Genomic DNA, 99707 nt, shown 5'->3' on the forward strand with positions numbered 1-99707 from the left:
GGGGGGGGCCCCCCCCGACCGGCATCCCGCCCGCAGCCGCTCGATCACGAACTGAGAACGCATATGAGACATACCAAGAGACCGCGCACTTCCCGGCTCCGTGCACGCGTCGAGCCCATCTATTACGTCATGGTCCTGCCGGCGCTCGTGCTCTTCGTCGCCTTCCTCGTCGTCCCGCTCGTCGCGGGAGTCAGCGCGAGCTTCACCGACTACGCCGGTTATGGTGACGCGGACTTCGTCGGCCTGGACAACTACATCGCGTTGTTCAAGGACCCGCAGGTGGCACAGGCCTACCTGTTCACGATCGGGATGGCGCTCGTGTGCACCGTGCTCGTCAACGTCGTCTCGTTGTTCCTGGCGATCCTGCTCAACGTGCACACCCCCGCGCGCGGCTTCTTCCGTGCGTTGTTCTTCGTTCCCAAGGTGCTGCCGATGATCGTCATCGCCTTCGTGTTCAACTTCATCTTCAGCAAGGCTGCGACGGGTCTCCTCGAGCAGGTCACGGGCGAATCCGCTTCTTCGATTCTCAGCGACCCCAATCTCGCATGGATCGCGATCGTCGTCGTCACCATCTGGCAGGCATCCGCATTCACGACCGTCATCTATCTCGCGGGCCTCCAGACAATCCCCGAGGAGATCTACGAGGCCGCTCAGATCGACGGCGCCGGCGCGTGGCGGCGCTTCCGGTCGATGACGTTACCTCTGATCGGGCCGTTCCTCACGATCAACATCGTGCTGAGCATCAAAGACTTCCTTCAGATCTTCGACCAGATCGTCGGCCTCACCGACGGTGGGCCGGGGACCTCGACGCAGTCCGTCGCCATGCTCATCTACCGCGGCGGCATCGGCGGCAGCGAGTACGGGTACCAGATGGCGAACGCCGTCATCTACCTGCTGGTCATTCTCCTCTTCTCCGGCGCGTATTTGCGCTTCTCGTCCAGAAAGGCGGCCACCCTGTGACTTCGCTTGCTGTCAGGGGGCGTCGGCGTCGGTCATCATCGACGCGGAACATCGTCGTGCTCGCCGTGTGCGCACTGACCATCCTGATCCCGCTCTATATCGCCGTCGTCACGGCGCTGAAGTCGCCCGGGGAGATCATCGCGGGCACGGGGATCGAACTGCCCGGGAGCCTCTACTGGCAGAACTTCGCCGACGCCTGGACGTCGACGAACTTCCCCCGAGCACTGCTGAACACGGCGACCGTTGCCGCGGGCACGGTGCTGCTGGTCCTGGTGGCGACCTCAGCGTTCGCGTACGCGATGGCCAGAAACCTTCACCGCTGGGAGTTCCGTGTCGCCCACGTGTTCGTGCTGGCGGCGCTGTTCGTCCCGTTCCCTATCGTCATGCTGCCGCTGGTGCAGCAGACCGCGGCGTGGGGGATCGACAACCTCTTCGGGCTGATCCTGCTGTACTTCGTCTTCAACCTGCCGCTGAACACTCTCCTGTACACGAGCTTCATCCGCACGCTGCCGATCGAGATCGAGCAAGCCGCGCAACTCGATGGCGCCAGCACCGGACGCGTTTTCTGGCGCATCGTCTTCCCGTTGCTCGCGCCGATGAACGCGACGGTCGGCATCCTGATGTTCCTGCATTCCTGGAACGACTTCCTCCTGCCGCTCGTGTTGCTCACAGACCCCGACCTGCGGACCCTGCCGCTGGCGCAGAGCGTCTTCTCCTCCACGACCAACGTCTCGTACGGGCCCGCGTTCGCCTCGTATCTCATGTCGGTGCTGCCGGTGCTCGTGGTGTACCTCATCAGCCAGCGGTGGGTGCTCTCCGGGGTCATGCGCGGCGCAATCCAATGATGCTTCGCAACGGCGCAGATACTCCCCACGTACTTCACAGGAAAGGTACACAGATGGAAACGATCCGAGTCGCGATGGCGCAGATGCGCGTCGACCCGGGCCAGCCGGAAGCGAACATCACCCGGGCGGTCGAGATGATCGGGCGGGCGGGAGAAGAGGGCGCCGATGCCGTCGTGCTGCCCGAATGCCTGGACCTCGGCTGGACCTCCGCGTCGGCCCGCGAGCTGGCCTTGCCGCTGCCCGGCCGTGCCGGAAGCCTCGCCGACGCCGCGCGAGAGGCCGGCGTGATCGTCGCCGCGGGACTCGTCGAGCGGGCAGGAGAAGCCCTCTACAACGCCGCGGTGCTCATCTCCGAGAACGGCGAGATACTGCAGCGCTACCGCAAGATCAACGAGGTCCCCTTCGCCCGCGAGGTCTACGAGACAGGCGACGAGATCCGTTCCGTTCCGACACGCCTCGGCCGGGTCGGAATGAACATCTGCGCCGACAACAACTACCAGTCGTTGTACCTCGGCCGCTCGATCGCGGCGCTGGGCGCACGCGTGCTCTTCTCGCCCTCCGCATGGGCGGTCTCACCAGAATTCCTCGCAGACGACCGACGCTACGGCGACGAATGGATACTGGCATACAGCGCGATCGCCCGGGAGACCGGCATGCCAGTGATCGGAGTCAGCAACGTCGGCCCCGTGATCGGCGGTGAATGGGACGGCTGGTCCTGCATCGGCGCCTCCCTCGCCGTGGGTCAGGACGGCACGGTGCTCGCGCAACTGCCGTTCGGACCCGACGCCGAACACCTCACGGTCGTGGACGTCCCACTGCGCGAACCGACCGCTACGCGCGGGTAGGCCGCGACGCCCCATCGCGCTGCACCGCACGGGCTCACACGACTCGAGAACGCCGCTGCCGGTCGGAGGCGGCCGGCACGCTCGCGAAACTCCCTTAGCCACGGGTCCATGGACCAGATGCCCTGCCGCAGCGCGATGATCGCCGGAGAGCCCCGTGGTGCGCTCCGCGACGAGGCTTACACTCCCCGAGATGGACAGCGAGATTCCGCACCCAGCGTCGCCGTCCGCTGCATGCTCGCGGCCTCGACAGCCTCCGTGTCGAGGCCGCGAGGTGTCTCCGCGGGTGCCCGCGCATCAGCGGGCAACCAGCATCGCATCGAAACCGATGGTCGTCGACACACAAGCCCCCGCGGCAGAGGGTGTAAGGGTGCGCACCTGTGCTGTGTGACGGTGTCGATGCGAGTGCTCAGCGCGGGAGAGGGCTACAAGTACCTGCTCAAGAGCATCGCGGCCTCGGACGGAGACCGGGACCTCGCTGTGTCTCTGACCCGGTACTACGCGGAGGCGGGCACGCCTCCCGGATTCTGGCTCGGGAGCGGATTGCCGGGACTGGGGGACGGGAGCCTTGAGGCGCAGGCGGTGGTGGCGGAGGAGCAGTTGCGGCGTCTGCTCGGGGCCGGGCAGGACCCGGTCACGGGTGAGCCGTTGGGGCGGTCCTACTTCGCCTTCCGTCCGCTGGCGGAGCGGATCCGGACACGGTTGATGGCGCTCCCGGAGGGGCTTCCGGTCGATGAGCGTAAGGCGCGGGTCGAGGCGATCCGGTTGGAGGAGCGGGCACGGAAGACACCAAGAGTGGTCGCGGGGTTCGATTACACGTTCTCGGTGCCGAAGTCGGTGTCAGTGCTGTGGGCGGTCGCCGACGGCGGCACGCAGGCGCTCATCGCGCAGGCCCATCACGCGGCGATCGGTGAGGTGCTGGAGCTGATCGAGCGTGACGTCGCCGCGACACGGACCGGCACGAATGGTGTCGCGCAGGTCGAGGTGCGCGGGGTGGTGGCGACGGCGTTCGACCACTTCGACTCCCGTGCGGGGGACCCGCAGTTGCATACGCATGTGGTGATCGCGAACCGGGTGCAGGCCGCGGACGGGAAGTGGCGCACCCTGGACGGCCGCCCGATGCACGCTGCGGTCGTCGCCTTGTCGGAGCATTACAACGCGATCCTCGCCGACCGCCTCACCCGCGCCCTGGGCGTCGGCTGGGACGAACGAGACCGGGGGAAGAACCGGAACCCGGCGTGGGAGATCACCGGCGTCACCGAACGCCTGGTGGAGGAGTTCTCGTCCCGGGCGGCGGCGATCGAGGCCGAGAAGGACCGGCTGATTGCTGAGTATGTGGCGAAGTATGGCCGTCAGCCGTCGGATACGATGGTGATCCGGTTGCGGCAGCAGGCCACCTTGAGCACCCGCCCGGGCAAGGAGGTGCGGTCGCTGGCGGACCTGACGGCGCAGTGGCGAGAGCGCGCGTCGCGGACGTTGGGTGAGGACGCGACGACCTGGGCGACCCATCTGATCCGCGCCGGGCACGGTCAGGTGGTGCTGCGCGCCGACGATCTGCCGTTTCAGCAGATCGCGGTGATCGGGCAGGCGGTGGTGGAGCAGGTCGGGGTGAGACGGTCGACGTGGCGGCGGTGGAACCTGCATGCCGAGGCGTCCCGGCAGACGATGGGGCTGCGGTTCGCGTCCACCACCGACCGTGAGGCGGTGATCGGGATGATCGTCGATGCCGCCCAGCACGCCTCCCTCACCCTGACCCCACCCGAGCTCGTCACATCCCCGGCCGAGTTCACCAGGGCCGACGGGTCGAGCGTGTTCCGGCCCAGGCACCACGAGGTGTTCTCCTCGACCCGCATCCTCGACGCAGAAGAGAGGTTGCTCGCCCTGTGCCGGGCGGGCACTGCTCCGGCGGTGCCGTTGCGGGTCGTCGGCGGTGTCGTCGCCCGGCCGGGTCGGCGTGGGGTGCGGTTGTCGGTCGAGCAGCAGACCGCGGTGGAGAAGATCGCCGTCTCCGGCCGCACCGTCGATGTGCTGGTCGGGCCGGCCGGGACCGGGAAGACCACCACACTCGGGGCCCTGCGGCGGGCGTGGGAGAAGACCCACGGACCGGGCAGCGTGATCGGGTTGGCGCCCTCGGCCGCTGCCGCCGAGGTGCTTTCGGAGGATCTCGGGATCGACACGGACAACACCGCGAAGTGGCTGCACGAGCACGACCGCGGCCGGTGGAACCTCACCGCCGGGCAACTGGTCCTCGTCGACGAAGCCTCCCTCGCCGGCACACTCGGCCTCGAACGCCTCGCCACGCACGCTGCCGACGCGGGCGCGAAAGTCGTGCTGGTCGGCGACTGGGCCCAGCTCACCGCCGTGGACGCGGGCGGCGCGTTCGGGCTCCTGGTCCGCGACCGCGGCGACGCCCCCGAGCTGGTGGATGTGCGCCGCTTCCACGCCGACTGGGAGAAAACCGCATCCCTCCGGCTGCGCCTCGGGAACACGGAGGTGATCGACACCTACGACGACCACGACCGCATCATCGGCGGCGACCACGACGACATCCTCGACTCCGCCTACCAAGCCTGGGTCGCGGATGTCGCGGCGGGCAAGAACAGTTTGCTGATCGCCGAGACCACCGAGACCGTCGCCGAGCTGAACACCCGCGCCCGCACCGACCGCGTCCTGGACGGACATGTCACCGCCGACGGGGTGCGGCTGGCCGACGGCACCCTCGCCGGCACCGGAGACGTGATCATCACCCGCAAGAACGACCGCCGGTTGAGCACCCGGGGCGGGTCGTGGGTCAAGAACGGCGACCGCTGGCACATCACCACCCATCACGACGACGGAGCCCTCACCGTGCGCCGCGCGGACTCCCGCAGCCGCGCCACCATCCTCCTGCCCGCCGCATATGTGGCCGAGCATGTCGATCTCGGCTACGCGGTCACCGCCCACCGAGCCCAGGGCGCAACCGTGGACACCGCGCACGCGATCGTGCACTCCTCATCAATGACGCGGGAGAACCTCTATGTCGCGATGACCCGCGGCAGGGCCTCGAACACCGCCTACGTCGCCACTGACCAAGCCCACCTGGAAGAACACCAGCTCCCCGACACCGAGCCCACCGCCCGCTCGATCCTCTACGGAGTGCTGCAGCATGAGGGCGCGGAGAAATCCGCGCACGAGACCATCGAAGCCGAGCAGCAAGCGTGGGCATCGATCGCGCACCTCGCCGATCAGTACGAGACCATCGCGCAAGAAGCGCAGACCGAGCACATCACGGAACTCCTTGTTCGTGCGGGCCTTGACCAGAACCTCGTCGATGAGCTGACGGAGTCGGAGACGTTCGGGTCCATCGTCGCCACCCTGCGTCGCGCGGAGGCTATCGGGCACCAGCCAGACCGGCTGATAGACCGGGCACTCAAAGCCGGACCACTCACCGATGCCGACGATCCTGCGAGCCTGCTGCGCCACCGCGTGCAACAGCTCGTCATGCGCACCAGCCCTGGACGCGGACGAGGAACACGGCGCCGATTCATCGCCGGTTTCATCCCCGAAGCAGTCGGCGCCATGCCCGAGGACATGACCCGCGCGCTGACCGAACTACGAGCACTCATTGAGCAGCGCGCCCAAGCCCTCGTGGACGACGCCCTCACCGAGAAGCCTCCCTGGATCAAGACCCTCGGCCCCCAGCCTCGTCCCGGTTCAGCAGCGAGAGAGCCGTGGGACATGGTGGTGCGCATGGTCGTCGCCTACCGGGACCGCTACGGCATCACCGACCGGATCCCGCTCGGGGCGAAACCAGATGCAACCCAGCAGCGCCTCGATCACGAACGCATCGATGGCTTCCTCACCAGCCTCCGCCAGCCTGGTGCGCCTTCGGCCACTCCCGAGGTCACGCGAGAGGGGATCGGACGGTGAGCGTTCCCGGTCAGGGCGCGGCGTCGTACGTGGCGAGGATCGCCGCCGAGACACGTCCCCGGTCGCTCACCGTGTACCCGTGAGCCTGCGCCCGCTCCCGGATCGTGCTGAGATTGCGGCCCTGGCCGGCAGAAGACACCGGCCGCCCGGCTGGCTGAACCGCCGTTCTGCGTGCCATGCGTTGATCGTGACGCACCAGAGGGGCGCCGCATTTCTGCGACGCCCCCTGGCACCTCAGCCTCAGTATGTCCCTATCCGTACGCGGTCATCTGCTCAGTGGCTCCGCGCGGGCGGCGATGTTGCGACCGGTGACCCCGGTCGCAACAGTCGGCGACGCCGGCCCGAGCAGCCGGACACGCTCCGACGGCGCCGCCGCCTCGGCCGCGTGAGCGATACTGCGGGTCAGGCCCACGTGTCCCAGCGAATGATTCCACGCCAGGTGATACGGGCCGCTGCGGAATTCTCTATCCCATGTCCCGGCCGGCGGCGTGGCGTAGACGTGACCGTTTGCGGCGGCCGCCTGCTCGGTCTCGTCTCCGAAGTCCCACTGCGCCAGATGCGCGATCGCTGCCTCCGGGCCCCGCTCCTCCAGAATCGAGAGCGCGGCGTCCGCGTCTTCGCCCTGCAGGAACACCACCGACGCCCACGGCCCTTCCTCCTCACCGGACCGCCCGGTGAACACCTCCGGTTCTTCGAGCTCGAACGACGCCATCGCCAGCTCGTCCTCGTTCAGATACGCCTGCTCATACACCCACTCCGGGTAGGCGTCATCGGGCGGGCACATTCCCGACCGGTATCTCTCGCCGGCATCAGAGAGGAACCCCGCCAGTACCCCGACCATCCGCGACGCCGGCACATCCATCCCGCCCGCATACAGATCGGCGCCCCGGTAGACCCGGTCGCCGGCTCGCACCTCATATGAGAACTGCATCCGGGCCCCGCTTGCCTCATCGGGTGTCGCGCCTGCCTTCTCGACCCGCAGCGACATGCCGCCGGCCACCGTCGATGCCTTGCGATCCAACTCCGAAGCCATGACCACTCCTCGCATCTATCGATCCAGAGGTACGAGACGACCACCCCAGGCGGCGCCGAGGACTCCTCCCATCCTCATGACCGGGTAGACCTCGCTGATCTGGACGGCGCCACGGTAGAATCGGGGCATGACGGTGACTGAGGTGATCCAGGCTGCGATGGCGCTCACGCCCGAGGAGCGCTCGCGGGTCGCCGACGTGCTCTACGACGTCGATGCCCCCGACCAGGCGGTCATCGATGAAGCTTGGGCAACCGTCGCCACACGAAGGGCCGATGAGCTGGAGAACGGGACGGTCGCGGTGCTATCCCGTGAGGAGGCCAACGCCTACCTCGACGCCCGTGCGGCCGAGAGAAGCGCTTGACGCTTCGTGTCGGGTTCCACCCTGATGCCGTTCGTGAACTGGACGATGCGATCCAGTGGTACGACCAGGGTGGCCTGCACCGCGGCGCGAGGTTCCGCACCGACGTCGACCGGGTCATCGACCGTCTCCTTGAATGGCCGGAGTCGGCCGAGATCATCCCGGCCGCACCGGCCGGCCGTGTCTTCCGTCACGCCAAGGTGCCTCGCTCGCACTACCGCATCGTCTACTACGTCACCGACGAAGCCTTGAAGATTGTCGCGATCGCCCACGAACGGCGCATGCCGCTGTACTGGAGCGGAAGATACTGACACCGCCACGGCGACCGCAACTACCCTGAAGGCATGGCGACGATCTTCCTCAGCGTGCGGGTCGCGCTCGATGACGTGGATGAGATGCTCGATGTTGCGAGCGGCCTCGGATACGAGGCACGTCCGATCGGCGGCAGGCGCGGCAGCACTCTCGTGCTGTTCGAGACGATGACCGTCGACGAAGCAACGGGCGAAGGCGCCGCCGAACAGCAGGTGCGTGAACGTGTCGCTGCGGCGTTGGCAGAACACGACATCGAACACGAGGTGATCGGCAGTGGGGCGGATGCATCGAGCATCACGAAGTCGCTCTTCACGATCAGGCCCATCGGGGCCACCGACGAGACCAACACGCTCGAGATCCGCGCTGACAACCGAGCCGAGTTCGAACAGCGCCTGGCCGCCGTGCGTTCGCTGTTCAGCCGGGAACCGTGGCCGAGCCAGGACCTCGTCGGATACGAGGTCACCGTCGAAGGCCTCGCCGCCGGAGATCCCGACGTGCAGCGCCCGCCCTTCCTCCCGAAGCGGCGATAGATCCACGACAGACTCGTGCAGATGCCAGCTGGGACGAGTACAATTTGTCCTGTGTCACGGCTCGTTTCGGCGGGTGCAACAGCCTTTTCGGTATGAGTGGCACGCAGGTGGCACGGACGGTCTGCGGAGACGCAGAGACCGCAAGATTACGTCCTTCCCGACGAGAACTGGGACTTCTGAGCTCCTGATCGCGTGAACGGGCCTCCTTCGGGAGGCCCGTTTCGCGTTTCCGGGAGGCCCGTGCGACGGATCCCGGTTCCCGAGGGGATCCCGGTTCCCGAGGAGCCGTGGCGACGTGATCGTCCTCGCGAACCGGGATCTCCTCGGCAGCCGTGCCCAGGTGCGGGGAATGCCCGCCCGATCCATGCGGTTGAAAGGATCGTGGGGGAGAACGCGGGCCGGCGTGCGAGCATCGTCGTGATCGGGGCCGGGCAGGCGGGGCTCTCGGCCGCGTTCCACCTGCGGCGCGCGAGATTCGTGAGCGCGACCGCGGATCCCGGCGCTGCGCGCACCTACGTCGTACTCGACGCGAACCCGGCACCGGGCGGCGCGTGGCAGCGCCGGTGGGCATCGCTCACCGTCTCGGGCCTGAACGGCATCTTCGACCTGCCCGGCCTCGCGCGGCCCGACATGGATCCTGGCGAGGCGAGTCGCGAGGCCGTGCCGCGCTACTTCGCGGCGTTCGAGGAGCGCTACGGCTTTCCGATCCTCCGGCCGGTGCGGGTGGAGAGCGTCGACTTCGCGGACGACGACGAGGACGGCGACCTCCTCGTCCACACCGATGCCGGCATCTGGACGACCCGTGTGGTCATCAACGCCACCGGCACGTGGAACAACCCGGTGCGGCCGGTGTACCCCGGGCAGGAGACCTTCCGCGGGCGCCAGCTGCACACGCGTGAGTACGGATCGCTCGACGACTTCGCGGGCCAGCGGGTCGGGATCGTCGGCGGCGGGATCTCGGCGGTGCAGCACCTCGAGGAGATCTCGCGCGTCGCGCAGACGTTCTGGTACACGCGGCGCGAGCCGGTGTTCATCGAGGGGGAGTTCGACCCGGAGACCACCGGCCGCAGCACGATCGAGAAGGTCACGGCCGACGTCGAGGCGGGGCGGCCCACGGGCAGCATCGTGGGCTACACGGGCCTTGGCTGGTCGAGCTCCGCGCGCACGGCACGCGATCGCGGCGCTCTCGTCCGCCGCCCGATGTTCACACGCATCGAGCCGGACGGCGTGCGTGAGGCCGATGGCACGCTCACGCCGCTCGACGCGATCGTGTGGGCCACCGGCTTCCGGCCCGATCTGAGCCACCTCGAACCGCTATACCTCCGTAACGAGCTCGGCGGCATCGCCATGCGCGGCACGCAGGTCGCGGGCGAGCCGCGCGTGCACCTGATCGGCTTCGGGTCGTCGCAGTCGACGGTGGGCGCGAACCGCGCGGGGCGGGAGGCCGTCGCGAAGGCGGTGCGCTACCTCGACGGAGTGCCGAGCGCGGTTCCGAGGTGAGCCCGTTCACCTCGCGGTTGCCCCGCCGCCCGGCCGGCCTTCCCGGGGATCGGGCGGGGGAGCGGGCGCGACGGGATCAGGAGGCGGCGAACCGCGCCACCGCGTCGGCGTCGATGTGGTGGCCCAGGCCGGGGAGCTGCGGGACCGCGACATCTCCGGCGGCGTCGATCATGAGCGGCTCCAGGAAGAAGTCGCGTCGCGCGGGCGTCCACCCGGGCGGGTCATACGGGAACTCGAAGTAGGGGCCGCCCCCGACGCCCGCCGCCACATGCAGGTTGGCGAGGAGCCCCAGTCCGTTCGACCAGGTGTGCGGCGTGAACTGACGGTGCCGCAGCTGCGCAGACTCGGCGACCTGGCGGGCCCTCAGCATGCCCACGGCCAGCACCACGTCCGGCTGGTACACGTCGAACGCGTCCGCCTCGACGAGCGCCGCGAGCTCGTGCGGCGTCCGCACCATCTCCCCGCCGGCGACCTGGATGCCCGTCTCCGCGCGCACCCGTCGTGCCCCTTCCACGTCGGCCTGCGGCAGGGGTTCCTCGAGCCAGAGCACCCCGAGGTCGACGAGCTCCTCTGCCAGCCGGCGCACGCTCGCGAGCGGCAGCGCGGCGTCGATGTCGCCCGGCATCCGCCACATCTGATTGAGGTCGACCATGAGGCCGAAGTCCTCGCCGACCGCGGCACGGACGGCGCGCACCGTCGCGACGCCGTCCGAGAGGCGGTCCCGCGCGATGCGGATCTTCATGGCGCGGAAGCCGATCTCCTTCGCGGCGGCCGCGGACTCCGCCCGCTCCTGCGGCGGCCTAAGCTCGCCCGTGGACGCGTAGGCAGGAAGGCGGTCCCGCGCGCCGCCGAACAGCACGCTCACGGGAAGGCCGGCGACCTGCCCGATGATGTCCCACAGCGCCGCCTCGAGCGGCCAGTACCGCCCGCCGTGGAAGCCGATCGTCTCGATCCGGCGCACCTGGTTCACGATCTGCAGGGGGTCCGTGCCGATGAACAGCTCGCGGTACGCCTCGAAGCCGTCCATGGTGTCGCCGGATCCGTGGCCGACGAGGCCCTCGTCGGTGTGGACGGCGACGAGGGTCGCGGGGAACTCCCGGCGTGGAGCCGGATCCCACGCGGCGAGGAAGGGCGGGTCGAGGGGGAGGGCGAGCCGCGTCAGCTCGATCGCGACAATCTTCATCTGGGCCTCGCTTCGTGGGTGGCGGGCGCCCGCGCCGAGCGACGGTCACCGGCGCGGGCCCCGGCGGATCAGATCAGGCCCTGCTCCGAGAGCCAGTCGATCGCGACGTCCTGAGGATCCTCGCCGTCCACGTCGACCAGCGCGTTGAGCTCCTGCATCTGCTCCGTCGTGAGCAGCGCGGAGACCTCGGCGACGATGTCGGCGATCTCGGGGTACTCGTCGAGCGTGCTCTGCTTGAGCGTGAATGCGCCCTGGTACACGGGGAAGAACTCCTCGTCGTCCTCCAGCACCACGAGGTCGAGCGCGGGGATCCGGCCATCGGTCTGGAAGACCTCGCCGAAGTTGCAGTCGTCTCCCTTCTGTGTGGCGGTGTAGATGACGCCGGTGTCGAGGAGCGCGACGTTGTCGTCCGGCACGTCGATGCCGTACGCCTCCTTGAGGCCGGGCCAGCCGTCGTCGCGCGTCGAGAACTCGCTCTCGATGCAGAAGGTCTGCTCGGCCGCGGGCAGCGACGCGATGTCGGAGAGCTTCGATACGCCCAGCTCCTCCGCCTTGTCGGCGCGGATGGCGAACGCATAGGTGTTGTTGAGCGGCGCGGGGTCGAGCCAGGCGATGCCGTGGGCCGCGTCGGCCTCCTTGGTCGCCGCGAACTGCTCCTCGGCGCCCTGAACCGGGGCGGTGTTGCCGTTGTACGTGATCCAGGAGGTGCCGGTGTACTCCCAGTAGCCGAGGAACTCGTCGTTCTCGAGTGCCTGGCGGACGTTCGCCGATCCGACGAGCTTCGTGTTGGCCTCGACATCGGCGCCGTGCGCCCTGAGCAGCTCGGTGGTGATGTGCGCCAGGACGTACTGCTCGGAGAAGTCCTTGGCACCGATCTGGCCGGTGAGGCCCTCGAGCTCGTCGCCCTGGCTGCCGGTGCCGCCGGCGGGGCTCGAGCAGCCAGAGAGGGCGAGCGCGCCTGCCGCTGTCAGGACGGCGGCGGAGAGGAGAGTGCGTCGTTGCATGTGATGACTCCTTGAGGGGGGCGGGAGGGGTCAGAGACCCTTGGGGGTGACGAGGTCTTCCACGAGACCCGCGACCCAGTCGATGAGGAGCGCGATGCAGGCGACGAGGACCGCGCCGACGACGAGGACGGGGTAGCGCTGCAGCTTCAGGCCGTTGACGATCATGTCGCCCAGCCCGCCGGCGTTGATGAACGTCGCGATGGTCGCGACGCCCACGCAGAACACCAGGGCGGTGCGCAGGCCGGCGAGGATGACGGGGACGGCGAGGGGCAGCTCGATGCGGGTCAGAACCTGCCAGGGGCGCATGCCCATGCCTCGGGCGGATTCGCGCACGTTCGCGTCGACCTGCTGGATGCCGATCATCGTGTTGCGCAGAACGGGAAGGAACGCATAGGCGACGAGGGCCACCAGAGCTGTCGCGTATCCGGTCTGCCACACGATGGCCAGGAGGATCACGACGCCGACGGCGGGGGTCGCCTGGCCGATGTTCGCGAGGGCGAGGACGACGGCCCGCACCGCACGCGACGGCGTCTTCGCGACGGCGATGCCGATCGGGATCGCAAGCACGGCGACCAGCGCCGACGCCACCACCGTGAGGCTGAGGTGCTCGCCCATGCGGAGTGTGAGGTAGGTCCAGTTCAGCGTGCGCTGCTCGATCGAGTCGAGCTCGAGGGAGGATGCCCACGCGAGCAGGGCGGCCAGGACGAGCGCGACCACGATGGGCGTGACGAAACGCCGCAGCGGGAAGCGGCGCTTCGTCGGCGCGAGCGCTCGCGACGCCTGCAGCGTCTGTGTCTCGGTCGTGATCGTCATCGCGCGCTCGCCGGTGCGACGTCACCGAGGTCGGCGCCGAGGGCGGCCGAGACGGCGGCGTAGGAGAGGGAGCCGAGCGCGCGTCCGTCGGCGGAGACGACGTCCACCGCGGGCAGTCCCGTGAGGACGAGCGCGTCGAGCGCGTCGCGGAGCGTGCCGTCCGCCGCGATGCTCGCGGCTCCCCGCGCGCCGGTCGCCGGGCCGAGCGACGCCTCGGTCACGGGCATGAGCGCGAGCCGCTTGATCGCGGCGCCGTGACCGATGAACGAGCGCACGTAGTCGTTCGCCGGCGCGGCCAGGATGTTGGCGGGGGTGTCGAACTGCTCGATCTGACTGCGCTCGGAGAGCACGGCGATGCGGTCGCCGAGGCGCACGGCCTCTTCGAAGTCGTGCGTCACGAAGATGATGGTCTTGCCGATGTCCGCCTGCAGCCGCAGGAACTCGGCCTGCAGGCGCTCGCGGGTGATCGGATCGGTGGCTCCGAACGGCTCGTCCATGAGCATGACGGGCGGATCGGCGGCCAGGGCGCGCGCGACGCCAACCCTCTGCTGCTGGCCACCGGAGAGCTGCTTGGGGTACCGGGAGGCGAAGGTCGCCGAGTCCAGCTGCACGGTCTCCAGCAGTTCGTCGACTCGCTCCGCGATTCGCTGCTTCGACCAGCCCAGCAACCGGGGCACGACGGCGATGTTCTCGGCGATCGTCATGTGCGGGAACAGGCCGATCTGCTGGATCACGTAGCCGATGTGCCGGCGCAGCTCGTTCGCGTCCAGCTGCAGCACGTCGCGGCCGTCGATGGCGATGGAGCCGGAGGTCGGCTCGATGATGCGGTTGATCATCTTCATGGTCGTCGTCTTGCCGCAGCCGGACGGGCCGACGAACATGATGAGCTCGCCCGGGGCCACCTCCATCGAGAAGTCCTCGACGGCGGGTGTCGTCTGCCCGGGGTACAGCTTGGTGACGTGATCGAGGGTGATGCCCACGCCGGTCGTGTTGCGGGCGGAGGCGGCGATGCCGGTGGTGGTCTCAGACACGGAGTCCCCTTGAGGTCGAGAAGCGGGAGACGAGGACGAAGGCGCCGTCGATGAGCAGTGCGAGGACGACGACACCGAGCGTGCCGGTCAGTGCGAAGTTGAGGGCGTTGCGGGAGCCGAGCGACGACAGCCCCTGGAAGATGAACTGCCCGAGGCCCGGGCCCGCGACATAGGCGGCGATCGCCGCGATGCCGATCGTCAGCTGCGCCGCCACGCGCACGCCCGTCAGGATGACCGGCCATGCGATCGGGATCTGCACGGCCAGCAGCGTCTTCAGCGGCGACATGCCCATGCCCTTCGCGGATTCCATGATCGCCGGGGATACCTCGCGAAGGCCGACGGCCGTGTTGCGGACGATCGGAAGCAACGAGTAGAAGACGAGCGAGAGCACCGTCGGCGTCCAGCCGAGCCCGAACAGGGGCGTGATGAGCGCGAGCAGCGCCAGGGACGGGATGGTCAGGGCGACGCCGGCCGCGGCGATCGTCAACGAGCGCGACACCGGTCGGTTCCAGACCGCGATGCCGATGAGCACGCCCAGGACGGTTGCGATCAGCACGCTGAGTGCGACCACGGCGAGGTGCTGCAGGACGAGTTCGAGGATGTCGTCCCACCGGCGCGCCCAGAACGTGAGGAGGCCGGCGAAATCGAGCTCGGTCATGCCGGTGCTCCTCTCTTCATCGAGACGTCCGCACCCGTTGCGGACGATGCATTGGTGACGCTAGGGGGACGGGGTGTATTTGTGCAACCGGCGTTGTGTAAATGGCAACGGCGGTGCAGGAGGTCGCGGCCTCAGCGTGCCCCGAGCTCCGCGACGGCGACCTCCGCGAGCGATCGGCGCGCGGTCTCGGGCGCGTAGATCTGCGACGCCACTGCGCCGATGATGCAGATCGCCGCCATGACGGCGATCGCGACGGGGACGTTCCAGGCGAGCACGAGGGGGAAGACGAACGTGCCGACGGCCGAGCCGATGCGCGTGACCGAGGTGGCGAACCCCACCCCGGTGGTGCGGATGGCCGTGGGGAACAGCTCCATCGGATAGACGCCGCAGAGGACGGACGCGACGCCGTACGCGAAGAGGTAGACGAAGAAGCACACCACCGTCAGTGCCGAGGGGAGCGACTGTTCGAAGATGACGACGATGAGCGCGGAGGCCATGACCCAGAACGGCACGATGAGCAGCCGGCGCCGTCCCACGTGGTCGATCAGCACTGTGCCGAGGGTGACACCCAGGACGACGACGATCGTTCCGAGCAGAGCCGTGAGGATGGGGTTCTCGATCCCCAGCGACCGGTAGACGTCGGACTGGAAGAAGATGATCGCGAAGTACGGCAGGACGAGCGCCATCCAGAACAGGCACACGAAGACGGTGCGTCCCAGCTGTCCCCTCCGGAACAGGGCGGTGACACGCGTGGGTTCCGTGCTCTCGAGTGCGAAGTCGCCCGACTCGAGCTTCCAGCCGAGTCGCCCGAGAACCTCTCGCGCCTCGTCCACCCGTCCCTTCGACAGCAGCCAGCGCGGGGACTCCGGCAGGCCGTGCCGCGCGATCAGGCAGAGGATGGCGGGCACGGCGGCCGAGGCGAGCACCCATCGCCAGGCGTCGGGGTGCGCGGTCGTGACGAGGAACCCGATCAGGAACGCCACCATGTACCCGACGTTCCATGCGATCTGAAGGCTCGAGCCCAGCCGCCCACGGGCCGCTCTGGGGGAGAACTCCGACAGGAGGGGGGTGCCGATCGCATAGTCCGCGCCGACGGCGAGGCCCATCACGAGCCCCAGGGTGAACATCTGCCACGGCTCCTGCACGAAGAACATGAGCACGGCCGCCACGGCGAAGCACAGCAGGTCGGCGACGAAGAGGGGGCGACGGCCGAAGCGGTCGGTGAGCCAGCCGAAGAGGAATCCGCCGGCGAAGATGCCGATCAGCGTCGCCGAGGAGATCATGCCGAGCCAGAAGGCGTCGACGCCGAGCTCGGCCTTGAACGTCTGCAGCGCGATGGTCACGCCGATGACGGCGAAGATGTAGCCGTCGATGAACATCCCGCCGGCGGTGACCACGGTGAGCCGTGTGAGGAACGCGCGTGCCCGCGGGTTCATCTGCTCCTGGTCGCCATCGACATCGATCAATCCTGTGGGGGCCACGTGGGACATGTGTGTGCACCAATCTCATCGTTGAGGGGGCGAGAGCCCGCTTCAGCACCCACAGACGTTAGCTGCAGTCACCGTATGGGCAAATTGCGTTGATCGTATGGCAATCAGCCCTGGTAGCCGAGCATGCGGGACAGCTCCGCTCCGCTGGACGCCACAAAGCGAGCCATGCTCTCGAGTCGGTCCCGGATACGCATACTCGGCGCGCTCACGTTGAGCGCCGCCACGATCCTGCCGGTGAAATCGCGGACGGGTGCCGAGGCTCCGACCACGCCGAGCTCGAGCTCCTCGTCGAGCAGCGCGTAGCCCCGTTCGCGGATGCGCCCGAGCTCCTCGATGAGGGACTCGTAGTCTGAGACCACGACCTTCTCGGGCGGCGGCGCCTGCAGCACCGAGAAGCCGGCCACGTTCGGAGGAACCGGGCCGACGATGGCCTGATCGCGCCCGTGCTCGGCATACCAGCTGCGCAGTGCCTCGTCGTCCCAGTCGCTCAGCAGGACGCGACCGGACGGGGTGCGCCAGGCGGCGGTGGTGACGCCCTCCCAACCCGTGGTGCGGAACTCGTGGGGACTCAGCTCGCTGGCGATGGTGAGCACGTTGCCGCCGCGGAGCACGCACAGATGCGTCGTCTCGCGGGCGCGCTGCGCGATGCGGCGCAGGATCGGCCGGGACTCGCGCGTGAGGCGGCTCTCGACGGTCAGCGCGGCCAGCGCGAACAGCCGCGAGCCCAGGCGATAGCTGAGCGTGCTCTCGTCGCGATCGAGCAGCCCGGCGTCGGCGAGGGTGGCCAGCGTGCGCGACACGACCGCCTTGTCGCGCCCTGTCAGCTGCGCCACGCGCGTGACGCCCAGCCCTCCGGAGGCGACGGATTCCGCGCTGCCCAGCACCTCGAGGATCTCGATGTCTCGGCCGAGCCCGGACACATTGCGCCGGGGGCTGATCTTCTCCGCAGTCATGCCCAACACTGTACGGGGACTGTTGCCATTTGCGCATCGGCAAGTGGCGTAACGGCATCACCCCTCTTATCGTGGGCGCATCCACACCACTCGAAGGAGAGGGCACGCATGGCCGACCTGCGCATCGGCGAGAGCTTCGTCGGAGACGGCGTCAACGCCGCACACATCAACACGGTAGCGGGGGCCCGCTCCGGCCCCGCGGGCGTCGCATGGGCCACGGCGCTCGCGACGCCGAGCGCCGGGCACGTTCCCTTCGTGACCGTCCTCGCTCCCTCGCTCCCCGTCAAGCCGCTCACGCTGTTCGTCAGCAAGTCGGCGCCCGCCGGAGACGAGCACGGCTCCCTGATCTGGGGACCCGCGCAGGCCGGCGTCGCGGCCGGCGTCGCCGACGCCGTCGCGGAGGGAGTGATCAGCGAGCAGCAGGCCGACGAGGACGTCATCATCGCGGCCGTCTGGGTGAATCCGGGCGCCGATGACGCCGATGCGATCTACCGGAACAACCGGGAGGCGACGGCGAACGCCCTGCGCAACGGCGTGCGGTCGACGCCCGCCCTCGCCGACGTGCTGGCGGCCCGCGCGCAGCCCCGCAACCCCTTCTACACGGCACCCGCCTCCTGAGACGCGAGGATCCCGAATGAGCCAGAATCTCCCGACCGTCGGCTTCATCGGCCTCGGCAGCATGGGCGGCGGCATGACCCGCAACCTGCAGGCCGCAGGCTTCCCGCTCGTGGTCACCGACCTGCGCCGCGAGGCCGCTGACGAACTGGTCCGCGGAGGCGCCCGCTGGGTGGACACGGCCGCCGAGGTGGCCGCGGACAGCGACCTCGTCATCACCATGCTGCCCACGCCCCGGCACGTGTCCGACGCGCTGAACGGACCGTCCGGCATCCTCGCAGGCATTCGCGACGGCGGCACGTGGATCGACATGTCCACCTCGGTTCCCGAGGTCGCCGACGGCGTGCGCCGCGATCATGCCGACCGCGTCCTGCACATCCTCGATGCGCCGGTCAGTGGCATGTCGGTCGGCGCGGCCAACGGCACGCTGCAGATCTTCATCGGGGGTGCGAGCGAGGATGTCGAGCGCCTGCGCCCCGTCTTCGACGCGATGGGAGACCCGGAGCGGATCCTGCACGTGGGCGGTCACGGGGCCGGATACGCCGTGAAGCTCATGATCAACCAGCTCTGGTTCTCGCACCTCGTCGCCACCGCCGAGGTCCTCGCGGTCGGCGCACGGGCCGGCGTCGACCTGTCGGTCCTGCGGGACGCGATCGTGGCCAGCCCGGCGAACAGCAACTTCGTCGAGCACGACGTGCTCTCGATCCTCGACCACGGCGACTACGACGAGGGGTTCGCGCTCGCGCTCGCGTGCAAGGACCTGGGGCTCTCCGTCGACCTGGCGCGGTCGGTGGGCATGCCGTTCGAGCTCTCTGCGCTCGTCGAGCAGCAGTTCCGCCGCGCGCGAGCGATGTACGGCGATCGCGCCGGCGAGATGGCGCCCTTCCGCCTGTACGAGGACCTCCTCGAGGCACCGCTGCGCCGCACGCCCGCGGCGCGCCCGTCCGCCCTCGCCGAGGAGGCCGTCCGATGAGCGTCCGGGATGAGCGCGCCTTCGTCGCGTCGCTGCCCTCCGACCTCTATATCGCGGGCGAGTGGCGTCCGGCCTCCACGGGGTCACGATTCGATGTCGTCGACCCCTCGACCGAGGAGGTGCTCGCTCAGGTGGCGGATGCCTCGCCCGACGACGGCGCCGCCGCGCTCTCCGCCGCGCACGCGGCGCAGGCCGGATGGGCACGAACGGCGCCTCGCGAGCGAGCCGAGATCCTGCGCCGCGCGTTCGAGGCGGTCACGGTCCGCGCCGAGGAGTTCGCCCTCGCGATGACGCTCGAGATGGGCAAGCCGCTCGCGGAGTCCCGCGGCGAGGTCGCGTACGGCGCGGAGTTCCTGCGCTGGTTCTCCGAGGAGGCGTCGCGCATCAGCGGCCGCTACTCCACGGCGCCCGACGGCCGCAACCGCCTGCTGGTCGTGCAGCGCCCGGTGGGACCGAGCCTGTTCATCACGCCCTGGAACTTCCCGCTCGCCATGGTGACCAGGAAGGTCGCGCCGGCCATCGCCGCGGGCTGCACGATGGTGCTCAAGCCGGCAGCGCTCACCCCGCTGACGGCACTGCTGCTCACGCGCGTGCTCGAGGAGGCGGGGCTTCCCACCGGCGTGCTCAACGTCATCCCCACCACGCGCGCTGGGGCCGTCACGGGGCCGCTGCTGAAGGACCGTCGGCTGCGGAAGCTGTCGTTCACCGGCTCGACCGAGGTCGGGCGCCGGCTGATCGCGGACTCGGCCGATCAGGTGCTGCGGGTCTCCATGGAGCTCGGCGGCAACGCGCCCTTCCTCGTCTTCGAGGATGCCGACATCGACGCCGCCGTGGATGGCGCCGTCGCCGCGAAGCTGCGCAACGGCGGCGAGGCCTGTGTCGCCGCCAACCGGTTCATCGTCCACGAGTCGCTCGCCGAGGAGTTCACGGCCAGGTTCGTCGAGCGAGTGGCGGCCTTCCGCCCCGCTCGCGGCACCGAGCCCGAATCGACGATCGGTCCGCTCGTCGACGCCGCGACGAGGGACAAGGTGGCCTCGCTCGTCGACGGCGCCGTGGCCCAGGGCGCGCGCGTTGCGCTCGGTGGGCGCGCCCTGCCCGGCGCCGGGTACTTCTATGAGCCCACCGTGCTCGTGGACGTGCCTGCGGATGCGACGATCCTCGGCGAGGAGATCTTCGGACCCGTCGCCCCGATCGTCACGTTCCGCACGGAGGACGAGGCCGTCCGGCTCGCGAACGCCACCGAGTACGGCCTGGTCTGCTTCGCGTACACGCGCGATCTGGATCGCGGACTGCGCCTGGCGGAGGAGCTCGAGACGGGTATGTTCGGGCTCAACGCAGGCGTCGTCTCGAACCCCGCCGCGCCGTTCGGCGGCGTCAAGCAGTCCGGCATCGGGCGCGAGGGCGGCTTCGAGGGCATCCACGAGTACCTCGAGACGACGTACGTGGGGATCGCCGACCCGTTCGCGCCGAAGGGGAACTGAGATGGACATCACCGGATTCAGCACCAGGCTGTTCTCGCTGAACGGGCGTCGCGCCCTCGTGACAGGCGGGAACGGCGGGCTCGGACGCGCCTTCAGCGTCGCGCTCGCCGCGGCGGGCGCCGACGTGTTCGTGCCGTCCCTGGCCGACGACGACGGCACGACCCGCCGGCTCGTCGAGGAGCGGGGAGCGCGCTACGCGTTCGCTCAGGCCGACATCACCGAGCCGGGCACACCGCAGCGCATGGTGGACGCGTGCGTCGCGGAGCTCGGCGGGCTCGACATCCTCGTCAACTCCGCCGGCATCAACCTGCTGAGCGAGGACGTGACGGAGTTCGGTCGCGACAAGTGGGACCCGATGATCGCGGTGAACCTCACCGCGGCGTTCGAGTTCGGTCAGGCGGCGGCGAAGGCGATGATCCCGCAGGGCTCGGGCAAGATCGTGAACGTCGCGTCGCTGTTCTCGTTCCTCGGCGGGCGCCAGTCGCCCGCGTACGCCGCGTCCAAGGCCGGCATCGTCGGCTTCACGAAGGCGTACGCCGACGAGCTCGCCGGTGCCGGTATCCAGGTGAACGCCATCGCGCCTGGCTACTTCGCGACGGCGCTGACGGAGAAGACCCGCTCGGACGCCGCCGCGAGCGGCCGCATCCTCGACCACATCCCCGCGGGGCGGTGGGGCGATCCGTCCGACCTCATGGGCGCCCTCGTCTTCCTCGCGAGCCCCGCATCCGACTACGTCACCGGCCACACCCTCGTGGTCGACGGCGGCTACCTGCTGCGCTGACCCACTCAGGAGAGACACACCATGCCCGAAGCACCCTCCACGCTCGCACGTGAGCAGATCGTCGACGGCCTCGTCGCGCTGCTCGGCGCCGCGAAGGTCGACACGGACGAGACGGCCCTGCGCGAGTCGAGCGTCGATCGCTTCAAGAAGTACACGGCCGTTCACGGCATCTTCGACGGGCCGTTCCCCGCGGCGATCGCCTACCCCGAGTCCACCGCCGATGTCGCGTCGGTGCTGCGGTTCGCGAACGAGCACCGGATCGCGGTCGTGCCGCGTACCGGCCGCACGGCCACGGAGGGAGGCCTCGAGGTGGTCGTCCCCGACACGATCGTGCTCGATGGCTCGCGCATGGACCGTGTGCTCGACGTGAACACGCACGACATGATGGTCACGGTGCAGTGCGGCGCACCCCTGCAGCGCGTCGAGGACGAGCTGCGCGCTCTCGGGTACACCACGGGTCACTCGCCCCAGTCGAAGCCCCTGGCGCAGTACGGCGGTCTCGTCGCGACGCGCTCCATCGGCCAGTTCTCGACGCTCTACGGCGGCATCGAGGACATGGTGGTGGGCCTCGAGGCGGTGCTCGCGGACGGCACGGTCACGCGGATCAAGAACGTCCCCCGCCGCGCGGCCGGACCGGACATCCGGCATCTCCTCATCGGCAACGAGGGCGCGTTCGCGTACATCACCGAGGTGACGGTCAAGATCTGGCCGCATCAGCCCGAGCACATGCGCTTCTTCGGCTATCTCACCGAGGAGTTCGGCACGGGCGTCGAGGCGCTGCGGGAGCTCGTCACGCAGGGATACCGGCCGTCGGTCGCGCGCGTGTACTCGCCCGAGGACGCGCGTCAGCACTTCGCGCATTTCCACGAAGGTCGCAACGTGGTGGTGCTCGTCGCCGAGGGACCGAAGCCGCTGGCCGATGCGACCGCCAGCGCGATCGAGGAGGTGTTCGCCGCCAAGGAGCACGTGCGGGTGGATGATGCCCTCATCGAGCAGTGGTTCGCGGGGCTGAACTGGGGGCAGGACAAGATCGACCGCGAGAAGCGGGAGATGCTCGAGACCGCGCATCTCGGCTACACGACGGAGGTCTCGGTCGACTGGTCGAAGGTCGTCGCGCTCTACGAGTCGGTCATGCACCGCGTGCGCACCGAGTTCCCGCGCGCGGCGGATCTGACGATGCTCGGCGCGCATTCGTCGCACAGCTACCAGACCGGGACGAACCTGTACTTCGTCTACGACTACGACATCCGCTGCGAGCCGCGTGAGGAGCTGACGCAGTACCACGAGCCCCTCAATGCGATCGTGGTCGAGGAGGCGCTGCGCCACGGCGGCTCGATGGTGCACCACCACGGGATCGGCAAGTACCGCACGGCATGGACCGCGGAGGAGCACGGCTCGGCTCTCGTCCTGCTCGAGCGGATGAAGGCCGCGCTCGATCCGAACGGCATCATGAACCCCGGCACGATCTTTCCGCTCGAGGCCTGACGTGCCGTACGTCGTCGCGATCGACAACGGCTCCCAGTCGACGAAGGTCCTCATCGTCGACGAGCGCGGGCGGGTGCACGCGTCCGCTCGGGTGGGGCTGCGCGCCTACGACACGCCGTCTCCGGGGCGCAGCGTGCACCCGGGCGACGACGTGTGGGAGTCGATCGCGGCGGCGTGCCGGGCGGTGATGGCGCGCTTCACCGGGCCGGTCTCGGAGATCGTCGGAGTGGGGCTGTGCACCATCAGGTTCTGCCGCGCGCTGCTGCGCGCCGACGGCACGCTCGCGGAGCCGATGCTGAGCTGGATGGACGAGCGCGTCGGACGTGCCCACGAGCCCGTGCCGGGGGTGGCGCGCGTGACGACGTCGTCCGGCTACGTCGCTCATCGCCTCACCGGACGCTTCACGGACGCCGCCGCGAACTATCAGGGCGTGTGGCCGATCGATCAGCGCACGTGGCGCTGGAGCGAGGATCCGCGGGACTACACCCGCACGGGCATGCAGCCGTCGATGCTCTCGGAGCTCGTCGATCCGGGGGCGCCGCTGGGAACGATCACGGATGCCGCCGCGCGGGCGACGGGGCTGCCGGCGGGTGCCCCCGTCTTCGCGACGGCGAACGACAAGGCCGTCGAGGCGCTCGGTGCCGGGCTGTCCTCTCCGTCGGACGTGCTGCTGTCGCTGGGTACCTACATCTCGTCGATGACGCTGGCAGACCGACCTGACGGCGGCGCCTCGCACTGGGTGAACTTCGGGTCTCGTCCTGGGCGGTATCTGGCCGAATCCGTCGGCATCCGCCGCGGGATGTGGACGGTCAGCTGGCTGCGCGGGATCGTCCAGTCCGACGTCCCGGAGGGCGACGACCTCTATGCACTGGATCGTGAGCTGGGGAAGGAAGCCGCGGCCGTCGCACCCGGCAGCGACGGCGTCGCAGCCGTGCTCGACTGGCTCGCCCCGGACGACGCGCCCTACCGGCGCGGTGCGATCGTGGGTTTCTCCGGGATGCAGGGGCGCGGGCACCTGCACCGGGCGATCCTCGAGGGGATCGCGTTCACGATGGCGGACCACATCGAGGCCATGGCGGACGAGCTCGGCCGACGGTTCGAGTCGGTGATCGTCACGGGTGGGGGAGCGCAGTCCCCGCTGCTCGTGCAGATCATCGCGGATGTGCTCGGCCTTCCCGTGCGTCGGGCGGTGCTGGACGACGCCGCGGGGATCGGCGCAGCGGTCTGCGCGGCCGTCGGCTCGGGTCTCCAACCCAGATGGGACGAGGCGCTGAGCGCGATGACCGCTCTCGCGCCGGCCGTGACGCCGTCGCGCGATGCCGAGCGCTATGGCCGCCTCCGCGGCTGGCACCGCGAGATCCGCCGGCAGCTCGACGAGCTGAACCGCCGGGCCGCGGCGGCCTTCTCGACCTGACGCGAGGGGCCGGAGCCGCGCGCCCCGTGGTGCGACGACAGGCATCTGTGGCACCGCCCGGCGGTTCCTCATGTCTTGCCCGGGGGTATTCCCTCGCCGGCTCATCGCGCGTAGTGTCGCAGTCGCGTTTCCGCGCTGGACCGTCCCTCCCGGGTTCGAGCATGCTCCTCGGGAGGGGCGGCCCTGTTTACGCGGCGCGCGGCCCGATGTCAAGCCTCCGGACCCCGCGAGCGCGCGCTGTCATCCTGAAGGCACGCGAGCGGATCCTTTCGGGGGAAGGGACCTCAACGCGTGGGGTGCGGGTTCGGGTCCCGCACACCCTCACACCATCGCCCCGCCCGGGTCGAGCGCTCTGCTCCCCGGGCGGGGCGGTTCGGTGTGCGGGCCGGACGCGGCGCAGGCCGCGCGGCCGTCGCGAACGCGCGAGAATGAAGCCATGACCGCTCCGCTGATCACCGAGCTGCCCGATCCCCGCTTCGTGATGAGCGAGGAGGGCCATCGCATCGCCACCTACACGTGGGGGTGGGAGGACGAGAGCGCGCCCGTCGTGCTGTGCGTGCACGGGTTCGCGTCGAGCTGCCGCGACAACTGGGTGGCCACCGGCTGGGTGCGCGAGCTGCTGCGCGCCGGCTTCCGCGTGATCGGGATCGATCAGCGCGGGCACGGCGCGAGCGACAAGCCGCACGAGCCGACCGACTACACGATGGATGCGCTCGTCTCGGACGTGCGCGTGACGCTCGACACGTACCTCATCGACACCGCGCGCTACGCCGGCTACTCGCTCGGCGCGCGCGTCGGCTGGCACGCGGCGGTGGCCATGCCCGAGCGGATCGAGCGGGCCGTGCTCGGCGGCATCCCCGACGGGCGGCCGCTCGGCCGGCTCGACCTCGCGCAGGCGCGGGCGTTCGCCGAGCACGGCACCGAGGTGACCGATCCCGTCACCCGCAACTACGTCACGCTCGCCGAGCGCGTGGCCGGCAACGACCTGCGCGCGCTCGTGGCGCTCGCCGGCGGCATGCGGTTCGGCGACGCGGATCCGGATCTGGGTGACCCGCCGCAGCAGCCGACGCTGTTCGCGACGGGATCGGAGGACGCGATCCTCGAGGACTCGAAGCGTCTGGCCGCGGCGGTGCCGAACGGCCGGTTCCTGGAGGTGCCCGGCCGGCACCACTTCAACGCGCCCGGATCGCGCGACTTCCGCGGCGCGGGCGTCGCGTTCCTCGCGGGGGACTGAGCCGCGGTCGCTGTCGCCTGGTCGAGGCGGCACGCCACTCCCCGCGCCCGATGAAGCGGGCGGCCTCCTACTCAACGTGCTGATGCTCAACGCCGAGCCATGGCGGGGCGGCTTGGGCCGTTGCCGGACGTGGTCTGGAGCAACGGCTCAAGTGCTTGCGTGCTCGGATTCTCAACGCCGGGTGCTCAGCGGTCGATCATTCTTGCGGTCGGGTGCCCGTCACGCGCGTCTTGCGACCCACCGTGTTGAGTTGCAGAAGGCGATCATTTTTGGGGACCAAGACGTCTTTCAGACGGCGTGCAAATAAACGGGCGGCGAACAATTGGCGAAGGCGGTGGAGAGCCCGGGGACGATGTTCGATCGGCCAGTAACATCAGTCTCGCTTCAGGATTCCCCTCTGAAGATGGCCACGTCGACTCCTCCAACGTTACAGGCGGTGGAATCCGTCGATCGGGCAACAAAGGAGGCTGATGAGCGGGCCGCTGACCGGACGGGAGATCGAAGTTCTCCAAGCGCTGAGCATCACGCCGCACGACGATAAGGCCATCGGGCAGAAGCTCAGCATCCAACCGACGAGCGTCAAGGGACACCTCAAGCGCATCATGTCGAAGCTCGACCTCCACTCCCGCGCCGATCTCGTCGCTTGGACATACCGCAACGGACACATGCGCTGAGCGCACGAGCAAGTCGCTACATGAGAAATGGCCCCATGCGGGGCTAACACCAAGAGTTCTCGGCACGGTTTACTGCCGCTGTACGGATTTCTCAGATCGCTCGCTTGGATCACGCGCCGAACGAACGTTCATATCAAGACTGCTATCGAACATTTCGAGCCGGAAAGGAATTGACATGAAGATGAGGAAGATCAAGGCAATTGGGGCAGCCATTGCGACGGTGGCCATGGCGGCCGCGTCGGTTGTGGCTGTGAGTGCCCCGGCTCAGGCGGCGCAATACTCCGGATGCAGCGGCACCTACAGGCTCTGCTTCTTCTACAGCCCCTCGTACGCGGGTGCGAGCACAAATTTCAGCGATGGCTATATGCCCGACCTCATCTCTCCGACCATGTACCGTTGGCCCAATAACGGCGCCGGGGCGGGGGAGCGGGTGGGAAACAACGCGGCTTCCGCGCAGAACAGGTGGGGCGCAGGGGTGAGTGCGATCATCTACTACTCTGCCAACTTCGGCCAGCCCTCGGTGACAATCGGGCCCAACGGCAGCGTCAGCAATCTCGGTACTCTTCGGAACAACAACCGTTCCTTCCGAATCACCGAGTAGGGTGCGGCGATGGCCTCACTTCGATCCAAGCCGGAGTCGCTCCTACTCGCTCTCACGGTTCTCCTGCTGGTCGGATGCACCTCTATCCCCGCGACGGATGCGAATGGGGTGACGGATGCGAACGAGCATGGGATGCCGGCGGAGCGCGAAGCCGCGGCGTCGAGCGGAGCCGCGGTGCTTCCGCTGGACGCTTTCGAGCCAAGTGCCGCAGAGCGGAACACGCTCACCCGTGCCATCAGCGCGCTGACGGCGGAGTGTATGACCGCGCACGGGTTCACCGACTACCGGCCGAGTAACGCCGCGCCGCCTGAGACGACGTCGCTGACGCGCCGATACGGGGTGATGAGCGCTGATGATGCCGCACGTTTCGGTTATCACCTCACCGATGCTGAGAAGATCGGCTTCCGAGGGCCGGACGACGGCGAGGAAGAGGGCGCGCCCGACGAGGTTTCGGAGGCAGAGGAGACAGCGCTGTACGGCGCGCCGTTCTCCGAGATCGACCCTGCCGCTCCGCTGACATCGGGCTGTTACGGCGAAGCCGCTGTGGCGGTGTACGGAGACAGTGCCGAGATGCCGATGACTGCCAACTTGCTCGCGTACGAACTCCACGGGGACTCGTATTCGGACGACCGCGTCATTGCGGCCATTGACGACTGGTCGATGTGTATGCAAGGACAGGGTTATGACGTCGCGGGGCCGAAGGAAGCAATGGATGCCGCTGACCTCTCGCTTCCTGAACCATCGGCGGCCGAGATCGCGATGGCCTCTGCTGACATCGTGTGCAAGGACGACACCGACCTGGTTGAGGTCTGGCTGACGGTGGAGATCGAGTTACACAACGCGGCGATCGAGGAGCAGTTCGAGACCCTCACGGAGGAACGGGCGCAGATCGATGCCATGCTGACGCGCGCGGCCGAGGTGCTGATGTGATCAGTGGTCGTCCGACGCGGGCTTCGCCGCGGCTGATCGCGCACAGGTACGCGTCGTCGTGGGTTCTCGCGCTGTCGGTGCTGCTGTGCGGGTGCACCTTCGCGGCGCCGTCCGATGAGGTCGGTGACTCCCCAGCGGAGGCCACCGGGACGAGCACGGAGTTCCCCCTCGACGCCTTCGACGCCGACGAGGAGGAGCGGCAGCTCCTTCAGGACGCCGTCGTGGTGCTCACGGCGGAGTGCATGGCCGCTCACGGGTTCCCGGACTACCCCGTGCCGACAGAGCCTCCCGTCGAGCACACGACGACGATCACGAGGCACTACGGGGTGACGGATGCCGCTGCGGCCGCCCGATTCGGGTACCACGATCCCGAATCCGTCCCGCTCGAGACCGTCTCCACGACGTGGGCGGGAGAGGCGCCGGAGCCTTCGGATGCCGAGTACGAAGCGCTCTACGGCTTTCGGCCCGGGGAGGGATTGCCGACATCTCCGCCCACGGCGGGGTGTCTGGGCGACGCGGCGCAGGACCTCTACGGCGACACCCGCGCGCTGGACACGATGGCGAGCAGGCTCGCTCGCCAGGTCTCCGGCGATTCCCTGATCGACCCTCGCGTCATGGCCGCCCTCGCCGAATGGTCGGAGTGCATGCGGTCGCACGGCTATGACGTCGTCCTCCCCGAGCAGCCGGTGGACGACGTGCGGATGTCGCCGGACCCCACGGCCGATCCTTCGCCGGAGGAGATCGAGATGGCGACGACCGACGTCGCCTGCAAGGATGAGACGGATCTCATCGACCGCTGGAAGGCCGCAGAGATCGACCTGCAGAACGCCGTCATGGCCGATGACTACACGTCTGTCTTCCTCAAGGAGCAGCGTGACCGCATCGACGACATGGTGGCACGCGCCGCAGCGCTCGTCGGCGAGCCGGCGACGACGCCGTGAGCGCACCCGAGGCGCCCTCTGAAGGGAGAGGTCGCACCTCGACCTCGCGGCGGCGATGGGTTGCCGGTGGGATGGCCGGCATCGCGGTGGCCTGTGCGGCACTCGGGTGGGGCGCGGCACAGCTGGTGCGGTCTCCCGCGCAGGTCGCGGCTGACGCGGCACCGCCTCCGGCTTCGGTGATCACCGCGCCGGTCGAGTTGCGTCAGCTGAATGAGACGGTGGTGACGCGGGGGGCAGTGGGTCCGTCCGGGACGGTACAGGCCGGTCTGCGTGCTCCGACGAACGGTGAGGCTGTGGTCACTGCCGTTCATGTGAGGGTGGGCGACGAGGTCGTTGCGGGCCAGGTTCTGCTGGAGATCGCCGGGCGGCCGGTGTTCGCCATCGAGGGCACCGTGCCGGTCTATCGTGACCTCGTGCCCGGAAGCGAGGGCGAAGATGTCGCGCAGCTGCAACGCGCGCTGACAGCAATGGGCTTCCCGGTTTCCGATGACGGCGTTTACGGTGTGAGTACGAAGAATGCCGTTCGGGCGTGGTATGAGCGGGCTGGGTACGATCCGGCCGAGGCGACCCTGGACGTTGAGGAGCGGATCGCCTCGGCGCAGGACCAGGTGCGTGGCGCGGAGCGCGCGGTAGAGGATGCTCGGGATACGTTGGCCTCCGCGCCGGAGCCGGACAGGGCTGCGGCCGAACGCATGGTGGTTCGCGCGGACGAAGACCTCGCGAACGTTCGAGTGACACTCGCGAAGATCGAGGCGGCCGCGGGAGCGGCAGTACCCTCGGCCGAGCTTGTGACGGTATCCGCGTTCCCAGCGACGGTGCGAGAGGTGGAACTCGCCCCCGGCGATCCCGTCGGAGACGGCGCGCTGTCGTTGTCGACCGGTGATCTGACGGTCTCCGCGAGCCTCGGCGCATCCCAAGCGGGCCTCGTGCGGGAGGGGCAGACGGTCGAGCTCACCGCGGAGGCGCTGTCCCAGACTGCCACCGGCCGCGTCCACGACATCACCGCTGAGAGTGCGGGCACGGATGCAACGATGCCTGGCGGCGCGCCGGGGTCGACATTACTCGTCGTTCCGGACTCTCCTTTGCCACGGGAATGGAACGGGCAGGACGTGCGAGTCACCATCGTCGCGGCCAGCAGCGCCGGGGAGGTGCTGGTGGTGCCGCTCGCCGCCGTGTCCGCCGACGCCGGTGGGCGTACCCGTGTCGTGGTTGTCGGCGAGGGCGAATCTCGCCGTGACGTCGAAGTGACGACGGGGCTCAGCGGCGAGGGGTTCGTCGAGGTCTCGCCGGTCGGTGCGGCGCCGCTTGAGCCCGGGGACCGCGTCGTCGTGGGGACGGCGGGATCGCCGTGAACGGCGCCGAGAACGAGGAGGCACCGCGCGGGCCCGTCGTTGAGCTTCGAGGCGTGCTTCGTGAGTATCCGGGTGCCCCGGCGGTGCGGGCACTGGGCCCGGTGGACCTTCGGATAGAGCTCGGTGAATATGTCAGCATCATGGGGCCGTCCGGATCGGGCAAGTCGACGTTGCTGAACGTCATCGGAATGTTGGACGTGCCGACGGCCGGAAGCTACCTGTTCCGAGGACAGGAGGCGAACACTCTCCGCGAGGCCGAACGAACCTCACTGCGCGGGCGTGCGATTGGCTTCGTGTTCCAGTCCTTCCACCTGCTGAAGCACCGGACCGCTATCGAGAATGTTGCGCTCGCGCTCCTGTACAGCGGCATGGCGCGCCCCGAACGGGAGCGGCGGGCGCGGGCTGTGCTCACACGCGTCGGGCTGGGGCAGAGGGCTGACACTGCCACGGGCCGTCTCTCGGGCGGGGAGCAGCAACGCGTCGCGATCGCGCGAGCCGTCGTCGCTCAGCCCTCGCTCCTGCTGTGCGATGAGCCGACCGGAGCTCTCGACCAGGCGAACGGGGAGATCGTGCTCGACCTGATCGAAAGTCTCCATTCCGAGGGGATGACGCTGTGCGTCATCACACACGACCAGGCTGTGGGAGCCCGAGCCGGCCGCGTTGTGCGACTGCGTGATGGCCTTGTTCACGACGATGGAACACGGACGTGACGCCGCGCAGCTCCTTTTTCAGAGCCACGGACCTGCTCGACGAGAGCCTCGCGACGCTCGCCGACCGTCCGGGCCGGAGCATCCTGACGGCACTCGGCACGATGATCGGAGCGGGGATGCTCGTGGCAGTGCTCGGGTTGGCCGCGACCACGGCGGCGCAAGTCTCCGGACGGTTCGACGCGTTGGCAGCGACGCAGGTGCGCGTCGAAGACGCGCGTGACACGGTGGATGCCGACCCTGACGGTCCGTTCCCGGCAGACGCGGACGCTCGCCTCGACGCCCTCAACGGAGTCACTGCTGCGGGAGTGGCCTGGACGCCACGAGGAGCGCAGCAATCCGTATCTGCCGCCATGGGCGGACGGGTCAGGGACACCGTTTCGGTGACAGCAGCGTCCGCCGGATACTTGACGGCGGCGGGGACGACCGTGGCGCAAGGCAGGCTTTACGACGCGTTCCACGACGACACGCGGCAAGCCGTCGCGGTACTCGGACCCGCAGCGGCGAGCCAGCTCGGCATCATCGACATCAGCACGGCGCCCGCCGTGTTCATCGGCGGAACTCCCCTCACCGTCATCGGCATCCTCGATGACGCGACTCGCGAGCCGGCATTGCTGAGCACCATCATCGTGCCTCGCGGCACCGCCGAACGCCTGTGGGGCTCCCCTGCCATCGAGGACGCCGCACATGCGCTGATCGCAACGAACCCCGGAGCTGCCCTTCAGATCGCGCAGGAGGCGCCGCTCGCGCTGCGCCCGGACCGAGTCGAGCTCATTCAGGCCATGCCACCCCCTGACCCCCGCACCCTCCGCCTGGCCGTCGACGACGACCTCGCCAGCTTGTTCCTCGCCCTCTCTGCCGTCTGCCTGCTCGTCGGTGTCATCGGCATCGCCGGCACCACCCTCGTCGCCGTGATCGAACGCGTGCCGGAGATCGGCCTGCGTCGCGCCGTTGGCGCGCGCCGCAGGCATGTCGTGATCCAGGTGCTCACCGAATCCGGCATCCTCGCCGCTCTCGGCGGCGTCGTGGGCACCACGCTCGGCATCCTCACCATCCTCGCCGTCGCCCTCGCACGCGGCTGGACGCCGGTCATGGAGCCCCTCACCCTCGCCGCCGGCCCGATCCTCGGCATCCTCACGGGGCTCGTCGCCGGCGCGTACCCCGCGTACCGCGCCGGCCGGATCCCACCTGCAGAGGCGCTCCGACGGTGAGATGCCCTGGGGCAGGACCGCTCGCGGGACGCGGTCGGTATCGCCTCTGTGACCGTGAGATGAACGATCGTCACACACCGGAATACCGGTTGAATCGCACGAATGAAGTTCCTAGCCTGGCGCCATGGGCCTCTTCATCTACGACAACGCCGATCCCCCGATCCGCATCGACGACCGCACGCTCTGGCACCTCAAGACGGTCATCCTCACCAAGCTGCGCCGCGGCGAGAGCTTCAGCGTCTCGTGGGCGCATCCCGACGACGAGGGCAGCACGACCGTCTGGCTGCATCCGACGATCCCGCTGCGCTTCGTCTTCGACTCGGCTCACCCGCCGGAGCTCAACCGTCAGTGGCTCGTGGAGCTGAACGGCTCGACCGTGGAGCACGGCGGCATCACACTCACGCCCGAGCAGGTCGGCGCGGCGGCCTGAGCGCGCCCGGCGTCAGTCGATGCCGAGCTCGCGGCGCAGCCGCGCGACGTGCCCGGTGGCCTTGACGTTGTAGAGCGCCTTGGTCACGACGCCGTCCTCGTCGAGGACGAACGTGGAGCGGATGACGCCCATGACGACCTTGCCGTAGTTCTTCTTCTCGCCCCACGTGCCGTAGGCCTCGTGCACGGCCCTGTCCGCGTCGCTCAGCAGCGGGAAGGTGAGCCCGTCGCGCTCGGCGAACTGCTTGAGCTTGGCGGGCTCGTCGGGCGAGACGCCCAGCACGGCGTATCCGGCGCCGGCGAGCGAGGCGATCGAGTCGCGGAAGTCGCACGCCTCGGTCGTGCAGCCCGGCGTCATGGCCGCGGGGTAGAAGTAGAGCACGACCTTCTGGCCCCGCAGATCCCGCAGGGAGACGGGCGATCCGTCCTGGTCCGGCAGGGTGAAGTCGGGAGCGGGGGTTCCGGGTTCGAGGCGCGTCACGCCTCCCAGCCTAGTTCGGCTGCCGGATCACCAGTCCTGCTTGTCCTTGAACGTCTCGAGCAGGCGCTGCAGCGAGTCGAGGCGGCCAGCCGGCAGCGTGCCCGCCGCGACGGCCTCGTTGAGCGCGCAGTCCGGCGCGCCCGGCAGGTGCGTGCAGCCGCGGGGGCAGTCCTCGGCGACGGCGAGCAGATCGGGGTAGGCACGCAGGATGTTGTCGGGGTCCACGTGCCCGAGGCCGAACGAGCGCACGCCGGGGGTGTCGATCACCCAGCCCGATCCGGCCGCGCCCTCGTAGCGCAGCGAGACGGTGGACGACGACGTGTGCCGGCCGCGGCCGGTCACCTCGTTGACGTGGCCGGTCGCGCGGCCCGCCGACGGGACGAGCGCGTTGACGAGCGTCGACTTGCCGACGCCCGAGTGTCCGACGAAGACGGTCGTGTGCCCCGCGAGCGCCTCGCCGATCTCGTCGAGGGGCGCCGCATCGCGCGACGAGCGGAAGACCCGCAGCTCGTCGAGGCCCGCGAAGTGCTCGAGGAAGGGGGCGGGGTCGGCCAGGTCGGTCTTCGTGACGACCATGAGCGGCCGGATGCCGGCATCGAGCGCGGCGACGAGGTAGCGGTCGACCAGCCGCGGGCGGGGCTCGGGATCGGCCGCGGCGACGACGACGAGCATCTGATCGGCGTTGGCGACGACGACCCGCTCCACCTGATCGGTGTCGTCCGCGCTGCGCCGCAGGAGCGACGTGCGCTCCTCGATCCCCACGATCCGGCCGAGCGTGCCCTCGCGGCCCGACGTGTCTCCGACGACGCGCGCGCGGTCGCCCGTGACGATCGGCATCTTGCGCAGCTCGCGCGCCCGCACGGCGCTCACGGCGCGCTCGCCGGGGAGCCCCTCGTCGACGAGCACGCTGTAGCGGCCGCGGTCCACGCCGAGCACGCGCGCGATCGTCGCGTCCTCGTGCGCGGGGCGGCGCTTGGTGCGGGGGCGGTTCGCCTTGGGGTTGGGCCGCACGCGCACGTCGGCCTCGTCGAACTCCGGCTCGTCGTCGAGGTCGGCGTCGTCCAGCCAGCTCACCGGCTCGCGCCTCCCGCGAGCAGCCCCTCCCAGAGCGCGACGAACTGCGGGAGCGTCTTCGCCGTCGTGCCGATGTCGTCGACGACGACGCCGGGCACCGCGAGGCCGACGAGCGCGCCGGTGGTCGCGAGGCGGTGATCGTGGAACGCGCGCCAGGTGCCGCCGCGCAGCGGGCGCGGCTCGATGCGGATGCCGTCCGGCAGCTCTTCGGCGTACCCGCCGAGGGCCTCGACGTTCTGCGCGAGCGCCGCGAGCCGGTCGGTCTCGTGCCCGCGGATGTGCCCGATCCCGCGGAACGTGGACGGGCCGTCGGCGAACAGCGCGAGGCCGACGAAGGTCGGCGTCAGCTCGCTCACCGCCGACAGGTCGAGGTCGACGCCGTGGATGCCGCGACCGGCGGTGACGGTGAGGGCGCCGCCGCGGCGCGAGACCTTCGCCCCCATGAGGGCGAGCAGCTCGCTCAGGTGCGCGCCCGGCTGGGTGGAGTGCGGCGGCCAGTCGGTGACCGTCACGCTGCCTCCCGCGAGCATCGCCGCGGCCAGGAACGGGGCGGCGTTGGACAGGTCGGGCTCGACGTGCACGTCCTTGGCGCGCAGCGGGGCGGGCGGCACGATCCACTCGTTCGAGCTCGGCCGCTCCACCTGCACGCCGCGGCGCGCGAGGGCCTCGACCGTCAGCTCGATGTGCGGCAGGCTCGGCAGGCGCTCGCCCGTGTGGCGCAGGTGCAGTCCCACGTCGAAGCGGGGCGCGGCCAGCAGCATGCCCGAGACGAACTGGCTCGACGCGGAGGCGTCGATCTCCACCTCGCCGCCGCGCACGTGGCCGCGCCCGTGCACGCGGAACGGCAGCGACCAGCGGCCGTCGTCCTCGACGTCGACGCCGAGGTCGCGCAGGCCGCGGATCATCTCGCCCATCGGGCGGTGCAGGGCGCTCTCGTGCGCGGTCAGCAGCACCTCGCCGTCGGCGAGCCCCGCGAGCGGGGCGACGAAGCGCATGACCGTGCCGGCCTGACCGCAGTCCACGGTGCCGCCCGTGAGGGCGCCGGGGGTGACGACGAAGTCGGGGCCGTACGCGCTCTCGCCCTCGACGCGCTCGATGCCCGCGCCCAGCGCGGCGAGCGCCTCCACCATGCGCGCGGAGTCGTCGGAGTGCAGCGGCGCGACGATGCGGCTGGGGCCCTCGGCGATGGCGGCGAGCACGAGCTCGCGGTTCGTGATCGACTTCGATCCCGGCACCGTCAGCGTCCCGCGCAGCGGTCCCGGGGAGGCGGGCGCGGCGTACTCGCCGCGGTCCGCAGCGGGGCCCGGCTCGGTGGGGGAATACCCGTCGGCACTCATCGGTTTCCACCTTAGGTCACAGCCCGCGAAGGGACCCGTCGCGCCAGGCGGGACACCCGGCGGACAGGAGAGGAACGGATGACGATCACGCTCGATGATCCGCGCCTCCGGCTCGGGGGAAACCCCGATGCGCGGAGCCTAGACTGGCCGGCAATGGACGATCAGGATGCCACAGTCCCCGACGCCGCCGCGCCGGCCGATCCGCGCGCGCAGTTCGAGGAGCAGGCCCTTCCCTACATGGACCAGCTCTACGGCGCCGCCATGCGCATGACGCGCAACCCGGCCGACGCCGCCGACCTCGTGCAGGAGACCTTCGTGAAGGCCTTCGCGTCGTGGTCGTCGTTCACGCAGGGCACGAACCTGAAGGCGTGGCTGTACCGGATCCTCACCAACACCTACATCAACACCTATCGCAAGAAGCAGCGCGAGCCCTACCAGGGCACGATCGACGAGCTCGAGGACTGGCAGCTCGGCGGCGCCGAGTCGACCACGGCCACGCGCGGTCGCTCGGCCGAGGCGGAGGCCATCGACCGCATGCCGGCGTCGGTCGTCAAGGACGCGCTGCAGTCGATCCCCGACGACTTCCGCATGGCCGTGTACCTCGCGGACGTCGAGGGATTCGCCTACCAGGAGATCGCCGACATCATGAAGACCCCCATCGGCACGGTCATGAGCCGCCTGCACCGAGGCCGGCGACTGCTGCGTGACCTGCTGAAGGACTACGCGGCCGAACGGGGCATCCAGGCCGCCACGACAGGAGCACGGAAATGACCGACTGCGGCTGCGAGAAGGCGCGAGCCGACCTCGAGGAGTACCTGCGCAACGAGATCTGCAGGACCGAGTACGCCGACATCCGCGAGCACCTCGAGAGCTGCCCGGACTGCCAGGGCGAGGCGCACGTGTCGCGCACCCTCACCGAGGCCGTGCAGCGCGCGTGCCGCGAGGCGACGCCCGAGCAGGTGCGCCTGCAGGTGATCGTGCGCCTGCGCGAGGTCCAGGCCGCGCACTGATCCGGCCCGCTCGGTCGGCCGCAGGATCGAGCGACGATGCCGGCCGCAGGCTGAACCGCGCGGCCGGCTGAAGCGGCGCCGCGGCGCGGCTCAGTCGCCCAGCATCCCGAGGGTGCGCGGACGCACGATGAGCCACAGCGAGGCGATCGCGAGCGCCGAGCAGGCGATCATGATCGACGCCATCGTCAGCGGCGTGATGCCGGTGGACGCCGCCAGCAGGCCCGCGATGGGCGAGACGAGCCCGGCCACGAGGTTGTTCGACGCGCCGAGCACCGAGGCGGCCGTGCCCGCGGCCTCGGGGTGCCGGTCGAGCGCCAGCACCTGCGCGCACGGGAACGTGAACCCGCAGCCGGTCATGAACACGAACAGCGGCACGATCAGGCCCCACACGCTCGGCACGAGGCTCGACGAGATCGGGATCGCGATGGCCGCCACGAGGATGCCGGCCGTCGAGCCCGCGAGCACCCACTGCGGACCGAAGCGGGCGGCAAGGCGCGCGGCGATCTGGTTGCCGATCACGAGCCCCACAGAGTTCGCCGCGAAGACCATGCCGTACTGCACGGCCGTGAGCCCGTAGGACTGCTGGAACAGGAACGACGACGCCGACAGGTACGAGAACAGGCCGGCGAAGGTGAGCGCTCCGATCGCGAGCACGCCCACGTACACGCGGTCGCTCAGCACGACGCGGTAGCGATGGCGCACCGAGACGGTGTCGGCGGTGATGCGGTCGCTCGCGGGGCGCGTCTCGGGCAGGGCGAACAGCGCGCAGGCGAGCATGACGGCGCCGTAGCACGCGAGCACGACGAAGATGCCGCGCCACGGCATGACGCCCAGCAGCATCGATCCGATGAGCGGGGCGACCACCGGTGCGACGCCCGTGACCAGCGCCAGACGCGAGAGCATGATCACGAGGCGGCGACCGCTGAAGAGGTCGCGGACCATCGCCATGGCCACGACGCTGCCGCCCGCGGCGCCGATGCCCATGAACACACGCGCGACGCCGAGCAGCTCGAGGTTGGGCGCCAGCACCGACGCGATGCTCGCCAGGATGTGCAGGCCCGTGGCGATGAGCAGCGGCACCCGGCGCCCGAAGCGGTCGCTGAGCGGGCCGATCACGAGCTGGCCCACGGCGAAGCCCAGCATCGTGCCCGTGAGGGTGAGCTGCACCGCCGCCGCCGTGGCGGAGAAGTCCTGCTCCAGCACAGGGAAGGCCGGCAGGTACAGGTCGACCGTGAACGGGCCCAGCGCGGTGAGCGCGCCCAGCAGCAGCACGTAGACGAAGCGGCGCGCCGGCGAGAGCCGATCGCCCGGGTGGACGTGCGCGGTCTCGCCGGCGGCGTCCTGCACCTGGACGGGGATCGAGTGGGTCCCGACGGGGACGGGGATCATTCCCGTCGAGGTGGGGATGAAGCCCGAGTCGGTGTCGTGGTGTTCGTGGCGGGCGTCGTCAGGCATCTGACGATTCTTTCATCCGCCGACCGGTCAGGGGTGCGCCGCGGCCGGGGTCTCGCCGCCCTCGGTGAAGGTGGGGCGCCGTCCGAACAGCCTCCCGACGAGCAGCACGACGCCGACGACGGCGAGGCCCACGACGAGCCCCGCGATGGCGGAGACGAGCGTGTCGCCGATCCAGACGATCACGGCGCCGGCCGGCTCGAGCGCGTGCTCGACGGCGTGGAGCAGGTCGGTGGTGAGCGTGAGGCCGACCTCGCCGAGGTTCGCGAGCACGAGGTGGCCGCCGACCCACAGCATCGCGACGGTGCCGATCACGCTGATGACGCGGAACACGGCCGGCATCGACCGAACGATGCGGGTGCCCAGGTGCCGCACGCGCTGCGTGTCGTCCTTGGCCATCTTCAGCCCGATGTCGTCGACCTTCACGAGTAGCGCGACGGCGCCGTACACGACGCCCGTCATGAGCAGGGCGATCACGGCCAGTGCCCCGAGGGTCATCCAGAAGCTCATGTCCGCATCGAGGTTCGACAGCGAGATGAGCATGATCTCGGTCGACAGGATGAGGTCGGTGCGGATCGCGCCCCACACGAGCTTGTTCTCGTCGCGGGCGCCCTCGTCGACGTGCGCGTGGTGCAGCCCGAACCACTCCAGCACCTTCTCGGCGCCCTCGAAGCACAGGTAGGTGCCGCCGATGATCAGCAGATAGGGGAGCACCCACGGCGCCCACGTGGTGAGCGCGAGCGCGACGGGGATGATGATGAGGAACTTGTTGGCGATCGAGCCGAGGGCGATCTTCCCGACCACCGGCAGCTCGCGCGCCGGCGTGAGCCCCTGCACGTACTGGGGCGTCACGGCGGCGTCGTCGATGACCACGCCCGCCGCCTTGGACGAGGCCTTCAGCGCCGTGCTCAGGATGTCGTCGACGACCGCGAGCAGACCAACCGACATGCGTCCCCCTCTGGTGGTGTACCCGACGAATCTAGCGCGTCGGGGTGCCCCATACGCTGGGAGCCATGACATCGATCGACGCGCGGGACGTGCCCGCGGACGTGACCTCGCAGGAGCGGCTCGCGGAGCGCGGCCTCGACTACCGCGTCGTGCCGACGGACGGCGCCGACTTCCTACCGCTCTACCGCGCCATCTCGCGCGGCTTCCTCGACGGCGAGCCCGGCGAGGAGCGGGAGCGGAAGGCGGCCGACACCTTCGCGGAGCGCGGTGCGCGCCTCATCGGGGTGTTCGAGCGGGACGCGGCACCGGGCGCGATGCCGGTGGGCACCGTGAGCTCGTGGGCGGCGCGCCTGACGCTGCCGGGGCCGGCGGGCGCCGAGGCGCCGCTGCCGGAGATCGCGATGTGGGCGATCAGCGCCGTCACGGTGGCGGCCACGCACCGCCGCCGCGGCATCGCCAGGGCCATGCTGGAGGGCGAGCTGCGCGCAGCGGCCGCCGCGGGCGTCGCGATCGCGGGGCTCACGGTGACCGAGTCGACCATCTACGGCCGCTACGGCTTCGGCATGGCCGTGCCCGTCGAGCGGCTCACGGTGGAGACGCGGCGCGCGGGATGGATCGGCCCGGCCTCGGACGTGCGGCTGGAGTTCGTCGAGCGCCCGCGCCTGGCGGAGCTGCTCGGCGAGCTCCACGAGCGCGTGCGTCGCCAGCGGGCCGGGAACGTCACGGGCTTCCCCCTGCGCTGGGCGCGCGCCGCCGGCACCGCGCCCGGCGCCGAGAACGGCGCGAAGGTGCGCGGCGTCGTCGCGCGCGACGCCGCCGGCGAGATCCGGGGCGCGCTCGCCTTCACGATCGCGGAGGGCGAGCACCACACCACGCACACCCTCGCCATCGAGCACCTCGTCGCCGAGACGCCGGAGGTCCGCGCGGCGCTGTGGCGCTTCGCGATCGAGTACGACCTGGTCGGCACCGTCACGGCCGATCTGCAGCCGGTGGACGATTCGCTGCCGTGGCTCGTGGCCGACCCCCGCGCCGTCTCGCGGACGGTGTTCGACCATGGCTGGCTGCGCGTGCTCGACGTGCCCCGCGTGCTGGCCGCCCGCGGCTACGCGGCCGACGCCGACGTCGTCGTGCGGGTGCGCGACGAGCTCGGCATCGCCGACGGCGCCTGGCGCGTCGCGATCGCGGGCGGCGCCGCCGCCGTCACGCCCGCGTCGGGCGAGGCGGACATCGAGCTGGGCGTCTCGGAGCTGTCCTCCGTGATCGTCGGCGGTGTGCCCCTGCGCGCGCTCGCCGCGGCGGGCCGGGTGACGGGGGACGCCGGCGCCGTGGCCGCGCTCGACGTCGCGCTGCGCGCGGACCGCGCCCCGCACCTGAGCATCTGGTACTGAACGCGGAAGGTAGCCCCGATCCCGTGGGGAGCCGGGCGACCTTCGCGATCGCGGATCAGGCCAGCGCGCGCGACATCAGATCGGCGTGCTCGACGGCGTGGACCTTGCTGGAGCCCGTCGCCGGCGACGCGGCCGCGGCGCGGCTGACGACGCGCAGCTCGCGGCCGAGGTGCTTCGGCATCTTCAGCGCCATGAACGGCCAGGCGCCCTGGTTCTCGGGCTCGTCCTGCACCCACACGAGCTCGGCGTTCGGGTACTGCGCGAGCACCGCGGTGAGCTCCTCGACCGGCGCCGGGTAGAACTGCTCCACGCGCACGAGCGCGATCTGCGGGTTCGGCTTCTTCTCCAGCTCGCCGCGCAGATCCCAGTGGATCTTGCCCGAGTGCAGCAGCACCTTCGTGACGGCCGACTTGTCGATGCCGCGGTCGTCGTCGAGCACCGGCTCGAAGCGGCCCGAGGTGAAGTCCGCGACGTCGCTCGTCGCGCCGCGCAGGCGCAGCATGGCCTTGGGCGTGAACACGATGAGCGGGCGGCGGGGCCGGGCGTAGGCCTGGCGACGCAGCAGGTGGAAGTACGACGCGGGCGTGGACGGGCGCGCCACGGTCATGTTGTCCTGCGCGCACAGCTGCAGGAACCGCTCGATGCGCGCCGACGAGTGGTCGGGGCCCTGGCCCTCGTAGCCGTGGGGGAGCGCCAGCACGACGCTCGACTGCTGACCCCACTTCTGCTCGGCCGAGGAGATGAACTCGTCGATGACCGTCTGGGCGCCGTTGACGAAGTCGCCGAACTGCGCCTCCCACATCACGAGCGCGTTCGGGTTCTCCACGGAGTAGCCGTACTCGAACGCGAGGGCGGCGTACTCGCTCAGCAGCGAGTCGTACACCCAGAAGCGGCCCTGGCCCTCGGAGAGGTTCGCCAGCGGCAGCCACTCCTTGCCGTTCACGCGGTCGTGGAAGACGGCGTGGCGCTGCGCGAACGTGCCGCGGCGCGAGTCCTGGCCCGCCAGGCGCACGGGCGTGCCCTCGAGCAGCAGCGAGCCGAACGCGAGCAGCTCGCCGAAGCCCCAGTCGATCTTGCCCTCGCGGCTCATCTGCACGCGCTTGTCGAGCAGCTGCTGGAGCTTGCTGTGCACGGTGAAGCCCTCGGGCTTGTTCGCGTGCGCGTCGCCGACCTGCTCGATGACCGCGGCCGGCACGCCGGTCGTCTCGGGCTCGCCCGCCGCCTCGTCCTCGACGCCGTTGCCCGTGACGACGGGGGTCGAGCCGGTCTCGGCGGCGTGCGTCTCGGCGAACGCGACCTCCAGGCGGTTCTGGAAGTCGACCTTGGCCTGCTCGTACTCCTCCTCGGTGATGTCGCCGCGGCCGACGAGGGCCTCGGTGTACAGGCGGCGCGTGGAGCGCTTGGCCTCGATGAGGTTGGTCATGAGCGGCTGCGTCATCGACGGGTCGTCGCCCTCGTTGTGCCCGCGGCGGCGGTAGCAGACGAGGTCGATCACGATGTCGCGGTGGAAGCGCTCGCGGTACTCGAAGGCGAGCTCCGCGGCGCGCACGACGGCCTCGGGGTCGTCGCCGTTCACGTGCAGCACGGGCGCCTGGATCGTCTTGGCCGGGTCGGTCGCGTACGTCGAGGAGCGCGAGTCGACGGGCAGCGTCGTGAAGCCCACCTGGTTGTTCACGACCACGTGGATCGTGCCGCCCGTGCGGTAGCCGCGCAGCTGCGACATCTGCAGCGTCTCCATGACCACGCCCTGGCCCGAGAAGGCCGCGTCGCCGTGCACGAGGATCGGCAGCCAGCCGTACGTGCCGGGCGCCGAGCGGTCCTGCTTGGCGCGCACGACGCCCTCGAGCACGCCGTCGACGGTCTCGAGGTGCGAGGGGTTGGCCGCCAGGTACACCGGCAGCTCCTCGCCGTCCTCGCCCACGAAGGTGCCCTGCGTGCCGAGGTGGTACTTCACGTCGCCCGAGCCGCGCTTGTTGCCGGGCAGCGCGCCCTCGAACTCCTGGAACACCTGGCCGTAGGTCTTGCCGGCGATGTTCGTGAGCACGTTCAGGCGGCCGCGGTGGGCCATGGCGATCGCGGCGCCGTCGAGGTTCTTCGCCGCGGCACCCGTCAGGATCCGATCCAGCAGCGGGATGAGAGATTCGCCGCCCTCGAGCGAGAACCGCTTCTGGCCGACGTACTTCGTCTGCAGGAAGGTCTCGAAGGCCTCGGCCTCGTTGAGCTTGCGCAGCACGCGCAGCTGGTCGTCGTGGTCGAGCTTCGCGTACGGCTTCTCGATGTGCTCCTGGAACCAGTCGCGCTGCTCGTGGTCGGAGATGTGCATGTACTCGTAGCCGGTGGTGCGGCAGTACGAGTCGCGCAGCACGCCGAGGATGTCGCGCAGCTTGGCCTGACGGCGGCCGCCGAAGCCGTTCGTGACGAACTCGCGCTCGAGGTCCCAGAACGTCAGCCCGTGCGACTCGATCTCGAGGTCGTGGTGCTCGCGCTGCCGGTACTCGAGCGGGTCGGTGTCGGCCATGAGGTGGCCGCGCACGCGGTAGGCGTTGATGAGCTCCTGCACGCGGGCCGTCTTGTCGACGCGCTCGGAGAGGTCGACCGAGACGTCGGCGTTCCAGCGGATGGGCGCGTACGGGATGCGCAGCGCGGCGAAGATCTCCTCGTAGAAGCCGTTCTTGTCGATCAGCAGCTCGTGCACGATCTTCAGGAACTCGCCCGATCCGGCGCCCTGGATGACGCGGTGGTCGTACGTGCTCGTGAGGGTGATCGTCTTGCCGATCGCGAGCTCGTTGAGCGTCTTGGCGCTGGATCCGGCGAACTCGGCGGGGTAGTCGAGGGCGCCGGCGCCGATGATGCAGCCCTGGCCCTTCATGAGGCGGGGGACCGAGTGCACGGTGCCGATGCCGCCCGGGTTGGTGAGCGAAACCGTGGTGCCGGCGAAGTCGGCGGCCGTCAGCTTGTTGGCGCGGGCGCGCTTGACGAGATCCTCGTACGCCGCGAGGTAGTCGGTGAACGAGAGCGACTCGGCGTTCTTGATGCTCGGCACCATGAGCGCGCGCGTGCCGTCGGGCTTGGGCAGGTCGATCGCGATGCCCAGGTTGATGTGGGCGGGCGCCACGACGCTCGGCTTGCCGTCGATCTCGGCGTAGAAGACGTTCTGGCTCGGGAAGGCCTTGAGCGCCTGGATGAGCGCCCAGCCGATGATGTGCGTGAAGCTGACCTTGCCGCCGCGGGTGCGGGCCATGTGGTTGTTGATGACGATGCGGTTGTCGATCATCAGCTTGGCCGGGACCGTGCGCACGCTCGTCGCGGTCGGGACGGTCAGCGACTCGTCCATGTTCTTCGCGAGCGTCTTGGTCATGCCCTTGAGGACCGTGACGCGGTCCTCGGACTGCTCGGCGGGCTCCTGCGACGCGGGCTTCGACTTCTCGGGCGCCTCGGCGGGGATGGGCGTCGGCGCGGCGGGCTTGCTCGTCGTTCGGGCGACGGGCTGCTGCCCCACGGCGGCGGTCGGCGCCGTGGGCGGGTTGGCGGCCGAGGACGGCGCGGCGGCCTCCTGCTTCTGTGCCGGGGCGGGATCGGCCGGGGCGGGAGCGGCCGCCGGGGCCGCGGCGTCCGCCGCCGGAGCGGCGGAGGCCTCGTAGGCCTCCAGGACCGGCCACCACTCCTTGTCGACCGCGTTGCGGTCAGACTTGAACTGCTGGTAGAGCTCCTCGACGAGCCACTGGTTGGCTCCGAACTCCCCCTCGCCAGTACCGACTCCCGTCGTCTGGTTCGTCACGGCTGGATCGCCCACTTTCCTCGCTCTCGTCATGCGCGGTCCGTCCCGGCGCACCCGGGGATCAAGCGTAGTCCACTCGCGGCGGCCTGAGGCCCCCTTGCGCAACCTCGCGCGGGGTGATTCCGCGCGCGCGGGAGCCGCCGTTCAGGGCGTCGCCCTATGATGGTGCGCACGATGGACGACCCTCCCAGTAGACACAGGCCCCACCGACCCTTCCTCGCGTGCGCACGCGGAGGCGATCCGGCATGACCGACTGGATCCTGATGGGGGTGGGGCTCCTTCTGACCGTGGGCACCGGGCTCTTCGTGGCCAGCGAGTTCGCCCTGGTCAACCTCGATCGCGCCGAGCTCGAGGCGCGGCAGCAGCGCGGCGAGCCGAAGCTCGTCATGACGATCCGCGCGCTGCGGCACACCTCCACGCACCTGTCGAGCGCGCAGCTCGGCATCACGCTCACGACGCTGCTGACGGGCTACACGCTCGAGCCGGCGTTCTCGCGCGCCCTCGCGCCGCTGTTCGACGCGCTCGGGCTGCCGCCCGAGGTGAGCGCGCCGATCGCGACCGTCGTGGCGATGGCGATCGCGACGATCCTGTCGATGATCCTCGGCGAGCTCGTGCCGAAGAACTTCGCGCTCGCGCTGCCCCTGGCCACAGCCAAGGTCGTCGCGCCGTTCCAGCTCGCCTTCACCGCGGTGTTCCGGCCCGCCGTCGCGCTGCTGAACGGCAGCGCCAACGCGGTGCTGCGCGGCGTGGGCATCGAGCCGAAGGAGGAGCTGTCGGGCGCCCGCACGGCAGAGGAGCTGTCGAGCCTCGTGCGCCGCTCGGCGACGGCCGGCGTGCTCGAGAAGGACACCGCGAGCCTGCTCGACCGGAGCCTGCGGTTCTCGCGCCTGAGCGCCTCGGACGTCATGACCCCGCGCCCGCGCATGCACGCGCTGGCGGCCTCCGACTCCGCCGAGGACGTCGTGCAGCTGGCCAGGCAGACCGGCCACAGCCGGTTCCCCGTGTTCGGCGACTCGCTCGACGACATCGTCGGCATCGTGCACCTCAAGGCCGCCGTCGGCGTGCCGCGCCACAAGCGGGCCGAGGTGCCCGCCGCGGCGCTTGCGACCGAGCCGCTGCGCACGCCCGAGACGGTGCACCTCGACGCGCTCATCGCCGAGCTGCGGGCACGCGGCTACCAGATGGCCGTCGTCGTGGACGAGTACGGCGGCACCGCGGGCGTCGTCACGCTCGAGGACCTCGTCGAGGAGATCGTGGGCGAGGTGGCCGACGAGCACGACCGGCGCCTGGCCGGCGTCGTGCGCCACCGCGACTCGCTCACCTTCCCCGGCCAGCTGCGGCCCGACGAGCTGCGCGACCGCGCCGCCGTCGAGGTGCCCGAGGACGACGCCTACGACACCGTCGGCGGCTACATCATGAGCGTGCTCGAGCGCGTGCCCGCCGTGGGCGACGCCGTGCGCCTCGAAGACGGCACCCTCACGGTGGAGCGCATGGACGGGCGCCGCGTGGACCGCGTGCGCTTCACACCCGATCCGCTCCCGGAGGGCGCCGACGTCCAGGGAGGTGACGAGCGATGAGCGACTGGATCGGACTCGTCTGGCTGGTCGTGCTGCTGCTGGCCAACGCGTTCTTCGTCGGCGCCGAGTTCGCCGTCATCTCCGCGCGCCGCTCGCAGATCGAGCCGCTCGCCGAGAAAGGCAACCGTGCGGCCAGGACGGCGCTGTACGCCATGGAGCACGCCACGCTCATGCTCGCGACCTCGCAGCTGGGCATCACGATCTGCTCGCTGCTGATCCTGAACGTCTCCGAGCCGGCGATCCACCACCTGCTCGCCGCGCCGCTGGGCCTCACGCCGCTGCCGGAGGCGGCCGTCGACACGGTCGCGTTCGTCATCGCGCTCGTGTTCGTGTCGTACCTGCACGTGGTCTTCGGCGAGATGGTGGCCAAGAACATCGCGTTCTCGGTGCCCGACCGCGCCGTGCTCATCCTCGCGACGCCGCTCGTGTGGGTGTCGAAGGTGTTCCACCCGGTGATCTTCGTGCTCAACTGGGTCGCCAACGCCGTGCTGCGCCTGTTCCGCGTCGAGCCGAAGGACGAGGCGAACTCGACCTTCACGCTCGACGAGGTGGCGACGATCGTCAGCCAGTCGCGCCGCGAGGGCGTGCTGGACGACGCGACGGGCACCGTCGCGGCCGTCGTGGAGTTCACCGACAAGGACGCCGTGGACGTCGCGGTGCCGCTGGATCGGATCGTCACGCTCCCCGAGCGCACGACGCCCGCCGAGATCGAGGCGGCCGTGGCCAAGCACGGCTACTCCCGCTACGTGATCGTCGACGACGAGGGCGAGCCCGTGGGCTACGTGCACCTCAAGGACATTCTGCGCGCCGCGGAGGGGGACGACGCCGACCGCGTGGTGGAGGCTCCGATCCCCGCCAAGCGGATCCACCACATGGTGCCCGTGCAGGAGACGACCGACCTGGAGGACGCGCTCGCGATCATGCGGCGCGCGGGCCGCCACCTCGCCCGCGTGCGCAACGCGCAGGGCGAGACGACGGCCGTGCTCTTCCTCGAGGACATCCTCGAGGAGCTCGTCGGCGAGGTCCACGACGCGACGGAGCGTGCGCGGCGCCGCTGATTTTCTGGATCTGCGCCGCTCGGGCACCCGCTGCGCGGGCGCCGCTCGCGTGCTCGGGCCGTCGCTCCGCTCCGGCCGGCAGCGCTTCGCGCTGCGGGGCGGCCGCACCCGCGGCCGCACGCTCGCGCTTCGCGCTCGCACAATGACCGGTCGCGGTGGTCGCTTCATCTCCGCGGCTTCGCCGCTGAAGTTCAGCAACCGATCGGTGCCACCCCTCGGTTGCTGAACGAAGGCCGCGCCAGCGGCCGAAGATGAAGCGACCAGCGCAACCCTCGCGTCAGTGCTTGGGGGCGCGATAGGCGCGGAGGTACTGCGGCGGCCACAGGGCGTCGGGGTGCTCGCCGAGCTCGGTGGCGGCGCGCAGGCCGAAGTGCGGGTCGCGCAGCCACTCGCGCGCCGCGAGCACGACGTCGGCCGAGCCCTCGGCCAGCACCTGCTCGGCCTGGGCGCCCGAGGTGATGATGCCGACGGCGCCCGTGGGCGCGCCCGTCACCTCGCGCACGCGGGCCGCGAGCGGCACCTGATAGCCGGGGCGCACGTCGATCCGCTGATGGGCGACGAGGCCGCCCGAGGAGATGTCGAAGAAGTCGGCGCCGGCCTCGACGGCCCACTGCGCGACCCGCGCGACGTCGTCCACGACGAGGCCGCCGGGCGCCGAGTCCTCGGCCGAGAAGCGCACGAGCACCGGCACGCCCGCGCCCACCTCGGCGCGCACGGCGCGGATGACGTCCAGGACGAGGCGGGCGCGGTTCTCGAGAGATCCGCCGTACTCGTCGTCGCGCTCGTTCGACAGCGGCGACAGGAACTGGTGCAGCAGGTAGCCGTGGGCGGCGTGCACCTCGAGGGCGTCGAAGCCGGCGTCGACGGCCCGGCGCGCGGCCGCCGTGAACGCCGCCACGATCTGCCCGATCCGCTCGGCGGGCATCGCCTCCGGCATCGCGTAGCCCTCGTACGCGAGCGCCGAGGGCGCCTCGGTGACCCAGCCGCCGCGATCCTGCGGCACGGATCCGCGGTGCTGCGTGCCGCCGCTCTCCTCGGCGAACGGCCACCACGTCGACGCCTTGCGGCCCGCGTGCGCCAGCTGCACGCCGGCCTTCGCGCCGCGGGCGTGGATCGCCGCGACCACCGGCCGCCAGGCGTCGCGCTGCGCGTCGTTCCAGATGCCGGCGTCGCGCGGCGAGATGCGGCCCTCGGGCACGACGGCCGTCGCCTCGGCGATCACGAGCCCGGCGCCGCCGGAGGCGAACTGGGCCAGGTGCACGTGGTGCCAGTCGTTCACGACCCCGTCCTCGGCGCTGTACATGCACATGGGCGCGACCCACAGGCGGTTGCGGAACTCGACCTCGCGGAGGGTGATCGGGGTGAACAGCTGGGACATGGGGATCCTTCCGTGTGGGAGGCGCGGGCGTCCTCCGGGCGGCACGACGTAATCTGGCGGCATGCCAGGGGGATACGCCAGGCCGAGCGATGAGACCTTCGAGTGGACCGCGGCCGATGCCGCGGCGCACCTGCGGGTGCCAACGGCCTCGGACCACAAGTATTCCCGGGGTGTGGTGCTGCTCGAGACCGGCTCGCCCGCGTACCCCGGCGCGGCGGTGCTCACGGCGGAGGGCGCGTGGCGCGCCGGCGCCGGCATGGTGCGGTGGCAGGGAGACCGCGATGTCGCGCGCCTCGTGCTGCAGCGCCGCCCCGAGACGGTGGTGAACACGGGCGAGCGGTTCGACGCCGCGGTGATCGGCTCCGGGGTGTCGGCGCGCGACCGCGACGGCGAGGTGACGGCGCGCTTCCGGGCGCTGCTGCGCGCCGACGCGCCGACCGTCGTCGACGCCGGCGCGCTCGACCTCGTCACGGATCTGCGCGGCCCCGTCGTCGTCACGCCGCACGAGGGGGAGCTGGGCGAGGTGCGGATCCCGCTGGGGCTCGGCATCGACGACCTCGACGGCGATCCGCTGCCGCGGCGCCTGCGGGCCGGCTTCGCGGAGCGGCTGCTCGCGGTGCGCGAGACCGCGGTCGCGCTGGGCGGGGTCGTGCTGCTCAAGGGCGCCGAGACGATCGTCGCCACGCCGGGCGGCTGGTGGACCGTCGTGCGCGCCGGGACGCCCTGGCTCGCCACGGCCGGCACGGGCGATGTGCTCGCCGGCGCGATCGGCGCCGTCGTCGCCGCCGCGCAGGCGCGCGCCGAGGGCGGGCTCGACGCCGAGGATCTCGGGCCGCTGGCGGCCACGGCGGCGTGGCTGCACGGCACCGCCGGCCGCCTCGCCTCGGGTGTCGACGGCGCCGCGCCGGGGCACCCCGTCACGGCGCTCGACGTGGCCGCCCGCCTGCCCGACGCCTTCGCGGCGGCGCTCCGTGCGCGCTGACCGGCCGCGCGCGCCGCACCGGCGCACGCGGGCGTGGCTGTGGGCGGGGTTCGTCGTCGTGCACGCGATCGTCGCGCTCCTGGGCTGGGCGCTGCCCAACCAGCCCATGGGCGACGTCTACCTCGTGTACGAGCCGTGGTCGGAGCAGGCGCTCGGGGGCGAGCGGATCGTGGGCGTCACAGAATCGTGGGTGTACCCGATCCTGGCCCTCGCGCCGATGCTGCTCACACAGGCGCTCGGCTTCCTTGGCCCGTACGAGATCGGGTGGGCGGTGCTCGTCACCGCGTGCGACGCGGCGGCCTTCGCCCTGCTCGTGGGCGGCGGGCGCTCGCGCGGGCGCGTGGCGGCCGCCTGGTTCTGGCTCGTGTTCGCGCTCGCGCTCGGACCCGTGGGCATGTACCGCCTCGACGCCGTCACGGTGCCGCTCGCCGTCGCCGGCGTGCTGTGGCTCGCGGGCCGCCCGCCCGTCGCCGGAGCGCTGCTGGCCGCCGCGACGTGGATCAAGATCTGGCCGGCGGCGCTGCTGGCCGTGGCCGTTGCCGCCCTGTGGCGGGCCGCGCGGGCCAGCGCGCTCGGCCTCGTCGTCGGCGCGGCGGTGCTCAGCGGCGTCGTCGTGGGCGTCGTCGCGATCGCGGGCGGCCTGCCGCATCTGCTGGGCTTCGTCGCCACGCAGCAGGACCGCGGCCTGCAGATCGAGGCGCCCGCCGCCACGCCGTACGTGTGGGGCGCTGTGGCCGGCCGGGACGGCTGGTTCCTGTTCTACGACCGCGACATCCTCACCTTCCAGGTCGCCGGCCCGGGCGTCGATGCGGTGGCCGCCGCGACGACCCCGCTGCTCGCGCTCGCCGCCGTCGCGATCGCGGCGCTCGCCGCCGTCAAGACGTGGCGCGGCGCCGCCGTGGCGGGGGTGCTGCCCCCGGCGGCGCTGGCCCTCGTGCTCGCGCTCATCGTGTGCAACCGCGTCGGCTCGCCGCAGTTCCACGCGTGGCTCATCGCGCCGCTCGTGCTGTGGCTCGTGTGGGACCGCCGGCGGGCGTGGCCGCTCGCGGCCCTCGCCCTCGTGTGCGCCGGGCTGACGCAGCTCGTGTACCCCGTGGCCTACTGGTCGCTGCTGGGCGCGGATCCGCTCGGCGCGGCGCTGCTGTCCGCGCGCAACCTCGCGCTCGTGGCGCTGCTGGCGTGGGCCCTCGTCCGGCTCGCGCGGGTCCCGGCGGGCCGGGATCGCGCCCGGGTCGGGGTGGATCCGCTGCGGTCGGCGGCATAGCCTCGGAGCATGCTCATCGCCTTCTCCGTCGCCCCGAGCGGCGCGCCCTCGGGCGCCACCGCGAACCCGGACGGCTCCGTCCACGACGCCGTCGCCGCGGCCGTCCGCGTCGTCCGCGACTCAGGCCTGCCCCACCGCACCACCTCGATGTTCACCGAGGTCGAGGGGGAGTGGGACGAGGTCATGGACGTCGTCCGGCGCGCCACCGACGCCGTCATGCCCTTCGGATCGCGCGTGTCGCTCGTGCTCAAGGCCGACATCCGTCCCGGCCGCACGGGCGAGCTCGACGGCAAGATCGAGCGCCTCGAGCGCGCCCTCGGCGAGGACGCGGCGGATTAGGCTGCGCCGGGCCCGAGCCGGGCCAGCCGTTGCGAGCGGCACTATGATTGGCGCTATGAGCCTGAGTATGAAGGCCTTCAGCGGCAGCCTGCCGGAGAACGATCTCGCCTTCCTCGAGGAGTACGGACGGCGTCACCGCCTGGCGAGTCGATCGGCCTCGCTGCGGGCGGCGGTGCGCGCGCTTCGGGAGGCCGAGGCCGAGCGCGAGTACGTCACGGCTTTCGAGGAGTTCGAGGCGTCGGGCGACGCCGCGCTCTGGGACGGCGTCAGCGGTGACGGGCTGAGGGCGTGAGGCCCGACATCCCCCGCCTGCGTGGCGACATCTGGGACGTCGAGTTCGACCCCGCCCAGCCCGGGGAGGTCGCGAAGACGCGGCCGGCGGTGATCGTGTCGAACGACGGGGCGAACCGGGCCGCGCTTCGCGCACGCGCCGGGGGTGTGCTCGTCGTCGTGCCGATCACCTCGAACATCGCGAACGTGCTGACCTTCCAGACGCGACTTCCCGCCGACGACCTCACCGGGCTGACGACGGAGTCGAAGACGCAGCCCGAGCAGCTGCGGGCGGTGCACGTCCGCCGGCTGGTGCGGCGTCGTGGCGCGCTCAACGCCGAGCAGCAGGCCGCGCTGGACGCCGCGATCACCGATCACCTCGCGCTCTGAGCGGTCCGGTCCCGGGGAAGGGTGAGCGCCCGCCGCACCGGGAGCCATTAGGCTGAACGGGTGACCACCTCGACACCCGTGTCGGGGGGTGCGGCGAGGATGGCGCTCCTCTCGCTCGCCATCGGCGCCTTCGGCATCGGCATGACCGAGTTCGTCTCGATGGGGCTGCTGCCCGGGATCGCGAGCGACCTGCTGCCCGACCTGTATGCCGCCCGCACGGAGGACGCCATCGCGCGGGCCGGCCTGCTCATCAGCCTCTACGCGCTGGGCGTCGTGCTGGGCGCCCCGACGATCGCCGGCTTCGCGTCGCGCTTCCCGCGCCGCCGCGTGGTGATGGCGCTCGTCGCGGCGCTGCTCGTCTTCAACGTGCTCACGGTCATCGCGCCGACGTTCGAGCTCGTCGCGGTCTCGCGCTTCCTCTCCGGCGTGCCGCACGGCGCGTTCTTCGGGATGGGCGCGCTCGTCGCGAGCGAGCTGCTCGGGCCGGACAAGCGCGGCCGCGCCGTGGCGCTCATGATGACCGGGCTCACCGTCGCCAACGTCGTCGGGGTGCCGGCCGGCACCTTCCTCGGCCAGGCCGTCGGATGGCGGGCGGCCTACGTGGTCGTCGCGCTCGTCTTCGCGCTCGCGTTCGTCATGTGCGCGCGGTTCCTGCCCGCGCAGCCCGGCGATCCCGGGCGCACCTTCCGGCACGAGCTGCGCGTGTTCCTCATCCCGCAGGTCTGGTTCGCGATCGGGGTCGGCGCGATCGGTTTCGGCGCCTTCTTCGCGATCTACAGCTACGTCGCCACGCTCGTGACCGAGGCCGCCGGCGCGCCCGAGTGGCTCGTGCCGTTCGCGCTCATGGCGCTGGGGCTCGGCATGGTGGTGGGCAACCTGTTCGGCGGGCGCCTGGCCGACATCAGCGTGACCCGCACGCTCGTGGCGGGGCTGGGCGGGATGTCGGCCGCATCGGTGATCGTCGCGGTCCTGTCGAGCTGGAGCATCGCGCTCGTCGCCGCCCTGTTCGTCTTCGGGCTCATCGCGCAGCTGATCAACCCCGCCATCCAGCTGCGCCTGTTCGACGTGGCCCACGAGCACCAGGCGCTCGCCGGGGCGCTCAACCACTCGGCGCTGAACATCGGCAACAGCGTGGGCGCGGCCGTCGGCGGCGCCGTGATCGCGGGCGGCTTCGGCTACGTCGCGCCCGCGTGGGCCGGCGCGGTGCTGGCGTTCGCCGGCGTCCTCATCGCGCTCGCCTCGTTCGCCGTCGATCGGCGATCCGTGCGCGTCGCCGCCTGATCTGATCCGGACGTCCCGCCGATCCGCCCGATCCTCCTGATCCGGCGCCGTTCGTTCCCGGGCGCGCGTCAGGCCTCGAGCAGCCGCCGCAGGTGGTACCCGACGGCCCCGGTCTCGATGAGGAAGCCGTCGTGGCCGAAGTCGCTGGGGACGACGACGGCACGGTCGCCGTCGAGCGCGCGCGGGATGCCGCGCGCGATGCGGTGCTGGCCGCCGATGGGGAACAGCCGGTCGGAGTCGATCCCCAGCACGAGCGTGCGGGCGGTGACGCGCGAGAGCGCCTCCTCGACGCCGCCGCGGTCGCGGCCCACGTCGTGCGAGTCCATGGCCTCGATGAGGCGCACGTAGCTGTTGGCGTCGAAGCGGCGCGTGAACCGGTTGCCGTGGAAGTCGAGGTACGACTCCACGGCGAAGCGGCCGCCGTGGCCCAGCGGGCTCACGCCCGACTGCCACGAGCGCTGGAAGCGCTGGTTCAGCTCGGTGGGGCTGCGGTAGTTCAGCAGCGCCATGCGCCGGGCCAGCGCGAGGCCGCGGTGCGGGCCCTCGCCGTCGGGCGCGTCGTAGTACTCGCCGCCGCGGAAGCGCGGATCCATCTCGATCGCCTGCCGCTGCACCGAGTTCAGCGCGATCTGGTCGGCCGTGTTCAGCGGCGGCGCCGAGAGCACTGCGAGCCGCTCGACGCGCTCGGGCAGCGTCGCGGCCCATTCCAGGGCGTGCATGCCGCCCATCGACCCGCCGATCACGGCCGCCCACACCTCGATGCCGAGCGCATCGGCCAGGCGCTCCTGCGCCTCGACCTGGTCGCGGATCGTGAGGAAGGGGAAGCGCGAGCCCCACGGATCGCCGTCGGGGTGGACGCTCGCCGGGCCCGTCGATCCCTGGCACCCGCCGAGCATGTTGGGCGCCACGACGAACCAGCGATCCGTGTCGACCGCGCGTCCCGGGCCGACGATGTCGTCCCACCAGCCCGCCGTGGGGTGGCCGGGCACGGCGGGGCCGGCGACGTGGCTGTCGCCCGTGAAGGCGTGCGCGATGAGCACGGCGTTGTCGCGCGCGGGGTTCAGCTCGCCCCACGTCTCGTACGCGATGCGGAACGACGGCAGCGCGCGGCCGCTCTCGGTCATCAGCTCGCCGAAGGTCTCGAAGCGGCGCTCGCCCACAGGATCGCCCTCGCGCCAGGCGCCCGTCGCCGGGGGACGGCCGACCATCGACCGCGCGTCCTGCTCGGTGACGAGCGCGGACGGCACGGTGTCCTCGGAGATCTGCCAGTCCATCCGCCTCATTCTGCCGTGCCGGGGCGTCGCGCCGCCGGAGTGTTACGAACGGGCCGGGCCCGCACGCGCGTGGCGTGCGGGCCCGGGTGAGCGCGGCTCAGGCGCGCGCGGTGGGGGCGCCCGAGCGGGCCGCCTCGAGCGCCTGCTCGAGGTCGGCCGTGAGGTCGGCGACGTTCTCGAGGCCGACCGACAGCCGCACGAGGCCCGGCGTGACGCCGGCCGTGAGCTGCTGCTCGGGCGTGAGCTGCGAGTGCGTGGTCGAGGCGGGGTGGATGACGAGCGAGCGCACGTCGCCGATGTTCGCGAGGTGGCTGAACAGCTTCAGCGCGTTCACGAACGCGCGGCCGGCGTCCACGCCGCCCTTGAGCTCGAACGAGAGCACGGCGCCCACGCCCTTCGGGGCGTAGCGGTTCGCCGCCTCGTACCAGGGCGAGCTCGGCAGGCCCGAGTAGCTCACCGAGGCCACGTCGTCGCGCGCCTCCAGCCACTCCGCCACCGCCTGCGCGTTCTGCACGTGCCGCTCGATGCGCAGCGACAGCGTCTCGATGCCCTGGATGAGCTGCCACGCGTTGTTGGGCGAGACCGCCGATCCCAGGTCGCGCAGCAGCTGCACGCGCGCCTTGGTGATGTACGCGACGCCGTCGCCGAGCACGCCCGTGTAGCTCACGCCGTTGTACGACGGGTCCGGCTCGGTGAGGCCGGGGAAGCGATCGGCGTGCTGCGACCACGGGAAGGTGCCGCCGTCGACGATCGCGCCGGCGACCACGGTGCCGTGCCCGGCGAGGAACTTCGTGGCGGAGTGCACGACGATGTCGGCGCCGTGCTCGAAGGGACGGATGAGGTAGGGCGTGGCGATCGTGTTGTCGACGATGAGCGGCAGACCGTTCTCGTGCGCGATGTCGGCGACCGTGCGGATGTCGAGCACGTTCGCCTGCGGGTTGCCCACCGTCTCGGCGAAGAACAGCTTCGTGTTCGGGCGGATCGCGGCGCGCCAGGCCTCGGGGTCGTCCTGGTTCTCGACGAACGTCGTCTCGATGCCGAGCTTGGCGAGCGTGTACTTGAAGAGGTTGTACGTGCCGCCGTAGATGGAGCTGGACGAGACGATGTGGTCGCCCGCCTGCGCGATGTTCAGCACCGCGAACGTCTCGGCCGCCTGGCCGCTGGCCACGAGCAGCGCGCCCGTGCCGCCCTCGAGCGCCGCGATGCGCTGCTCGGCGACGTCCTGCGTGGGGTTCATGATGCGGGTGTAGATGTTGCCGGTCTCGGCGAGGGCGAACAGGTTCGCCGCGTGATCCGCGTCCTTGAAGACGTACGCCGTGGTCTGGTACAGCGGCGTCGCGCGCGCGCCGGTCGTGGGATCGGGCTGCGCGCCGGCGTGGATCTGCTTGGTCTCGAAGCGCCAGTTCTCGGTCATGATGCGTCCTCGTGTCTCTCGTGCGCGGCCTTCCGCCGGTCGCACGGGCGACGCTACGCGCGCGGGCAAGGCCGCGGCAACGGCCCGGAAACGCGGCGTCACAATCGGCGCCCGGCGCCGCGATACCGTGGAGGCATGGCGAACAGACGCGCGGTCGTGACCGGGGCGAGCTCGGGGATCGGAGCGGCGACCGTGAGGGCGCTGCGCGACGCGGGATGGGATGTCGTGGGCGTGGCCAGGCGGGCCGATCGCCTCAGGGAGCTGGCGGCCGAGACCGGGGCGGACACCTTCGCCGCGGATCTCACCTCGCAGACCGACGTCGACGCGCTCGCCGCGCACCTCGCGCACACCGGTCCCGTGCACGCGCTCGCGCACGTGGCGGGAGGCGCGAAGGGCACCGATCGCGTGGAGGACGGCGCGGCCGCCGACTGGCTGTGGATGTACGAGGTGAACGCCCTGTCGGCGCAGCGCCTCGTGCAGGCGCTGCTGCCGCAGCTGCGCGGCACCGCCGCGGCCGAGTCGACGCACGCAGACCTGCTGTTCGTCACCTCCACCGCCGCGCAGGTGGCGTACCCGGGAGGCGGCGGCTACAACGCCGCGAAGGCCGCCGAGAGCATGCTCGTGCACGCGCTGCGGCAGGAGCTGAACGGCGAGCCGCTGCGCGTCGTCGAGATCGCGCCCGGCATGGTGCACACCGAGGAGTTCACGCTGAACCGCACGGGCGATCCCGCCGCCGTCGAGGCGCTGTACGCCGACGTCGACGGGCCGCTCGTCGCCGAGGACGTCGCCGACGTCATCGCCTACGCGCTGAACGCCCCCGGCCACGTCAACCTCGACCTCGTCACGATGCGCCCCGTCGCGCAGGCCGCGCAGCACATGCTGCATCGCGGGCCGCTCGCGCCGCGCGAGGAGCCCGGCGCATGACGGCGCCGCGCGAGGTGCTCACCTGGCAGGGCTTCGGCGATGCCACGCGCGAGCTGTCGCGGCGGATCGTGGCCGACGGGTTCGTGCCCGAGGTCGTCGTCGCGATCGCGCGCGGCGGGCTGCTGCCGGCGGGCGCGCTCGCGTATGGCCTGGGCGTGAAGAACTGCGGCGCCATCAACATGGAGTTCTACACGGGCATCGGCACGGTTCTCGACGCCCCCGAGGTGCTGCCGCCCGCGCTCGACATGGACTACCTCGACGGCCGGCGCGTGCTGCTCGTCGACGACGTCGCCGACTCGGGGCGCACGCTGCGGATGGCGGTGGATCTGCTCGCCGCGAAGGGCGCGGACGTGCGCTCGGCGACCATCTACACGAAGCCGTCCACGATCATCCAGCCGGACTACGCGTGGCGCGACACGGATCGGTGGATCGACTTCCCCTGGTCGGCCGCCGGCTCGGTGGTCGAGGAGGACGCCGGCCTGGCCCCGTCGGCGTGAGCATGCCGGGCATGACGCTGCCGCAGCTGGCGGAGGCGGGGCTGATCGACGCGGGCTGGGCCGACGCCCTTGCGCCCGTGGCGGGCGAGATCGCCGCGCTCGGCGACCGGCTGCGTGCGGAGGTCGCCGCCGGCCGGCCGTACCTGCCGGCGGGGGAGCACGTGCTGCGGGCGTTCCAGCGGCCGCTCGCCGACGTGCGGGTGCTCGTCGTCGGCCAGGATCCGTACCCCACGCCCGGCCATCCCATCGGCCTGTCGTTCGCCGTCGAGCGCCACGTGCGCCCGCTGCCGCGCAGCCTCGCCAACATCTACCGCGAGCTGCACGACGACCTCGGCATCCCGCCGGCCGCGCACGGCGATCTGTCGGCCTGGGCGGACCAGGGCGTGATGCTGCTCAACCGCGTGCTCACGGTGCGGCCCGGCGCGCCGGCCTCACACCAGGGCTGGGGCTGGGAGCGCGTGACGGAGCACGCGATCCGCACGCTCGCGGCGCGCGGCGGCCCGCTCGTGGCGGTCCTGTGGGGGAACCAGGCACGCTCGCTCGCGCCGCTGCTGGGCGACGTGCCGCGCGTGGAGTCGGCGCACCCCTCGCCGCTCTCGGCGAACCGCGGCTTCTTCGGCTCCCGCCCGTTCTCGCGCGTCGACGCGCTGCTGCGGGCACAGGGCGCCGGCCCGGTGGACTGGCGCGTAATCTGATGCCCATGCTCGATGAGTCGTACGAGAGGCGCCGCCGGCGGCACCTGCGCAGCCGTCAGGTGAGCGAGGAGCGCCCGTTCTCGTACGAGATCCGACCGGCGAGGCTCGAGGACATCCCGGACATCCGCGAGATCTACAACTACTACGTCATGAACTCGGTCGTGACCTTCGACGAGAAGCGGTGGACCCACACGCAGTGGGTCGAGAAGTTCGAGCATCTCCAGAGGCTCGGCCTGCCGTTCCTCGTCGCCGTCTCTCCGTCGGGGCAGGTGCTCGGGTACGCGCTCGTCTCGCCGTGGGCCGGCAAGTCGGCGTTCCGCTACACCGTGGAGAACTCCGTCTACCTCGGCCAGGCCGCCACGGGGAAGGGTCTCGGCCGCGCGCTGCTGGAGGCGCTCATCGAGGCGTGCGAGGAGATCGGGCTGCACCAGCTCGTCGCCGTCATCAGCGACAAGGGCGCCGAGGCATCCATCGCGCTGCACCAGAAGCTCGGCTTCGTCGAGGTGGGGCGGATGGGGCGCGTCGGCTTCAAGTTCGGCCGCTGGCTCGGCACCGTATACCTGCAGAAGCAGCTCAAGCCCCGCAAGAAGCCCGGCGTGCTCTCCCGCATCTTCGGGAGGGGCGAGCAGTCTTCCTGACCGCGGGGTTGCACCACTCGGTCGCACCCATCGGTTGCTGAACGGAGCGGCCGGAGGCCGCGGAGATGAAGCGACCACCGCAAGCCGCGCCGCGGCCCCGGGCGTCAGCGGCGGGGCTGGACGGAGGCGCGCGGGGCGATCGGGGCCGGCTGCGTGAGCAGGGTCGGCAGGTACGACATCGGCACGGCGGGCGAGACGAGCTGCTCCCACGGCCAGCGGTCGCGGGCCTCGGCGAGATAGGCGACGGCCTCGGCCAGGTGCCGCGGCTCCGAGCCGAGCACGCCGGCGACCGAGAGCCGGCGGTCGACGAGGCGCTCGGTGTCGAGCGCGAGCGGATCGGCGGCGGCACGGGACCCGACGAGCGCGAGACGGCCGCCGATCGCGAGCGCGTCGAACGCGGGCGCCGGCGGCATCCGGAACACGAGCGCGATGTCGACGTCGGGCAGCGGGGCGCCGGGCGCGACGGCCTCCGTCGCGCCGAACGCCCGGACCATGGCGCGGCGCGAGGCATCGCGGTCGACGGCCACCACGGTGGACGCGCCCCGGTCGGTGGCGACGGCCGCCGCCGTGAGGCCGAGCATGCCGGCGCCGCCGACGAGCACCCGCGCGCCGCGCAGCGGTCCGACGGCGTCGAGCGCGGCCATGACGGTGGCGGCGGCGCAGCCGGCCGACGACGCGACGGCGTCGCACAGCACCTCCGGCACGCGGGCCACCGTCGCGCCACGGGGCAGCAGCACGTGCGCGGCGAACGAGCCCGACAGCGGCCACGACCCGTCGATCGGCTCCTCGCCGAACCGGCGCAGCATGCGGCAGGCCGCGGTGCGGCCCCCACGGCAGCGGTCGCATCGGCCGCACGCGACCGTCGGCCCCCACACGACCCTGTCCTTCACGGCGGCGGGGGCGCCGGGCCCGGCGGCGACGACGCGGCCGACGCCCTCGTGCCCGAGGACCCGCGAGGGGCCGGACGCGGCGGGCGCGCGATCCGCGGCGCACACGGTGGCGAGATCGACGGCCACGAGCAGCTCGCCCTGACCCGGCTGGGGCAGGGCGATGCGCTCGACCGACACGCTTCCGCCGCGCAGCACGGCGGCGGTCGTGGTGCCCGTGGTCACCTCGCGTACGCTCACGCCGCCACCTCCCCCTGCTGCCCGACTCGAACGGTCTCCCTAGGGTCGCCCGCGCTCCGGAACGCGCCCGGTATGTCGGGTGAACGGCAGGTGAATTGCACGGATCGGATTACCGACGGCCCGATCCGGCGCCGCGCCGGCGCCCCGATCCGCGTCCGCCGGAGCGTCGATCCGGCCGCGTCAGATGGTGGGGATCGAGGCGAGCAGGCGCCGCGTGTACTCCTCGCGTGGGCGGCGCAGCACCTCGGAGGTCGGGCCGGATTCGACCACGGCCCCTCCCTTCATGACCACCACGGTGTCGCACAGGTTCTGCACCACGCCGATGTCGTGCGAGACCATGACGAGCGTCAGGCCCTCGCGCTCGCGCAGCCCCCGCAGCAGCTCGAGGATCTGCGCGCGCACGGTCACGTCGAGGGCCGAGAGCGGCTCGTCGCCGAACAGCACCAGGGGTCGATGCGCGATCGCCCGCGCGAGGGCGATGCGCTGGCGCTGCCCGCCCGAGAACTCGTGCGGGTGCCGATCCGCCATGTCGGGATCGAGGCCCACGTCGGCGAGCACCTCGCGCACCCTCGCGCGGTGGTCTCCGTCCACGCCGAGCGCCCACAGCGGCTCGTCCACGATCCGGCCCACGCTCATGCGGGGATCGAGGGACGCGTACGGATCCTGGAAGACGACGCCGGTCATGCGGCGCAGCCAGTGCAGCGAGCGCGCCGACGCGCGGGCGTCCACGGCGCGCCCGTCGACCTCGACGGTGCCCGAGGTAGGCCGGTCGAGCCCGAGCAGCAGCCGCACGAGCGTCGACTTGCCCGACCCGGACTCGCCGATGACGCCGACGGCCTCGCCGCGCGCGATGTCGAGGTCGGTCGGCTGCAGCGCCGTCGTGACCCGTCGCGGCGAGAACGCCCTCGCGCGCGGCGCCGCGTACGCGCGCCCGAGCCCCCGCGCCCGGATCAGCACATCACTCATCCGCCGCTCCCTCATCCGGCGAGACAGCATCCTGGCGCCGAGACAGCGGACGCTGCACGCTGTCTCGGCGCGCGGTTGCTGTCTCGCTGCCCTCGCCGCGCCACAGGGTCGCGGTCGCGTCGCGGAGCAGGCCCTGCGTCACGGGGTGCGCCGGGTCCGTGAGCAGGCGCGGCACGGGCCCGCGCTCGACGACTCGGCCGCGCTCGAGCACGATGCCCTCCGCGGCGACCTGCGAGAGCACGGCGAGGTCGTGGGTGATGAACAGCAGCGACATGCCCGCGTCGTCGACCAGCCCCAGCAGCAGCTCGAGGATCTCGGCCTGGATCGTCACGTCGAGGGCGGTCGTGGGCTCGTCGGCGATGAGCAGGCGCGGTCCGCACGCCAGCGCCATCGCGATGGCCACGCGCTGCCGCTGCCCGCCCGAGAGCTGGTGCGGGTAGCGGTTCACGATCGCCTCGGGGTCGGGCAGGCGCACGCGCGCCGCCTCGGCCACGGCGATCCGCCGCGCCTGCGCCCGCGAGACGCCGCGGTGGATGCGCACGGCCTCGGCGATCTGCCGGCCCACGGTCCGGATGGGGTTCAGCGCCTTCTGCGGCTCCTGGAACACCATCGCCAGCTCGTCGCCGCGCAGCGCCGCCAGCCGCCGCTCGGGCATGCCGAGCAGCTCCGTCCCGTCCCAGCGGATCGATCCGGTCGCCGTGGCGCCGTCGGGCAGCAGGCCCAGGATGGCCAGGGCGGTGAGCGACTTGCCCGAGCCGGACTCGCCGATCAGCCCGGCGCGCGATCCGTCCGACACCTCGAACGAGACGCCGTCGACCACGCGCCGGCCGTCGATCTCGATCGCGAGATCGCGTACCTCGAGGCTCACGCGACCACCCCCGGCGTCGTGTGCGGGATGCGCTGGCGGTCGCCGTGGCGCAGGGTCGGATCGGTCGCCTCGCGCAGGGCATCGCCCAGCAGGTTGAGCGCGAGCACGGTGAGGGTGATCGCCAGGCCCGGCCACACGACGGAGGTGGGGTGGATCGCGATGTAGCGCTGCAGCTCGCTCAGCAGCAGGCCCCACGACGGCTCGGTGACGGTGGCGCCGAAGCCGAGGTACGACAGCCCGGCCTCGGCGAGTACCGCCACGGCCATGCCCCACGACAGCTGCACGATGAAGATCGGCGCGACGTTGGGCAGCAGGTGCCGCGTGAGGTTCTGCCACGGCGTGAGCCCGGCGGCGCGGCCGGCGAGCACGAAGTCGCTGCGCTGCACGCGGCGCAGCTCGGGGCGCGTGACGCGGGCGATGTTCACGCCGAAGCCGATGCCCACCGCCCACACGACCACCCACAGCGATCCGCCCCACACCGAGGAGATCATCATCGCGATGAGCAGCACGGGGAAGGCGATGAGGATGTCGATGAGCACCGCGACGGCCTCGCGCGTCCAGCGCGGGGTGAGGGCGCCGAGCACCGCGAGCACCATGCCGAACAGCGTCGCCACGAGCGCGGCGCCGACCGCCACGAAGATGGTCGTGCGGGCGCCGACCATGAGCAGGCTCAGGATGTCGCGGCCGGTGTTGTCGGTGCCGAGCAGGTGCGGCCAGCTCGGGCCGGCCCAGCGGGCGGCCGTGTCGACCGCGCGCGGATCGAAGGGCGTCCACAGCAGCGACACGAGCGCCGTCGCGGCGATCACCGCCACGACGACGAGCCCGAAGCGGCCCGTGCCCGAGCGCCACAGTCGCGCGAGCGTGGTCATCCGGCCTCCCTCTGCCGCGGATCGACGGCATGATGCAGCAGGTCGACGAGGAAGCCGACGGCGAGCACGAAGCCCGTGAGCACGAGCAGCTCGCCCTGCACCTTCTCGAGGTCGCGCGCTCCCACGTCGGTCACGAGCATGCGGCCGATGCCCGGCAGGTTGAACACCTGCTCGATCACGACGGCGCCCACGATGATCCCCGCCACCTGCACGCCCAGCACCGTGACGACCGACAGCCCGACGCTCGGCAGCCCGTGCCGCAGCAGCGCCTGCGTGCGCGTCAGTCCCTTCGCGGCGGCGGTGCGGACGAAATCCTCGCCGAGAGCCTGCAGCGTGGCGCTGCGCACGAACCGCAGCAGCACGGCACCCTCCACGACGCCGATCGTGAGAGCGGGCAGGAGGAGCGCGCGCAGCGCCTCCCACGGCGTGGACCAGCCGGTGCGGGTGGGGAAGCCCTGCGCGGGCAGCCAGCCGAGCCCCACGGCGAAGACGACGACGAGCATCATGCCGGCCCACACCACGGGCACGGCGGCCAGCCCCTGCGCCACCACGCTGATCGCGGTGCCCGAGGCGCGGCCGCGCCGCAGCGCCGAGAGCACGCCGAAGGGCACGGCCACGAGCAGCGCGATGAGCATGGCGAGCAGACCGAGGGGCACGGTCACCTCGGCCTTGCGCGCGAGCTCGGGGGCCACGGGCGCGCCCGTGAGGAAGGACGATCCCAGATCCCCGCGCAGCACGCCGCCGATCCAGTCGGCGTACTGCGCGAGCAGCGGGCGGTCGAGCCCCAGCTGGGTGCGGATCCGCGCCGCCTGCTCGGGCGTGCCGTTCGTGCCGGAGATGAGCTGCGCGACGTCGCCGGGCAGCACGCGCAGGGTGAGGAAGATGATCGCGCTCGCCACGACGAGGCCCACCGCGAGCAGCAGCAGCCTTGTGAGCGCGTAGCGGATCACCCGTCCTCCCCGGTGCGGATCAGCCGGCGAACGTCACGCCCGCCAGCGGCAGGCGGGTGCTCGTGGCGTCGGCGGGGAAGCCCTCGACGCCCGGGGCGACGGCGACGATGTCGGCGCGCGTGTAGAGCCAGTCGGCGGGGTGGTGCTCGGCGACGATCCGCGCGGCCTCGGCGAGCAGCTGCGCCGACGCGTCCGGGTCGGTCTCGCGCATCGCGTCGGCGTAGAGCCCCTGCACCTGCGCGAGCACCTCCTCGTCCGAGATGGCGTAGTAGTAGTCGGGGTCGGCCCACGTCTCGAAGTCGCGCGGCTCGACGTGGTTGACGTAGCTGAGCTCGTAGTCCTGGTTCGTGTACACGTCGTTCAGCCACGTCGAGAACTCGACCGGCTCGACGCGGAGGTTCACCCCGATGTCGTCGAACGCGCCCACCAGCAGCGTCGACACGGTGGTGCCGTACACGTTGGGGATCGTCAGCTCCAGCTCGAGGCCATCCGCTCCCGCCTCGGCCAGCAGCTCGCGGGCGCGCTCGGGGTCGTACGAGACGACGTCCGAGAGATCCTCGTAGCCGGGGTCGAGCTCGGGGATCGGGCCGAACTGCGGGATGCCGGCGCCGACGGTCTCGATGATCGCCTGGTGGTCGATCGCCATGCGCAGCGCCTCGCGCACCCGGATGTCGTCGAGCGGCGGCGCGGCGTCGTTGAAGGCGAGGATGAACTTGTCGGTCGTCAGTCCCTCGCTCACCTCGAACGAGCCCTCCAGCTCCGGCACGAACTCCGGATCGACGGCCGTGATCGCGTCGAGGGACCCGTCGAGCCCGGCGTTGACGAGTGCCGTGGCGTCGGGGATGTACTGCAGCACGACCTCGGCGACGCCCGCGGGCTCGCCCCAGTACGCGTCGTTGCGCGCGAGGGTGAGGTGGTCGCCGTCGACCCACTCGGCGACCGTGAACGGGCCGGTGCCGTTGGCGGCCGTGCGCAGGTCGGTCTCGTCGCCCTCGTCGAACACGAGCCCGGCGCGCCCGCCCAGCGCGAAGAGGAAGTTCTGATTCGGCTCGGCGAGCGTGACGACGACGGTCGAGTCGTCCGGCGCCTCGATCGAGGCGACGTTCGCGAACACCGCGTGGTCGACGTACGACTCGTCGGCGCGCACCGCCTCGAGCGAGGCGACGACGTCCGAGGTCGTCAGCGCGCCGCCGCCGTGGAACCTCACGCGCTCGGCGATCGTGAAGGTGTAGGTGAGGCCGTCGGGGGACACCTCGTACTCGGTGGCGAGGCGCGGCACGACCTCCCCCTCGGGCGTGCGGCTGACGAGGCCCTCGTACACGTTGTCGATGAGCGCCTGCTCCAGCGCCGCCCCCGAGGTGCGGCGGATGTCGAGGTTGTCGGGCTCCAGGATGAGCCCGACCCGCAGCGCGGCGTCCGGGTCGGCGGGCGCCGGCGACGGGTCGCCCGCCGAGCACGAGGCGAGTGCGAGCGCCGCGGCGAGCGCGGAGGCGACGGCGGCGGCGCGGACGCCGCGGCGAACGGGAAGCGACATGGGGGTCCTTTCGGGCGAGCGCGTCAGGCGACGCTCTCGGGTGCGGGGGAGGAGAGGGGGGAGCGGATGAGGGCGGCCAGCTCGACGGGGGCGACCTCCTGCACGTTGTGCGGGGCCTCGAGCTCGACGACGTCGGCGTGCGGCAGGCGCGAGCGGAACGTGTCGAGCGCGGCCGCGGAGACGAAGCCGCGCGTGCCGCGGACGAGGGTGAGAGGCGCGCGCACCGCCTCGAGGTCGGCCCAGCGCTCGCCGTCGTCGTCGCGCGCGGCGGGTGCGAGGGCGGAGGCGGCGATGCGGGCGAAGTGGTGCTTCCACTCGACGGTGCCGTCGGGCAGCACGCGCGAGTTCAGCACGACGCCGCGGCGGGCCTGCTCGCGCCCGCCGCCCAGGCCGAAGGCGACGACGTGGTCGAGCAGCTCCTCGCGCGAGGCGAACGAGAGCCGCTCGTAGAAGCGGCGCAGCTCGGCCGGGCCGGACTCGTCGATTCCGGGGGTGATGTCGACGAGCACGACGGCGCGCACGAGATCGGGCCGCGCGGCGGCGACCGCCGCGGCGGTGGCGCCGCCGAGCGACTGGCCGACGAGCACGACAGGCGCCTCGGCCCACTCCTCGATGCCGCGGATGACGTCGGGCGCGAGCACGCGCGGGGCGTAGGCCGCGTCGTCGCGCCACGACGAGTCGCCGTGGCCGGGCAGGTCGATCGCGAGGGTCGGCTCGCCGAGGGCCAGGGCCGTGGCGTCCCACGTGTGCGCGTTGAGGCCGGCGCCGTGCAGCAGCACGACCGCGGGCGCGCCCTCGCCGAGCGCGACGGCGCTGAGCGAGCGGCCGTCCGGCAGGCTCAGCGCGAGCCGGCGGGCGGGCGGCACCTCGGTGCCCAGATCGGCCGCCTGCGGCGCCAGGAACGAGAACTCGTCGATGTCGTCGTGGCGCGGGCTGTCAGAGCTCACAGCGGATCCCTTCGTGGCTGGCCGTGAATCGCTCCATTGTGAGGCCACCGCGCGCCCGCGTGGAAATCGCGGATCAAAGTGCCACGTAATGGTCCTGTCTATCTGTGCGAAGTGATCCCAAACAGCCTAGAAGGCTGTGCGAAGTGATTTCGGAGCGTGCGGCGCCGTGCGGGCGGTACTGTCGTCGCAGGCGGTCGGACCAGGCCGCGCAACCGAGGGAGGATCGATGGCCGAGAAGCGCGTGCACCTGTCGAAGGCGGCGCCCGAGGCGTACCAGGCGCTCGACGCCTTCGCCGACACGGCGGCCCGGATCGCGCGCGAGAACGGCGTGGACGAGCGGATGAAGGAGCTGGTGCTGCTGCACTGCTCGCAGCTGAACGGCTGCGCGTACTGCTCGCGCGTGCACGCCGACCGCGCCGCGAAGGCGGGCATCTCGTACGACGACCTCGCGCAGCTGCCCGTATGGCGCGAGTCCGGCGTGTTCTCCGAGCGCGAGCGCGCGGCGCTCGAGCTGGCCGAGGCGCTCACCTTCATCCACCGCGGCGGCATCTCGGACGACGTCTACCACCGCGTGGGCGGCGTGCTCAGCGAGCCCGAGTACGTGGGCGTGTGCTGGCTCGCCGTGGAGATCAACGCGTTCAACCGCATCGTCATCGCCGGGCGCTACCCGGTGCCGCCCCGCGGCTGAACCCCGTCAGCGCGTCTCGAGGCCGTGCGGCTCCGGCGCGCGCGTCTCCAGCTCGGGGCGGACGCGGCCCTTCGGCCCCACGAGGACCGCGTAGGCGATCGACAGCAGCGCGATCCAGATCGCGCCCACGACGAGGGCCGTGCGGCCCGACTCTGTGAAGGCCAGGATCACGACGACGAACGCCATGAACGCCAGCGCGACGAGGTTCGTCCACGGCCACAGCGGCATCGCGAAGCCCGCGCTCGGCGCGCCGTCGCGGGTCATCTCGCGGCGCATGCCATGGTGGGCGAGCAGGATCGAGGCCCACGTCAGCACCGTCGCGAACGTCGCGATCGAGGCGACGACGAGGAACAGCTGGTCGGGGATCAGCAGGTAGGCGCCCAGGCCCAGCACGGCGCACCCGGCGACGATCGCGACCGGCACGATCGGCACGCCCGAGCGCGACAGCCGCGTGAAGACCTTCGGCGCGTGATGCTGCTCGGCGAGGCCGTACATCGTGCGGCTCGCGGCGTAGGTGATGGAGTTCATCGCCGAGAGGGCGGCCGTGAGGACGACGAAGTTGAGGATGTGCGCCGCCGCCGGCACGCCGAGCGTGGCGAAGACCTGCACGAACGGCGACTCGCCGGAGCCGATCTCGGTCCACGGGATGAGCATGAGGATCACCGCGAGCGTCGCGACGTAGAACAGCAGGATGCGCACCGGCACCGTGTTCACGGCCTTCGGGATCGAGCGGGCGGGATCCGCCGTCTCGCCGGCCGTCATGCCGAGCGTCTCGATCCCGCCGAACGAGAACACGACGATGCCGAGGCTCATGACGATGCCCCACACGCCGAACGGCGCGAAGCCGCCCAGGTGGTCGAAGAGGTTGTGGGGCCCCGGCTCGAAGCCGCCCAGGCTCACGCCGAACACGATGAGGCCGAGACCGCCCACGATGAGCGCGACGATCGTGACGATCTTGATGAGCGTGAACCAGAACTCCAGCTCGCCGAACACCTTCACGCGCAGCAGGTTGAGCCCGCAGATCAGCGCGATGGCCGCCACCATCCAGACCCAGCCGGGGGTGTCCGGGTACCACATGCCCATGTAGCCGGCCGCGGCGGTCATGTCGGCGACGGCGACGACGATCATCTCGAACGTGAACGTCCAGCCCGTGAGGAAGCCCAGGAACGGGCTCACGTAGCGGCTCGTGTACTGGGCGAACGACCCCGCCACGGGGTGGCGCACGGCCATCTCGCCGAGGGCGCGCATCACGGCGAACGCCGCGCACCCCGCGATGAGGTAGGCGATCAGGACGGCGGGGCCGGCGGCCTGGATCGTCTCGGCCGAGCCGTAGAACAGGCCCGTGCCGATCGCGGTGCCGAGGGCGATGAAGCGGATGTGGCGCAGCGACAGGCTGCGACCGAGGCGATCAGAAGACACGGGTCTCGACGTTAGGCGATGCGCCCGACAGTCCGGTGTGCGACGCGGCCCGGGGCACGCAAGGGCGGGCCCGTCAGCTCTCGGCGTGGCGCTCGAGGAACTCGAACACCGTGCTGTCGTCGACACCCGGGAAGGTGCCGCGGGGGAGCGGGGTGAAGATGTGGGTGTGCACGCGGGCGCTCGGCCACGCCTTGCCCCGCCACCGATCGGCGAGCTCGCTCGGGGCGCGCCGGCAGCAGGCCTCGTCGGGGCACGTCGACGTCGCGCGGTTCTGCGTCTCGCGCCCGCGCCACCACCGCGCGTCGTCGAAGCGCACGCCCACCGTGATCGAGAAGTCGCCGTCGTCGCGCGATCCCGTCTGAGTCGAGCACCAGTACGTGCCGGCGGGGGTGTCGGTGTACTGGTGGTGCTCGGTCGTGCGGTTCTGCTGCTCGAATGCGTCGCGCGCCGAGAACTTGCGGCACACGATCTGGCCCTCGATCGATCCCGTCACGTCCTCGGGCAGCGGCAGGCCGTCGTTCTCGTACACGCGCTCGATCTGCCCGGCCGATCCGACGCGCAGGAAGTGCAGCGGCATGTCGAAGTGCGTCGTCATGAGGTTGGTCATGCGCATGGCCGCGGCCTCGTGTGTCACGCCGAACGCGTCGCGCAGGTCCTCGACGGCGAGGTTGCGGTCCTTCTTCGCCTGGCTCAGGAAGGCGACCGCCGCCGTCTCGGGCACGAGGCAGCACGACGCGTAGTAGTTGATCTCGAGGCGCTGCTGCAGGAAGTCGGCGTAGTCGGTGGGCGGCTGGTGGCCGAGCAGGCGGTGCGCCATGGCCTGCAGTGCCATGGAGCGCAGGCCGTGGCCGCCGGGGATCGAGGCGGGCGGCAGGTAGATGCGGCCGTTCTCGAGGTCGGTGATCGACCGGGTGGCGGAGGGCAGGTCGTTGACGTAGAGCAGCTCGAAGCCCAGCTGCTCGGCCATGATGCTCACGGTGCGGTGGCTGAGCGCCCCGCCCGTGTGGCCGGCCGCCGCCAGCTGCTTCTCGGCGAGCTTCTCGATCTCGGGCAGGTAGTTGCTCCGCTCGCGCATCCGCAGCCGCAGCTCGGTGTTGGCCCGCCGGGCCTCCTCCGGCGTGGCGATCGCCTCGCGCTCGCGGCGCTGCAGCTCGCGGTGCAGCCCGAGGATCGACTCGATCGTCTCGTCGCTGATCGACTTCGTCACGCGCACGGGCGGGATGCCCAGCTGCCGGAACACGGGGCTCGACTGGGCGCGCTCCAGCTCCAGCTCCAGCGCGGCCCGCCGATTGGGCGGCCCGCCCGAGATGAGATCGGTCACCGTCGTGCCCGTCGCCTCGGCGATGGCCTGCAGCAGCGAGAGCTTGGGCTCGCGCTTGCCGTTCTCGATGAGGCTGAGCTGGCTGCCCGCCACCCCCACGGTGGCGCCCAGCTCGTCGAGCGTGAGGTGCTGTTGCGTGCGGTAGTGCCGGATGCGGTGCCCGAGCGTGCGCAGCTCGAGTCCCTTCGAATCGGACGCCGAGGTCATTCCTTGAGCATATCTAAAGATCGGCGATTCTTTCGTGCGAATCGGACCGAAAGGGCGGGGAAGGGATGCCCATGCTGGAGACATCCCCGCCCATTCAGCGAAGGAGCTCACAGTGACGATCGACACGCACCCCGCCCCCACGGCTGCGGCCACCGCCCCGGCCGTCGAGGGGCGCGGCATGGCCGAGCTGCTCGCCTGGGTCGACGAGATCGCCGCCCTCACGAGGCCGGATCGCATCCGCTGGGTGTCGGGCTCGGCGCGCGAGCACGAGGAGCTGCTGGCCGAGATGGTCGAGGCCGGCACGCTGCTGCGGCTGAACGACGCCAAGCGCCCGAACTCGTTCCTGGCCCGCTCCGATCCCGACGACGTGGCCCGCCTCGAGTCGCGCACCTTCGTCTGCTCCGAGCGGCGGGACGACGCCGGGCCCACCAACAACTGGATGGCGCCCGACGCGATGCGCGCGACGCTGAACCCGCTCTTCGAGGGCTCGATGCGCGGGCGCACGATGTACGTCGTGCCGTTCTCGATGGGCAAGGTCGGCGGTCCGATCTCGCAGCTCGGCGTGCAGCTGACCGACAGCCCGTACGCGGTCGCGTCGATCGAGATCATGACGCGCGTGGGCGACGAGGTCGTCGAGCTCATCGCGGGCGGCGAGCCGTTCGTCCGCACCGTGCACAGCGTCGGCGCGCCGCTCATCGGCGGCGCGGACGACGTGGCCTGGCCCTCGAACCCCGAGAAGTACATCGTGCACTTCCCCGACACGCTCGAGGTCTGGTCGTTCGGATCGGGCTACGGCGGCAACGCGATCCTCGCGAAGAAGTGCTACGCGCTGCGCATCGCCTCGGTGCTCGGGCGCGACCAGGGCTGGATGGCCGAGCACATGCTGCTCATCCGCGTGATCGATCCGGAGGGGCGCGCCTTCCACGTGGCGGCGGCGTTCCCCTCGGCATGCGGCAAGACGAATCTCGCCATGCTGCGCCCGACCATCCCCGGGTGGCGGGTCGAGACGCTCGGCGACGACATCACGTGGATCCGCCCGGGCGAGGACGGCCGGCTGTGGGCGATCAACCCCGAGGCCGGGTTCTTCGGCGTCGCGCCCGGCACCGGCGCATCGACGAACGTCACGGCCGTCGAGACGCTGCGACGCGACGTCATCTTCACCAACGTGGCCCTCACCGACGACGGCGACGTGTGGTGGGAGGGGCTCACGGACGAGCCGCCCGCACACCTGATCGACTGGCGCGGCGAGGACTGGACGCCGGGCTCCGGGCGGCCCGCCGCGCATCCCAACGCGCGTTTCACCGTGTCGGCCGCGCAGGCGCCGTCGATCGCGCCCGACTGGGAGGAGGCCGTGCCGCTCGACGTCATCCTCTTCGGCGGGCGCCGCGCGACGAACGTGCCGCTCGTGGTGGAGGCCTTCGACTGGGAGCACGGCGTGTTCCTGGGATCGACGATCTCGTCGGAGCGTACGGCGGCCGCCGAGGGCACGGTGGGCGAGCTGCGCCGCGATCCGTTCGCCATGATGCCGTTCTGCGGCTACAACATGGCCGACTACTTCGCGCACTGGATCGAGATGGGCGGGCGGGTGGCATCGCCGCCGGCCGTCTTCCAGGTGAACTGGTTCCGCAAGGGCGCCGACGGGCGCCTGCTGTGGCCCGGGTTCGGCGACAACGCGCGCGTGATCGAGTGGATCATCCGGCGCCTGACGGGCGAGGCCGGTGCCGTCGACTCGCCGATCGGGCGACTGCCCGAGGCGGGCGCGCTGAACCTCGAGGGGGTCGACGTCGCGACCGCCGACCTCGACGAGCTGTTCGCCGTCGATCCCGACTCCTGGCTGGCCGAGGCCGACCTGACCGAGGCGTTCTTCGACACGTTCGGCGATCGTGTGCCGGCCGCGCTGCGCGCGCAGCTGGCCGCGCTGCGCGAGCGTCTGAAAGCCGCGAAGGCCTGGACCGCACGCTAGGTCCTTCGCCCGCGCGCTCCGGACCGCACGCCGGGGCCCGCACACACAGCGGCCCGACCCTTTCCGATCCGAGGGGCGGGCCGCTTCCTCCCTGCGGCGCGCGCGCGGCAGGGGAGCGACGGGGCAGAAGTGCCCATCGAGAGGTGGCGGCCGCGCTCGATAGCATGCCGACATGGCGGACAGCATCGAGGTGGAGATCGACGATCTCGAGACCGCGGGAGAGGACATCCTCACCGCGAGCGAGACGCTTCAGACGGACATCGACAACCTGGATCGCGACCTGAACTTCCTGCGGTCGGACTGGACGGGCGACGCGTCGGACGCGTTCTTCGCGTCCTTCGGGGCGTGGAGCACCGACATGACCGCGTCCGTGGCGACGCTCCGGCGGATCGGGTCGACGCTCGTCACCGCCGCCGAGAAGTACTCGACGACCGAGGATGGGGTCATCCTGGAGTGCGGCGGATGAGCGCGCAGGGGCAGCCCGACATCCTGAAGCGCCTGAACGCGTTCACCGAGCGCGCGAACGCCGCCGTCGAGAACCTCAAGCGCACACAGGACCGGCTCAACGAGCTCGTGCCCCGGCCCGAGGTGACCTCGGTGACCGCGGAGGTGGAGCCCGACGGGCGTCTCGTCGATCTGCAGATCACGCGCGGCGCGAGGATGTCGCTGTCCGCCGAGGAGCTGGCGCGCGAGATCGTCGCCGCCGTGGGGCTCGCCACCGCGGAGCGGGATGCCCTGGGCATCTCGGCCGTGAAGGCCGACGCCGCCCGCGCCGGCATCGACGTGCACGACCTGATCACGCGGCTGTTCGACCAGGCGCAGTCCGGCGGGCCCGAGACCTACTGGACGCCGCAGCGGACCGTGGGGATCGTCATGATCGGCACGCTCATCCACACCATCGAGTTCAACATGGGCTGGCTCGAGGCATCCACCGAGTCGGCGATCGAGAACGAGGTCATGCGCGCCGCGACCGACGCGTGGCGCCAGGCGAAGGGGGAGGCGACGAATGGCTGACGAGTTCGAGGTGCTGCCGAGCATCCTGGAGGACGACGCGGAGAAGTGGCAGGGATGGCACGACGACATCGTCGCCATCAAGGACGCCATCCCGGACGTGCCGGCCGCGGCGTTCTCGTTCATCACGGGGGCCGACGCCGTGCGCGAGGCCTACGGGGTCGCCGTCGCCGGACTGCGCTCGGGCCTCGACGCCGGCGCCACGGAGTTCCAGGGCATCGCCGACAAGCTCCGCTGGGCCGCCGGCCAGTACACCAGCACGGAGGCGGACGTCACCGCCTCCTTCCAAGCGATCGAGGTGGAGTGATCATGGCACCCGAGTTCGTCGCCGAGCAGATCCTGAAGACCTGCGACCAGGTGGAGAAGCACCTCGACGCGATCATGGCGTCCGCGCCAGGTGCGATCCGAACCATCCTCGACAACGCGCGCCCGTTCGGCCTGCCGCTGCCGGACTTCGTGAAGGACACCGCCTACGGCCTCATCATGGATGCGCTGCGGGAGCTCGAGAAGGTGGTCCGCGAGGCGATCGCGTTCTTCCGCGAGCTGGCGATGAACGTCGGCACGCCGTCCGTCCTGAGAGACGCCGCGGATGCGTACGAGGCGGGGGTGCTCACGCCGGGCACGACGCTGGCCGGCGCGATCAAACCCTCGGACCTGAGCGCCAATGACAGCGAGTACTGGGACTCCGATGCGGCGGACGGCTACGACGACGCCATCGCCGAGCAGATGGGGGCGGTCGATGCGGTGCCCGAGACGGCGCGCGCCATGGTCCAGGTGCTCAACGGCATGGCCGACTCCATCGACGGCTTCTACGACAGCCTCGACGTCGCGGTGGTCTCGCTCGCGCTCGCGGTCGCGGGCTTCGTGCTCGCCGTGCTGACCCTCGAGACGGTGGTCGTGGCCATCATCGCGCTCATCGTGGCGATCATCTCGCTCATCGTGGCGATCATCAGCCTCGTGATGACGTTCATGACCGCGGCGAGCACGAACGCCACGCTCGCCGCGAACCTCACCGCGACGCCCGCGATCGACTGGCCGCAGACCGCCTTCGCGGCGTGACGCCGCCTCGGGGCATCGCCATGACGGAGGCTCCTCGATCCCGGCGATGGTTCGCCGCCGCCGCGCTCGTCCTCGTGGCGGCCGCGGTGGTGCAGACGGTGCTCGCGGTCGTGGCGGTCGCCCAGCAGGGCGCGTGGGCGGCGCAGGCCGCGCTCGCGCTGATCACGTGGATGCTCGCCTACCTGGCATGGGTGCAGCTGCGCCTGCAGCGGCGGCGGGACGGCATCCGACCCCCTCGAGACACGAGATGAGGCGATGACCATGACCGGCATGCCCCCACACGCCCCGAACGGCGGCCCGCCCCCGGGCTTCTACCCGTACGCCGACGTCCAGGCGCAGCTGCGCTGGTGGAACGGCTACGCGTGGGAGGACAGGTGGCAGCAGGTGCCCGAGCCGGGCAAGCGGTTCACGTGGGGCACGGGCAACGGCACGGCGCAGGTGGTCGGAGGCAGCATCATCGCCGGGTTCCTGGGCCTGCTGCTGATCGTCGGGCTCTTCAGCCTGGCGGCGGTCGAGGACGGCATCGACCTGCTCATCGCGCTTCTGTGGATCATCGGCCCGCTGCTCATGATGGTCGCGGCCGCCGCGGTCATCTACAACGGACGCGTCGCGATCCGGCGCCAGCGCGACCGGGAGCGCGTCGGCTCCCGCTGATCCCCGGCGGAGCGTCGCGGATCAGCCCAGCAGCTCGGGGTGCGACGGCTCCTCGCCGAGCACGTGCTGGGCGAGGAACGCGAAGACCGTCTCGTACCAGAGCTTCGCGTGCTGCGGCGTGAGGACCCAGTGGTTCTCGTTCGGGAAGTACAGGAACCGGTGCGGCATCTCGCCCTCCGGCGTGGCGTGGTGCAGGTACAGGTCGCTCCACAGGCGCAGGCCCTCGCCGATCGGCACGCGGTAGTCCTTGTCGCCGTGGATCACGAGCATCGGTGTGCGGATGTCCTCGACGAACCGGTGCGGGGAGTTCTCGACGAGGCCCTCGGGCGTGAAGGTCGACAGCCAGTAGGTGGGCATGTCGGTGGTGCCGCTGAACTGGTCGAGCGCCCACAGGCTCGCGTGCGTCACGATCGCGCGGAAGCGGTCGGTGTGGCCCGCGACCCAGTTGGCCATGTAGCCGCCGAACGATCCGCCCATCGCCGCCGTGCGCGTCTCGTCGATGTCGGGGCGGGCCTCCACGGCGTCGGTGATCGCCATGAGGTCGGTGTAGGGCTTGCCGCCCCAGGCGTTCCAGCCGCGGGCGATGAAGTCCCGGCCGTAGCCGGTGGACAGGGCGGGATCGGGCAGCAGCACGGCGTAGCCCCTGGCGACCATCAGCTGCGGCGTCCAGCGCCAGCTCCACGCGTTCCAGCTGTTCAGCGGCCCGCCGTGGATCCACAGCAGCAGGGGTGCGGGCGCCGTCGCGCCGGCGGGCTTCAGCAGCCAGCCGCGCACGCGCGCGCCGTCCTCGGCGGTGGTCTCGACCTCCTCCATCGTCGCGATGGGGTCCGGGATCGGCGCGGGCGTCGGCAGCGGGGTCACGGATCCGTCCGCCGCGATGCGCACGGGGTGCGGCGGTTCGATCCAGTTCGAGCGCAGCGCCGTGATCGTGCCGTCGTCGGCGACGTCGACCGAGGAGTACGCGTAGTCGTCGTTCGTGAGCCGGGTGGGGGTCGATCCGTCCAGCGGGATGCGGAAGACGGGGCCGCGGCCGTCGTGATCGGCGGTCGCGATGAGCGCGGCGTCGTCGGCGGCGAAGCGGAACGACGACGGCCAGCGGTCCCACTCGGGGGCGAGGCGGACCGGGTCGGATCCGTCGATCCCGGCGATCCACAGCTCGGAGTCGGACGGGGCCTCCGGCGTCGCGAGAGCGGCGCGGAGGTAGGCGAGGCGGGTGCCGTCGCGGCTGACGACGGGGCTCTCGTACTCGAAGCCCGGCTCGGTGAGGACGGTCGTGCGCTCTCCGGTGGCGACGTCGATCGCGACGAGGTCGCTCGTGAAGGCGCGGTCCTCGATGCGGCGGAGGGCGGTGATGAGGGTGCGGCCGTCGGGCGTGATCGATTGCCCGGCGTTCTCGAGCGTGCGGCCGGGCTTCGGCGTGAGGTCGCGCAGGGTGGGACGCGGGCTCTGGCCGGCGGCGGGCGCCGCGGTCAGCTCGCCGTCGACGGCGAGCAGGTGCGGCTCGGCCGGCCCGAGGTCGTGGTCCCAGAAGCGCACGGGCAGCGACGCGTGCAGGATCGCCTGCACCTTCAGGTCCTTGCGCTTCTTGCGCAGCTCGGCCTCGGCCTCCAGATCCTCCGCGCCCGGCAGCAGGCCGGCCGAGAGGACGACGGTGCCGGCCTCGTGCGCCACGGCGGCGATCTGCCCGACCCCGCCCGCCAGCGACGTGAGCGCGCGGGCCTCGCCGCCCTCGCGCGGCAGCAGCCACAGCTGCGGCTTGTCCTCCGGGGCGTCCTTGTCCTCGGCGTCGGGACGGGCGGAGGTGAACAGCAGGTCGCCGGAGGGCAGGAAGGCCGCCCCGGCCTCGCCCTTGGCCGAGCGCGTCAGCCGAACGGGCGCGCCCGCGGCGCTCACGGGGACGCGCCAGATCGCGCGCTCCCACGCGGTGCGGTCGGCGCTCAGCGTGGCGACGGTGGCGGCGGCCCACGTGCCGTCGGGGGAGAGGGCGAGGGCCTCCACGCGGGGCAGGGCGATGAACTGATCGAGGTCGTCGTACGGCGCGGTCATGGCTCCACCGTATCGGCGGCGTGTGACGGCCCGGCGTCAGCCGCGCAGGGCCGCCATCGCACGATCGAGCGCGACGCGGATCGCTTCCTCGGGCGCCGGGTGCATCAGCTCGAACGCGGGCTCGACGGTCGCGCGCTCCGCCGGCGGCGGGGGCTTCCAGAGCGCGACGACCTCGCCCTCGTGCAGCAGCAGCGCGCGGACCATGCCGTTCTTGCCGGGCCCCGCGGCCGCCATGACGTCGAACGACGCCACGCGTGAGCGGTCGGCGTAGGCGATGTAGTACTCCTCGAACGTCGGCAGCGCGTGCGTCGCGGCGGCGCCCGGGGCGCGCCGCGGGGCGGCGGCCGAGGCGAAGAGCATCTCGCCGCCGACCGCGATCGTGGCGAGGCGATCGGCCGCGGCCGCCGCGGCCCGGCGCGCGTCGCCCTTGGTGAGCCCGGCCCACCACGCGAAGTCCTCGGGGCTCGCGGGCCCGTGGCCCTCGATGTACCGCACGAACAGCTCGGCGAGCGGATCGTCCGGGGCGTCGTGCTGGCCGATCCACTCGTCGACGAGCACGATCCGCTGCTCGCGGGGCTCGAATCCGTCGCGCCGGACCGTGGGGCCCCAGCAGATGAGGCCGCGCAGCGCGATGTGGAACAGCAGGTGGTAGCCGCGCCCCTCGGTGGTGGGGATGCCGGCGGCCTCCCAGAGCGCGAGCGCCTCGGCGCGGGTGAGCGCGCCGCCGCCGCGCAGGGCGCCGACGAGCGCGTCGGTGGCGCGGGCGATGGTGCCGTCGTCGAGGCCGAGCTGGGCGCGCCGGGTCGCGCTCTGGGCGAGCGTGCGCGCGGCCGTGACCGAGAGCACCCAGCGCAGGTCGCCCGCGGGGATGGTGTGCAGCGTGCCGCGCTGCGTCCACGCCCGCACGAGGTCGCCCCGGTCGTACGCCGCGTCGACCTGCGACGCCCGGCCGCCGCGGGAGCGCGCGGCGAGGGCGAGGCGCCCGCCCCAGTAGTCCTGCGACTGCACGCACAGCAGGTGCCGGGCGGCGTCGGTCACCGTGCGCGCCGGGGCGGTGAGCCGGTGGTGGCGCAACCGCAGCGCCCGCAGCCTCGCGAGGTCCATGCGCCCATCCTGCCGGTGGGGTCGGACACTGCGAAAGATTCCTGTGGTCGCACCTCTCGGTCGCTGAACGGAGCGGCCGGAGGCCGCGGAGATGAAGCGACCAGCGCGAGCCGCCCGCGAACCTCACACGAGCAGCTGGTGCTTGGCGAGGTCACGGTACAGCGGCGTGGACTCGACGAGCTCGCTGTGGGTGCCCTGCCCGACGACGCGGCCCTTGTCGAGCACGACGATCCGGTCGCTGTCGACGACCGTCGACAGGCGGTGCGCGATGACGAGCAGCGTGCGGCCCTCCGCGACCGCGTCGATCGCCTCGCGCATACGCTGCTCGTTGACGCCGTCGAGCGACGACGTCGACTCGTCCAGCAGCAGGATCGGCGGCGCGGCCAGCAGCGCGCGGGCGATCGCGAGGCGCTGGCGCTCGCCCCCCGAGAGCATCACGCCGTCCTCGCCGACGGGGGTGTCGATGCCCGCGGGGGAGCGGTCGATGACGTCGCCGAGGTTCACCTGCCGCAGCACGCGCTCGCACTCCTCATCGCCGGCATCGGGCGAGGCGAGACGCAGGTTGTCGGCGATCGTGCCGGCGAGCGTGGGGGCGTCCTGCTCCACGTAGCCGAAGCGGGCGCGCAGCTCGTCGCGCGGCAGGTCGCGGATGTCGGCGCCGCCGATCCGGATCGTGCCCTCGGTGGGGTCGTAGAAGCGCTCGATGAGCGCGAGGATCGTCGACTTCCCGGCGCCCGAGGGGCCGACGAGGGCGACGCGCGTGCCGACGGGCACCTCGAACGAGACGCCGCGCAGCACCTCGCGCGGCTCGTCGCCCGCGGTGATCGACTCCGTATCGAGATGCGCCTCGGCTGCGAGGCTCAGCGCCTCCTTCTCGGCCTCGGTGCGCGCCGCGACCGCGGCCTCGGGGTAGCGGAACCGCACGTCCTCGAACGCGATCGCCGGGGCATCACTGCACAACGAAGGAGATCCGGCCGCGGCCGGGCCCGATTCGGGCCCTGCCATGCGCGGGGCCCCGCCGTCTTCCTTCGTTGTGCCGGAGGGCGCCCGGTCGCCGTCGGACTCGAGGGGCAGGTCCAGCACCTCCTGGATGCGGCCGAGCGCGCCGAGCGCCTGGCCGACCGAGGTCATGGCCCCGAAGAACGACGCGAGCGGCATGACCATGAGGAACAGGAACATCACGAACGTGACGAGACTCGCGATCGAGATCGCGTCCGAGGCCACGCGGAAGCCGCCCACGCCCAGCACGACGAGCATCGAGGCCTGCATCGCGACGCTCGCGACGGGCACCACGAGGGCCGAGGCCTTCGCGACCTTCACCCCCGCCCCGTATGCCGCCTCGGCCATACGCGCCACCGACGCCTTCTCGCGCTCTGTCGCGCCCGCCGCCCGCACGGTGCGGATCGCGCCGATCGCCCGCTCGACGCCCGAGGTCAGCTCGCCCACCCGCTCCTGCTGCTCGGCCGTGGCGCTGCGGATGCGCCCGCTGAGCGACGCGACGAGCGCCACGGCGACGACGAGGACGCCGATGATCGACAGCAGCAGGATCGGATCGATGAAGATCATCGCGACGAGCGCGCCGATGAACAGCAGCGCGTTGCCGACGCTGTCGGCCAGGCCCTGCGTGAGCACGGCGTAGAGCATCGTGGTGTCGGTGCCCACGCGCGAGACGAGGTCGCCCGTGCGCCGCGCGTCGAACTCGCTGATGGGCAGGTGCAGGATGTGCGCGATGAGGCGCCGGCGGCTGGAGAACACGATGGCCGTGCCCGTGCGCTGCAGCAGGTAATGCTGGTAGGCGCCCACCGCCGAGGCCACGATGACGAGCCCGACGAGCAGCCAGACGATGCCGCCCAGCGCCTCGCCGATCTGCACGCGTTCGATGACCCGGCCGATGAGCAGCGGCTGCACGAGGGTGAACACCGCCTCGATGACGCTGAGCACCGCGACGACGATCAGCACCGCCTTGTGCTCGAAGAGGAACGGCAGCAGCTGGCGGAAGGTGGCACGCGGCCCCTCCTGGGGCTGCGGGCGGCGGAACGGGGAGCGGCGGGGCGCATCGGTGCTCACGGATCTACTTTCGTCCGTACTTCTTGTGAGCCGCCTGCTTGCTCACGCCGAGTGCCATGGCGATCGCCTCCCACGAGTAGCCGCTCACGCGGGCGCGGCGCACGAGCGCCTCCTCCTCGCGGCTCAGCGCGCGGCGGCGCTCGGCGAGGCGCCGCAGGGCGGCGATCGGCTGATCCGGTTCGTGCTCGGACGTGGCGGTGGCGGGCATGGCGTCAACCATAGTTGACCTTCGGGCGGGCGTCAACAACCGTTGACGCACTGCACGACGAAGGAGGAGTCGGGTGTCCTCGGCGGATTCGGCGGCGTGTCGGGCCGCGGCGGGGCCGGATCTCCTTCGTTGTGCAGCCCGGCGGGAGGAGAGGGGGCGCGGGCGTTGTGCGCGAAGCGCGGGGACCCGTAGCGTCGGCGGCATGGAGACGCGCGAGGTGGACGTGGTGGTGATCGGCGCGGGGCCGGTCGGCGAGAATGTGGCGGATCGGACGGCGCGGGCGGGCCTCGAGACCGTCATCGTCGAGGCGGAGCTCGTCGGCGGGGAGTGCTCGTACTGGGCGTGCATGCCGTCGAAGGCGCTGCTGCGTCCCGGCGCCGCGTTGCGCGCCGCCCAGGCGGTGGCCGGCGTGACCGGCGGAGGACTCGACGCCGGGGCGATCCTCGCCAGGCGCGACGAGTTCGCCGCGCACTGGCACGACGAGGGACAGGTCGAGTGGCTCGCCTCGGCCGGGATCGAGCTGATCCGCGGGCGGGGCCGGATCGCGGGCGAGCGGATCGTGCGCGTCGAGACCAGCACCGGCGAGGTCGAGCTGCGCGCGCGGCACGCGGTCGTCGTGGCGACGGGATCGGACGCGCGCATCCCCGACACGCCCGGCCTGCGCGAGGCGCGGCCCTGGACGAGCCGCCAGGCCACCGCGGTGCGCACCCCGCCCGCGCGCCTCGCCGTGATCGGCGGCGGGGTCGTCGCGGTCGAGGCGGCCACCTTCCTGCACGACCTCGGCAGCGCGGTGACGATCCTCTCGCGCGGGCCGCTGTTGCGCGGCATGGAGCCCTTCGCGGGCGAGGCCGTGCGCGACGCGCTGCGCGAGCGCGGCGTCGACGTGCGCGAGGGCGCGTCGGTCGCGTCGGTCGAGCGCGCCGGGGAGTTGCGGATCGCGCTCGAGGGCGGCGGCGTCGTGACGGCGGACGAGGTGCTCGTGGCCACGGGGCGCGCGCCGCGCACGGGCGACCTGGGTCTCGAGAGCGTCGGGCTCGAGCCGGGCGCGCCCGTCGAGGTCGACGACACGCTGCGCTCGCCGCGGCTGCCGTGGCTGTATGCGACGGGCGACGCCAACGGGCGCGCGCTGCTGACCCACCAGGGCAAGTACCAGGCGCGGGCCGCGGGCGAGGCGATCGTCGCCAGGGCGCGCGGCGAGCGGGTGGATGACGCGCGCTGGGGCCGGCACGCCGCCTCGGCGGATCACGCGGCCGTGCCGCAGGTGGTCTTCACCGATCCGGAGATCGCGTCGGTGGGGATCACGGCGGCGCAGGCCGAGGAGCGGGGCCTGCGGCATCGCGTGATCGACTACGACCTCGCGAACGTCGCGGGGGCAGGGCTGCTCGCCGACGGCTACGCGGGGCGTGTGCGCGCCGTCGTGGACGAGGATCGGCGCGTGCTCGTGGGGCTGACGCTCGTGGGCGGCGGCGCGGGCGAGATGCTGCACGCCGCGACGATCGCCGTCGTGGGCGAGGTGCCGCTCGAGCGCCTCTGGCACGCCGTGCCGTCGTACCCCACCGTCAGCGAGTTCTGGCTGCGCCTGCTGGAGGAGTACGGGCTGTAGCGGGCGCGCCGCTCCGGCAACCGGGTCGGTTCCTGAACGGAGCGGCGCAGCCGCGGAGATGAAGGGACCGGATCAGGCCAGCGACGCGCGGCGCGCGGCCTGCTCCACGGGATCCGGAACGGGCAGCGAGGCGATCAGGCGGCGGGTGTAGTCGTCCTTCGAGGCGCCGAGCACCTGCGCCGTCGGGCCCTGCTCGGCGATCTCGCCGTGGTGCAGCACCGCCACGCGGTGCGCGAGCAGGTCGACGACGGCGAGGTCGTGCGTGATGAACAGGCACGCGAAGCCGAACCGCTCCTGCAGCTCCTGGAACAGCTCGAGCACGCGCGCCTGCACCGACACGTCGAGCGCCGAGGTCGGCTCGTCGGCGATGAGCAGCTGCGGGTTGAGCGCGAGGGAGCGCGCGAGGCTCGCGCGCTGGCGCTGGCCGCCCGACAGCTCGTGCGGGAAGCGATCCCCGAACTCCTTGGGCAGCTGCACGGCCTCGAGCAGCTCGTCCACGCGGTCGCGCGCGTCGGCGGGCGAGCCGGCCTCGCCGTGCACGACGAGCGGCTCGGCGATGGCGTCGGCGACCGTGAGCATCGGGTTGAAGCTCGAGGCCGGGTCCTGGAACACGAAGCCGAGCTCGCGGCGCGACCGGCGGAACTGCCGCTCGCGCATGCCGTTCATCTCGGTGCCGAGCACGCGCAGCGAGCCGCCGGTCACGGGCGCGAGGCCCGCCATGGCGCGGCCGATGGTCGTCTTGCCCGATCCCGATTCGCCCACGAGGCCCAGCACCTCGCCGGGGCGGATCGTGAAGTCGACGCCCTTGACGGCCCGGAACGGCTTCTGCCCGAAGCGGCCGGGGTACTCGATCTCGAGCCCCTTCGCCTCGACGACCGGCGCCGCCTCGGGGTCGCCGTCGTACGCGCGGTCGGCCACCTCCAGGCGCGGCACGGCGGCGAGCAGGCGCTGCGTGTACTCGTGCTGCGGGGCGGCGAACAGCTCGCGCACGGGCGCCGTCTCGACGATGTTGCCGCGGTACATCACGGCCACGCGGTCGGCGAGGTCGGCCACCACGCCCATGTTGTGGGTGATGAGCACGATGGCGGTGCCGAACTCCGTGCGCGCGCGGCGCAGCAGGTCGAGGATCTCGGCCTGCACCGTCACGTCGAGCGCCGTCGTCGGCTCGTCGGCGATGATCACCGACGGGTTCAGCGCGAGCGCCTGCGCGATGACGATGCGCTGCTTCTGCCCGCCCGAGAACTGGTGCGGGTAGTGGTCCACGCGGGTCTCGGGATCCGGGATGCCCACGCGGCCGAGGATGTCGATCGCGCGGCGGCGGGCCTCCTTCTTCGACACCTCGCCGTGCGCGCGCAGGCCCTCGGCGATCTGCCAGCCCACGGGGTAGACCGGGTTGAGCGCCGTCATGGGCTCCTGGAAGATCATCGCCGCGTCGGGACCGCGCAGCGCGCGCATCCGCTCGGGCGAGAGGCCGACCACGTCGGTGCCGTTCAGGACGACGGCGCCGCCCAGGCGTGCCGTCTCGGGCAGCAGGCCGAGGATCGAGCGGGCCGTGACGGTCTTGCCCGATCCGGACTCGCCGACGATCGCGAGCACCTCGCCGGGATTCACGTCGAGCGAGATGCCCTTGACGGCGGGCACGTCGCCGCCGTCGGTGGCGAAGGTGATGGTCAGATCGCGGATCTGCACCGCGGGGGCTGCGTCGGTCATTCGGCCTCACCGATCTCGTTGCGGGCGACGGGGGTGGTGGCGGCGACGGCGTCGGCCGGGGTGGCCGCGGCGGCGCGCCGGCGGGTGCGCAGGCGCGGATCGGCGAGGTCGTTGAGCGACTCGCCGACGAGCGTGATGCCCATCACGACGAGCACGATCGCGACGCCGGGGAACACGGCGGTCCACCAGCGGCCGGCGGTGACATCCTCGATCGCGCGGTTGAGGTCGTAGCCCCACTCGGCGGCGGCGCTCGGCTCGATGCCGAAGCCGAGGAAGCCGAGGCCGGCGAGCGTGAGGATCGCCTCGGACGCGTTCAGCGTGAACACGAGCGGCAGCGTGCGGGTGGCGTTGCGGAACACGTGCCGCGACATCACGCGCCACGTCGACGCGCCCATCACCTGGGCGGCCTCGACGAACGCCTCCGACTTGATGCGCACCGTCTCGGCGCGGATCACGCGGAAGTACTGCGGGATGAACACCACGGTGATCGAGATGGCGGTGGCGAAGATGCCGCCCCACAGATCCGACCGGCCGCCCGAGATGATGATCGCGCTCACGATGGCCAGCAGCAGCGAGGGGAAGGCGTACACGGCGTCGGCGATCACCACGAGCACGCGGTCGACCCAGCCGCCGATGTAGCCGGAGACGAGGCCGAGCAGCACGCCCAGCAGCATCGACATGAGCACCGAGATGACGATCACGAGCAGCGCCGTGCGGGCGCCCCACAGCACGCGCGAGAACACGTCGTAGCCCGCGATCGTCGTGCCCCAGATGTGCTCGGCGCTGGGCGCCTGGCGGGGTCGGAAGGTCTCGCCGGCCGCGTCGCGGAGCTGGTTGAACTCGTAGGGCGCGATGAGCGGAGCGAAGATCGCCGTCAGCAGGAACACCGCGCAGATGACGAGGCCCGCGGTGAGCATGCCGCGCTGCAGCCCGACGGACTGGCGGAACTGGTGGACGATCGGCAGCCGCGTCCACAGGGGCGGACGGCGCCGGCTTGCTGTCTTCGGCACGTCAGTACCTCACCCTCGGGTCGATGAACGCCGCGATGATGTCGACGATGAAGTTGGTCAGGGCCACGATGACGGCCAGCAGCGCCACGATGCCCTGCACGGCCACGTAGTCGCGCGCCTTCAGGTACTCGCTGAGCTGGTAGCCCAGGCCCATCCACTCGAAGGTGGTCTCGGTGAGCACCGCGCCGCCCAGCAGCATGGCGATCTGCAGGCCGATGACCGTGATGATCGGGATGAGCGCGGGCTTGTAGGCGTGCTTGCGCACGAGGCGGTACTCGCTGATGCCGCGCGAGCGCGCGGCGTCGACGTAGGGCATCGCCAGGGTGCCGATGACGTTGGTGCGCACGAGGCGCAGGAACACGCCGGCGGTGAGCAGGCCCAGCGCGATGCCCGGCAGGATCGCGTGCTGCAGCACGTCGCCGATGATCGCGGGGTTGCCCGTGCGGATCGCGTCGATCGTGAAGATCCCGGTCGATCCCTCCAGGCGGTTCAGCTGCAGCTCGATGCGCGGCGAGGCGCGGCCCGACGAGGGCAGCACGCCCAGCCACACCGAGAAGACGAGCTTCAGGATGAGGCCGGCGAAGAAGACGGGGGTGGCGTAGCAGAGGATGGCGAACACGCGCAGCACGGCGTCGCCCCAGCGGTCGCGCAGGGCCGCGGCGAGCATGCCGAGCGGGATGCCGACGACGAAGGCGACGATGAGGGCGTAGAAGGCCAGCTCGAGCGTCGCGCCGCCGTAGCGCAGCAGCACGCCCACGACGGGCTGGCCGTCGAGCGTCGTGCCGAAGTCGCCGCGGAAGATCTGGCCCAGGTACTCGAGGTACTGGATGATGAGCGGCCGGTTGTAGCCGGCGGCCTCGATGCGCTCCGCGAGCTGGGCCGGCGTGAGCTGACCGCCCAGCGCGGCCGTGATCGGATCGCCCGTCACCCGCATCATGAGGAAGACCGTCGTGACGAGGATGAAGATCGTCGGGAAGATCAGCAGGAAGCGGATGAGGACGTATCGCCAGAGCGTCGCCCCGCCGCGCGCGCCCTTGCGGGCGGCGGCGGGAACGGCCTCGGGCGGAGCCGTTGCGGTGTCTGCCACGGGGGAATCCTAGTCGTGGGGAGGGGGCGGTCCCGTACCGGGACCGCCCCCTCGTGAGCGTGGATCAGCGGGTGATCGAGGCCATGCGGAGCTTGAACGAGGCGTCGAGGACGATGCCGTCGACGTCCGCCGCGCTCACCGCGACCTGGGCGCCCTGCAGGTAGGGCACCGTCGAGAGGTCCTCGGCCACGAGCTGCTGGATCTGCTCGATCAGCGCCTCGCGCTCGGCCGCGTCCGGCGTCGACGCCTGCTGCAGGATGAGGTCGTTGACCTCCTGGTCGTCGTAGTGGTTGACGAGGAAGTTCTCCTGCAGGAAGAACGGCGTCAGGTAGTTGTCGGCGTCGGAGTAGTCCGGGAACCAGCCCAGCTGGTACGCGGGGTAGACGTCGTTGACGCGGTCGTCCGAGTACTGCGTCCACTCCGTGCCGGCCAGCGTCACGTCGAACAGGCCGTCGGCCTCGAGCTGCTGCTCGATGAGCGCGTACTCGTCGGCCGAGCTCGGGCCGTAGTGGTCGGGGCTGTACTGCAGCGCCAGCGGCACGGGCGTCTCGACGCCCGCGTCGGCCAGGAACTGGGCCGCCGCCTCGGCCGAGGGGCCGCCCTCGCCGTCGCCGTACAGCTCCTTCAGCGGCTCGGCCGCGCCGGCGAAGCCCTGCGGCACGTACGAGTACAGCGGGGTGTAGGTGCCGTCGTAGACGTCCTCGCTGAGGGCCTCGCGGTCGATCAGCGACGCGACCGCCTGGCGCACGGCGAGCGCCATGGCCGGGTCGGCCTCGTCGGTCGCGGCGCCGTAGGGCTGCGTGTTGAAGTTGAACACGATGTAGCGGATCTCGCCGCCGGGGCCCTCGTGGACCGTGAGGCTGTCGTCGCCCGAGAGGTCGGCGACGTCGCTGGCCGACAGGCTGCGGTAGGCCACGTCGACCTCGCCCTCCTGCACGGCGAGCTTCAGGTTCGACGACTCGGCGTAGTAGTTGATGATGACGCCTTCGTTCGCGGCGGGCTCGTGCAGACCCTGGTAGTTCTCGTTCGGGGTCAGCTCGACGAGCTCGTTGAACGTGTAGTCGGCGATCGCGTACGGGCCGCCGAAGGCGTTGGCCTCCACGATGTCCTCGTCCGAGGTGACGGCGTCGGCGGCGAACGTCTCCTCGTCGACGATCGCGCCGGGGAACGACGTGAGGACCATGGGGAAGGTCTGGTCGTTCTCGCTCTTGAGGTGGAACACGACGGTCGTCTCGTCGGGCGCCTCGACCGAGTCGAGGTTGAACAGCAGCGACGACGGCCCGTTCGGGTCGGCGATGGCGAGCTGGCGGTCGAACGTGAACTTCACGTCGCTCGAGGTGAGGTCGTTGCCGTTGGCCCACTGCAGGCCCTCGGGCAGCGTCACCGTGTACTCGGTGGGGCCGGTGAACTCGGCGGTCTCGGCGAGGTCGGGCGCGACGTCCGTGCTGTTCTCGGCCGTGTTGACGAGGTAGGGGAACACCTGCGTCTGCAGCGTGAGCGATCCGTTGTCGTACGAGCCGGCGGGGTCGAGGTGGGTGACAGAGTCGGTGGTGCCGACGAGGATCACGTTGTCGCCCGCGCCGCCGCCGTCGGTCGCTCCGCCGGCGCAGCCCGCGAGGGCGAGCACGGCCACGGTCGGGAGGGCGACGGCTACGGCGCGCGTGCGCGCCTTGTGGGGGAGTGTCATGCGGTGTCCGCTTTCTTGTCAGGACGGCTGTGTCTTGCTGCGACCCGCGGCGGGTTGCGGGTCAGCGCGCCGCGGGAACGGCGCGCGTGTGAGCGATCCTCCCACATGCCCGGGCATGCCAAGGCCCTCCGCGTCACTTTCGACACACGCCCGAAACCTCGCGTTACGCGCCCGAGACGCGGGGCCAGTCGGCGAGGCGGGAGACGACGAGCACCCCCTGTCCAGAGGCAGGGGGTGCTCGCGAAACGTGGGCGGATCAGAGCATCGCGGCTTCCTTGGCGGCGAGCCGCGCGCCCTCGTCGCCCTCGTCGGTCACGCCGTCGCCGTCGATGTCGACGTCCTTGGTCTCCTTGCCGAGGATGAGCGCGATGAGCGTCAGCACGCCCGAGGCCGACAGGTAGACGCCGACCAGCCACGGGTTGCCGTCGCCGACGCTCCACAGCCACAGCGCCACGATCGGCGCGAGCGCGGCGCCGAGGATCGACGACACGTTGTAGGCCACCGCCGATCCGGTGTACCGCACGTTGGTCGGGAACAGCTCGGGCAGCAGGGCGCCCATCGGCCCGAAGGTCATGCCCATGAGCAGGAAGCCGAACACGAGGAACGCCTGCGTGAGCGCGCCCGTGAAGAGCGGATCGCCCTTCGGCAGCAGGAACACCGGGAACAGCAGGCCGAGCCCGATGATGAACGACGTCACCCAGATGAGCAGCTTGCGGCGGCCGATCGCGTCGGCCAGCGGGCCGGACGCGAGGGTGCAGATGCCGAAGAAGATGACGCCGATGATCTGCATGAGCACGAAGTGCGTGTACGTGAAGCCGAGGCCCGGGACGAACGTCTCGGGGTCGGCGCCCTCCGGCAGCGTCTGCGCGCGCGTGCCGTACGACAGCGTGAACGTCGTCATCAGGTAGAAGAGCACGTAGGTCGCGAGCATGAAGAAGGTGCCGAGGATCAGCTGCCGCCAGTGCCGGCGGAACACGTAGCCGATCGGCGCCTTCTGGATCTGGCCCTTCGCCGCGGCCTTCGTGAACGCGTCCGACTCCACGAGCTTCAGCCGCACCCACAGGCCGACGATGACCATGACGGCCGAGAACAGGAACGGGATGCGCCAGCCCCAGCTGAGGAACGCCTCGCTCGCGCCGCCGTCCTCGCCGGGCATCGCGAAGCTGATGAGCAGGAAGATCGAGTTGGCGATGATGAAGCCGATGGGCGCGCCCAGCTGCGGGAACGTGCCGTACAGCGCGCGCTTGCCCTTGGGGGCGTTCTCCGTGGCGACGAGGGCCGCGCCCGACCACTCGCCGCCGAGCGCGAAGCCCTGGGCGAGCCGGCAGATCAGCAGCAGGAAGGCCGCCCACGCGCCGATCTCGTTGTGGGTGGGCAGGCAGCCGATGAGGAACGTCGCGATGCCCATCGTCAGCAGCGAGGCGACGAGGGTGCCCTTGCGCCCGATGCGGTCGCCGAAGTGGCCGAAGACGACCGCGCCGATCGGCCGGGCGACCATGGCGGCCCCGTAGGTCGCGAACGACAGCAGGAGCGCCGTGGTCGGGTTGCCGCTGGGGAAGAAGAGGATCGGGAACACGAGCACGGCCGCCGTGGCGTACGCGTAGAAGTCGTAGAACTCGATCGTGGTGCCGACGAGGCTGGCCGTGATCACGCGTCCGCGTGAGTTGGCCGGCTTCGGATCGGTGGGTGCTGTGGACGTCATGGTGCCTTCTGGAACAGAGCGGGAGGACGCTTCGCGGTGCGCGGCGGGGATGCGCGGCGCGCCGCGTGCTCGGGGTGCCGGCCGGGTCTCCGCGGGGTCGTGCGGTGGCCCGCCGGCTCGTCGGGTGCGCCGCGGATGAGCGGGGCACAAACGACGATTCTACGCGCGTGAGTGAGCATTCTGCGCACCGGCGCACGTCACGGCGCGCTCCGGCCGCGTCGGAACCGCGAATGCAGACACCCCCATCGATCACAATGATCAACGGGGGTGTCGGCGCGATGCGAAATGCTCTCGCTGAGCGGGTGTCGCGCGGCGGAGTGCGCGACGCGCCGTCAGCGCCAGATGAGGGCGAGCCCGGCGTTCAGCAGCGTGAGGCCGCCGATCAGCCAGAACACCCACGACGGCAGCGGGCGGCCCTTCTTCGCGCGGCTCGTGCTGATGCCCACGAGCGCGCCGATGACGACGAGCACGACGAGCTTGATGCCGATCTTCACGTAGTTGAGGTCGTGGTCGAGCCCCCACGGCGCCGCGAGCGCGAGCCCGGCGACGCCGGCGACGAGCACACCGAGGTCCATGAGGCGCGTGGCCTGGTAGCGCCGCGAGGCCGCCTCGACGACCCAGGCGCCGAACAGGATCGCAAAGCCGACGAGGTGGACGAGCAGGACGACGTTCCGCAGGATCTCCATGACTTCTACCCTATGTAGAGAAACCCCTCGCCGTCGAGCCCGACCCGGTCAGCCGCGCAGGGTGCGGAGGGTGAGGGCCGTGCGCAGGGCCGCGTCGGCGGCCTCGGCGCCCTTGTCCTCCTTCGAGCCCGGCAGGCCGGCCCGATCCAGTCCCTGCTGCTCGTCGTCCAGCGTGAGCACGCCGAAGCCCACGGGCTTGCCGGTGTCGAGCGCCACGCGCGTGAGCCCGTCGGTGGCGGCCGACGAGACGAACTCGAAGTGCGGCGTGCCGCCGCGGATGATCACGCCGAGCGCCACGACGGCGTCCGCGCCCGCCTCGAGCGCCGCCTTCGCGACGACCGGCAGCTCGAACGATCCCGCCACGCGCACGAGCCGGTGGCTCGCGCCCGCCGCGTCGAGCGTGCGCCGCGCGCCCGCGATCAGCCCCTCCGAGATCTCCTCGTGCCAGGTGCCCGCGACGATGACGACGTCCAGGCCCTCCCCGTCGATCCGCTCCCGCTCGGGTGCGCCCTTTCCGCTCACTTCGTCTCTCCCGTCTGGACGGCGCTCTCGTCCGCCTGCATCTGCGCGACCGCGGCGGCCAGCTCCGCCTCGCCGATGATGTGGCCCATGCGGTCGCGCTTGGTCTCGAGGTACTGGTGGTTGTTCGGGCCGACGCCCACGATGAGCGGCACCTGCTCGACCACGTCGAGGCCGAAGCCGCGCAGCTGACGCACCTTGTCGGTGTTGTTGGTGAGCAGCCGGATGCGCGCGACGCCGAGGTCGCCGAGGATGCCCGCCGCGGCGGCGTAGTCGCGGGCGTCGGCCGGCAGGCCCAGCGCCGTGTTGGCGTCGACGGTGTCGAGGCCCTCCTCCTGCAGCGCGTACGCGCGGAGCTTGTTGATGAGCCCGATGCCGCGGCCCTCGTGGCCGCGCATGTAGATGACGACGCCGCCGTCCTGCTCGATGGCGTCGAGGGCGGCGTCGAGCTGCGGGCCGCACTCGCACTTGAGCGATCCGAACGCCTCGCCCGTGAGGCACTCCGAGTGCACGCGGACGAGGGGCGTCGGGTTGGTCGCGAGGTCGCCCGAGACGATGGCCAGGTGATCCGTGCCCGTGAGACGGTCCTTGTACGCGAGGAACCGGAACGTGCCGTGCGAGGTGGGCACGAGGGCGTCGGCGCGCAGGCTCACGGCGCGGCGGACGACGGGCGCCTCGGCGCCGTCGCGCGGGTCGACGTCGTCGAGGTGGGCGACGAGCTGCTCGATCGTGATGACGGGGATGCCCTCGCGTGCGCCCATCTCCACGAGGCCGGGCAGGCGCATCATGCTGCCGTCCTCGGCGACGACCTCGGCGATCACACCGACGGGCTGCAGCCCTGCGAGCCGCATGAGTTCGACGGCCGCCTCGGTGTGGCCGCCGCGCTGGCGCACGCCGCCCGGCACCGCACGCAGCGGCAGGATGTGCCCGGGGCGGATGACGTCGGTGGGGGCGGCGTCGGGATCGGCCAGCACGTTGAGCGTGCGGGCGCGGTCGGCGGCGCTGATGCCGGTCGTCACGCCCGAGGCGGCGTCCACGCTCACGGTGTACGCCGTGCCGCGCGCGTCCTCGTTGTTCGTGACCATGGGAGGAAGGTCGAGCCGGTCGGCCCAGTCCTGCGGCATCGGGGCGCACAGGTAGCCGGAGGTGTAGCGCACCGTCCACGCGATCCACTCCGGCGTGGCCAGCTGCGCCGAGAGGATGACGTCGCCCTCGTTCTCGCGATCCGCGTCGTCGGCGACGATCACGGGGCGGCCGGCGCGCAGGGCGTCGAGCGCCTCGTCGATCGTGGCCAGGGGCAGGGGGGTGGTCAGGCTCATCGGGAGCCTCCTTCGAAGGGTGCGGAGAGGATCGAATAGTCGGCCGGCGGCACGTCGGTCGTGCTGAAGGCGCTGTCGGGGCGACGCCCGGTCGGGTCGGGTGCCGGCGCGGGCGCGGCGCGGAAGGCCATCAGGCGCTGCACGTGGCGCGCGAGGATGTCGGTCTCCAGGTTCACGGCGTGGCCGGGGGCGAGCGCGCCGAGCGTCGTGGCCTGCAGCGTCTCGGGGATGAGCGACACCTCGAACCACGGCGCGGCGGCGCCCGCCGGGCTCACGGCGCTCACCGTGAGCGAGGTGCCGTCGACGGCGATCGAGCCCTTGTCGACGACGAGCGGCGCGAAGTGGGCGGGCATCCCGACGCGGATCACGCGCCACTGCGCGCCGGGGCGCACCTCGGCGACGGTGCCCGTGCCGTCGATGTGGCCCTGCACGATGTGGCCGCCGAGGCGCCCGCCCGCCGCCGTCGCGCGCTCGATGTTGACCCGCGACCCGGGGGCGAGCAGGCCCAGCGTCGACATGTCGAGCGTCTGCCGCATGACGTCGGCCGTGAAACCGCGCGCGTCCCACGCCACCACGGTGAGGCACACGCCGCTCACGGCGATCGAGTCGCCGTGACGCACGCCCTCGACGGCCCGCGGCGCGATGACGCTCAGGCGCACGCCGTCGCCCGACGGCTCGATGGCGGCGATCTCGCCGATCTCCTCGATGATCCCGGTGAACATCAGCTGTCTCCCTCGTGCAGGCGGGCTTCGTACAGGACGTCGGCGCCGAGCGGCACCGTGCGGTCGACGACGAGGCGGCGGGCGCCGCCGATCGTCGCCACGCCGATATCGTCGAGCGCCGTGCGCGGGCCGCCCAGCAGCACCGGCGCCACGTACACGAGCACCCGGTCGGCCAGGCCGGCGCGCAGGAACGCGCTGGCGAGCGTCGGCCCGCCCTCGACGAAGACGCGGTGCAGGCCGCGCTCGCACAGATCGGCGAGGACGGCGGCCAGATCGTGCGTGGCGTACGCGAGCGGCTCGCCGCCCGGCGCGATGGCGGGGTGGCGGCGCACGGCGGCGTCCGGCGGGATCGGGCGGGAGCCGATCACGACGGGCACCGGCTGGTGCGGGGCGAGCGCGCCGTCGATGCGCGCGGTGAGCTGGGGGTCGTCGGCGAGCAGCGTGCCGGTGCCCACGACGATCGCGTCGGCCTCGGCGCGGCGGCGGTGCACGTCGGCGCGGGCCTCGGGGCCGGTGATCCACTGGCTCGTGCCGTCGGCCGCCGCGGCGCGGCCGTCGAGGCTCTGCGCCCACTTCACCGTGACGTGGGGGCGCCCGAGGCGCAACGCGGCGATCCAGGGGGCCAGGAGCGCGCCGGCCTCGTCGGCCAGCAGGCCGCCCTCGGCGTCGATGCCCGCGGCGCGCAGGCGCTCGGCGCCGCCGCCCGAGACGGCGCCCGGATCGACGACGGCGTAGACGACGCGCGCCACGCCCGCCGCGATGAGCGCCTCGGCGCACGGGCCGGTGAGCCCGGTGTGGTTGCAGGGCTCGAGGGTCACGACGGCGGTGGCGCCGCGGGCCGCGCCCTCGGGCAGGTGCGAGAGCGCGTCGACCTCGGCGTGGGCGGTGCCGGCGCCGCGGTGCCAGCCCTCGGCGAGCGGCTCGCCGGCGGGGGAGAGGATGACCGCGCCGACCTGCGGGTTGCGGCTGCGGGGGCCGCGGGTGGCCAGCTCGAGCGCGCGCGCCATCGCGCGCCGCTCCGCCTCGCTGAATGCCATCCGATCCTCCGGTCCTGGGCGCCCGGGGTCGTCGAACGGCGTCGCGCGACTCGGTCGCGCTCGCCGCGTGCTTCCTCTCATCCGGACTCGCAGGCTGCGCCTGCATCACCGTCGGTCCCGGAATTCCACCGGATCGGCCTCGGGATCGCTCCCTCGGTTCGCGGACTGTCACCGCCGGTTCGGATTCTCACCGACCCCGGAGCACGTGTGCTCTCTCAGCCTAGTCAACGCGCGGGGCCGCGGCGTATTCCGTCACTTCAGCAGCCGCGAGAGCCGCCGATCCGCCAGGGGCTTTCCGCCCGTCTGGCAGGTGGGGCAGTACTCCAGGGATCGATCGGCGAAGAAGACCGAGCGCACGGTGTCGCCGCACACGGGGCACGCCTGCCCGGCGCGGGCGTGCACGGCCATGCCGCGGCGCTTGGCGTCCTTGAGCTCGGCGGGCGGCTTGCCCGATGCCGCCGCGACGGCCTCCGTGAGCACGGTGCGCATCGCGGCGTAGAGGCGCGAGACGTCGTCGGCGCCGAGCGTGGCGGCGATCGCGTACGGCGACATGCGCGCGGCGTGCAGGATCTCGTCGGAGTACGCGTTCCCGACGCCCGCGATGACGGACTGGTCGCGCAGCAGCCCCTTGATCTGCGTGCGGCGGCCGGCGAGCGTGCGGGCGAAGGCCTCCTCGGTGAACGCGTCGTCCAGCGGATCCGGCCCGAGGCGCGCGATGCCCGGCACATCCGCCGGGTGGCGCACGACGTACACGGCGAGCGACTTCTTCGTGCCCGCCTCGGTGAGGTCGAAGCCCGACCCGTCGTCGAAGCCGACGCGCAGCGCGATGGGCGAGCGGCCCGGCTTGATGACGGTGGCCGGCAGCTGATCGGACCAGCGCAGCCAGCCGGCCTTGGCGAGGTGGAAGACGAGGTGCAGCCCGTCGCCCAGCGCGAGGTCGACGAACTTGCCGTGCCGCTCGGCGCCGGTCACGGTCGCACCGACGAGGGCGGTGATCGGCGGGTCGAACGTCTTCAGCGCGGCGATCTGCGCCACCTGCGCCTTCGCGACGCGGAGCCCGGCGGCGCGCTCCCGCAGGAACCGCACCAGTCCCTCCACCTCGGGCATCTCCGGCATGCGGCCATCCTGCCACCACCCTCCGACGCGCGGGCGGCGGTTGCGCGTCGAGGTCGCCGTGCGCGCTCACCTGCACAACGAAGGAAACGCGGCGCCTCGCGACCCGTGGAGGCGCGGAACCCGCGGCTTTCAGAGGGAACGTCCTTCGTTGTGCAGCTCTGCGTCCCTCCACAGGGACAGGGATGGCGGTGCAGCGCGGGGCAGGTTGTGGGTAAGCGGATGCGAGGGGGTGCGACGGGGCATCGTCGAGGCATGTCCTGGTACCCGGCTGATGTCGCGTGGAGCTATCGGCAGCTCCGCGATGGCGGCATGACGAGGACCGACATCGAGAACGCGCTCGCGACGGGCAGGCTGTTCCGTGCCCGGCGGAACGTGTACCTCGCGGGGGACACCGCCGACGACCTCAAGTCGGCCGCGCGAGTCGGCGGTCGGCTCGACTGCCTCTCGGCGCTGCGGGTCATGGGAGTGTTCGTCCAGGAGCACGAGCAGCTGCACGTTCAGATCGAAGCGAATCGCAAGCACCTGCGCTCGCCGCGGTCGAGGCGGGTACGTCTCAAGGATCGCCACGGCGTGCGGGTCCACTGGCGCCGGGTGCAGGCGCCGGATGACGTCCTCGTTGTCGACCCGGTCGAGGCGCTGATTCTTGCCAGCCGGTGTCAGCCGCCGCGGTCGATGATCGCGACGCTCGACTCCGCGCTTCATCAGGGGATCGTGACGTCGGAGGATCTCGACGACGTGTTCGCGGCGCTGCCGGGACACTTCGGAGTCCTGCGCAGGCTCGTGGACAGCCGGGCGGAGTCCGGGCCGGAGTCCCTCGCGCGGCTGGAGCTGAGAGGCGCGGGCTGGCACGTGGCGGTGCAGCAGTGGATCGACGGAGTCGGACGCGCCGACCTCGTCGTCGAGCGGCGGGTCATCGTCGAATGCGACAGCCGTGAGCATCACTCGGGGTGGGAAGCGCAGGAGCGCGACAGGGCGCGAGACCTGGCGGCCGCCGAGCGCGGCTTCGCCACGGTCAGGCCGACCGCGCGGATGATCTTCGACGATGTCGGCGACATACGGCGAGCAGTGGCGGGGCTGCTCGCTGCGCCGTTCTGAGGCACATCCGCCCCGTGCTGCGGCTCCTGCTCTCACCGCCGGACTGCACAACGAAGGAAAGAGCCGGCCCATCCTCGACGGAAACCCCGTCCTGGGCGCCGCGAAGCGGCGGTCTTCCTTCGTTGTGCAGAAGGCGAGGCAGAGAGGATCCGCGGGGCGGTGCCGGGATATCGTGGCGGGATGGTGGATCGCCGGTGCCCGGAGGCGACGGAGCGGCTGCGGTTCCGGGAGCTCGAGGAGTCGGACCTCGACGACATGGCCGCCCTGCTGGGCGATCCGGCCGTCATGGCGTTCTACCTGGCGCCGAAGACGCGCGACGAGGCGGCCGCGTGGATCGCCCGGTCCCGCGCGCGGTACGCCGAGCACGGCTTCGGGCTGTGGGCGGTCGAGACCCACGCCGGCGAGTTCGTGGGCGACTGCGGCCTCACGTGGCAGCAGGTGAACGGGCGGCGCGTGCTCGAGGTCGGCTACCACGTGCGCGCCGGCCTGCAGGGCCGCGGCTACGCGACCGAGGCCGCCCGCGCGTGCGTGGGCGAGGCGAGGCGCCGGTTCCCGACCGGCGTGCTCACGGCCATCATCCACCCCGAGAACACCGCGTCGCGCCGCGTGGCCGAGAAGCTCGGCATGACGCACACCGAGGACGACCGCTCGCATCCGTGGATCGTCCGCACGGTGATGTCGATGCCGCTCGGCTGAATCAGATCGGCCAGGGCTGGGGCGTGCGCGGGTCGGTCGCGAGCAGGCCCGCGATGTGGCCGTCGCGACGGTCGCCCGTGGAGCCGATGCGGCCGAGGCCCAGGCGCAGCAGGCCCTCGTAGCGGAAGCCGAGCTTCTGGGCGATGCGGACCGAGGCCGGGTTGTCGGTGACCGCGCGCCACTCCACGCGCTGCAGCCGCATGGGGCCGAACGCGAAGTCGAGCACGGCGCGGGCGGCCTCCGTGAGGTAGCCGCGGCCGCGCGCCGGGGCGGCCATCCAGTAGCCGATCTCGGCGGCGCCGTCGCGCACGCCGTGCAGGGCGATCATGCCCACGAGCACGCCGTCGGCGCGGATCGCCCACGTGCACTCGTCGCCGGTGGACCACCACGCCGCGACGAGGTGGACGAAGGACTCCGCGTCGGTGCGCTGATAGGGCGAGGGGACGGTCGTGTAGCGCTGGATGTCGGGGTCCTGGCACGCCTCGTAGATCGCGTCGATGTCGTCGGTCGTCGGGGCGGACAGGACGAGGCGAGCGGTCTCGAGCTCGACGGGATCCGGCATCACCGGGCGCGCGGCAGCAGGCCGACCTTGTCGTACACGTCGGCGAGCGTGGCGTCGGCCACCGCCTCGGCCTTCGCGGCGTTCGCGGCGAGCACGCGGTCGAGCTCGGCGGGGTCGTCGAGCAGCTCGAGCGCGCGGGCGCGCACGGGCTCGAACTCCGCCACGACCACGTCGCGCAGGCCCTTCTTGAAGTCGCCGTACCCGCGGCCCGCGTACTCGTCCTCGATCGACGCGACGGGCCGGCCGGTGAGGGCCGCGTAGATGGTGAGCAGGTTGGACACGCCCGGCTTCGCCTCGCGGTCGAACCGCACGACGCCGTCGTTGTCGGTCACGGCGCGCATGATCTTCTTCGCCGTCACGTCGACCTCGTCGAGCAGCCACAGCACGCCCGCGTGCGACTCGGCGGACTTCGACATCTTCGCCGTGGGGTTCTGCAGGTCGTAGATGCGCGCGGTCTCCTTCTGGATGACCGGCTTCGGGATCGTGAAGGTGGTTCCGTAGCGCGCGTTGAACCGCTCGGCCAGGTCGCGCGTGAGCTCGACGTGCTGCTTCTGGTCGTCGCCGACCGGCACGACGTCGGTCCGGTAGAGCAGGATGTCGGCGGCCATGAGGATCGGGTACGTGAACAGGCCGACGCTGGCGTTCTCGGCGCCCTGCTTCTGCGACTTGTCCTTGAACTGCGTCATCCGGCCGGCCTCGCCGAAGCCCGTGATCGTCGACAGGATCCACGCCAGCTCCGCGTGCGCGCGCACGTGCGACTGCACGTACAGCGTCGACTTCGACGGCTCGATGCCGGCCGCGATGTACTGCGCCGCGGTGCGGCGGGTCTTCTCGCGCAGCACCGCCGGGTCCTGCGGGGCCGTGATGGCGTGCAGGTCGACGACCGAGAAGAACGCGTCGTACTCGCTCTGCATCTCGCGCCACTGCAGCAGGGCCCCGATGTAGTTGCCGGCCTGGAGCGAGTCGGCCGAGGGCTGCATTCCGGAGTAGAGGCGCTGCTGAGTCACCGTTCGATCCTACGCCGCGCGGCGCCTCGGCCTCTCGCGCCGTGGGGCGCCGATCAGCCGATCGCGTAGTCCGCGACGACGGGGGAGTGGTCGCTCCAGCGGGTGTCGTAGGACGGCGCGCGGTCCACACGGTACGCCGTGGCGCGCTCGGCCAGCGCGGCGGTGGCGAGCTGGTAGTCGATGCGCCAGCCCGAGTCGTTGTCGAACGCCTTGCCGCGCATCGACCACCATGTGTAGGGCCCGTCGACCTCGCCGGCGAAGCGGCGGCCGATGTCGACCCAGCCGAGGCCGGTGGCGCCGGCGCTGAAGGCGCGGGTGTCGCTCAGCTCGCCGACCATGCCGCGGCCCACGCCCTCCTGACCGAGGACGGGAGCGCCGGCGGGGGTGAGGATGCGGTCGAAGTAGGCCCGCTCGCGTGCGAGGAAGCCGGCCTTCTTGACGTTGCCCTTCCAGTTGCGGATGTCGAGCGGGCGGTGGCCGACGTTCAGATCGCCCGTGACGAGCGCGAGCGCGCCGTCGGCCGCGAGCTCGGACATGCGGCGCTCCATGGCGTCGAGGAACGCCCACTTCGGGTCCTGCTTGGCGGGCGTCTCGGCCTCGCCGGTGAAGACGTAGGCGCTGACCACGGTGAGCGTCTCGCCGCCGACCTCGAAGTCGGCCTCGATCCAGCGGCCGTTCGACTCCAGCCCGTCATCGCCCAGCTCGACGCGCGAGATCGCGCACTCCTCGCGCGAGGCGATGGCCACGCCCGCGCGGCCCTTCTGCAGCGACGCGTCGGCGATCACGCGCCAGCCGGGCAGGGCGTCCTCGAGGTGCTCGAGCTCGCCGCGCACCTCCTGCAGCGTGACGATGTCGGGCGCGGCCTCCTCGAGCCACGCGCCCATGCCCTTGCGGGCGGCCGCCCGGATGCCGTTGACGTTGACGGAGGCGACGCGGAGGGAACGAGAGGTCATGCTTCCACCCTAGGTCGGCCCTCCGACACCGCCCGAACCGGTCCCGGTGGGCGCGGACGGCTCAGCCCTCGCGCACCATGCGGGCGAGCTCGTCGAGCACCGCGCGCCGCCGTTCCGCGGGGAACGGCGCCTGCAGCGTCGCCTCGTCGAGCCAGATGCCGTCGGCGGCGACGAGCGCCACCTGCTGGCGGACCGTCAGCTCGGCGACGTCGCCCACCCACCGATCCCGCAGTTCGCGCCAGCGTCGCACGTACCGCTCGTCGCGCGCGACGTCGACCATGACCATGAGGTCCGCCGTGGCGTCGAGGTCGGTGCCCGACTCGGCCGAGGCGAGCAGGAACGCGACGATCCGCTCCTCGCGCGTGGCCTCCTCGAACGGTGCGCCCAGGTGCCGCATCGCGTCGGCCTCCCACGCTTCGATGAGCTCCGCGATGACCGCCTCGATCAGGTCGTCCTTCGAGGGGAAGTGATACAGCACGCCGCCCTTCGTCTTGCCCGCCGCCTCGGCGACCGCCTCGAAGGTGAGCGCGCGCGTGCCCACCTGGGCGGCCAGGCGCAGGGCGGCCTGCACGACCTCCTGCTTGGCGCTGGGGCGGCTCATCGGGTCCCTCCTCCGGGCGCCTCCGGCCCGGACTCGCTGGCAGGCCACGTTACCGCGTGCTGCCCAGGATCCGCCCAGTTTCTATACTGACCGGACGGTACAGTAATCGTCATGAACACCGCGTCGATCGTCACCGTGCGCGCGGGCGCCCGCGAGTGGGTGGCACTCGTCGTGCTCACCCTCGCCGTCGTCCTGCTGGCGGTCGACGCCACGGTGCTCGCGCTGGCGGTGCCCGCCCTCACCGAGGCCCTGCAGCCCACGGCGGTCGAGATCCTCTGGATCGGCGACATCTACTCGTTCGCCATCGCGGGCCTGCTCGTCACGATGGGCAATGTCGCCGACCGCGTGGGGCGCAAGCGCCTGCTCATGATCGGCGCCGTGGCGTTCGGGCTCGCGTCGGTGCTCGGCGCGTTCGCCGCTTCCTCCGCCGTGCTCATCGCGGCGCGCGCCCTGCTCGGTGTCGCGGGCGCGACGATCATGCCGTCGACCCTCGCGATCATCCGCGACATGTTCCGCGACGACCGGCAGCGCACACAGGCGATCGCCGTGTGGTCGGTGGGCTTCACCGTCGGCTCGGCCGCCGGGCCCCTCATCGGCGGGGCGCTGCTGGAGCATTTCTGGTGGGGATCGGTCTTCCTCATCAACGTGCCGGTCATGATCCTCGTGGTCGGCCTGGGCGTGTTCCTGCTGCCCGAGTCGCGCAACCCGCGCCCCGGCCCCATCGACCTGTGGTCCGCGGCGCTGTCGATCCTCGCGATCGTGCCGGTCGTGTACGGGATCAAGCACGTCGCGAAGGGCGATCTCGGTGTGCTCACCTTCGCGGGCTTCGCGGTCGGCATCGCGGCCGGATGGGCGTTCGTGCGCCGGCAGCGGCGGCTCGCGCACCCGCTCGTCGACGTCGGGCTGTTCCGCAACCCGGCGTTCAGCGGCGCGATCGCGGCCAACGTGGTGTCGATCTTCGCCGCGGCCGGGCTGCTGTTCTTCTTCTCGCAGTACCTGCAGCTGGTGCGGCGGTTCTCGCCCCTGCAGGCCGGCATCGGCGAGCTGCCCATGGCGATCGGCGCCGTGGCGGTCGTCGGTGTGGTCGCGTTCCTCGTGGGTCGCTGGGGGCGCGGCAACGCGATGGCGGCGGGCCTGCTCGCCATGGCCGTCGGCCTGGGCGCGCTCGTGGCGGCCGAGGGACTGCCGGGATATGTCTGGCTGGCGCTCGCGCTCGTCGTGATCGGGATCGGGATGGGGCTCGCGGGCGCCGTCGCGACCGACGCGGTGGTCGGCGCCGTGCCGCGCGAGCGCGCGGGCGCGGCGTCGTCGATCTCGGAGATGGGGATCGAGCTCGGCGTGGCGCTGGGCATCGCCGTGCTCGGGTCGCTCCACACCGCCATCTACCGCGCCGCGCTCGTGCTGCCGGACGGGATGCCCGGCGCGGTGCGCGCGGCGGCGGGGGAGTCCCTGCCGCAGCTGGCGGACGCGGCGCATCGCGCGGGCGGCGCCGACGTGGCGCTCGAGGCGGGACGCGAGGCGTTCACGGTGGCCATGCAGTCGGCCACCGGCATCGCCGCGGTGCTGACCGCGGTAGCGGCGTTCATCGCGTGGCGCTTCGTCCCCTCCACCCGCGGCGCGGCCCCGGTCGCCCACTGACGACGGTTGAAACTCCCCGCTTGCTGAACGAAGCGGAAGCGACCAGAGCGAGTCCACGAGGGTCGCGGTGGTCGCTTCATCTCCGCGGCTCCGCCGCTCCGTTCAGCAACCGATGGGTGTGACCCCACGGTTGCTGAACGTAGTGAGCGAAGCGAACGAAGATGAAGCGACCACAGCAAGTCCATGACGGTCGCGCTGGTCGCTTCATCTCCGCGGCTCCGCCGCTCCGTTCAGCAACCGATGGGTGTGAC

Annotated in this window: 96 protein-coding genes and 1 riboswitch; of the genes, 50 read left to right on the top strand and 46 right to left on the bottom strand. The window is 71.5% G+C overall.

The genetic code is table 11. The annotated features are described in order from the left end of the window. The first annotated feature begins 129 nt into the window (after positions 1-129). The 4 genes from ACODR5_RS03855 to mobF all read left to right on the top strand — a co-directional run bounded on the left by ACODR5_RS03855 (position 130) and on the right by mobF (position 6556). On the top strand, positions 130-960 hold the full coding sequence (locus ACODR5_RS03855) for a carbohydrate ABC transporter permease (protein ID WP_124896079.1): 831 nt from the start codon (positions 130-132) through the stop codon (positions 958-960). Positions 961-1016: 56 nt separating this feature from the next. Continuing rightward, positions 1017-1805, top strand: coding sequence for a carbohydrate ABC transporter permease (locus ACODR5_RS03860; RefSeq protein ID WP_488982788.1), 789 nt, complete (start codon positions 1017-1019; stop codon positions 1803-1805). Between the two features lie 74 nt (positions 1806-1879). Then, positions 1880-2650, top strand: a complete 771-nt coding sequence (locus tag ACODR5_RS03865; protein ID WP_488982789.1) for a carbon-nitrogen hydrolase family protein — start codon at positions 1880-1882, stop codon at positions 2648-2650. Between the two features lie 396 nt (positions 2651-3046). Further along, entirely contained in the window at positions 3047-6556 is a 3510-nt protein-coding gene (gene mobF / locus ACODR5_RS03870; protein ID WP_488982847.1) for a MobF family relaxase, read from the top strand. A 10-nt stretch (positions 6557-6566) separates the two neighbouring features. On the opposite strand, the gene ACODR5_RS03875 is transcribed toward mobF, so the two are convergent. Then, entirely contained in the window at positions 6567-6734 is a 168-nt protein-coding gene (locus ACODR5_RS03875) for an Lsr2 family DNA-binding protein (protein WP_124896076.1), read from the bottom strand. Positions 6735-6821: 87 nt separating this feature from the next. Next, a complete protein-coding gene (locus tag ACODR5_RS03880) occupies positions 6822-7589 on the bottom strand; it encodes a hypothetical protein (protein WP_488982790.1) in 768 nt (255 codons plus the stop codon). 127 nt (positions 7590-7716) lie between these two features. On the opposite strand from ACODR5_RS03880, the gene ACODR5_RS03885 reads away from it, so the two are divergent. The 4 genes from ACODR5_RS03885 to ACODR5_RS03900 all read left to right on the top strand — a co-directional run bounded on the left by ACODR5_RS03885 (position 7717) and on the right by ACODR5_RS03900 (position 10289). Next, complete coding sequence (locus ACODR5_RS03885; RefSeq protein WP_124896074.1) at positions 7717-7950, top strand: addiction module protein; 234 nt, start codon at positions 7717-7719, stop codon at positions 7948-7950. Then, positions 7947-8258 (top strand): type II toxin-antitoxin system RelE/ParE family toxin, encoded by a 312-nt coding sequence (locus ACODR5_RS03890; RefSeq protein ID WP_124896073.1) that lies wholly within the window; start codon positions 7947-7949, stop codon positions 8256-8258. The genes ACODR5_RS03885 and ACODR5_RS03890 overlap by 4 nt, the downstream gene beginning before the upstream one ends. A gap of 33 nt (positions 8259-8291) precedes the next feature. Next, positions 8292-8789: a hypothetical protein gene (locus ACODR5_RS03895; protein ID WP_124896072.1), complete on the top strand. Its 498-nt coding sequence runs from the start codon at positions 8292-8294 to the stop codon at positions 8787-8789. 381 nt (positions 8790-9170) lie between these two features. After that, positions 9171-10289 carry an NAD(P)-binding domain-containing protein gene (locus ACODR5_RS03900; protein WP_488982791.1) on the top strand — a complete coding sequence of 373 codons (1119 nt, stop codon included), beginning with the start codon at positions 9171-9173 and terminating at the stop codon, positions 10287-10289. Positions 10290-10365: 76 nt separating this feature from the next. Here the strand turns inward: ACODR5_RS03900 and ACODR5_RS03905 are convergent, their stop codons facing one another. The 7 genes from ACODR5_RS03905 to ACODR5_RS03935 form a co-directional block, all read right to left on the bottom strand. Beyond that, positions 10366-11472: a mandelate racemase/muconate lactonizing enzyme family protein gene (locus tag ACODR5_RS03905; protein ID WP_488982792.1), complete on the bottom strand. Its 1107-nt coding sequence runs from the start codon at positions 11470-11472 to the stop codon at positions 10366-10368. A gap of 68 nt (positions 11473-11540) precedes the next feature. Beyond that, a complete protein-coding gene (locus tag ACODR5_RS03910; RefSeq protein ID WP_488982793.1) occupies positions 11541-12476 on the bottom strand; it encodes a glycine betaine ABC transporter substrate-binding protein in 936 nt (311 codons plus the stop codon). 30 nt (positions 12477-12506) lie between these two features. After that, positions 12507-13289 (bottom strand): ABC transporter permease, encoded by a 783-nt coding sequence (locus ACODR5_RS03915; protein ID WP_488982794.1) that lies wholly within the window; start codon positions 13287-13289, stop codon positions 12507-12509. Continuing rightward, complete coding sequence (locus ACODR5_RS03920; protein WP_488982795.1) at positions 13286-14320, bottom strand: ABC transporter ATP-binding protein; 1035 nt, start codon at positions 14318-14320, stop codon at positions 13286-13288. Before ACODR5_RS03920 ends, ACODR5_RS03915 begins: the two co-directional genes overlap by 4 nt. Then, complete coding sequence (locus ACODR5_RS03925) at positions 14313-14978, bottom strand: ABC transporter permease (RefSeq protein WP_488982796.1); 666 nt, start codon at positions 14976-14978, stop codon at positions 14313-14315. Before ACODR5_RS03925 ends, ACODR5_RS03920 begins: the two co-directional genes overlap by 8 nt. 131 nt (positions 14979-15109) lie before the next feature. After that, a complete protein-coding gene (locus tag ACODR5_RS03930) occupies positions 15110-16468 on the bottom strand; it encodes an MFS transporter (protein ID WP_488982797.1) in 1359 nt (452 codons plus the stop codon). Between the two features lie 104 nt (positions 16469-16572). After that, the gene (locus ACODR5_RS03935) at positions 16573-17421 is read right to left on the bottom strand and encodes an IclR family transcriptional regulator (RefSeq protein ID WP_488982798.1); all 849 of its coding nucleotides are present in this window, start codon (positions 17419-17421) and stop codon (positions 16573-16575) included. A 108-nt stretch (positions 17422-17529) separates the two neighbouring features. Between ACODR5_RS03935 and fae the strand changes: the two genes are divergently transcribed. The 15 genes from fae (at position 17530) to ACODR5_RS04010 (ending at position 32250) form a co-directional block, all read left to right on the top strand. Further along, entirely contained in the window at positions 17530-18039 is a 510-nt protein-coding gene (gene fae, locus ACODR5_RS03940; protein WP_488982799.1) for a formaldehyde-activating enzyme, read from the top strand. Between the two features lie 16 nt (positions 18040-18055). Beyond that, entirely contained in the window at positions 18056-19009 is a 954-nt protein-coding gene (locus ACODR5_RS03945) for an NAD(P)-dependent oxidoreductase (protein WP_488982800.1), read from the top strand. Next, on the top strand, positions 19006-20490 hold the full coding sequence (locus ACODR5_RS03950; RefSeq protein WP_488982801.1) for an NAD-dependent succinate-semialdehyde dehydrogenase: 1485 nt from the start codon (positions 19006-19008) through the stop codon (positions 20488-20490). Before ACODR5_RS03945 ends, ACODR5_RS03950 begins: the two co-directional genes overlap by 4 nt. A gap of 1 nt (position 20491) precedes the next feature. After that, entirely contained in the window at positions 20492-21271 is a 780-nt protein-coding gene (locus ACODR5_RS03955; protein ID WP_488982802.1) for an SDR family oxidoreductase, read from the top strand. A 21-nt stretch (positions 21272-21292) separates the two neighbouring features. After that, a complete protein-coding gene (locus ACODR5_RS03960) occupies positions 21293-22756 on the top strand; it encodes an FAD-binding oxidoreductase (RefSeq protein ID WP_488982803.1) in 1464 nt (487 codons plus the stop codon). A 1-nt stretch (position 22757) separates the two neighbouring features. Then, entirely contained in the window at positions 22758-24170 is a 1413-nt protein-coding gene (locus ACODR5_RS03965; RefSeq protein ID WP_488982804.1) for an FGGY-family carbohydrate kinase, read from the top strand. Between the two features lie 436 nt (positions 24171-24606). Further along, positions 24607-25404, top strand: a complete 798-nt coding sequence (locus ACODR5_RS03970) for an alpha/beta fold hydrolase (RefSeq protein ID WP_488982805.1) — start codon at positions 24607-24609, stop codon at positions 25402-25404. Positions 25405-25874: 470 nt separating this feature from the next. After that, entirely contained in the window at positions 25875-26078 is a 204-nt protein-coding gene (locus tag ACODR5_RS03975) for a response regulator transcription factor (protein WP_488982806.1), read from the top strand. Positions 26079-26253: 175 nt separating this feature from the next. After that, the gene (locus ACODR5_RS03980) at positions 26254-26679 is read left to right on the top strand and encodes a hypothetical protein (protein WP_488982807.1); all 426 of its coding nucleotides are present in this window, start codon (positions 26254-26256) and stop codon (positions 26677-26679) included. A gap of 108 nt (positions 26680-26787) precedes the next feature. Then, positions 26788-27609 (top strand): hypothetical protein, encoded by an 822-nt coding sequence (locus ACODR5_RS03985; protein ID WP_488982808.1) that lies wholly within the window; start codon positions 26788-26790, stop codon positions 27607-27609. Continuing rightward, positions 27606-28550: a hypothetical protein gene (locus ACODR5_RS03990; protein WP_488982809.1), complete on the top strand. Its 945-nt coding sequence runs from the start codon at positions 27606-27608 to the stop codon at positions 28548-28550. The genes ACODR5_RS03985 and ACODR5_RS03990 overlap by 4 nt, the downstream gene beginning before the upstream one ends. A gap of 71 nt (positions 28551-28621) precedes the next feature. Beyond that, positions 28622-29902, top strand: coding sequence for a peptidoglycan-binding protein (locus tag ACODR5_RS03995; protein ID WP_488982810.1), 1281 nt, complete (start codon positions 28622-28624; stop codon positions 29900-29902). Continuing rightward, positions 29899-30612, top strand: coding sequence for an ABC transporter ATP-binding protein (locus ACODR5_RS04000; RefSeq protein ID WP_488982811.1), 714 nt, complete (start codon positions 29899-29901; stop codon positions 30610-30612). The genes ACODR5_RS03995 and ACODR5_RS04000 overlap by 4 nt, the downstream gene beginning before the upstream one ends. Next, positions 30609-31820, top strand: a complete 1212-nt coding sequence (locus tag ACODR5_RS04005; RefSeq protein ID WP_488982812.1) for an ABC transporter permease — start codon at positions 30609-30611, stop codon at positions 31818-31820. The genes ACODR5_RS04000 and ACODR5_RS04005 overlap by 4 nt, the downstream gene beginning before the upstream one ends. 124 nt (positions 31821-31944) lie before the next feature. Next, on the top strand, positions 31945-32250 hold the full coding sequence (locus tag ACODR5_RS04010) for a DUF7882 family protein (protein ID WP_488982813.1): 306 nt from the start codon (positions 31945-31947) through the stop codon (positions 32248-32250). Positions 32251-32262: 12 nt separating this feature from the next. On the opposite strand, the gene bcp is transcribed toward ACODR5_RS04010, so the two are convergent. From bcp to aroA, 3 genes are read right to left on the bottom strand one after another with little or no spacing between them, the layout of a single operon-like run. Then, positions 32263-32730 carry a thioredoxin-dependent thiol peroxidase gene (gene bcp, locus ACODR5_RS04015; protein ID WP_488982814.1) on the bottom strand — a complete coding sequence of 156 codons (468 nt, stop codon included), beginning with the start codon at positions 32728-32730 and terminating at the stop codon, positions 32263-32265. 27 nt (positions 32731-32757) lie between these two features. After that, positions 32758-33804, bottom strand: coding sequence for a ribosome small subunit-dependent GTPase A (gene rsgA, locus ACODR5_RS04020; protein ID WP_488982815.1), 1047 nt, complete (start codon positions 33802-33804; stop codon positions 32758-32760). Continuing rightward, entirely contained in the window at positions 33801-35141 is a 1341-nt protein-coding gene (gene aroA, locus ACODR5_RS04025; RefSeq protein ID WP_488982816.1) for a 3-phosphoshikimate 1-carboxyvinyltransferase, read from the bottom strand. Before aroA ends, rsgA begins: the two co-directional genes overlap by 4 nt. Positions 35142-35219: 78 nt before the next feature. Between aroA and ACODR5_RS04030 the strand changes: the two genes are divergently transcribed. Both ACODR5_RS04030 and ACODR5_RS04035 read left to right on the top strand, forming a co-directional pair. Further along, positions 35220-35912 (top strand): sigma-70 family RNA polymerase sigma factor, encoded by a 693-nt coding sequence (locus ACODR5_RS04030; RefSeq protein WP_449854384.1) that lies wholly within the window; start codon positions 35220-35222, stop codon positions 35910-35912. After that, positions 35909-36151 carry an anti-sigma factor family protein gene (locus tag ACODR5_RS04035; protein WP_488982817.1) on the top strand — a complete coding sequence of 81 codons (243 nt, stop codon included), beginning with the start codon at positions 35909-35911 and terminating at the stop codon, positions 36149-36151. Before ACODR5_RS04030 ends, ACODR5_RS04035 begins: the two co-directional genes overlap by 4 nt. 90 nt (positions 36152-36241) lie before the next feature. Here ACODR5_RS04035 and ACODR5_RS04040 read toward each other — a convergent pair whose 3' ends face one another. Together ACODR5_RS04040 and ACODR5_RS04045 are read right to left on the bottom strand one after the other, a co-directional pair. Continuing rightward, positions 36242-37606: a multidrug effflux MFS transporter gene (locus tag ACODR5_RS04040; RefSeq protein WP_449854382.1), complete on the bottom strand. Its 1365-nt coding sequence runs from the start codon at positions 37604-37606 to the stop codon at positions 36242-36244. 27 nt (positions 37607-37633) lie between these two features. Next, entirely contained in the window at positions 37634-38551 is a 918-nt protein-coding gene (locus ACODR5_RS04045) for a DUF808 domain-containing protein (RefSeq protein ID WP_488982818.1), read from the bottom strand. A gap of 65 nt (positions 38552-38616) precedes the next feature. Between ACODR5_RS04045 and ACODR5_RS04050 the strand changes: the two genes are divergently transcribed. Continuing rightward, positions 38617-39939: a GNAT family N-acetyltransferase gene (locus tag ACODR5_RS04050; RefSeq protein ID WP_488982819.1), complete on the top strand. Its 1323-nt coding sequence runs from the start codon at positions 38617-38619 to the stop codon at positions 39937-39939. Between the two features lie 55 nt (positions 39940-39994). On the opposite strand, the gene ACODR5_RS04055 is transcribed toward ACODR5_RS04050, so the two are convergent. Continuing rightward, complete coding sequence (locus tag ACODR5_RS04055) at positions 39995-43717, bottom strand: multifunctional oxoglutarate decarboxylase/oxoglutarate dehydrogenase thiamine pyrophosphate-binding subunit/dihydrolipoyllysine-residue succinyltransferase subunit (protein WP_488982820.1); 3723 nt, start codon at positions 43715-43717, stop codon at positions 39995-39997. Between the two features lie 245 nt (positions 43718-43962). Between ACODR5_RS04055 and ACODR5_RS04060 the strand changes: the two genes are divergently transcribed. Together ACODR5_RS04060 and ACODR5_RS04065 are read left to right on the top strand one after the other, a co-directional pair. After that, entirely contained in the window at positions 43963-45294 is a 1332-nt protein-coding gene (locus ACODR5_RS04060) for a hemolysin family protein (protein ID WP_449854378.1), read from the top strand. Then, on the top strand, positions 45291-46352 hold the full coding sequence (locus tag ACODR5_RS04065) for a hemolysin family protein (RefSeq protein ID WP_449854377.1): 1062 nt from the start codon (positions 45291-45293) through the stop codon (positions 46350-46352). The genes ACODR5_RS04060 and ACODR5_RS04065 overlap by 4 nt, the downstream gene beginning before the upstream one ends. A 277-nt stretch (positions 46353-46629) precedes the next feature. Here ACODR5_RS04065 and ACODR5_RS04070 read toward each other — a convergent pair whose 3' ends face one another. Then, positions 46630-47730 carry an NADH:flavin oxidoreductase/NADH oxidase gene (locus ACODR5_RS04070; RefSeq protein WP_488982821.1) on the bottom strand — a complete coding sequence of 367 codons (1101 nt, stop codon included), beginning with the start codon at positions 47728-47730 and terminating at the stop codon, positions 46630-46632. Positions 47731-47791: 61 nt separating this feature from the next. Here ACODR5_RS04070 and ACODR5_RS04075 point away from each other — a divergent pair, with 61 nt between their 5' ends. The 6 genes from ACODR5_RS04075 to ACODR5_RS04100 are packed head-to-tail and all read left to right on the top strand — an operon-like array spanning position 47792 to position 52256. Continuing rightward, the gene (locus ACODR5_RS04075) at positions 47792-48712 is read left to right on the top strand and encodes an ADP-dependent NAD(P)H-hydrate dehydratase (protein WP_460817491.1); all 921 of its coding nucleotides are present in this window, start codon (positions 47792-47794) and stop codon (positions 48710-48712) included. Continuing rightward, positions 48702-49976 carry a hypothetical protein gene (locus ACODR5_RS04080; RefSeq protein WP_488982822.1) on the top strand — a complete coding sequence of 425 codons (1275 nt, stop codon included), beginning with the start codon at positions 48702-48704 and terminating at the stop codon, positions 49974-49976. The genes ACODR5_RS04075 and ACODR5_RS04080 overlap by 11 nt, the downstream gene beginning before the upstream one ends. Before the next feature lie 9 nt (positions 49977-49985). Next, positions 49986-50315, top strand: a complete 330-nt coding sequence (locus ACODR5_RS04085) for a thiamine-binding protein (RefSeq protein ID WP_449854373.1) — start codon at positions 49986-49988, stop codon at positions 50313-50315. 55 nt (positions 50316-50370) lie between these two features. Then, positions 50371-50607, top strand: coding sequence for a ribbon-helix-helix domain-containing protein (locus ACODR5_RS04090; protein ID WP_449854372.1), 237 nt, complete (start codon positions 50371-50373; stop codon positions 50605-50607). Then, on the top strand, positions 50604-50975 hold the full coding sequence (locus ACODR5_RS04095) for a type II toxin-antitoxin system PemK/MazF family toxin (RefSeq protein WP_449854371.1): 372 nt from the start codon (positions 50604-50606) through the stop codon (positions 50973-50975). Before ACODR5_RS04090 ends, ACODR5_RS04095 begins: the two co-directional genes overlap by 4 nt. Before the next feature lie 60 nt (positions 50976-51035). Continuing rightward, positions 51036-52256 (top strand): MFS transporter, encoded by a 1221-nt coding sequence (locus ACODR5_RS04100; protein WP_488982823.1) that lies wholly within the window; start codon positions 51036-51038, stop codon positions 52254-52256. 68 nt (positions 52257-52324) lie between these two features. Here ACODR5_RS04100 and metX read toward each other — a convergent pair whose 3' ends face one another. Next, positions 52325-53530, bottom strand: a complete 1206-nt coding sequence (metX, locus tag ACODR5_RS04105) for a homoserine O-acetyltransferase MetX (RefSeq protein WP_488982824.1) — start codon at positions 53528-53530, stop codon at positions 52325-52327. A gap of 97 nt (positions 53531-53627) precedes the next feature. Then, positions 53628-54944, bottom strand: coding sequence for a bifunctional o-acetylhomoserine/o-acetylserine sulfhydrylase (locus ACODR5_RS04110; protein ID WP_488982825.1), 1317 nt, complete (start codon positions 54942-54944; stop codon positions 53628-53630). Between the two features lie 135 nt (positions 54945-55079). On the opposite strand from ACODR5_RS04110, the gene ACODR5_RS04115 reads away from it, so the two are divergent. The 4 genes from ACODR5_RS04115 to ACODR5_RS04130 are packed head-to-tail and all read left to right on the top strand — an operon-like array spanning position 55080 to position 57698. Next, positions 55080-55868, top strand: a complete 789-nt coding sequence (locus ACODR5_RS04115) for an SDR family oxidoreductase (RefSeq protein ID WP_449854367.1) — start codon at positions 55080-55082, stop codon at positions 55866-55868. After that, complete coding sequence (locus ACODR5_RS04120; RefSeq protein WP_449854366.1) at positions 55865-56365, top strand: phosphoribosyltransferase; 501 nt, start codon at positions 55865-55867, stop codon at positions 56363-56365. The genes ACODR5_RS04115 and ACODR5_RS04120 overlap by 4 nt, the downstream gene beginning before the upstream one ends. 11 nt (positions 56366-56376) lie before the next feature. After that, on the top strand, positions 56377-57060 hold the full coding sequence (locus tag ACODR5_RS04125; protein ID WP_449854365.1) for a uracil-DNA glycosylase: 684 nt from the start codon (positions 56377-56379) through the stop codon (positions 57058-57060). A 5-nt stretch (positions 57061-57065) separates the two neighbouring features. Beyond that, on the top strand, positions 57066-57698 hold the full coding sequence (locus ACODR5_RS04130) for a GNAT family N-acetyltransferase (protein ID WP_449854364.1): 633 nt from the start codon (positions 57066-57068) through the stop codon (positions 57696-57698). Positions 57699-57802: 104 nt separating this feature from the next. Here ACODR5_RS04130 and ACODR5_RS04135 read toward each other — a convergent pair whose 3' ends face one another. The 7 genes from ACODR5_RS04135 to ACODR5_RS04165 form a co-directional block, all read right to left on the bottom strand. Then, positions 57803-58825: an alcohol dehydrogenase catalytic domain-containing protein gene (locus tag ACODR5_RS04135; protein WP_449854363.1), complete on the bottom strand. Its 1023-nt coding sequence runs from the start codon at positions 58823-58825 to the stop codon at positions 57803-57805. 180 nt (positions 58826-59005) lie between these two features. After that, positions 59006-59791, bottom strand: coding sequence for an ABC transporter ATP-binding protein (locus ACODR5_RS04140; RefSeq protein WP_449854362.1), 786 nt, complete (start codon positions 59789-59791; stop codon positions 59006-59008). Beyond that, entirely contained in the window at positions 59784-60659 is an 876-nt protein-coding gene (locus ACODR5_RS04145) for an ABC transporter ATP-binding protein (RefSeq protein ID WP_488982826.1), read from the bottom strand. The genes ACODR5_RS04140 and ACODR5_RS04145 overlap by 8 nt, the downstream gene beginning before the upstream one ends. Then, complete coding sequence (locus tag ACODR5_RS04150) at positions 60656-61528, bottom strand: ABC transporter permease (protein WP_488982827.1); 873 nt, start codon at positions 61526-61528, stop codon at positions 60656-60658. Before ACODR5_RS04150 ends, ACODR5_RS04145 begins: the two co-directional genes overlap by 4 nt. Further along, the gene (locus ACODR5_RS04155; protein WP_449854359.1) at positions 61525-62478 is read right to left on the bottom strand and encodes an ABC transporter permease; all 954 of its coding nucleotides are present in this window, start codon (positions 62476-62478) and stop codon (positions 61525-61527) included. The genes ACODR5_RS04150 and ACODR5_RS04155 overlap by 4 nt, the downstream gene beginning before the upstream one ends. 19 nt (positions 62479-62497) lie before the next feature. Beyond that, positions 62498-64012 carry an ABC transporter substrate-binding protein gene (locus ACODR5_RS04160; RefSeq protein WP_449854358.1) on the bottom strand — a complete coding sequence of 505 codons (1515 nt, stop codon included), beginning with the start codon at positions 64010-64012 and terminating at the stop codon, positions 62498-62500. A 23-nt stretch (positions 64013-64035) separates the two neighbouring features. After that, positions 64036-64959 carry an alpha/beta fold hydrolase gene (locus ACODR5_RS04165; protein WP_449854357.1) on the bottom strand — a complete coding sequence of 308 codons (924 nt, stop codon included), beginning with the start codon at positions 64957-64959 and terminating at the stop codon, positions 64036-64038. Between the two features lie 226 nt (positions 64960-65185). On the opposite strand from ACODR5_RS04165, the gene ACODR5_RS04170 reads away from it, so the two are divergent. Continuing rightward, complete coding sequence (locus ACODR5_RS04170; protein ID WP_449854356.1) at positions 65186-65647, top strand: carboxymuconolactone decarboxylase family protein; 462 nt, start codon at positions 65186-65188, stop codon at positions 65645-65647. Between the two features lie 6 nt (positions 65648-65653). On the opposite strand, the gene ACODR5_RS04175 is transcribed toward ACODR5_RS04170, so the two are convergent. Together ACODR5_RS04175 and ACODR5_RS04180 are read right to left on the bottom strand one after the other, a co-directional pair. Continuing rightward, entirely contained in the window at positions 65654-67066 is a 1413-nt protein-coding gene (locus tag ACODR5_RS04175) for an amino acid permease (RefSeq protein ID WP_460817471.1), read from the bottom strand. Positions 67067-67139: 73 nt separating this feature from the next. Then, positions 67140-68594: a helix-turn-helix domain-containing protein gene (locus ACODR5_RS04180; RefSeq protein ID WP_488982828.1), complete on the bottom strand. Its 1455-nt coding sequence runs from the start codon at positions 68592-68594 to the stop codon at positions 67140-67142. A gap of 178 nt (positions 68595-68772) precedes the next feature. Between ACODR5_RS04180 and ACODR5_RS04185 the strand changes: the two genes are divergently transcribed. From ACODR5_RS04185 to ACODR5_RS04215, 7 genes are all read left to right on the top strand, one after another. Next, a complete protein-coding gene (locus ACODR5_RS04185; protein WP_488982848.1) occupies positions 68773-70557 on the top strand; it encodes a phosphoenolpyruvate carboxykinase (GTP) in 1785 nt (594 codons plus the stop codon). A 172-nt stretch (positions 70558-70729) separates the two neighbouring features. Beyond that, positions 70730-71023: a WXG100 family type VII secretion target gene (locus tag ACODR5_RS04190; RefSeq protein ID WP_460817469.1), complete on the top strand. Its 294-nt coding sequence runs from the start codon at positions 70730-70732 to the stop codon at positions 71021-71023. Continuing rightward, a complete protein-coding gene (locus ACODR5_RS04195) occupies positions 71020-71571 on the top strand; it encodes a hypothetical protein (protein ID WP_460817468.1) in 552 nt (183 codons plus the stop codon). The genes ACODR5_RS04190 and ACODR5_RS04195 overlap by 4 nt, the downstream gene beginning before the upstream one ends. Next, a complete protein-coding gene (locus tag ACODR5_RS04200) occupies positions 71564-71875 on the top strand; it encodes a hypothetical protein (protein WP_460817467.1) in 312 nt (103 codons plus the stop codon). Before ACODR5_RS04195 ends, ACODR5_RS04200 begins: the two co-directional genes overlap by 8 nt. A 2-nt stretch (positions 71876-71877) precedes the next feature. Beyond that, complete coding sequence (locus ACODR5_RS04205; protein WP_460817465.1) at positions 71878-72627, top strand: hypothetical protein; 750 nt, start codon at positions 71878-71880, stop codon at positions 72625-72627. Further along, positions 72624-72878 (top strand): hypothetical protein, encoded by a 255-nt coding sequence (locus ACODR5_RS04210; protein ID WP_460817463.1) that lies wholly within the window; start codon positions 72624-72626, stop codon positions 72876-72878. The genes ACODR5_RS04205 and ACODR5_RS04210 overlap by 4 nt, the downstream gene beginning before the upstream one ends. Before the next feature lie 10 nt (positions 72879-72888). Further along, positions 72889-73281 (top strand): hypothetical protein, encoded by a 393-nt coding sequence (locus tag ACODR5_RS04215; RefSeq protein WP_488982829.1) that lies wholly within the window; start codon positions 72889-72891, stop codon positions 73279-73281. A gap of 21 nt (positions 73282-73302) precedes the next feature. Here the strand turns inward: ACODR5_RS04215 and ACODR5_RS04220 are convergent, their stop codons facing one another. The 4 genes from ACODR5_RS04220 to ACODR5_RS04235 form a co-directional block, all read right to left on the bottom strand. Then, a complete protein-coding gene (locus tag ACODR5_RS04220) occupies positions 73303-75327 on the bottom strand; it encodes a S9 family peptidase (protein WP_488982830.1) in 2025 nt (674 codons plus the stop codon). Positions 75328-75363: 36 nt separating this feature from the next. Further along, positions 75364-76431, bottom strand: a complete 1068-nt coding sequence (locus ACODR5_RS04225; RefSeq protein WP_488982831.1) for a winged helix DNA-binding domain-containing protein — start codon at positions 76429-76431, stop codon at positions 75364-75366. 123 nt (positions 76432-76554) lie between these two features. After that, entirely contained in the window at positions 76555-78498 is a 1944-nt protein-coding gene (locus ACODR5_RS04230; protein ID WP_488982832.1) for an ABC transporter ATP-binding protein, read from the bottom strand. A 4-nt stretch (positions 78499-78502) separates the two neighbouring features. Then, positions 78503-78706, bottom strand: coding sequence for an AsnC family protein (locus ACODR5_RS04235; RefSeq protein ID WP_460817454.1), 204 nt, complete (start codon positions 78704-78706; stop codon positions 78503-78505). Between the two features lie 202 nt (positions 78707-78908). Between ACODR5_RS04235 and ACODR5_RS04240 the strand changes: the two genes are divergently transcribed. Further along, positions 78909-80309: a dihydrolipoyl dehydrogenase family protein gene (locus ACODR5_RS04240; protein WP_488982833.1), complete on the top strand. Its 1401-nt coding sequence runs from the start codon at positions 78909-78911 to the stop codon at positions 80307-80309. 72 nt (positions 80310-80381) lie between these two features. On the opposite strand, the gene ACODR5_RS04245 is transcribed toward ACODR5_RS04240, so the two are convergent. From ACODR5_RS04245 to ACODR5_RS04295, 11 genes are all read right to left on the bottom strand, one after another. Continuing rightward, positions 80382-82019 (bottom strand): ABC transporter ATP-binding protein, encoded by a 1638-nt coding sequence (locus ACODR5_RS04245; protein WP_488982834.1) that lies wholly within the window; start codon positions 82017-82019, stop codon positions 80382-80384. After that, complete coding sequence (locus ACODR5_RS04250) at positions 82016-83029, bottom strand: ABC transporter permease (protein ID WP_488982835.1); 1014 nt, start codon at positions 83027-83029, stop codon at positions 82016-82018. The genes ACODR5_RS04245 and ACODR5_RS04250 overlap by 4 nt, the downstream gene beginning before the upstream one ends. A 1-nt stretch (position 83030) precedes the next feature. Next, positions 83031-84116, bottom strand: coding sequence for an ABC transporter permease (locus ACODR5_RS04255; protein ID WP_488982836.1), 1086 nt, complete (start codon positions 84114-84116; stop codon positions 83031-83033). A 64-nt stretch (positions 84117-84180) separates the two neighbouring features. After that, positions 84181-85803 (bottom strand): ABC transporter substrate-binding protein, encoded by a 1623-nt coding sequence (locus ACODR5_RS04260; protein WP_488982837.1) that lies wholly within the window; start codon positions 85801-85803, stop codon positions 84181-84183. Between the two features lie 256 nt (positions 85804-86059). After that, a complete protein-coding gene (locus ACODR5_RS04265; RefSeq protein ID WP_488982838.1) occupies positions 86060-87505 on the bottom strand; it encodes an MFS transporter in 1446 nt (481 codons plus the stop codon). A 332-nt stretch (positions 87506-87837) separates the two neighbouring features. Continuing rightward, positions 87838-88191, bottom strand: coding sequence for a Fe-S protein (locus ACODR5_RS04270; RefSeq protein WP_488982839.1), 354 nt, complete (start codon positions 88189-88191; stop codon positions 87838-87840). A gap of 48 nt (positions 88192-88239) precedes the next feature. Continuing rightward, a complete protein-coding gene (gene ribH, locus ACODR5_RS04275) occupies positions 88240-88713 on the bottom strand; it encodes a 6,7-dimethyl-8-ribityllumazine synthase (RefSeq protein ID WP_449854341.1) in 474 nt (157 codons plus the stop codon). Further along, entirely contained in the window at positions 88710-90011 is a 1302-nt protein-coding gene (ribA, locus tag ACODR5_RS04280; protein ID WP_488982849.1) for a GTP cyclohydrolase II, read from the bottom strand. Before ribA ends, ribH begins: the two co-directional genes overlap by 4 nt. Before the next feature lie 14 nt (positions 90012-90025). Further along, entirely contained in the window at positions 90026-90751 is a 726-nt protein-coding gene (locus ACODR5_RS04285) for a riboflavin synthase (RefSeq protein ID WP_488982840.1), read from the bottom strand. Then, positions 90751-91788: a bifunctional diaminohydroxyphosphoribosylaminopyrimidine deaminase/5-amino-6-(5-phosphoribosylamino)uracil reductase RibD gene (gene ribD, locus ACODR5_RS04290; protein ID WP_488982841.1), complete on the bottom strand. Its 1038-nt coding sequence runs from the start codon at positions 91786-91788 to the stop codon at positions 90751-90753. Before ribD ends, ACODR5_RS04285 begins: the two co-directional genes overlap by 1 nt. A 65-nt stretch (positions 91789-91853) precedes the next feature. After that, positions 91854-91995, bottom strand: a riboswitch (FMN riboswitch). 45 nt (positions 91996-92040) lie between these two features. Then, a complete protein-coding gene (locus tag ACODR5_RS04295; RefSeq protein ID WP_488982842.1) occupies positions 92041-92904 on the bottom strand; it encodes an Fpg/Nei family DNA glycosylase in 864 nt (287 codons plus the stop codon). A 372-nt stretch (positions 92905-93276) separates the two neighbouring features. Between ACODR5_RS04295 and ACODR5_RS04300 the strand changes: the two genes are divergently transcribed. Together ACODR5_RS04300 and ACODR5_RS04305 are read left to right on the top strand one after the other, a co-directional pair. Then, positions 93277-93999: an endonuclease domain-containing protein gene (locus ACODR5_RS04300; protein ID WP_488982843.1), complete on the top strand. Its 723-nt coding sequence runs from the start codon at positions 93277-93279 to the stop codon at positions 93997-93999. Between the two features lie 180 nt (positions 94000-94179). Next, the gene (locus ACODR5_RS04305; protein WP_460817436.1) at positions 94180-94695 is read left to right on the top strand and encodes a GNAT family N-acetyltransferase; all 516 of its coding nucleotides are present in this window, start codon (positions 94180-94182) and stop codon (positions 94693-94695) included. Position 94696: 1 nt separating this feature from the next. Here ACODR5_RS04305 and ACODR5_RS04310 read toward each other — a convergent pair whose 3' ends face one another. The 4 genes from ACODR5_RS04310 to ACODR5_RS04325 form a co-directional block, all read right to left on the bottom strand. Then, positions 94697-95257 (bottom strand): GNAT family N-acetyltransferase, encoded by a 561-nt coding sequence (locus ACODR5_RS04310; RefSeq protein WP_460817435.1) that lies wholly within the window; start codon positions 95255-95257, stop codon positions 94697-94699. Beyond that, a complete protein-coding gene (gene trpS, locus ACODR5_RS04315) occupies positions 95257-96264 on the bottom strand; it encodes a tryptophan--tRNA ligase (RefSeq protein WP_449854334.1) in 1008 nt (335 codons plus the stop codon). The genes ACODR5_RS04310 and trpS overlap by 1 nt, the downstream gene beginning before the upstream one ends. Before the next feature lie 53 nt (positions 96265-96317). After that, the gene (locus ACODR5_RS04320) at positions 96318-97217 is read right to left on the bottom strand and encodes an exodeoxyribonuclease III (protein ID WP_488982844.1); all 900 of its coding nucleotides are present in this window, start codon (positions 97215-97217) and stop codon (positions 96318-96320) included. A 61-nt stretch (positions 97218-97278) separates the two neighbouring features. Next, positions 97279-97818: a TetR/AcrR family transcriptional regulator gene (locus ACODR5_RS04325; protein WP_488982845.1), complete on the bottom strand. Its 540-nt coding sequence runs from the start codon at positions 97816-97818 to the stop codon at positions 97279-97281. A gap of 111 nt (positions 97819-97929) precedes the next feature. Between ACODR5_RS04325 and ACODR5_RS04330 the strand changes: the two genes are divergently transcribed. Further along, the gene (locus ACODR5_RS04330; protein WP_488982846.1) at positions 97930-99456 is read left to right on the top strand and encodes an MFS transporter; all 1527 of its coding nucleotides are present in this window, start codon (positions 97930-97932) and stop codon (positions 99454-99456) included. Positions 99457-99707: the final 251 nt, after the last annotated feature.

The sequence above is a fragment of the Microbacterium sp. FG3 genome (genome assembly GCF_057809335.1).

What these genes read in the sequence shown, in the direction of transcription:
- ACODR5_RS04265 (WP_488982838.1), bottom strand. Translation starts at nt 87,505, where the DNA reads ATGACGTCCACAGCACCCACCGATCCGAAGCCGGCCAACTCACGCGGA.
- ACODR5_RS04295 (WP_488982842.1), bottom strand. Translation starts at nt 92,904, where the DNA reads ATGCCGGAGATGCCCGAGGTGGAGGGACTGGTGCGGTTCCTGCGGGAG.
- ACODR5_RS03970 (WP_488982805.1), top strand. Translation starts at nt 24,607, where the DNA reads ATGACCGCTCCGCTGATCACCGAGCTGCCCGATCCCCGCTTCGTGATG.
- ACODR5_RS04305 (WP_460817436.1), top strand. Translation starts at nt 94,180, where the DNA reads ATGGTGGATCGCCGGTGCCCGGAGGCGACGGAGCGGCTGCGGTTCCGG.
- fae (WP_488982799.1), top strand. Translation starts at nt 17,530, where the DNA reads ATGGCCGACCTGCGCATCGGCGAGAGCTTCGTCGGAGACGGCGTCAAC.
- ACODR5_RS04285 (WP_488982840.1), bottom strand. Translation starts at nt 90,751, where the DNA reads ATGTTCACCGGGATCATCGAGGAGATCGGCGAGATCGCCGCCATCGAG.
- ACODR5_RS04030 (WP_449854384.1), top strand. Translation starts at nt 35,220, where the DNA reads ATGACGATCACGCTCGATGATCCGCGCCTCCGGCTCGGGGGAAACCCC.
- mobF (WP_488982847.1), top strand. Translation starts at nt 3,047, where the DNA reads ATGCGAGTGCTCAGCGCGGGAGAGGGCTACAAGTACCTGCTCAAGAGC.
- ACODR5_RS03915 (WP_488982794.1), bottom strand. Translation starts at nt 13,289, where the DNA reads ATGACGATCACGACCGAGACACAGACGCTGCAGGCGTCGCGAGCGCTC.
- ACODR5_RS03910 (WP_488982793.1), bottom strand. Translation starts at nt 12,476, where the DNA reads ATGCAACGACGCACTCTCCTCTCCGCCGCCGTCCTGACAGCGGCAGGC.
- ACODR5_RS04270 (WP_488982839.1), bottom strand. Translation starts at nt 88,191, where the DNA reads ATGGAGATCCTGCGGAACGTCGTCCTGCTCGTCCACCTCGTCGGCTTT.
- ACODR5_RS04235 (WP_460817454.1), bottom strand. Translation starts at nt 78,706, where the DNA reads ATGCCCGCCACCGCCACGTCCGAGCACGAACCGGATCAGCCGATCGCC.
- ACODR5_RS04075 (WP_460817491.1), top strand. Translation starts at nt 47,792, where the DNA reads ATGCCAGGGGGATACGCCAGGCCGAGCGATGAGACCTTCGAGTGGACC.
- ACODR5_RS04070 (WP_488982821.1), bottom strand. Translation starts at nt 47,730, where the DNA reads ATGTCCCAGCTGTTCACCCCGATCACCCTCCGCGAGGTCGAGTTCCGC.
- ACODR5_RS04330 (WP_488982846.1), top strand. Translation starts at nt 97,930, where the DNA reads ATGAACACCGCGTCGATCGTCACCGTGCGCGCGGGCGCCCGCGAGTGG.
- ACODR5_RS04150 (WP_488982827.1), bottom strand. Translation starts at nt 61,528, where the DNA reads ATGACCACGCTCGCGCGACTGTGGCGCTCGGGCACGGGCCGCTTCGGG.
- ACODR5_RS03930 (WP_488982797.1), bottom strand. Translation starts at nt 16,468, where the DNA reads ATGTCCCACGTGGCCCCCACAGGATTGATCGATGTCGATGGCGACCAG.
- metX (WP_488982824.1), bottom strand. Translation starts at nt 53,530, where the DNA reads ATGGACTGGCAGATCTCCGAGGACACCGTGCCGTCCGCGCTCGTCACC.
- ACODR5_RS04180 (WP_488982828.1), bottom strand. Translation starts at nt 68,594, where the DNA reads ATGACCTCGGCGTCCGATTCGAAGGGACTCGAGCTGCGCACGCTCGGG.
- ACODR5_RS03855 (WP_124896079.1), top strand. Translation starts at nt 130, where the DNA reads ATGGTCCTGCCGGCGCTCGTGCTCTTCGTCGCCTTCCTCGTCGTCCCG.
- ACODR5_RS04185 (WP_488982848.1), top strand. Translation starts at nt 68,773, where the DNA reads ATGGCCGAGCTGCTCGCCTGGGTCGACGAGATCGCCGCCCTCACGAGG.
- ACODR5_RS04220 (WP_488982830.1), bottom strand. Translation starts at nt 75,327, where the DNA reads ATGACCGCGCCGTACGACGACCTCGATCAGTTCATCGCCCTGCCCCGC.
- ACODR5_RS04065 (WP_449854377.1), top strand. Translation starts at nt 45,291, where the DNA reads ATGAGCGACTGGATCGGACTCGTCTGGCTGGTCGTGCTGCTGCTGGCC.
- ACODR5_RS04140 (WP_449854362.1), bottom strand. Translation starts at nt 59,791, where the DNA reads ATGAGTGATGTGCTGATCCGGGCGCGGGGGCTCGGGCGCGCGTACGCG.
- ACODR5_RS04200 (WP_460817467.1), top strand. Translation starts at nt 71,564, where the DNA reads ATGGCTGACGAGTTCGAGGTGCTGCCGAGCATCCTGGAGGACGACGCG.
- ACODR5_RS03865 (WP_488982789.1), top strand. Translation starts at nt 1,880, where the DNA reads ATGGCGCAGATGCGCGTCGACCCGGGCCAGCCGGAAGCGAACATCACC.
- aroA (WP_488982816.1), bottom strand. Translation starts at nt 35,141, where the DNA reads ATGAGTGCCGACGGGTATTCCCCCACCGAGCCGGGCCCCGCTGCGGAC.
- ACODR5_RS04050 (WP_488982819.1), top strand. Translation starts at nt 38,617, where the DNA reads ATGACATCGATCGACGCGCGGGACGTGCCCGCGGACGTGACCTCGCAG.
- ACODR5_RS04160 (WP_449854358.1), bottom strand. Translation starts at nt 64,012, where the DNA reads ATGTCGCTTCCCGTTCGCCGCGGCGTCCGCGCCGCCGCCGTCGCCTCC.
- ACODR5_RS04245 (WP_488982834.1), bottom strand. Translation starts at nt 82,019, where the DNA reads ATGACCGACGCAGCCCCCGCGGTGCAGATCCGCGATCTGACCATCACC.
- ACODR5_RS04115 (WP_449854367.1), top strand. Translation starts at nt 55,080, where the DNA reads ATGGCGAACAGACGCGCGGTCGTGACCGGGGCGAGCTCGGGGATCGGA.
- ACODR5_RS03950 (WP_488982801.1), top strand. Translation starts at nt 19,006, where the DNA reads ATGAGCGTCCGGGATGAGCGCGCCTTCGTCGCGTCGCTGCCCTCCGAC.
- ACODR5_RS03925 (WP_488982796.1), bottom strand. Translation starts at nt 14,978, where the DNA reads ATGACCGAGCTCGATTTCGCCGGCCTCCTCACGTTCTGGGCGCGCCGG.
- ACODR5_RS03980 (WP_488982807.1), top strand. Translation starts at nt 26,254, where the DNA reads ATGAAGATGAGGAAGATCAAGGCAATTGGGGCAGCCATTGCGACGGTG.
- ACODR5_RS03955 (WP_488982802.1), top strand. Translation starts at nt 20,492, where the DNA reads ATGGACATCACCGGATTCAGCACCAGGCTGTTCTCGCTGAACGGGCGT.
- ACODR5_RS03895 (WP_124896072.1), top strand. Translation starts at nt 8,292, where the DNA reads ATGGCGACGATCTTCCTCAGCGTGCGGGTCGCGCTCGATGACGTGGAT.
- ACODR5_RS03975 (WP_488982806.1), top strand. Translation starts at nt 25,875, where the DNA reads ATGAGCGGGCCGCTGACCGGACGGGAGATCGAAGTTCTCCAAGCGCTG.
- ACODR5_RS04010 (WP_488982813.1), top strand. Translation starts at nt 31,945, where the DNA reads ATGGGCCTCTTCATCTACGACAACGCCGATCCCCCGATCCGCATCGAC.
- ACODR5_RS04125 (WP_449854365.1), top strand. Translation starts at nt 56,377, where the DNA reads ATGACGCTGCCGCAGCTGGCGGAGGCGGGGCTGATCGACGCGGGCTGG.
- ACODR5_RS03880 (WP_488982790.1), bottom strand. Translation starts at nt 7,589, where the DNA reads ATGGCTTCGGAGTTGGATCGCAAGGCATCGACGGTGGCCGGCGGCATG.
- ACODR5_RS04040 (WP_449854382.1), bottom strand. Translation starts at nt 37,606, where the DNA reads ATGCCTGACGACGCCCGCCACGAACACCACGACACCGACTCGGGCTTC.
- ACODR5_RS04310 (WP_460817435.1), bottom strand. Translation starts at nt 95,257, where the DNA reads ATGCCGGATCCCGTCGAGCTCGAGACCGCTCGCCTCGTCCTGTCCGCC.
- ACODR5_RS03885 (WP_124896074.1), top strand. Translation starts at nt 7,717, where the DNA reads ATGACGGTGACTGAGGTGATCCAGGCTGCGATGGCGCTCACGCCCGAG.
- ACODR5_RS04090 (WP_449854372.1), top strand. Translation starts at nt 50,371, where the DNA reads ATGAGCCTGAGTATGAAGGCCTTCAGCGGCAGCCTGCCGGAGAACGAT.
- ribD (WP_488982841.1), bottom strand. Translation starts at nt 91,788, where the DNA reads ATGGCATTCAGCGAGGCGGAGCGGCGCGCGATGGCGCGCGCGCTCGAG.
- ACODR5_RS03960 (WP_488982803.1), top strand. Translation starts at nt 21,293, where the DNA reads ATGCCCGAAGCACCCTCCACGCTCGCACGTGAGCAGATCGTCGACGGC.
- ACODR5_RS04325 (WP_488982845.1), bottom strand. Translation starts at nt 97,818, where the DNA reads ATGAGCCGCCCCAGCGCCAAGCAGGAGGTCGTGCAGGCCGCCCTGCGC.
- ACODR5_RS03875 (WP_124896076.1), bottom strand. Translation starts at nt 6,734, where the DNA reads ATGGCACGCAGAACGGCGGTTCAGCCAGCCGGGCGGCCGGTGTCTTCT.
- ACODR5_RS04110 (WP_488982825.1), bottom strand. Translation starts at nt 54,944, where the DNA reads ATGACCGAGAACTGGCGCTTCGAGACCAAGCAGATCCACGCCGGCGCG.
- ACODR5_RS04085 (WP_449854373.1), top strand. Translation starts at nt 49,986, where the DNA reads ATGCTCATCGCCTTCTCCGTCGCCCCGAGCGGCGCGCCCTCGGGCGCC.
- ACODR5_RS03935 (WP_488982798.1), bottom strand. Translation starts at nt 17,421, where the DNA reads ATGACTGCGGAGAAGATCAGCCCCCGGCGCAATGTGTCCGGGCTCGGC.
- ACODR5_RS04035 (WP_488982817.1), top strand. Translation starts at nt 35,909, where the DNA reads ATGACCGACTGCGGCTGCGAGAAGGCGCGAGCCGACCTCGAGGAGTAC.
- ACODR5_RS04260 (WP_488982837.1), bottom strand. Translation starts at nt 85,803, where the DNA reads ATGACACTCCCCCACAAGGCGCGCACGCGCGCCGTAGCCGTCGCCCTC.
- ACODR5_RS03995 (WP_488982810.1), top strand. Translation starts at nt 28,622, where the DNA reads ATGGCCGGCATCGCGGTGGCCTGTGCGGCACTCGGGTGGGGCGCGGCA.
- ACODR5_RS04120 (WP_449854366.1), top strand. Translation starts at nt 55,865, where the DNA reads ATGACGGCGCCGCGCGAGGTGCTCACCTGGCAGGGCTTCGGCGATGCC.
- ACODR5_RS04045 (WP_488982818.1), bottom strand. Translation starts at nt 38,551, where the DNA reads ATGTCGGTTGGTCTGCTCGCGGTCGTCGACGACATCCTGAGCACGGCG.
- ACODR5_RS04240 (WP_488982833.1), top strand. Translation starts at nt 78,909, where the DNA reads ATGGAGACGCGCGAGGTGGACGTGGTGGTGATCGGCGCGGGGCCGGTC.
- ACODR5_RS04170 (WP_449854356.1), top strand. Translation starts at nt 65,186, where the DNA reads ATGGCCGAGAAGCGCGTGCACCTGTCGAAGGCGGCGCCCGAGGCGTAC.
- ACODR5_RS04130 (WP_449854364.1), top strand. Translation starts at nt 57,066, where the DNA reads ATGCTCGATGAGTCGTACGAGAGGCGCCGCCGGCGGCACCTGCGCAGC.
- ACODR5_RS04215 (WP_488982829.1), top strand. Translation starts at nt 72,889, where the DNA reads ATGACCGGCATGCCCCCACACGCCCCGAACGGCGGCCCGCCCCCGGGC.
- ACODR5_RS04320 (WP_488982844.1), bottom strand. Translation starts at nt 97,217, where the DNA reads ATGACCTCTCGTTCCCTCCGCGTCGCCTCCGTCAACGTCAACGGCATC.
- ACODR5_RS04205 (WP_460817465.1), top strand. Translation starts at nt 71,878, where the DNA reads ATGGCACCCGAGTTCGTCGCCGAGCAGATCCTGAAGACCTGCGACCAG.
- ACODR5_RS04060 (WP_449854378.1), top strand. Translation starts at nt 43,963, where the DNA reads ATGACCGACTGGATCCTGATGGGGGTGGGGCTCCTTCTGACCGTGGGC.
- ACODR5_RS03945 (WP_488982800.1), top strand. Translation starts at nt 18,056, where the DNA reads ATGAGCCAGAATCTCCCGACCGTCGGCTTCATCGGCCTCGGCAGCATG.
- ACODR5_RS04225 (WP_488982831.1), bottom strand. Translation starts at nt 76,431, where the DNA reads ATGGACCTCGCGAGGCTGCGGGCGCTGCGGTTGCGCCACCACCGGCTC.
- ACODR5_RS03905 (WP_488982792.1), bottom strand. Translation starts at nt 11,472, where the DNA reads ATGAAGATTGTCGCGATCGAGCTGACGCGGCTCGCCCTCCCCCTCGAC.
- ACODR5_RS04190 (WP_460817469.1), top strand. Translation starts at nt 70,730, where the DNA reads ATGGCGGACAGCATCGAGGTGGAGATCGACGATCTCGAGACCGCGGGA.
- ACODR5_RS04195 (WP_460817468.1), top strand. Translation starts at nt 71,020, where the DNA reads ATGAGCGCGCAGGGGCAGCCCGACATCCTGAAGCGCCTGAACGCGTTC.